The organism is Tenacibaculum aquimarinum, assembly GCF_022478115.1.
Taxonomy (GTDB): Bacteria; Bacteroidota; Bacteroidia; order Flavobacteriales; family Flavobacteriaceae; genus Polaribacter; species Polaribacter aquimarinum_A.
In genome coordinates this window covers 57,672-173,014 of sequence record NZ_JAKGSC010000003.1, presented here as the reverse complement: position 1 = coordinate 173,014, position 115,343 = coordinate 57,672, and the positions used below count along the sequence as shown (strand labels likewise).

The 115,343-nt window shown below is 30.9% G+C and carries 98 protein-coding genes and 2 tRNA genes (2 of these 100 cut by a window edge); 56 read left to right on the top strand and 44 right to left on the bottom strand.

Features of this window, described 5'->3' with window-relative positions; genetic code table 11:
- Positions 1 to 411, top strand: partial view of a ribonuclease Z gene (locus L1S33_RS08930; RefSeq protein WP_240562065.1) — the 3' portion only. It extends 504 nt beyond the left edge of the window; the window shows 411 of its 915 coding nt (coding positions 505-915); the start codon falls outside the window, past its left edge; the stop codon is at positions 409 to 411.
- 123 nt (positions 412 to 534) lie between these two features.
- Here L1S33_RS08930 and L1S33_RS08925 read toward each other — a convergent pair whose 3' ends face one another.
- The gene (locus L1S33_RS08925) at positions 535 to 897 is read right to left on the bottom strand and encodes a CoA-binding protein (RefSeq protein WP_240562064.1); all 363 of its coding nucleotides are present in this window, start codon (positions 895 to 897) and stop codon (positions 535 to 537) included.
- Between the two features lie 96 nt (positions 898 to 993).
- On the opposite strand from L1S33_RS08925, the gene L1S33_RS08920 reads away from it, so the two are divergent.
- From L1S33_RS08920 to L1S33_RS08910, 3 genes are all read left to right on the top strand, one after another.
- On the top strand, positions 994 to 3,387 hold the full coding sequence (locus tag L1S33_RS08920; RefSeq protein ID WP_240562063.1) for a TonB-dependent receptor domain-containing protein: 2,394 nt from the start codon (positions 994 to 996) through the stop codon (positions 3,385 to 3,387).
- Positions 3,388 to 3,498: 111 nt separating this feature from the next.
- Positions 3,499 to 5,892: an outer membrane beta-barrel family protein gene (locus L1S33_RS08915; protein WP_240562062.1), complete on the top strand. Its 2,394-nt coding sequence runs from the start codon at positions 3,499 to 3,501 to the stop codon at positions 5,890 to 5,892.
- A 94-nt stretch (positions 5,893 to 5,986) separates the two neighbouring features.
- Positions 5,987 to 7,075 carry an AbiH family protein gene (locus L1S33_RS08910; protein WP_240562061.1) on the top strand — a complete coding sequence of 363 codons (1,089 nt, stop codon included), beginning with the start codon at positions 5,987 to 5,989 and terminating at the stop codon, positions 7,073 to 7,075.
- A 270-nt stretch (positions 7,076 to 7,345) separates the two neighbouring features.
- Here L1S33_RS08910 and L1S33_RS08905 read toward each other — a convergent pair whose 3' ends face one another.
- The 3 genes from L1S33_RS08905 to L1S33_RS08895 form a co-directional block, all read right to left on the bottom strand.
- Positions 7,346 to 8,353 carry a 3-oxoacyl-ACP synthase III family protein gene (locus tag L1S33_RS08905; RefSeq protein ID WP_240562060.1) on the bottom strand — a complete coding sequence of 336 codons (1,008 nt, stop codon included), beginning with the start codon at positions 8,351 to 8,353 and terminating at the stop codon, positions 7,346 to 7,348.
- Positions 8,354 to 8,470: 117 nt separating this feature from the next.
- Positions 8,471 to 10,021 (bottom strand): long-chain-fatty-acid--CoA ligase, encoded by a 1,551-nt coding sequence (locus L1S33_RS08900; protein WP_240562059.1) that lies wholly within the window; start codon positions 10,019 to 10,021, stop codon positions 8,471 to 8,473.
- A 22-nt stretch (positions 10,022 to 10,043) separates the two neighbouring features.
- Positions 10,044 to 11,612, bottom strand: coding sequence for a GMC oxidoreductase (locus L1S33_RS08895; RefSeq protein WP_240562058.1), 1,569 nt, complete (start codon positions 11,610 to 11,612; stop codon positions 10,044 to 10,046).
- 266 nt (positions 11,613 to 11,878) lie between these two features.
- Here L1S33_RS08895 and htpG point away from each other — a divergent pair, with 266 nt between their 5' ends.
- The 7 genes from htpG to L1S33_RS08860 all read left to right on the top strand — a co-directional run bounded on the left by htpG (position 11,879) and on the right by L1S33_RS08860 (position 19,933).
- Positions 11,879 to 13,792 carry a molecular chaperone HtpG gene (gene htpG / locus L1S33_RS08890; RefSeq protein ID WP_240562057.1) on the top strand — a complete coding sequence of 638 codons (1,914 nt, stop codon included), beginning with the start codon at positions 11,879 to 11,881 and terminating at the stop codon, positions 13,790 to 13,792.
- A 94-nt stretch (positions 13,793 to 13,886) separates the two neighbouring features.
- Positions 13,887 to 15,674 (top strand): DUF885 domain-containing protein, encoded by a 1,788-nt coding sequence (locus L1S33_RS08885; protein ID WP_240562056.1) that lies wholly within the window; start codon positions 13,887 to 13,889, stop codon positions 15,672 to 15,674.
- Positions 15,675 to 15,863: 189 nt separating this feature from the next.
- Positions 15,864 to 17,189, top strand: a complete 1,326-nt coding sequence (locus tag L1S33_RS08880; RefSeq protein WP_240562055.1) for a M28 family metallopeptidase — start codon at positions 15,864 to 15,866, stop codon at positions 17,187 to 17,189.
- Position 17,190: 1 nt separating this feature from the next.
- Positions 17,191 to 17,994 (top strand): M23 family metallopeptidase, encoded by an 804-nt coding sequence (locus L1S33_RS13200; RefSeq protein ID WP_262914351.1) that lies wholly within the window; start codon positions 17,191 to 17,193, stop codon positions 17,992 to 17,994.
- Entirely contained in the window at positions 17,978 to 18,559 is a 582-nt protein-coding gene (locus tag L1S33_RS08870) for a YdeI/OmpD-associated family protein (RefSeq protein ID WP_240562054.1), read from the top strand. Before L1S33_RS13200 ends, L1S33_RS08870 begins: the two co-directional genes overlap by 17 nt.
- A 56-nt stretch (positions 18,560 to 18,615) precedes the next feature.
- Positions 18,616 to 19,143 (top strand): RNA polymerase sigma factor, encoded by a 528-nt coding sequence (locus L1S33_RS08865; protein WP_240562053.1) that lies wholly within the window; start codon positions 18,616 to 18,618, stop codon positions 19,141 to 19,143.
- Between the two features lies 1 nt (position 19,144).
- On the top strand, positions 19,145 to 19,933 hold the full coding sequence (locus L1S33_RS08860; protein WP_240562052.1) for an anti-sigma factor: 789 nt from the start codon (positions 19,145 to 19,147) through the stop codon (positions 19,931 to 19,933).
- A 129-nt stretch (positions 19,934 to 20,062) separates the two neighbouring features.
- Here L1S33_RS08860 and L1S33_RS08855 read toward each other — a convergent pair whose 3' ends face one another.
- From L1S33_RS08855 to L1S33_RS13190, 4 genes are all read right to left on the bottom strand, one after another.
- A complete protein-coding gene (locus L1S33_RS08855) occupies positions 20,063 to 22,291 on the bottom strand; it encodes a TonB-dependent receptor (protein ID WP_240562051.1) in 2,229 nt (742 codons plus the stop codon).
- A 237-nt stretch (positions 22,292 to 22,528) separates the two neighbouring features.
- Positions 22,529 to 23,824: a tetratricopeptide repeat protein gene (locus L1S33_RS08850; RefSeq protein ID WP_240562050.1), complete on the bottom strand. Its 1,296-nt coding sequence runs from the start codon at positions 23,822 to 23,824 to the stop codon at positions 22,529 to 22,531.
- Positions 23,825 to 23,975: 151 nt separating this feature from the next.
- Positions 23,976 to 24,527: a DUF4331 domain-containing protein gene (locus L1S33_RS13195; protein ID WP_258691443.1), complete on the bottom strand. Its 552-nt coding sequence runs from the start codon at positions 24,525 to 24,527 to the stop codon at positions 23,976 to 23,978.
- A gap of 26 nt (positions 24,528 to 24,553) precedes the next feature.
- Positions 24,554 to 25,204: a DUF4331 domain-containing protein gene (locus L1S33_RS13190; RefSeq protein ID WP_262914350.1), complete on the bottom strand. Its 651-nt coding sequence runs from the start codon at positions 25,202 to 25,204 to the stop codon at positions 24,554 to 24,556.
- 211 nt (positions 25,205 to 25,415) lie between these two features.
- Here L1S33_RS13190 and L1S33_RS08835 point away from each other — a divergent pair, with 211 nt between their 5' ends.
- The 7 genes from L1S33_RS08835 (at position 25,416) to L1S33_RS08805 (ending at position 31,546) form a co-directional block, all read left to right on the top strand.
- A complete protein-coding gene (locus tag L1S33_RS08835; RefSeq protein WP_240562049.1) occupies positions 25,416 to 26,300 on the top strand; it encodes a TIGR01777 family oxidoreductase in 885 nt (294 codons plus the stop codon).
- A gap of 53 nt (positions 26,301 to 26,353) precedes the next feature.
- Positions 26,354 to 26,427 (top strand) — tRNA-Thr (locus tag L1S33_RS08830).
- Between the two features lie 97 nt (positions 26,428 to 26,524).
- Entirely contained in the window at positions 26,525 to 27,130 is a 606-nt protein-coding gene (gene udk, locus L1S33_RS08825; RefSeq protein ID WP_240553083.1) for a uridine kinase, read from the top strand.
- Between the two features lie 4 nt (positions 27,131 to 27,134).
- The gene (locus L1S33_RS08820; RefSeq protein WP_240552822.1) at positions 27,135 to 27,452 is read left to right on the top strand and encodes an FtsB family cell division protein; all 318 of its coding nucleotides are present in this window, start codon (positions 27,135 to 27,137) and stop codon (positions 27,450 to 27,452) included.
- The gene (locus L1S33_RS08815; protein ID WP_240562048.1) at positions 27,452 to 28,798 is read left to right on the top strand and encodes a methylmalonyl-CoA mutase subunit beta; all 1,347 of its coding nucleotides are present in this window, start codon (positions 27,452 to 27,454) and stop codon (positions 28,796 to 28,798) included. The genes L1S33_RS08820 and L1S33_RS08815 overlap by 1 nt, the downstream gene beginning before the upstream one ends.
- Positions 28,791 to 30,851 carry a methylmalonyl-CoA mutase gene (gene scpA / locus L1S33_RS08810; protein ID WP_240562047.1) on the top strand — a complete coding sequence of 687 codons (2,061 nt, stop codon included), beginning with the start codon at positions 28,791 to 28,793 and terminating at the stop codon, positions 30,849 to 30,851. Before L1S33_RS08815 ends, scpA begins: the two co-directional genes overlap by 8 nt.
- 101 nt (positions 30,852 to 30,952) lie before the next feature.
- Positions 30,953 to 31,546, top strand: coding sequence for a hypothetical protein (locus L1S33_RS08805; RefSeq protein ID WP_240562046.1), 594 nt, complete (start codon positions 30,953 to 30,955; stop codon positions 31,544 to 31,546).
- 154 nt (positions 31,547 to 31,700) lie between these two features.
- Here L1S33_RS08805 and hutH read toward each other — a convergent pair whose 3' ends face one another.
- Complete coding sequence (hutH, locus tag L1S33_RS08800; protein WP_240552827.1) at positions 31,701 to 33,206, bottom strand: histidine ammonia-lyase; 1,506 nt, start codon at positions 33,204 to 33,206, stop codon at positions 31,701 to 31,703.
- Positions 33,207 to 33,302: 96 nt separating this feature from the next.
- Between hutH and L1S33_RS08795 the strand changes: the two genes are divergently transcribed.
- Positions 33,303 to 34,361, top strand: coding sequence for a TlpA family protein disulfide reductase (locus tag L1S33_RS08795; protein WP_240562045.1), 1,059 nt, complete (start codon positions 33,303 to 33,305; stop codon positions 34,359 to 34,361).
- 83 nt (positions 34,362 to 34,444) lie between these two features.
- On the opposite strand, the gene L1S33_RS08790 is transcribed toward L1S33_RS08795, so the two are convergent.
- The 6 genes from L1S33_RS08790 to L1S33_RS08765 all read right to left on the bottom strand — a co-directional run bounded on the left by L1S33_RS08790 (position 34,445) and on the right by L1S33_RS08765 (position 39,877).
- Positions 34,445 to 35,398, bottom strand: coding sequence for an acetyl-CoA carboxylase carboxyltransferase subunit alpha (locus L1S33_RS08790; protein ID WP_240562044.1), 954 nt, complete (start codon positions 35,396 to 35,398; stop codon positions 34,445 to 34,447).
- An 85-nt stretch (positions 35,399 to 35,483) separates the two neighbouring features.
- Positions 35,484 to 36,380 carry a DMT family transporter gene (locus L1S33_RS08785; RefSeq protein ID WP_240552831.1) on the bottom strand — a complete coding sequence of 299 codons (897 nt, stop codon included), beginning with the start codon at positions 36,378 to 36,380 and terminating at the stop codon, positions 35,484 to 35,486.
- On the bottom strand, positions 36,367 to 37,452 hold the full coding sequence (locus L1S33_RS08780; RefSeq protein ID WP_240552832.1) for an LptF/LptG family permease: 1,086 nt from the start codon (positions 37,450 to 37,452) through the stop codon (positions 36,367 to 36,369). Before L1S33_RS08780 ends, L1S33_RS08785 begins: the two co-directional genes overlap by 14 nt.
- Positions 37,453 to 37,506: 54 nt before the next feature.
- Complete coding sequence (gene tgt / locus L1S33_RS08775; RefSeq protein ID WP_240552833.1) at positions 37,507 to 38,637, bottom strand: tRNA guanosine(34) transglycosylase Tgt; 1,131 nt, start codon at positions 38,635 to 38,637, stop codon at positions 37,507 to 37,509.
- A gap of 211 nt (positions 38,638 to 38,848) precedes the next feature.
- Positions 38,849 to 39,739, bottom strand: coding sequence for a 23S rRNA pseudouridine(2604) synthase RluF (gene rluF / locus L1S33_RS08770; RefSeq protein ID WP_240552834.1), 891 nt, complete (start codon positions 39,737 to 39,739; stop codon positions 38,849 to 38,851).
- Between the two features lie 53 nt (positions 39,740 to 39,792).
- A tRNA-Ser gene (locus tag L1S33_RS08765) sits at positions 39,793 to 39,877 on the bottom strand.
- A 154-nt stretch (positions 39,878 to 40,031) separates the two neighbouring features.
- Here L1S33_RS08765 and aroC point away from each other — a divergent pair.
- Positions 40,032 to 41,093, top strand: coding sequence for a chorismate synthase (aroC, locus tag L1S33_RS08760; RefSeq protein ID WP_240562043.1), 1,062 nt, complete (start codon positions 40,032 to 40,034; stop codon positions 41,091 to 41,093).
- A 79-nt stretch (positions 41,094 to 41,172) separates the two neighbouring features.
- Here aroC and L1S33_RS08755 read toward each other — a convergent pair whose 3' ends face one another.
- From L1S33_RS08755 to L1S33_RS08730, 6 genes are all read right to left on the bottom strand, one after another.
- Complete coding sequence (locus L1S33_RS08755; protein ID WP_240562042.1) at positions 41,173 to 42,330, bottom strand: acyl-CoA dehydrogenase family protein; 1,158 nt, start codon at positions 42,328 to 42,330, stop codon at positions 41,173 to 41,175.
- 28 nt (positions 42,331 to 42,358) lie between these two features.
- Positions 42,359 to 43,069: a ComEA family DNA-binding protein gene (locus tag L1S33_RS08750; RefSeq protein WP_240562041.1), complete on the bottom strand. Its 711-nt coding sequence runs from the start codon at positions 43,067 to 43,069 to the stop codon at positions 42,359 to 42,361.
- Between the two features lie 9 nt (positions 43,070 to 43,078).
- Positions 43,079 to 44,710, bottom strand: coding sequence for an alanine/glycine:cation symporter family protein (locus tag L1S33_RS08745; protein ID WP_240552838.1), 1,632 nt, complete (start codon positions 44,708 to 44,710; stop codon positions 43,079 to 43,081).
- A gap of 88 nt (positions 44,711 to 44,798) precedes the next feature.
- Entirely contained in the window at positions 44,799 to 45,695 is an 897-nt protein-coding gene (gene rfbD / locus L1S33_RS08740) for a dTDP-4-dehydrorhamnose reductase (RefSeq protein WP_240562040.1), read from the bottom strand.
- On the bottom strand, positions 45,695 to 46,696 hold the full coding sequence (locus L1S33_RS08735) for a potassium channel family protein (RefSeq protein ID WP_240552840.1): 1,002 nt from the start codon (positions 46,694 to 46,696) through the stop codon (positions 45,695 to 45,697). The genes rfbD and L1S33_RS08735 overlap by 1 nt, the downstream gene beginning before the upstream one ends.
- Positions 46,693 to 46,917 (bottom strand): PspC domain-containing protein, encoded by a 225-nt coding sequence (locus tag L1S33_RS08730; RefSeq protein ID WP_240552841.1) that lies wholly within the window; start codon positions 46,915 to 46,917, stop codon positions 46,693 to 46,695. Before L1S33_RS08730 ends, L1S33_RS08735 begins: the two co-directional genes overlap by 4 nt.
- A gap of 109 nt (positions 46,918 to 47,026) precedes the next feature.
- Here L1S33_RS08730 and uvrA point away from each other — a divergent pair, with 109 nt between their 5' ends.
- The 4 genes from uvrA (at position 47,027) to L1S33_RS08710 (ending at position 56,047) form a co-directional block, all read left to right on the top strand.
- Entirely contained in the window at positions 47,027 to 49,852 is a 2,826-nt protein-coding gene (gene uvrA, locus L1S33_RS08725) for an excinuclease ABC subunit UvrA (protein WP_240562039.1), read from the top strand.
- A 45-nt stretch (positions 49,853 to 49,897) separates the two neighbouring features.
- Positions 49,898 to 50,605: an LOG family protein gene (locus L1S33_RS08720; RefSeq protein WP_072554364.1), complete on the top strand. Its 708-nt coding sequence runs from the start codon at positions 49,898 to 49,900 to the stop codon at positions 50,603 to 50,605.
- 59 nt (positions 50,606 to 50,664) lie between these two features.
- Complete coding sequence (locus L1S33_RS08715; protein ID WP_240562038.1) at positions 50,665 to 53,472, top strand: gluzincin family metallopeptidase; 2,808 nt, start codon at positions 50,665 to 50,667, stop codon at positions 53,470 to 53,472.
- A 121-nt stretch (positions 53,473 to 53,593) separates the two neighbouring features.
- Positions 53,594 to 56,047 (top strand): alpha-ketoacid dehydrogenase subunit alpha/beta, encoded by a 2,454-nt coding sequence (locus L1S33_RS08710; protein WP_240562037.1) that lies wholly within the window; start codon positions 53,594 to 53,596, stop codon positions 56,045 to 56,047.
- Positions 56,048 to 56,095: 48 nt separating this feature from the next.
- Here the strand turns inward: L1S33_RS08710 and L1S33_RS08705 are convergent, their stop codons facing one another.
- The 4 genes from L1S33_RS08705 to L1S33_RS08690 form a co-directional block, all read right to left on the bottom strand.
- Positions 56,096 to 56,854: a phosphoribosyltransferase family protein gene (locus L1S33_RS08705; RefSeq protein WP_240562036.1), complete on the bottom strand. Its 759-nt coding sequence runs from the start codon at positions 56,852 to 56,854 to the stop codon at positions 56,096 to 56,098.
- A complete protein-coding gene (locus L1S33_RS08700; protein ID WP_240562035.1) occupies positions 56,829 to 57,218 on the bottom strand; it encodes a hypothetical protein in 390 nt (129 codons plus the stop codon). The genes L1S33_RS08705 and L1S33_RS08700 overlap by 26 nt, the downstream gene beginning before the upstream one ends.
- 15 nt (positions 57,219 to 57,233) lie before the next feature.
- Complete coding sequence (locus L1S33_RS08695) at positions 57,234 to 58,688, bottom strand: nicotinate phosphoribosyltransferase (protein WP_240562034.1); 1,455 nt, start codon at positions 58,686 to 58,688, stop codon at positions 57,234 to 57,236.
- 183 nt (positions 58,689 to 58,871) lie between these two features.
- Positions 58,872 to 59,546: an NUDIX hydrolase gene (locus L1S33_RS08690; protein ID WP_240562033.1), complete on the bottom strand. Its 675-nt coding sequence runs from the start codon at positions 59,544 to 59,546 to the stop codon at positions 58,872 to 58,874.
- Between the two features lie 113 nt (positions 59,547 to 59,659).
- Here L1S33_RS08690 and L1S33_RS08685 point away from each other — a divergent pair, with 113 nt between their 5' ends.
- Positions 59,660 to 62,092: a zinc-dependent metalloprotease gene (locus tag L1S33_RS08685; protein ID WP_240562032.1), complete on the top strand. Its 2,433-nt coding sequence runs from the start codon at positions 59,660 to 59,662 to the stop codon at positions 62,090 to 62,092.
- A gap of 7 nt (positions 62,093 to 62,099) precedes the next feature.
- On the opposite strand, the gene L1S33_RS08680 is transcribed toward L1S33_RS08685, so the two are convergent.
- The gene (locus L1S33_RS08680; protein WP_240562031.1) at positions 62,100 to 63,368 is read right to left on the bottom strand and encodes a DUF2851 family protein; all 1,269 of its coding nucleotides are present in this window, start codon (positions 63,366 to 63,368) and stop codon (positions 62,100 to 62,102) included.
- Between the two features lie 121 nt (positions 63,369 to 63,489).
- On the opposite strand from L1S33_RS08680, the gene L1S33_RS08675 reads away from it, so the two are divergent.
- From L1S33_RS08675 to L1S33_RS08635, 9 genes are all read left to right on the top strand, one after another.
- Entirely contained in the window at positions 63,490 to 64,122 is a 633-nt protein-coding gene (locus L1S33_RS08675; RefSeq protein ID WP_240552848.1) for an NAD(P)H-dependent oxidoreductase, read from the top strand.
- A 25-nt stretch (positions 64,123 to 64,147) separates the two neighbouring features.
- Positions 64,148 to 65,611: an aminoacyl-histidine dipeptidase gene (locus L1S33_RS08670; protein WP_240562030.1), complete on the top strand. Its 1,464-nt coding sequence runs from the start codon at positions 64,148 to 64,150 to the stop codon at positions 65,609 to 65,611.
- Between the two features lie 177 nt (positions 65,612 to 65,788).
- Complete coding sequence (locus L1S33_RS08665) at positions 65,789 to 66,553, top strand: ParA family protein (RefSeq protein WP_240552850.1); 765 nt, start codon at positions 65,789 to 65,791, stop codon at positions 66,551 to 66,553.
- A gap of 1 nt (position 66,554) precedes the next feature.
- On the top strand, positions 66,555 to 67,442 hold the full coding sequence (locus L1S33_RS08660; RefSeq protein ID WP_240552851.1) for a ParB/RepB/Spo0J family partition protein: 888 nt from the start codon (positions 66,555 to 66,557) through the stop codon (positions 67,440 to 67,442).
- Positions 67,443 to 68,021 carry a DUF5683 domain-containing protein gene (locus L1S33_RS08655; RefSeq protein WP_240552852.1) on the top strand — a complete coding sequence of 193 codons (579 nt, stop codon included), beginning with the start codon at positions 67,443 to 67,445 and terminating at the stop codon, positions 68,019 to 68,021.
- A complete protein-coding gene (dapB, locus tag L1S33_RS08650) occupies positions 68,022 to 68,723 on the top strand; it encodes a 4-hydroxy-tetrahydrodipicolinate reductase (RefSeq protein ID WP_240552853.1) in 702 nt (233 codons plus the stop codon).
- Between the two features lie 69 nt (positions 68,724 to 68,792).
- A complete protein-coding gene (gene lepB, locus L1S33_RS08645) occupies positions 68,793 to 70,376 on the top strand; it encodes a signal peptidase I (protein WP_240562029.1) in 1,584 nt (527 codons plus the stop codon).
- 2 nt (positions 70,377 to 70,378) lie between these two features.
- Complete coding sequence (locus L1S33_RS08640; protein ID WP_240562028.1) at positions 70,379 to 70,996, top strand: WbqC family protein; 618 nt, start codon at positions 70,379 to 70,381, stop codon at positions 70,994 to 70,996.
- Between the two features lie 25 nt (positions 70,997 to 71,021).
- Complete coding sequence (locus tag L1S33_RS08635) at positions 71,022 to 71,597, top strand: Crp/Fnr family transcriptional regulator (protein ID WP_240552855.1); 576 nt, start codon at positions 71,022 to 71,024, stop codon at positions 71,595 to 71,597.
- 139 nt (positions 71,598 to 71,736) lie between these two features.
- On the opposite strand, the gene L1S33_RS08630 is transcribed toward L1S33_RS08635, so the two are convergent.
- Genes L1S33_RS08630 through L1S33_RS08610 form a run of 5 tightly spaced genes read right to left on the bottom strand, consistent with a single transcriptional unit; the run spans position 71,737 to position 78,293 of the window.
- Positions 71,737 to 73,191, bottom strand: a complete 1,455-nt coding sequence (locus L1S33_RS08630; protein ID WP_240562027.1) for a lipopolysaccharide biosynthesis protein — start codon at positions 73,189 to 73,191, stop codon at positions 71,737 to 71,739.
- Positions 73,191 to 74,468 (bottom strand): glycosyltransferase family 4 protein, encoded by a 1,278-nt coding sequence (locus L1S33_RS08625; RefSeq protein WP_240562026.1) that lies wholly within the window; start codon positions 74,466 to 74,468, stop codon positions 73,191 to 73,193. Before L1S33_RS08625 ends, L1S33_RS08630 begins: the two co-directional genes overlap by 1 nt.
- Positions 74,465 to 75,655 carry a glycosyltransferase family 4 protein gene (locus tag L1S33_RS08620; RefSeq protein ID WP_240562025.1) on the bottom strand — a complete coding sequence of 397 codons (1,191 nt, stop codon included), beginning with the start codon at positions 75,653 to 75,655 and terminating at the stop codon, positions 74,465 to 74,467. The genes L1S33_RS08625 and L1S33_RS08620 overlap by 4 nt, the downstream gene beginning before the upstream one ends.
- A complete protein-coding gene (locus L1S33_RS08615; RefSeq protein WP_240562024.1) occupies positions 75,655 to 78,045 on the bottom strand; it encodes a YfhO family protein in 2,391 nt (796 codons plus the stop codon). The genes L1S33_RS08620 and L1S33_RS08615 overlap by 1 nt, the downstream gene beginning before the upstream one ends.
- 2 nt (positions 78,046 to 78,047) lie before the next feature.
- A complete protein-coding gene (locus L1S33_RS08610; protein WP_240552861.1) occupies positions 78,048 to 78,293 on the bottom strand; it encodes a DUF4834 family protein in 246 nt (81 codons plus the stop codon).
- Positions 78,294 to 78,429: 136 nt separating this feature from the next.
- Between L1S33_RS08610 and L1S33_RS08605 the strand changes: the two genes are divergently transcribed.
- From L1S33_RS08605 to L1S33_RS08575, 7 genes are all read left to right on the top strand, one after another.
- A complete protein-coding gene (locus tag L1S33_RS08605; RefSeq protein WP_240562023.1) occupies positions 78,430 to 79,647 on the top strand; it encodes a transporter in 1,218 nt (405 codons plus the stop codon).
- Between the two features lie 9 nt (positions 79,648 to 79,656).
- A complete protein-coding gene (locus L1S33_RS08600; RefSeq protein ID WP_240552863.1) occupies positions 79,657 to 80,784 on the top strand; it encodes a GTP cyclohydrolase in 1,128 nt (375 codons plus the stop codon).
- A gap of 49 nt (positions 80,785 to 80,833) precedes the next feature.
- Positions 80,834 to 81,541, top strand: a complete 708-nt coding sequence (locus L1S33_RS08595) for a 16S rRNA (uracil(1498)-N(3))-methyltransferase (protein WP_240552864.1) — start codon at positions 80,834 to 80,836, stop codon at positions 81,539 to 81,541.
- Positions 81,542 to 81,686: 145 nt separating this feature from the next.
- The gene (locus L1S33_RS08590) at positions 81,687 to 82,700 is read left to right on the top strand and encodes a helix-turn-helix transcriptional regulator (RefSeq protein ID WP_240562022.1); all 1,014 of its coding nucleotides are present in this window, start codon (positions 81,687 to 81,689) and stop codon (positions 82,698 to 82,700) included.
- A 306-nt stretch (positions 82,701 to 83,006) separates the two neighbouring features.
- A complete protein-coding gene (locus L1S33_RS08585; protein WP_240562021.1) occupies positions 83,007 to 83,663 on the top strand; it encodes a DUF4159 domain-containing protein in 657 nt (218 codons plus the stop codon).
- Positions 83,647 to 84,570: a bile acid:sodium symporter family protein gene (locus L1S33_RS08580; RefSeq protein WP_240562020.1), complete on the top strand. Its 924-nt coding sequence runs from the start codon at positions 83,647 to 83,649 to the stop codon at positions 84,568 to 84,570. Before L1S33_RS08585 ends, L1S33_RS08580 begins: the two co-directional genes overlap by 17 nt.
- A gap of 68 nt (positions 84,571 to 84,638) precedes the next feature.
- Entirely contained in the window at positions 84,639 to 85,679 is a 1,041-nt protein-coding gene (locus tag L1S33_RS08575) for a lysophospholipid acyltransferase family protein (protein ID WP_240562019.1), read from the top strand.
- Positions 85,680 to 85,829: 150 nt separating this feature from the next.
- On the opposite strand, the gene L1S33_RS08570 is transcribed toward L1S33_RS08575, so the two are convergent.
- The 4 genes from L1S33_RS08570 to L1S33_RS08555 form a co-directional block, all read right to left on the bottom strand.
- Entirely contained in the window at positions 85,830 to 88,757 is a 2,928-nt protein-coding gene (locus L1S33_RS08570; RefSeq protein ID WP_240562018.1) for a glycoside hydrolase family 3 N-terminal domain-containing protein, read from the bottom strand.
- A gap of 19 nt (positions 88,758 to 88,776) precedes the next feature.
- Positions 88,777 to 89,262 carry an ABC transporter ATPase gene (locus L1S33_RS08565; protein ID WP_240562017.1) on the bottom strand — a complete coding sequence of 162 codons (486 nt, stop codon included), beginning with the start codon at positions 89,260 to 89,262 and terminating at the stop codon, positions 88,777 to 88,779.
- 159 nt (positions 89,263 to 89,421) lie between these two features.
- Positions 89,422 to 90,249 (bottom strand): 3'-5' exonuclease, encoded by an 828-nt coding sequence (locus L1S33_RS08560; protein ID WP_240552869.1) that lies wholly within the window; start codon positions 90,247 to 90,249, stop codon positions 89,422 to 89,424.
- A 70-nt stretch (positions 90,250 to 90,319) separates the two neighbouring features.
- Positions 90,320 to 91,174: a PPK2 family polyphosphate kinase gene (locus tag L1S33_RS08555; RefSeq protein WP_240562016.1), complete on the bottom strand. Its 855-nt coding sequence runs from the start codon at positions 91,172 to 91,174 to the stop codon at positions 90,320 to 90,322.
- A gap of 128 nt (positions 91,175 to 91,302) precedes the next feature.
- Between L1S33_RS08555 and L1S33_RS08550 the strand changes: the two genes are divergently transcribed.
- The 8 genes from L1S33_RS08550 (at position 91,303) to L1S33_RS08515 (ending at position 97,529) form a co-directional block, all read left to right on the top strand.
- A complete protein-coding gene (locus L1S33_RS08550) occupies positions 91,303 to 91,806 on the top strand; it encodes a flavodoxin family protein (protein ID WP_240562015.1) in 504 nt (167 codons plus the stop codon).
- Positions 91,807 to 91,965: 159 nt separating this feature from the next.
- Positions 91,966 to 92,694, top strand: a complete 729-nt coding sequence (locus L1S33_RS08545) for a fibrobacter succinogenes major paralogous domain-containing protein (RefSeq protein WP_240562014.1) — start codon at positions 91,966 to 91,968, stop codon at positions 92,692 to 92,694.
- Positions 92,695 to 92,889: 195 nt separating this feature from the next.
- Positions 92,890 to 94,446 carry an NAD(P)/FAD-dependent oxidoreductase gene (locus L1S33_RS08540; RefSeq protein ID WP_240562013.1) on the top strand — a complete coding sequence of 519 codons (1,557 nt, stop codon included), beginning with the start codon at positions 92,890 to 92,892 and terminating at the stop codon, positions 94,444 to 94,446.
- A gap of 58 nt (positions 94,447 to 94,504) precedes the next feature.
- Positions 94,505 to 94,942, top strand: coding sequence for an ATP-dependent zinc protease family protein (locus L1S33_RS08535; RefSeq protein WP_240552884.1), 438 nt, complete (start codon positions 94,505 to 94,507; stop codon positions 94,940 to 94,942).
- Positions 94,942 to 95,817 (top strand): 30S ribosomal protein S6--L-glutamate ligase, encoded by an 876-nt coding sequence (rimK, locus tag L1S33_RS08530; RefSeq protein WP_240552885.1) that lies wholly within the window; start codon positions 94,942 to 94,944, stop codon positions 95,815 to 95,817. Before L1S33_RS08535 ends, rimK begins: the two co-directional genes overlap by 1 nt.
- Positions 95,818 to 95,846: 29 nt before the next feature.
- Positions 95,847 to 96,011 carry a hypothetical protein gene (locus tag L1S33_RS08525; protein ID WP_240552886.1) on the top strand — a complete coding sequence of 55 codons (165 nt, stop codon included), beginning with the start codon at positions 95,847 to 95,849 and terminating at the stop codon, positions 96,009 to 96,011.
- A gap of 46 nt (positions 96,012 to 96,057) precedes the next feature.
- The gene (locus L1S33_RS08520; RefSeq protein ID WP_240562012.1) at positions 96,058 to 96,624 is read left to right on the top strand and encodes a Pycsar system effector family protein; all 567 of its coding nucleotides are present in this window, start codon (positions 96,058 to 96,060) and stop codon (positions 96,622 to 96,624) included.
- Positions 96,624 to 97,529: an amidohydrolase family protein gene (locus tag L1S33_RS08515; protein WP_240562011.1), complete on the top strand. Its 906-nt coding sequence runs from the start codon at positions 96,624 to 96,626 to the stop codon at positions 97,527 to 97,529. Before L1S33_RS08520 ends, L1S33_RS08515 begins: the two co-directional genes overlap by 1 nt.
- Here the strand turns inward: L1S33_RS08515 and L1S33_RS08510 are convergent.
- From L1S33_RS08510 to L1S33_RS08490, 5 genes are all read right to left on the bottom strand, one after another.
- Entirely contained in the window at positions 97,526 to 99,301 is a 1,776-nt protein-coding gene (locus L1S33_RS08510; protein ID WP_240562010.1) for an adenylate/guanylate cyclase domain-containing protein, read from the bottom strand. The genes L1S33_RS08515 and L1S33_RS08510 overlap by 4 nt on opposite strands.
- An 83-nt stretch (positions 99,302 to 99,384) precedes the next feature.
- Entirely contained in the window at positions 99,385 to 99,876 is a 492-nt protein-coding gene (locus L1S33_RS08505) for a hypothetical protein (RefSeq protein ID WP_240562009.1), read from the bottom strand.
- A 184-nt stretch (positions 99,877 to 100,060) separates the two neighbouring features.
- Positions 100,061 to 100,318, bottom strand: a complete 258-nt coding sequence (locus L1S33_RS08500) for a DUF6952 family protein (RefSeq protein ID WP_240562008.1) — start codon at positions 100,316 to 100,318, stop codon at positions 100,061 to 100,063.
- Between the two features lie 2 nt (positions 100,319 to 100,320).
- Positions 100,321 to 100,629: a thioredoxin family protein gene (locus L1S33_RS08495; protein ID WP_240552892.1), complete on the bottom strand. Its 309-nt coding sequence runs from the start codon at positions 100,627 to 100,629 to the stop codon at positions 100,321 to 100,323.
- Positions 100,630 to 100,698: 69 nt separating this feature from the next.
- Positions 100,699 to 101,340, bottom strand: a complete 642-nt coding sequence (locus tag L1S33_RS08490) for a peroxiredoxin (RefSeq protein WP_240562007.1) — start codon at positions 101,338 to 101,340, stop codon at positions 100,699 to 100,701.
- 306 nt (positions 101,341 to 101,646) lie between these two features.
- Between L1S33_RS08490 and katG the strand changes: the two genes are divergently transcribed.
- Entirely contained in the window at positions 101,647 to 103,821 is a 2,175-nt protein-coding gene (gene katG, locus L1S33_RS08485; protein WP_262914349.1) for a catalase/peroxidase HPI, read from the top strand.
- A 61-nt stretch (positions 103,822 to 103,882) separates the two neighbouring features.
- The gene (locus tag L1S33_RS08480) at positions 103,883 to 104,371 is read left to right on the top strand and encodes an ankyrin repeat domain-containing protein (protein ID WP_240552894.1); all 489 of its coding nucleotides are present in this window, start codon (positions 103,883 to 103,885) and stop codon (positions 104,369 to 104,371) included.
- On the opposite strand, the gene L1S33_RS08475 is transcribed toward L1S33_RS08480, so the two are convergent.
- From L1S33_RS08475 to L1S33_RS08460, 4 genes are read right to left on the bottom strand one after another with little or no spacing between them, the layout of a single operon-like run.
- Positions 104,361 to 105,524 carry a sigma-54-dependent transcriptional regulator gene (locus L1S33_RS08475; RefSeq protein ID WP_240552895.1) on the bottom strand — a complete coding sequence of 388 codons (1,164 nt, stop codon included), beginning with the start codon at positions 105,522 to 105,524 and terminating at the stop codon, positions 104,361 to 104,363. The genes L1S33_RS08480 and L1S33_RS08475 overlap by 11 nt on opposite strands.
- Before the next feature lie 43 nt (positions 105,525 to 105,567).
- Positions 105,568 to 106,392: a mechanosensitive ion channel family protein gene (locus L1S33_RS08470; RefSeq protein WP_240552896.1), complete on the bottom strand. Its 825-nt coding sequence runs from the start codon at positions 106,390 to 106,392 to the stop codon at positions 105,568 to 105,570.
- A gap of 9 nt (positions 106,393 to 106,401) precedes the next feature.
- Entirely contained in the window at positions 106,402 to 107,721 is a 1,320-nt protein-coding gene (locus tag L1S33_RS08465) for an ABC transporter permease (RefSeq protein ID WP_240552897.1), read from the bottom strand.
- 5 nt (positions 107,722 to 107,726) lie between these two features.
- Complete coding sequence (locus L1S33_RS08460; RefSeq protein WP_240552898.1) at positions 107,727 to 108,656, bottom strand: ABC transporter ATP-binding protein; 930 nt, start codon at positions 108,654 to 108,656, stop codon at positions 107,727 to 107,729.
- 188 nt (positions 108,657 to 108,844) lie between these two features.
- Between L1S33_RS08460 and L1S33_RS08455 the strand changes: the two genes are divergently transcribed.
- The 5 genes from L1S33_RS08455 to L1S33_RS08435 form a co-directional block, all read left to right on the top strand.
- Complete coding sequence (locus L1S33_RS08455) at positions 108,845 to 109,303, top strand: MarR family winged helix-turn-helix transcriptional regulator (RefSeq protein ID WP_240562006.1); 459 nt, start codon at positions 108,845 to 108,847, stop codon at positions 109,301 to 109,303.
- A gap of 17 nt (positions 109,304 to 109,320) precedes the next feature.
- Complete coding sequence (locus L1S33_RS08450; protein WP_240562005.1) at positions 109,321 to 111,726, top strand: 3-hydroxyacyl-CoA dehydrogenase/enoyl-CoA hydratase family protein; 2,406 nt, start codon at positions 109,321 to 109,323, stop codon at positions 111,724 to 111,726.
- Between the two features lie 4 nt (positions 111,727 to 111,730).
- Complete coding sequence (locus tag L1S33_RS08445; RefSeq protein ID WP_240562004.1) at positions 111,731 to 112,921, top strand: acetyl-CoA C-acyltransferase; 1,191 nt, start codon at positions 111,731 to 111,733, stop codon at positions 112,919 to 112,921.
- 26 nt (positions 112,922 to 112,947) lie between these two features.
- The gene (locus tag L1S33_RS08440) at positions 112,948 to 114,744 is read left to right on the top strand and encodes an acyl-CoA dehydrogenase family protein (protein ID WP_240562003.1); all 1,797 of its coding nucleotides are present in this window, start codon (positions 112,948 to 112,950) and stop codon (positions 114,742 to 114,744) included.
- A gap of 209 nt (positions 114,745 to 114,953) precedes the next feature.
- Positions 114,954 to 115,343, top strand: partial view of a KTSC domain-containing protein gene (locus L1S33_RS08435; protein ID WP_240562002.1) — the 5' portion only. It continues 57 nt past the right edge of the window; only the first 390 of its 447 coding nucleotides appear in the window; it begins with the start codon at positions 114,954 to 114,956; the stop codon falls past the right edge of the window.

Here is a 115,343-nt window from a genome sequence, read left to right as displayed (position 1 = left end):
AAAGAAATTGAAACCTGCGATTATAATAATATAAAAGCTGGTAGAGATTTTACCTTATCTTCTGGTGAAGTTTTACCAAATTCCATGTTAACTTCGGCTCCAGAAAAGCCAAAAAGCTATGCATATTGTAGCGATACCATGTATAAACCAGACATAGTTCCTATTATTAAAAATGTAGATTTACTATACCACGAAGCTACTTTTTTAAATGACCGTGAAGATTTGTGCGAAAAAACGAAACACTCAACCGCAAAACAAGCAGGTATTATTGCAAGAGATGCTGACGTTGGTAAACTAATTGTTGGACATTATTCTAGTAGATATCCTAATATTGAAGATTTTAAAACCGAAGCAGAAGCAGTTTTTTCAACTGTAGAAAATGCAGAAGCGGGCAAAAGTTTTACTGTTTAAAGTAGCTCTCAACACAATTTTAACGATTTGTCATTCCTACGTAGGCAGAAATCTTTTCAAAATTTAGATTTCATTTGATGAGATTCCCAACAAGTTCGGAATGACAGAAAACTAACTTTTCTATCAATATTGATTGGTTGCTAACAACACCAACGTACATGCAATTTCACTTTCAATTTTATGTTCCTTTAATAGTTTCATAAACTCAAAATTTTCTGTTCCAGGATTAAAAATAACACGTCTTGGCGCTAAACTTATAATGTAATCGTAATATTCTTCTTGCCTACTTGGGTTTAAATATAACGTTACCGTATCTATTGTAGAAAACTTAATTTTTTCCTTATTTATAAAGACTCCTCCTACTTCACCTTCTCTTAGACCAATAGCTTCAACAGCATATTTATGTGCTATTAATTTCTTAATTGCCTTATTAGAATAGCGTTCCGTTTTTAAAGAAGCTCCCAAAACTAGTGTTACATTTTTCATATGTTAATATTACGTTAAACAGTGTTAAAGATAGTAACAAAAATACAAATTGCCTCGTCTATATAGCATCAATAAAACACAAATAACTAAATTTAAATGAAAAAAATACTACTGTTTTTGTTACTAACCGTAACCGTAAATTCATTTGCGCAATTAGCCAAAGACAAATTACCAAAACCAGGAATAATTTCTGGTAAAGTAATAGACAACAACACCAAAGAAGCTTTACCTTATGTAAACATTATTATTAGAGATACCGCAAATAAAGTACTTACTGGAGGTATAACAGATGATAACGGAATTTTTAAAATTAAAGATATTCCAAGAGGAAGCAGTTTAGTTGAAATTCAATTTATAGGATATAAAACTATTACCAAGAAAATAAATATTACTTCAAAAAAGAAAAACATTGCTTTAGGAACCATTTCTTTGGTTGAAGACGCAACTACATTAGATGAAGTTGTTGTACGAGCAGAAACCTCTACAGTTGTACAAAAAGTAGATAGAAAGGTTATTAATGTTGGTAAAGATTTAACTTCTGCAGGTACAACTGCATCAGAATTATTAAATAATGTACAATCTGTAAGTGTAGACAGCCAAACTGGTAACATTAGTTTACGTGGAAACGAAAATGTACGTGTACTTGTAGATGGAAAACCAACTAATATGAGCGCTGCTCAATTATTAAAACAAATACCATCTACTTCAATAAAAAGCGTGGAATTAATTACAAACCCTTCAGCAAAATACAATCCAGAAGGAATGAGCGGAATTATAAATATAATTCTAAACAAAAACGCAAACATGGGCTTTAACGGATCTATAAATACAGGAATTACTGCTGGCCATTATGTTCGTTACAATGCTTCTACAAACATGAACTATAAAACTGGTAAAGTAAATTTCTTTGGAAATTATGGTTACAACGGTGGAGAAAACTATAACTATGGTTTCATTGATAGACCATCTGTAAATAATCAAAATTTTAAATTTATAAATGATAATCAGTCTCATTTATTAAAACTTGGAGCAGATATTTACTTAAATGACAAAAACACCTTATCATTTTACACCACACAAAACTGGTCTACAAGTAATGCTAACGGAAGAGCAATAATTACAGATGCTTCTAACAATGTTATAGAACATTCTCCTAACTCTCAAATATCTGACAGTAAAAACCAAGCTTATAACATTAACTTTAAGCACGATTTTGACGATAAAGGACACAATATTGAATTAGAAGCTACGTATTCTAAAAACAATACACCTATTTTTTTAAGCAATAGTTTTTTAGTAGCTACTGGAAATGATTATATAAATGATATAAATAGTGAACGAAAAAACACCTTATTAAACTTAGATTATACAAACCCTGTTTCAGAAAATGGAAAACTAGAGTTAGGTTTAGAGTTTAGACAAAACTTAACTGAAAACACAAACTTAACTACGCAAGCAGGTTTTAATAATTCTTCTTTTAATTATGATAGAGATATTTTCTCTGGTTATGTTAATTATGGACATAAATTTGGAAAATTAACGATGCAATTAGGTGCAAGATTAGAACAATATAATATTGAAGGAAACTTTAATCAAGAAACTTTACCTTCAGAAAAAGTAACGGATGAAATATTTACAGTCTATCCTTCTGCATTTTTCACTTATAACCCTTCTGATAAAAACCAATTTCAGTTAAGTTATAGCCAAAGAGTAGATAGACCAAGTATACAGCAAGTAAACCCAATTAGAGAATGGAGTACTCCGCTTATAACTTCTATTGGAAACGCAGATTTAGTTCCTCAGTTTACAAATTCTTATGAAGTAAATTATACACGTAAAATTAAAAACGGATCCTTAACTTTTGGTACTTTTTATCGTGAAATTAGCGACGCTATTTCTAGAGCTACCTATGCAGATCCTTCAGATAATAGTAATGTACGCCAAATATTATCGTATGCTAATTTTGATGACACTAGTTCTTATGGACTTGAGTTTTCTGCAAACTATAAGGTAAACAACTGGTGGCGTATAAACTCTAGTATGGATTTTTACTCGCAAAAACAATTTGGAACAGTAGATTTAAGCGACCCAAATTCTCAAAGAATTGAAGTAACAAACGAAACGTTTAACGCACGTGTAAGTAATAGTTTTACAGCAACTAAAAATTTAAGATTTCAATTATTTGCTATGTATCGTGGTCCTGGAGAAGACATTCAATGGAAAACAAAAGAAATGTGGATGATAAATGCCGGAGCAAGCTTAAATGTTTTAAAAGGAAAAGGAACTATTGGCTTTAGAGTAAATGATATTTTTAGAGGTATGAAATTTGGTTTCAACTCAACAAGACCTTATGTACAAAACGGGCAATTTAATTGGGAAAGCCAGAGTGCAAACTTAAGTTTTAACTACCGTTTTGGTTCTGGAAAAAACAAAGCAAAACAAAGACGTCAAAGAGATGACAATGAAAAACAAAATACTGGAGGTTTCTAAAATAGTTTAGAAGAATCCATTTTAATAAAACCGCAATTTGTTATACAGATTGCGGTTTCTTTTTTTAACATTTTTTTAGTACTTTTACTCTCTAATCAATTGCTAGCTAGTATGAAAAAGCTCCCTCTAATCCTGCTTTTTTTTGGTACGCTAAATTTATTTTCTCAAGAAGCAGCTGTTTCTGGAAGTATTATAGATTTTTCTACTAAAGAAGCACTTTCTTATGTAAACATTATTTGTAAAAATGTTAACGATTCCATTATAAATGGAACTATTTCTAACGAAAAAGGTCAGTTTTTGGTTGACAAACTTCCGTTAGGTAAAACTAAAATCGAAATTCAGTTTATTGGCTACAAAACCATTAGTAAACAAGTAGATTTTACATCAGAAAACTTGCAACTTAATTTAGGTACACTTTCTTTACAAGAAGACACAACACTTTTAAATCAAGTAGAAATACAAGCAGAAACCACTTCTATTGTTCAGAAAATAGACAGACGTGTTGTAAATGTTGGTAAAGATTTATCTGCCGCAGGAACCAATGCTTTGCAAATGATGCAAAATATTCCGTCTGTGAGTGTAAACTTACAATCGGGTTCGGTTTCACTTCGGGGAAATGAAAATGTACGTGTTTTAATTGATGGAAAACCATCTAATTTATCGTCTTCTCAGATTTTAAAACAAATTCCATCTTCATCAATAAAAAGTATTGAATTAATTACCAATCCTTCAGCAAAACACAATCCTGAAGGAATGAGCGGAATTATAAACATCATCTTAAAAAAGAACACACAATTAGGTTTTAATGGTTCTGTAACACTTGGCGTAACGCAAGGAGAAAATACCAGACCAACGGGTGCAATTAATCTTAATTATAGAACAGGTAAATTTAATTTCTACGGAAATTACAATGTAGATTGGGGAAAATACGAAACCATAAGCGAGCTTTCTAGAACCGATAAAAATTTACATCAACAAATAGATTTTTTAGACGATACTGTAGATCAAGTTATAAAAGTTGGAACCGACATTTATATAAACGACAACAACACATTTTCAATTTATACAACGCAAAATTTAAGCAAAACCGATTTTACAACCAACACACAAACACTAGAAAACAACAACTTAATTTTGCACACACCAAACCTTTCTGTGTTTGATGTTAGCGAAAGTACCTACAATGCAAATTATAAAATTGCTTTAGACAGTTTAGGACAAGCATTAGAATTGGAAGCCAATTTTACACAAACTAAAAGTCCGGAAATTGATACGAATAGAGAATTGATAAACCCAAGTTCTAAATTATACAATTACACCAATAATATTACAAACAACACCGATTCTTGGCTTATTAATTTAGATTATACAAAACCATTTTCTGATACCGAAAAATTAGAATTCGGTTTAGAATCTAACACGCAAAAAACGTTTAACAATATTATAACCGACCAAGAAGTTGAAACTGGTGGAACACCTGCAACAACCGAGAGAGGAAACACCAATTTTACGTACGATAGAGAAATATATTCCGCGTATGTAAATTATAACAAAGATTTTAGCAAATTCTCTTTACAAGCAGGTTTGCGTTTTGAGCAGTTTAATGTGGAAGGTATTTTTAGCAACACACAACAAGGTTTAACGGCTCCTTATACAGATGAAATTTTTAGCGTGTATCCGTCGGCATTTTTAACCTATTTTCCAGATGATACAAACGAGTTTCAACTAAGTTATAGCCGCAGAGTAGACAGACCTTCTATAGAGCAAGTTTCTCCAATACAAGAATGGACTTCGCCTTTAACAATATCTACCGGAAACCAACAATTAGCACCACAGTTTACCAATTCTTTTGAGCTAAACTACACCAGAAATATAGAAACTGGTTATTTGTATTTTGGCACCTTTTATAGACGTGTTTCCGACCAAATTGGTAGAAATATAAGTATTGATGCCAATAATATAGACAGACAGCTTATTTCTTATGAAAACTATAACAACTCAGACAGTTATGGTTTTGAAGCCTACGCAAGTTTAAAACCTGTAAAATGGTGGACCTTTTCTCCTTCATTAAATATGTATATGCAAGACAAAAACGGATTGGTAAACAACCAAAATATTACTGTAGAAAACACCTTGTTTATTGCACAAATGAGTAACAGTTTTAAAGCTTCTAAAAAATTATCGTTGCAGTTTTCGGGTACTTATGTTGGTAACAACAAAACCGTACAGTTTAATGTAGAACCTTATTACACCTTTAATGCTGGTGCAAAATTGTCTGTATTAAAAGACAAAGGCGCAATAACATTAAACGGAACCGATATTTTTAACACTTTAATTGTAGATTTTACCTCTACAAACCCTTTTGCACAAACAGGTTATTTTAAAACTGAATTTAGAACCGTATATTTAGGTTTTACCTACAATTTTGGAAGTAACAAGTTTAAAGCTAGAAAACGAAAAGAAAGAGAAAAAAACGAAACCGAAGGAAGTGGTGGCGTTTTGTAAAGTGAATTTATTATATTTATAAAAAATTGCTGACTTCTGATGTATTGAATTAAAACTCGACATATCATTTAAGTTAGCAACTATTACCCTAATTATGAACTTAAAATCTAAAAACTTAATTTTAATTATTGGAAATGGCTTTGATTTAGCTCATAGATTTAAGACTTCTTACAATGATTTTGCAAAATTTATAATTGAAAAAAAAATTGCTAAAACAATAATTGAATCAGAATATCAAACTTATTCTGAATCTCTTGTTAAAAAGGGTTTCATTGCAGAAGTTAAAAATAACTCGATTTATAATGATAGAGGTAATTTTATACAACGAGTAACATCTCATAAAATAAATAAAAATTACGAGGGGATGTCTGACACAATGCAAAGCTTCTCATCAACTATAAAACAAATAATAAATAATGATTTCTTAGGAAAGCTATTTGATGATAAATATGATAATTGGTTTGACATAGAAAATGCATATTTTCAAGAAATAATCCAAATAGAAAATAAAATTACTCGTTCACTTCCCAAAAAAGAAGAGATAAAAAAATTAAACAAAGATTTAATAGAAATTAAAGAATATCTCTTTGAATATTTAAAATCAATCCCAACTGAAAAAAATCATAAAGTAAATCGTTTTTTTCAATCAGATTCATTTAAGAGTATTGAGAATTTGTATATAATTAACTTCAACTATACATTAACAATTGAAAATTATTTTGAAAATGATTTTCAGAATACTAAAATCAACTATATACACGGAGATATAGATTCTAAGGATATTATTTTTGGTTATGGAAATGACAAAGACCCAAATTATAAAAAAATTAAGGAATCTGGAGAAAATGAATATTTACGATTTTTTAAAACATTTGAATATTTAAGAAATAAAAAATATGTAGATATTTATGATAATGCTCTTGAGTATTTTGAAGATTATGATGTTTCAATTTTAGGTCATTCTTTAAGTCAAACAGATAAGACGCTTTTAAAAGAGGTGTTAGATAATCCAAAATGTAATAGGATTCATTTACATAAAAGAAAAGATTTGGAATATCAAGAAAAAGAAATGATGGAAGAGTTCAACACCCTAATTTATTCTGTTAGTCGTATAATTGATAATGAAAAAGATTTACGAACGAAAGTGCTTAACTATGAAGATAGTGTCTTATTTCCAAAATAACAGTTGCTAACAATGGCTATAGTTAATACGGGTTTCGGTGCTTAACCCAAAGTTTAGAGCTTTAAACCAAGTCCGCCAAATCTTTTGATTTGGCTTTAAAATGAAAAGATAAAACAAAATAAAAAGTTTTGGCTAAGTGCTTAACCGAAAGTTCAGTTTTCTGAATTCCCGTACTAACCATAGCCGAAACGTTAGCGAACCTTCAAAATTAACCCATAAAAAAAACCGAAACTAAATAGTTTCGGTTTTTCAATTTATAAACTTTAAGTATTACCATTTAATAATAACAGAACCCCAAGTAAAACCACTACCAAAAGCAGCAAGAACCACTAAATCGTTGTCTTTAATTTTACCTTTTTCCCAAGCTTCCGTTAATGCAATAATTACAGAGGCTGCAGTTGTATTACCGTACTTTTGTATGTTGTTATATACTTTATCGTTTGGTAACTGAAACTTCTTCTGTATAAATTGCGCGATACGTAAATTTGCTTGGTGCGGTATTAACATATCTATATCTTCTTTCTGTAAGTTGTTTGCTTCTAAACCTTCGTTTATTGCTTCAGAAAAACGTGTAATTGCATGTTTAAATACAAATTGTCCGTCCATATACGGAAAATACGTTTGATCTTCTGGATCGTTCTTTTCTAAAATTTCTGGTACCCAACGTTGTGTAGAAGGTCCTTCTAAAACTAATTTCTTAGCATGTTTTCCTTCCGAATGTAAATGAGAAGATAAAATACCTCTACTTGCATCTTCCGAACGAGATAAAACGGCTGCTCCTGCTCCATCTCCAAAAATTACAGTAACACCACGACCACGCGTAGAACGCTCTAAACCACCAGAATGATTTTCTGCTCCAATTACTAAAATGTTTTTATACATTCCGGTTTTTATAAACTGATCTGCAACAGACATAGAATAAATAAAACCAGAACATTGGTTACGCACATCTAAGGCACCAATTGTTGGCATGTCTAAAATATCTTGTACTTGTACGCCACCTCCAGGAAAATACATATCTGGACTTAAGGTTGCAAATACAATAAAATCGATATCGTCTTTGGTTAAACCTGCGCGTTCAATAGCTATTCTGGCAGCTTTTGCTCCCATTACGGCAGTTGTATCTTCTGTTTTTGGGTCTATCCAACGGCGTTCTTTAATTCCGGTACGTTCTTGAATCCATTCATCAGAAGTGTCCATCCATTGCTTTAAATCGTCGTTAGTTACTACGTTTTCTGGAACGTAATAGCCTAAACCCGTTATTTTTGAAGTATACATATTTTTTGTTGTTGTTAATTTAGTTGTTTGTAATATTTAAGGGTGTAAAAGTACGTTTTTTATATAATTCGTACAAAGTCAACATTAAATGAGTTTTTACTTAAAAAAAGAAGTGTTTTATAACTTTCTAAGTTCTTTTTTAAGGATTTTACCAGTTGCGCTCGTTGGTAATGTTTTTGTTATTTCTATAATTCTTGGATATTTATAAGCCGCAATATGGTCTTTTGTAAATTGTTTTAATTCTTCTTCTGTAGCAATAGCATTTTCTTTTAAAATTACAAATGCTTTTACTTCTTCGCCCATTTGCTCATGCGGAACACCAATAACTGCTGCCATTGAAACTGCCGGGTGCTTCATCATTACAGCTTCTACTTCTCTTGGATAAATATTTAAACCTCCACGAATAATCATATCTTTAGTTCTATCTACAATAAAAAAGAATCCGTCTTCATCTTTTACTGCAATATCTCCAGAATACAACCAACCGTTTTTAATTGTTTCTGCAGTTGCGGCTGGATTGTTATAATAACCTTTCATAACATTGTGTCCTTTATAAACCAACTCTCCTTTTTCACCTTGCGGAACTTCGTTTCCGTTTTCATCTACCAATTGTACTTGAACTCCCCAAACTGGCGTTCCTACAGAACCTGGTTTTCTACCAACATCTACTTGATTAAAGGTTATTACTGGCGAACCTTCAGACATTCCAAAACCTTCTAAAATTGGCACATCAAAACGTTCTTCAAACTTCTCTAAAACGGCAACAGGTAATGATGCGCCACCTGAAACACACATTTTTAAGCCTTTTCTAATTTTTTCAATATTATAATCTGAAGTTTCCAAGTAACTATTTATTCCCCAATACATTGTTGGTACACCTGCAAAAACGGTAATACTATGTGCTTCCAATAAATCTAAGACTGTTTTTGCATCAAAACGAGGTAATAATACGGAAGTTGCACCTCTGTAAAGTCCCGTATTCATCATAACTGTCATTGCAAAAATGTGAAATAACGGCAATACTATTAATAGTTTATCGTCTTTATTACAATCAAACAAATCTGCACTTAAAACAGTGTTTTGCATTAAATTACTGTGAGACAACTCTGCTCCTTTTGGTTTTCCTGTGGTTCCAGATGTATACACAATTACTGCTGTGTCTGTTGCACTTGTTGGAACGGTATCAAAAGTAACGGGTTGTTTTGCTATTAAACTGCCTAATGTTTTTACACCTTCAATTGGTGATGGCATTTCTGGCTTTGGCATAATCATAAAGAAGTTTTCGCATTTTTTAGCTTTACTAAAACCTGCTAAACCCATTTTACCCATTGGTAAATCTTCTGTTCCTAAAAAACAGAAATAAGCTTTGGCTTCACTGTTTTCTAAATGATAATGTACTTCGTCTTCTTTTAACAAAACACTTAACGGAACTACGGTTGCTCCTGCTTTTAAAATACCGTTGTAAATTATTGGAAAATAAGGCAGGTTAAAACAACTTAAAGCTACTTTATCGCCTGGCTTAATTCCTATTGCTACTAATCCGTTTGCAACTTGATTTGCTACTGCATTGGTTTGTGCAAAACTTATTGAAGTATCCATAAACGTAAATGCCGTTTTGTTTGGATATTTTGATGCACTATTTTCTAATAAAACTGATAAATTTAACATGAATTACAATTTTTATTTGTGTTTATTTTTTTGTCGGAATTTTACTCATTGCATATTCCGAAATTGCCGTTATAGATAATGATGGATTTACACCTGGATTCGCAGAAATCATAGAACCATCGCAAACTAGCATGTTTTTATATCCGAACACGTTACATTCCTTATCAATAACACCACTATTTTTATTTTCTCCCATTACAGCGCCACCTAAAATATGTGCTGTTGTTGGGCTTCCTAAGATAACATCGGTAACATTTGCATACGGAATTGCCTTAACCAATTTACCAAACTTTTTTCCTAATGTTAACGCTTCTGGAATAAACGCATTTGGTTTTTCGCCTCCTTCAGTTACTGTTTTCATTCTTGTAAGCGAACCTCTTTTAATACGCAAAGTGCTGTCTAAAGTTTGCATAAACAATAAAACCGTTGTTCTTTTTGCATAGTTTTTTGCGAACAGTGTTTTTAAAAACAATACTGGTTTTTTTAATATAATTCCGAACATTCCTAAAAGTCTAAATAAAACAAATTTATTATGAATTGTAGGAACTGTTAATGTTCTAAAAAAACTAGAACCTTCTCCATAACGAACAGGTTCTAAATGGCTGTTTTCATCCGTATGTAAAACAGAACCAATTGCTATTCCTTTAGAATAATCTTTATGCTTTTTTTCGGTGGAAGTCATTACTAATAAAGACTCGTTATTTGTACGAATATTACAACCAACTTTGTCGGATAAGTTTGGTAAACTTTTATCTTTTAATTCTAATAATAATGGAACTGTTCCCATAACTCCGCCAGAAAATAACACGCCTTTTGTGGTAACTTTTCCTTTAGATTTCTTTCCTAATTTTGCTTTATATTCAATTGTATAACCATTAGAGCCATCTTCATTTCCTATTGGTGTTACATTTATTACTTCTTTTTCGGCACTAATTTTAGCGCCTAACTGTTGGGCTAAATACAAGTAGTTTTTATCTAAGGTATTTTTAGAATTATACTTACAACCTGTCATACAAGCGCCACAATGCACACAACCAGTTCTTGTTGGTCCTTTTCCTCCAAAATACGGATCTTCTACAGTTTTACCAGCTTCACCAAAATAAACAGCTACTTTAGAAGCTTCAAAATGGTCTTCTTTCCCTATTTCTTTTGCTAAATCTTTTATTGCTAAATCAGACGCATCTAATCTTGGATTTGTTGCTGCACCCAACATTTTATAAGCTGTTTTATAAAATGGCTCTAAAACCGTTTGCCAATTATTTAACGTTGCCCAACTTCCAGATTTAAAAAATTGCTCTTTAGGAACCGGTAATGTATTTGCGTAGGTTAAAGAACCTCCGCCAACGCCAACACCAGAAAGTACTGTAACATGATTTAAAAAAGTCATTTTAAAAAAGCCTTGTAAGCCTACTTGAGGAAGCCACAACCATTTTTTTAAGTTCCAGTTTGTTTTAGGAAAATCTTCTGCTTTAAACCATTTTCCTTTTTCTATAACCAATACTTTATAGCCTTTTTCAGACAAACGCAAAGCGCTTACAGAACCTCCAAAACCACTTCCAATAATTACATAATCGTATTCTAAATCATTCATAAAAAAAGTTAGTTTCTAGATTCTAAATGTAATAAAAAATTAAGATGTTAAAAAGTAATTCTGTCATCTTGTCACAAAATAACATTTGGTATTTTTTTTGACTATTGTAATATTAAATTATAAAACAATAACTGTCTGTCAGTTCGAGTTAATTTTAATTTCTTGTCAGATTGAGCGCAGTCGAAATCAAAAGGAAATTAAAATTTGTATCGAGAACATCTCGACTGCGCTCGATGAGACAGTAACAAAAACAAAACACATATAAAATGGCAAAAGGAAATATTAATGTATCGGTAGAAAATATTTTTCCACTGATTAAAAAATTCTTGTATTCTGATCACGAAATCTTTTTACGTGAGTTAATTTCTAACGGAACAGATGCAACAACAAAATTAAAACACCTTATTTCTATTGGTGAAGCAAAAACCGAATTAGGCGATGCTAAAATTGAAATTAGCATTAACAAAGAGGCAAAAACCATAACTATTAAGGATCAAGGTTTAGGAATGACTGCAGATGAAGTTGAAAAATACATCAACCAAATTGCATTTTCTGGAGCTGAAGAGTTTTTAGATAAGTATAAAGATGATAAAAACGAAACGGGTGTTATTGGACATTTTGGTCTTGGTTTTTATTCTGCTTTTATGGTTGCAGATAAAGTTGAATTAATTACAAAATCTTTTAAAGATGAACCTGCTGCACATTGGACATGTGATGGTTCTCCTGAATTTACTTTAGAAGCACACGACAAATCTGACAGAGGAACCGAAATTATTTTACACGTTGCAGAAGATTCTTTAGAGTTTTTAGAAGAAGCTAAAATTGGTGGTTTATTAAATAAATACAATCGTTTTAACCAAGTACCAATTAAATTTGGAACTAAGCAAGTTAACGATCCAGATTTTACGCCACAAACTACAACTGATGCTGAAGGGAAAGAAACAACAGAACCTCACAAGCAAATTGAAGTAGACGCAATTATCAACAATACAGAACCTGCTTGGACAAAAGCGCCTGCAGATTTATCGGATGAAGATTATACTAATTTCTACAGAGAATTGTATCCAACACAGTTTGAAGAGTCTTTATTCCACATTCATTTAAATGTAGATTATCCGTTTAACTTAACAGGAATTTTATTTTTCCCTAAGTTATCTCAGAATTTAGACATGCAAAAGGACAAAATCCAATTGTATCAAAATCAGGTTTATGTAACAGATAATGTTGAAGGAATTGTACCGGACTTTTTACAAATGTTAAAAGGTGTTATCGATTCTCCAGACATTCCATTAAACGTTTCTCGTTCTGGTTTACAAGCAGATGGTGCTGTTAAAAAAATATCGGGTTATATCACTAAAAAAGTAGCCGATAAATTAAGTTCTCTATTCAAAAAAGACAGAGCCGATTTTGAAACAAAATGGAACGATATTAAAGTAATTATTGAATACGGAATGTTGTCTGAAGATAAATTCTTTGACAAAGCGAAGAAATTTGCCTTATATCCAACAGTTGCAGATACATACTTTACGTTTGATGAATTCATTGAAAAAACAAAAGACGCACAAACAGACAAAGATGGTAATCACGTAATATTATACGCTTCTAACAAAGACGCACAACACAGTTATATCCAAGATGCAACTGCAAAAGGGTATGAAGTATTGTTATTAGACTCTCCAATTATTTCTCATTTAATGCAGAAATTAGAAACTTCTGGCGATGCTAAAATTCAGTTTACTCGTGTAGATGCAGACTTTATTGACAACTTAATTAAAAAAGATGAAACGGTTATCTCTAAACTTTCTGATGAAGAAAAAGAGAAATTAAAACCAGTTATTGAAGGTGCTGTAAATAACAAAACGTATACAGTTCAATTAGAAGCTATGGATTCTGCTGCTTCTCCGTTCTTAATTACGGTTCCAGAATTTATGCGTAGAATGAAAGAAATGCAAGCGTCTGGCGGCGGTGGCGGAATAATGGGAATGGGTAATTTACCAGAAATGTACAACTTAGTTGTAAATACAAACAGCCCGTTAGTTTCTGAAATTTTAAACGCTAAAGCGGAAGATCAAAAGCGTTTAACTACGCAAGCATTTGATTTAGCAAAATTATCTCAAAACCTATTACATGGAGAAGAGTTAACAAACTTTATTAAACGTTCTTACGAGTTAATTAAGTAGTGGCAAATAGCCATAGATAAATTATAAAACCTCTTTGTGAAAACAGAGAGGTTTTTTGTTTTGTATATTTGTGTAAAATCAATTACAACTCAAAATGAAAAAAATACTTCTATCTATTTTTGCAATTTCATTAGTACTTGTTTCTTGTAAAAATGAAACATCAAATGAAGCAAAAACAATTTCAGAAAACACTGAATTTAATCAACTTTTAAAAGACTACAACGAAGGTAAATTAGTGTTAAACCCAATTAATGCAACTTATGCAGGAGACAATCGTTTTAACGATCAATTCCCAAATACATTATCTAAAGAGTATCAACTAAAAACGAAAGATTTTTATACTGTATACAAAGCAAAACTAAACGATTTTAAAGACGATTCTTTAACGGAAAGTCAGCAAATGAGTAAAGCTGTTTTAGATTGGGATTGCGACATGGCTTTGGCACAAAATAGCTTTAAGAATGATGCTTTAATGCCTATAAACCAAATGTGGACCATAAATTTAACAATGGGACAATTAGCAAGCGGAAGCAGCGCACAACCTTTTAAAACCGTACAAGATTACGAAAACTGGTTAGGTAGATTGGATGGTTTTTATAGCTGGATGCAAACCGCAATTAAAAACATGCACCAAGGAGTTAAAGAGGGTTATGTATTACCAACTTCATTAATAAAAAAAGTAATTCCACAGTTTAAAGGTTTAGCAAAAACTAAAACAACGGAACATTTATTTTATGCTCCTATCAAAAATTTTCCTGATAGTTTTTCTGCTGATGATAAAAAGGAATTGACAAGAAAGTACACTAACATGTTAGATGATAAATTGATTCCTATTTTTAATTCAATGCACACTTTTTTATCAACCAAGTATTTAAAAGCAGGTAGAAAAAGCAGTGGTATTGGTTCAATTCCAGACGGAATAACGTATTACAAACACGCTATTAAAAATTACACAACCACAAACATGACGGCTAATGAAATTCATAAACTTGGTTTAAGCGAAGTTTCAAGAATTTTATCGGAAATGAAAAAAGTAAAAACACAAGTTGGTTTTAAAGGAAGTTTAAAAGATTTCTTCAACTTTGTTAGAGAAAATAAAGAATTGATGCCTTATAAAAATCCGAAAGAAATTTTGGACAACTTTAATGCAATTCATGAAAAAATGAAGCCGCAATTAGAAAAATTATTTGGCAATAAACCTAAAACTCCGTTTGTGGTAAAACAAACAGAAAAATTTAGAGAAGCTTCTGCAAGTGCAGAATACAATCCTGGTTCTTTAGACGGAACAAGACCTGGAGTTTTTTATACACCAATTCCAGATGCTTCAAAATACAATGTATTTTCTGACGAAGCGTTGTTTTTACACGAAGCAATTCCTGGACATCATTATCAAATTTCATTAACGCAAGAAAATCAAGATTTACCAGATTTCAGAAAAACATTGTGGTATAGTGCTTATGGCGAAGGTTGGGCTTTATACACAGAAAATTTAGGAAAAGAATTAGGTTTATACACAGATCCATATCAATATTTTGGAATGTTAGGTATGGAAATGCATAGAGCAATTAGGTTAGTTGTAGATACCGGAATGCATGCAAAAGGTTGGTCTCGAGAAAAAGCAATTCAATATTCTTTAGAAAATGAAGCAGAAAGTGAAGCTAGTATTATTTCGGAAATTGAACGTTATATGGCTAATCCAGGGCAAGCTTTATCGTATAAAATTGGTCAATTAAAAATACGTGAGTTACGTGCAAAAGCTAAAAAGCAAATGGGTAATAAATTTGATATTCGTGAGTTTCACAACCAAGTTTTAGAAACAGGTTGTATTCCGTTAGCTTTATTAGAGGCTAAAATTGATAAATGGATTGCGAACACTAAATAAACACAACAATTTCAACATAAATTTAAGAGAGCAAAAATATTTTTTTGTTCTCTTTTTTATTTGAAGCTATTCCTGCTTTCCGCTATATCTTTTGCAGAAAAAGCAAAAGGATGTCGTTTCAATCAGGGCTAAGCTTATTTATATAGTTTTTTTCTTTGTAGATTAGTAGCTTTAATATTTACTCTAAAAATGAAAAAACTTACACTACTCTTTTTTGTAATTACCTCAACATTAATAGCACAAACAGATGCTAAAATTTACGACATTATAAATGCTGTTTCTTCGGAAAGAATTAAAGCTGATGTAAAAACACTAACCGAATTCGGAACCAGAAACACCTTTTCAGACACGGTATCAAACACTCGTGGAATTGGTGCTGCAAGACGTTGGATAAAATCTGAATTCGATAAAATTTCTACCGATTGCAACAACTGTATAAATACTTTTTATCAGAAAGATTTTGTAACCAAAGAAGGCAACAGAAGAGTTCCGCACGATGCATGGATTGTAAACGTTGTAGCAATTCAAAAAGGAACAAAATACCCAAACAGATATGTTATTATGAGTGGCGATATAGATTCGCGTGCAAGTGATACTATGGATTTTACCACAGATGCTCCAGGCGCAAATGATAACGCATCAGGAATGGCAGGAACTATTGAGGCAGCAAGAGTTTTAAGTAAATATAAATTTGAAAGCAGTATTATTTATGTTGGTTTATCTGGTGAAGAACAAGGGCTTTTTGGTGGTGCTGGTTTAGCAAAATATGCCAAAGAAAAAGGCTGGGAAATTATCGGAATTTTAAACAATGATATGATTGGAAACATCACCGGAGTTGATGGTGTAATTGACAATAGAGCATTCAGAATTTTCTCTGAACCTGTTCCTGCAAATGAAACCGAAAGGCAACGAAGAATGCGCCGTTTTTATGGTGGAGAAGTTGATGGAATTTCACGTCAATTAGCACGTTATATTCACAAGAATACAAAAACATATATGCCAGAAATGAATCCAATGATGATTTATAGATTAGATCGTTTTGGTCGTGGTGGTCATCACAGACCTTTTAACGATTTAGGTTTTGCCGGAATTAGAATTATGGAAGCGCATGAAAATTACACGCAACAACATCAAGATATTAGAACCGAAAACGGAGTTAATTACGGTGATACTTTTGAACATGTAAACTTTGGTTATGCTAAAAAACTAACAGCTGTAAATGCAATTAACTTAGCATCTTTAGCTTGGGCTCCAGAAGCGCCAAAAGAAGTTGCAATTGGTGGAATTGTAGAAGCGTCAGCTAAACTAAAATGGAGTAAAGTTGATGGCGCAAAAGGTTATAAAATTTATTGGAGAGATACAACCAGTCCAACTTGGGATAATTCAAGGTATATTGAAGCTACAGAATTTACTTTAGAAGGAATTGTAATTGATAATTTCTTTTTCGGAGTTTCTTCTGTAGGAGAAAATGGACATGAAAGTGTTGTTGTTTTTCCGAATAAAATAATGAGATAATATGAATGTGGTTTTTAGATTTTTTTTAGTTGCTATTCTTTTTGTTTCTTGTACAAAAGATGAATATAAAAAACCGAGTTATATTTCTTTCAATTTAAAAAACGATTCTATTTATGTAAATATTGAGAAAAAATCGATTCATCCTACATTTTTAAAAATTGATGATAGAATCAATAAAAAAGAACAATATATAGACTTTGTAAAAGAAGGAACTAAAACCATTTTAAAATTTAAACAAGTAGAAATTGACACAAATTACATTATTGAGAACTATCATTTCAATCTTTTTTATGGAACTTCTAACTTAAAAAAATATGACACGCTCTATAATTACGGACTACCTTTTTTAAAAGGAAAACGATATAAAGTTCTTCAAGGAAATAATGGTGGTTATTCGCACAATAAAATAACTTCTAGATATGCTATTGATTTTAAAATGAATGTTGGGCAAGAAGTCTGTGCTATTAGAGAAGGATTGGTCATTAATGTAAAAGATCATTTTGATAAAAACGGAACCAGTAAAAAATATCTTAATAAAGCAAACCTTATTCTTGTGTATCATAAAGATGGAACTTTTGTACAATATGGCCACTTTAAAAAAGATGGTGTACTTGTTAAAATTGGCGACACAATAAAAAAAGGACAACTGATTGGCTATTCTGGAAACACAGGAATGTCTTCTGAACCTCATTTACATTTTACTATTTATAAACCAACTAAAAAAGGCTTGGTTTCTATTCCATTTATTTTAGATTCTATATCTTCTAAAAAATATAAAAAAGGAAAATATGCCCGCAACAACTAAACCAGAACTCTATTTTAAAAATGATATAGCATGGAGAAAATGGCTTTCAGAAAACCATATTTCTTCCGAAGGAATTTATCTTATTTTTTATAAAGTAGAAAACATAGAGGAATCTATGCGTTGGGAAGAAGCCGTAAAAGTGGCTTTGTGTTTTGGTTGGATAGATTCCACCGTAAAAAGTTTAGGCAACGGAAAACGAAGACAATATTTCTGTAAAAGAAACCCTAAAAGTGTTTGGAGTGCACTCAATAAAAAATACATTATAGAATTATCTGCAAATAAATTAATGCATAAAAGCGGATTAGAAATTATAAAAACCGGAAAACAAAATGGTTCGTGGACTGCTTTAGATGATGTAGAAAAACTAATTATTCCTCAAGACTTACAAATAGAATTTGATAAAAATAAAGTCGCTTTTAAAAATTATCAAAACTTTGCACCAAGTTATAAAAAGAGCTATTTGTATTGGTTAAAACAAGCTAAAAGAGAAGCAACTCGCTTAAAACGTTTAAATGAAATTATTAAGTTTTGTACTAATAATATAAAATCTAGAAGTAATTGGTAACCGTACAACACTAACATAATTTTAAGTATATTAGAAAACTCTTAAAAACAACAATAATGCAATTAGAAGAACTTGTAGTTCAATTTAAAAACAAAAACGTAAAAGCTTTTGAATCCCTTTACGAAATGTATAACGACAGTGTTTCTGGAGTTATTTTCAACATCGTAAGAGACAAAGAACTAGCACAAGAAGTTACCCAAGATGTATTTATAAAAGCTTGGAATAACGCAGATACATATTCAGCAAAAAAAGGTAGGTTTTTTACTTGGATTATTAATATTGCAAGAAATGCTGCTATAGATAAAACACGTTCTAAAAATTTTAAGAACAATTCTAAAAACCTTGATGCCAATATTTTCGTAGATATATTAGAGACACATGATAGTTTAGACAATAGTACTGATGCAATTGGTATTAAAAACTTTGTAGGCAAGCTTAAAGACACTTGTAAAAAACTTATAGAATTACTTTATTTTAAAGGTTTTACACAAAAAGAAGCTTCTGAAAACTTAGAGATTCCGTTAGGAACTGTAAAAACTAGAAATAGAAATTGTCTTAACGAATTAAGAGTAATGCTTAAATAACATGGATAAAAACGAACACATACAATCTGGAATTTTAGAGTTATATGTTGCCGGTGCACTTTCTGATAAAGAAAATGAACAGGTTTATCAACTTATTCAAGATCATCCAGAAATTTTAAACGAAATTAAAGAAATAGAAAAAACTATTTCTGTATTAACAGCTAGTGTTGCTCCAAAAGAGACAGATACTTCTTTTAAAAATATCCTTATCAAATTAGTTCAAGATAGAGAAAGGCCAAGTAAGGTTATTCCTATTCAGAAACCTAAAAACAATTGGGTTACTTATACTGGTTGGGCTGCTTCAATTTTAATTGGAAGTACGTTATTGTTTAATATTATAAATAACAATACTTTAAATGACCAATTAGCTGAAGAAAAACAACAGTTTGAAGAGCAATTGGATAAAGCTAATTCTAGTTTAGCAGAAAATGAAAAATTACTTACTGTAATTAGAGACAAAGATATAGTTACAATTCCTTTAGCGGGACAAAATGTTTCTCCGGAATCTTATGCTAAAGTTTACTGGAACAAGAACAGTAAAACTATTTATTTAGATGTTAAAGGTTTACCAGATCCCCCTGAAGGAAAAGTATACCAAGTTTGGTCTTTAAAGTTAAATCCATTAACACCAACAAGTTTGGGAACTATAGATGGCTTTTTAGCTGATGCTAACAAAATATTTAATATTGATAATCCAAACGATTCTCAAGCCTTTGGAATTACTTTAGAACCAGCAGGCGGAAGCGAATCTCCAACAATGGATCAATTATATACTTTAGGGGCAGTATAAACAACAAACATATTATAATATAAAATAGCCGCTATAAAGCGGCTATTTTTTTATTAATAACAATTTTCTGCTAAAAATTTATTATTAATTGGGCTGATTGAAAGTCCCCCGAATTCCAACCAACTAAACTTAAAATGTATAACTAATAGATAGTTTTGCAGAAAATGGCGTACCTGGAGTAAAATGAATTTCTTCAACTGAATCTGTTTCATTTTGTAATCTAGACTCTGTTGCAAACTGCGTTTCATTCCATTCAACATCAAATAAATTTTCTATAGATACACCAAGAGTTATAGCATTCATTTTATAATTTAAATTTGCATCTGCAACAAAATACCCTTCCGCAGTAATTGAATAATCTTCGTTAGCTGCTCTATCTCCAATATATTTATAGTTAATTCCACCTGAAAAATTATGGTAATCATTTAAAGAAATACCTCCTGTTAAAGTTACTTCTGGCGCTAAAGGAATATAATCTTGACCAGCAACTTCTTCTAAACTTCTTGCTTTTGTAAATGTTGCATCTGTATTAAAATATAACCAATCTGTAAATTGGTAACGTATTCCTAAATCTAAACCATAACGTTGCGATTCTCCTGAAGGCTCTACAATACCTGCATCTCCAACATAGACAAATTCTTCTTCAGATAATAAATACCAAAGTTCTGTGTTTACTATTAATTTTGAAGTTGGCTTCCAACTATTTCCAAAATCTAAACCATAAGCTCTTGGTAACGTTTTATTAGTTTGTTTTACAACCACACGTGTGTCATTAGAATGAAAACCAATACCAGATTTTATAAACCATTGTACATTTTCATTAGGTGTATAAGTAAAATTCAATTTTGGATTTACAATTGCTTTTGATGCTGATTCTGTTGAATATGTTGGCTGTAATGCATCATTATATTGAAATTTAAAATAATCTAAACGCAAAGCTGGTTCAATTTTAAAGTCTCCAAACTCAAATTCAGAATTTAAAAAAGCATAAAAATTAGTTTGATTTACATCACCCAACTGAATATTATTAAGTGTAGTTTTTCTATTTAAAGTATGAGATAACTCAACATTTTTTACATTATCGTTTCGTAAACCTGTTCCTGCAGTAACTTTTGCTTCAGTATTAAAAATGGTTACATCTTTAGAGAACTGTGTATTAAAACCAAAAATATCTCGGTCTTCATATTGCTTAATTTGATCTCCATTTATTGGATCTTCTAAGAAGAAAGTAAAGTTAGAAAATAATTTGAAATTATATTTTGTGTAGAAAACATTGGTTTGCAACGCTACATCATTATCTAACGTTTTATTGTACTGTAAATTTAAATTTGTTCGTGAAGTTTCTCCTCCTTCAGTATCATCAATAGCACCAAAACGAGTTATGTTTCCGTTTGCAACTTCTCTTTCTGGAATTTGCCCAGAAGCGTCCCATTTACTTGTAAAATGAGATGCTGAAATAGTAAATTTACTATTGTCTTTTAAGTAGGTATTGTATTTAGCAAATAAGTTAATTCTACTAAAATTTTGTGGAGATTCTACAAAACCATCTGTAGCTAAATATTCTATTGCAACGTAGGCATTTTCATTAGTTTTATTCCCTAATAAATTAAATAAACCTAAAGTTCTAAAGGTGTTAAACTGACCAATACCAATATTTACTTGGCTTTCTTGAATCGTAGATTTTGTTTTAAAATCTACATAACCTGCTGTATTAAAATCTCCATGATTTGCGTAATAAGGTCCTTTTCCAAAGTTTATTTTCTGAATAGTTTCTGGAATTAAAAAATGTAAATCGCTATAACCTTGTCCGTGAGCATGAGAAACCATATTTACAGGCATTCCGTCTACCGACAAGCTTAAATCTGTTCCATGATCTATATCAAAACCACGTAAAAATATTTGTTCAGCTTTACCTCCTCCAGCATGTTGACCAATAAATAATCCTGGTACTTTTTGTAAAATTTCTTGTGAAGAATTTACTGGGTTCTTAGCTAAATCCATTTTTACAACTGTTTGAATTGGATTCATTCTTTTAGTTAATACCAATTCATCTAATAAAAATACTTTAGTCTCTAAAATTAGAGTAATTTCATTTTTAAGTTGAGACTCGTTTAATGTAATTTTTTTCTTTTCATAACCTAAAATAGCTACTTCAATTACATCTCCAGTTTTACTATTTTCTAAAGAAAACACTCCATTTACATTTGTATGTGTATGGCTGTTTGATGTTGTATTGTATACATATACATCTTCTAAAGACTCATTACTCTTGTTAATTACACGACCAGAGAATGTTTGCGAAAAAGTTTGCAAGCTAAATAAAGCTATAAAGACAGTTAATATAGTTTTTGTTTTCAATATTTTTTGTTTTAAAAAGTTGATTAGTAGGTGTTTTTTGAAAATTAAATAAGTAGATAACAAACTTGAAATATAGCAATTTCCTATACTTCAACTTTTATTTTAAATCTTAAAATTTTCTTATTTATTTAATTGAAAATAGCCGCCTTTTGAGCGGCTATCTATTGTTAATAACAAACCCTCTTATAAAATTTATTATTAACAGGGTTAATTGAAAGTCCCCCGAATTTCAATCAACTAAATTTTCTGAATTTGTTTTGTAGTTAAAGGACCTAATTCATAGGCACTTTCTAACAAATCTTCTTTTATTTCTAAAGCTTTTTCTGATAAACCATTTGCCTTGTATATTTCTGCTAAATGATACTGTGCTTCTGGTTCAAACGTTTTATTTAAAACATGATTTTCAGAAATTTCTAAAGCTTTTTTATAAGCTCCTTTTTTATAAAAAGACCACGCAAGTAAATCGTAAGATTGTGGCGTAGCTCTATTCATAATTTCTCTTTCAATTAGAATTAAAGCTTCTTCTTGTTTATTTGCATCTTCTAAATATAATTTAGCGTTATGCTGATTGTACATTTCACCGTATAAACTACTTGAAGATGACACTATATATTGTTCAATATTTTTTTCTTTTTCGTCTTCATCTCCCATAAATTCAGCAATTTCTGCTTTCAATAAATAATAATCTGGAGATTTATGTTGTACCATTACAGCATCTAAAATTCTTAAAGCTTCTTTTGGATTTTTCTCATAAGAATACACAATCCAAGCAATTCCTTTTTTAGCATATGCATTATTTGGTTGTAACTCTAAAGATTTTAAATAATACTGATACGATTTTTTAATCTCGTTATTATGTCCATAAAAATCTGCCAAGTTTGTGTAAGACCATATTTTTAAGTCTTTATTATTAGAAGTCTCTGCAAATTCTGTAGCTTTTTCCATAAAGGTTATAGCTGAAGCCAAATCTCCTTTATGATCACTCCATTTAGAAAGTCTAATTAAATAATCGAAATCTGAAAAATTTTTAAATTCCGACAAGTATTTTTCTGCTAGTTTGTAGTTACCTAATTCTAAGTGAACGTCAAATAACATTTTATGAGTTGCTTTTAAGTTTTCTCCATTATTTTCAGCCTTAAGAAGTAGCTCTAATGCTTCATTAAATCTATGCTGAGAAATATAGTTTCTCGCCAATGCTCTTAAACTACCAGCATTAGTGTAATTTGTTTTTTTGTTAAGCTCTTTTAATTTTTCTTCAGCAGTTATTAAATACTCTATATTTCCATTTGAAGAAAATAGTGTGTTATTTGCGGAAGCAATCTTACTTAAATAAGGATATTGTGTTGGTGAGTTTTGCAATTTAGTACTCCAAAAATCTTCTTCCGTTTTTGCGGTATTATAAGTAGTATTTTCTTCTAATTCTAAAAATTGATTGTAGTCAATTGCGCTTGTAATTTGTTTTTCGTTATCAACAGTACAGCTGAAGAACTGTATTGCAAGTACTAACGTAAATATGTGTTTTAATGTTTTCATTATAAGAGTTTTTTAAGTTTAATAAAAACACTATCAAGCTACTTTCAAAAAATATTAACCAAAATTATGAATAGGGGTAAAAGTAAACTGTAATAGTGTTTGTTTTTTTAAAAATCGGGTTTTGCACTATGAAAACAAAACCCGATTTAACTTACCAAGGGGATGCTAAGTATGGAAATGACGTTAAAAAGGGTTTGTCATTTGCCGATACATTGTCATCTGATAAGTTCGGATTTTCTGTAAAATCCTCTCCTCCAAAAATCAATAATAATTCAACTGTAATTACGTCATCTGCTAAAGCTCTTCCTGTTAATACATTTGTACCATCATAAAATGTTGTTGTTCCGTCTAAAGAAACTGTTAATACATCAGTTGCTAATACACCTGTAAAAGCTGCTGCATCTAATCCTAAAGCGTTTGTATCTCCCATATTTGCATATGCAGGACTTAATGCTTTTAAGTTCGTTTCAAACATTGCTTGAAAACTTGCTCCTTGCTGAGAAGGAACCGTAGTGTTAAACATATCTTTTTTGTCTGAATTAACAAATACGGTGTTAATTGCTGGTCTACCCATTTGATCTGCTTGTACAAAAGTACCTGAAAAGTCAGTCTGCATCATTACTGGGTTATCGTTATCATCACTACAACTTGTTAAAGCTACAGTAGAAAAGATTGATAATAGTATTAATTTAATATTTTTCATGTTTTAAGTTTTTTGTAGTTAATTAATTATGATTTTACTTTAGATTCTACCCAAGTATTAATTGAACCTGAACCACCAATTTGTGATTTTGGAACCTCAATAACAATAGACATTACGTTTGTTCCTGCAAAAGTATCTGAACCTGGGTTGTTAAAACTAGATGCATTACCTCCAATTATTTCGCCATATTGAGCAAAATCCATAAAGAAAGGATCATCTCTTGGCCCAGCAAAAAACTTCATATCTCCAGCATAACCTATAGCAGGAGCATCATTATAAGAACTAATATCAACACTACCTACAGCGCTAGAAGTTCCAATTGTACTATTTAACCCAGTTGTTCCTGGAGCAAATGGTCCAAAGAAATACATTTTACCATCTCTAGGAATTGCTTGAATTACTAAGTCTTCAGTTGCATCTGCATCTGTATCAATATTAAATTCAATTAATACGTTTTCATCAAAACTTGCAGCATCAGTTGCTGAAGGACTTAATAATCCTTGAACATTTGCTACAAACACAATATTATTAGTGTCTTCTGCTTGAAAGGCGTAAAAATCGGTAATATCACTTGATCCTCCGCTTACAGCTGGTGCATCAATATGATCGGCGGCGTATAAAAAAAGTCCTACTGTTAGTAAAACACATCCTCCTAAAATTAATTTCATTTTTTTCATGATTTGTAAATTTTTAGTTAATTATTATTGTTCAACCATACTTACGAGGAAAAAGAAGATGCGGTTTTCTTTTTTTGCTTTTTATTTTAAATTAATCTTCAAAAAGCTGATTTACAGATACTTGAATTTTAAATAAATTTCAATTATTTTTAATTCAATAAAAGAAAACAGCATTTAACCTTTCTCTTTTATTCTTTATTTGTATTTTTAAATGATGAATAAAATATTAATAACGGGAGGAACAGGTTTAGTTGGAAGATATCTTCAGAAAAAACTACAAGAAAAAAACTATAGTGTAGTTATTCTTACTAGAAACCCAACTTTAAAAAATGAGTTTAAGTGGAATATTGCAGAAGAATATATAGATGATGCCGCTTTTAAAGATATAACACATATTATTCATTTAGCTGGAGCTGGAATTGCTGATAAACGTTGGACAGATAAAAGAAAACAAGAACTAATAAATAGTAGAGTAAAATCTGCCAACCTTTTATTTAAAAAAGTTAAAGAATTAGAAATTAATTTAAAAGGTTTTATTTCTGCATCCGGAATTGGCTATTACGGAGCCATAACTTCTGATAAAATTTTTACCGAAGAAGATAAACCTGAAAATGATTTCATATCCAAAATATGTATAAAATGGGAAGCAGCTGCAAATCAATTTAAAAAACTAAATGTACCTGTTAGCATTTTAAGAACTGGGGTTGTTTTAGCAAAAAACGGTGGTGCTCTGCAAAAAATGAACACTCCTCTGTTTCTTTCTGCTCTTGGAAACGGAAATCAATATATGCCTTGGATTCATATAGAAGACTTGTGTAATTTGTATATAAATACCATAGAAAACACAAAATATACTGGTGTTTTAAATGCCGTATCACCTGAACATCAAACCAATAACTCTTTTACCAAAGCTTTAGGAAAAAGTTTAAAAAAGGCTGTTTTACCAATGAATGCACCAAGTTTTGTGTTAAAAACTGCTTTAGGAGAATTGGCATATATTTTATTAAAAGGAAGTAGAGTTTCTTCAGAAAAGGTTGAAAATCTGGGATTTAAATTCAAATTTAAAACATTAGAAAAAGCATTTAAAAATTTATAAAAAAGTTGTTGCGCAGTTTCAAAAATTTATATTTCTTTGTCGCGTTAAAAAAAGCCGATGTAGCTCAGCTGGCTAGAGCAGCTGATTTGTAATCAGCAGGTCGTGGGTTCGAGTCCCTCCATCGGCTCTTAAATTAAAAAGACATCTTTTCAGATGTCTTTTTTTATGGTTTAAATTCACTAAATTTGTTTTCAATTATTTCATAAAATTCACAAATGAAAAACATGCTTATTATTGGTATTGCTGGCGGAACAGGAAGCGGAAAAACTACCGTTGTAAATCAAATTATAAATCAACTTCCTTCAGATGAAGTTTGTGTAATATCTCAAGATTCTTATTACAAAGCTACAGACAACCTTTCTTACGAAGAAAGAACAAAAATAAATTTCGATCATCCTAGAGCAATTGATTTTGAATTATTAGTTCAGCATTTATCAGCTTTAAAAAGAGAAGAAATAATTGAACAACCTGTATATTCTTTTGTAACGCACAACAGAACAAAAGACACTATAAAAACGCATCCTAGAAAAGTAATTATTGTTGAAGGAATTCTTATCTTTAACAGTGAAGAATTACGTAAATTATGCGACATTAAAATCTATGTTCATGCAGATGCAGATGAACGTTTAATTCGTAGAATTAGAAGAGATATTAATGAAAGAGGAAGAGATATTGATGAAGTTTTAAGTAGATACCAAGATACCTTAAAGCCAATGCATCAGCAATTTATTGAGCCAACAAAAAACTATGCAGATATTATAATACCTAATGATAGATATAATACTGTAGCCATAGATATTGTAAGAACCGTTATTAGCGAAAGACTATAAAAACATGACTTTTAAACAACTTAAACAAAAACCATATTTTAAATTTATTACAAATTTTTATGTTTTAGCGTTAACTATTTTTGTTGTTTGGATGTTTTTTTTTGATGAGAATTCTTTCCTCACACATAGAGAATTTAACAAAGAAATTAACGAATTAGAAACTTCTATAGATTATTATAAGAACAGAATTTCTGACGATAAATCTACCATAGAAAAACTACAAGATTCTTTATCATTAGAGCGCTACGCACGCGAAAAGTATTTAATGAAAAAAGAAAATGAAGACGTTTATATAATAGAATTTGATACCATAAAAAAGTAATGAGCAGCTATTTATTTGATGAATTTAATGAAGTGACGCCCAAAGCCTGGAAGCAAAAAATTCAAGCAGATTTAAAAGGGTTAGACTATAATGAAACACTACTTTGGCATACTGATGAAGGTATAACCGTAAAACCTTTCTATACCAAAGAAGACCAAACAAATACAGCTTTAAATGTTTCTAAAAACGGATTTAAAATTTGCCAATCAATTTTTATTGATGATGAAAAAGTTGCCAATCAATTAGCTATTGATGCATTAAAAAGAGGCGCTACAGCAATTGAGTTTACTGCAAACAAATCATTTGACTATAAAACGACACTTAAAAATATTGATGTTGCTTTTACTAAAATTTATTTCAACTTTAATTTTCTTTCAGCAGATTTTACTACCGAAATAGCAGCCTTTACAAATTCTAAAAACTGTTACTACAATGTAGATATTATTGGCAATTTAGCCAAAACAGGTAATTGGTTTAACAACCTAAATGAAGATCATAAACAATTAGAGAAGATTGTTGCAACAGTTACTAATTCTCTTGCAGTAAATGTTTCTATATATCAAAATACTGGGGCAAATATTGTACAACAATTGGCGTACGCTTTGGCGCATGCTAACGAATACTTAAATCACTTTGGAAAAGATGTTGCTGAAAAAATTTATTTTAAATTTTCAGTAGGCACAAACTACTTTTTTGAAATTGCAAAACTAAGAGCTTTTAGAGTTTTGTGGGCTTCACTTTTAAAAGAATACGACACAACAGCACAAGCACATATTTTTACACAACCAAGTTTGCGTAACAAAACATTATACGATTATAACGTAAACATGTTACGAACAACTTCTGAAAGTATGAGCGCTATTTTAGGCGGTTCGGACACAGTTTCAAACAATTCTTACGATTCAATTTATCATAAATCAAATGAATTTGGTGAACGAATTTCACGTAATCAACTGTTGATTCTTCAGCAAGAAAGTGAACTTTCTGAAGCACAAAATATTGCAGACGGAACGTATTACATTGAAAGTATTACCGAGCAGTTAGCTGAAAAAGCATTAGAAATCTTTAAACTGATAGAAAATGGTGGTGGATTTTTAAAACAATTGAAAGAAGGTATTATTCAGAAGAAAATAAAAGAATCTGCAGACAAAGAACAGGCAAAGTTTGATGCTGGAGAATTGGTGTTATTAGGTACCAATAAAATTAAGAATGAAGAAGACAAAATGAAAAACGATTTAGAATTGTTTCCATTTGTTAAAAAGCGTTCAGAAAAGACATTAATTCAGCCACTTATTCAAAAAAGATTAGCTGAAAATTTAGAACAAGAAAGACTGAAAGATGAGTAGAAAAGACATATCAAATATCAGTTTAGACAAAAAACAACAAGAAAAAACTTCTTTTAAACACGAAGATTTTGTTGCAGGTTTAGCGCCAAATTTACGAGGTCCTTATTCTACAATGTATGTTCGTAGAGCTTGGACAATAAGACAATACGCAGGTTTTTCTACTGCAGAAGAAAGCAATGCATTTTACAGAAGAAATTTAGCTGCTGGTCAAAAAGGTTTATCAGTCGCCTTTGATTTAGCTACGCATAGAGGTTACGATTCTGATCATGAACGTGTGCAAGGAGATGTTGGAAAAGCAGGAGTTGCTATCGATTCTGTGGAAGACATGAAGGTTTTGTTTGACCAAATTCCGTTAGATAAAATGTCCGTTTCTATGACAATGAACGGAGCCGTTTTACCAATTTTAGCGTTTTATATTGTTGCTGCAGAAGAACAAGGAGTTGCTCCAGAATTATTAGCAGGAACCATTCAGAATGATATCTTGAAAGAGTTTATGGTGCGTAATACGTACATTTACCCACCAACTCCATCAATGAAAATTATTGCGGATATTTTTAAGTTTACTTCTGAAAATATGCCAAAATTTAATTCGATTTCTATTTCTGGTTATCACATGCAAGAAGCAGGTGCAACTCCAGAAATTGAGTTAGCATATACGTTAGCAGACGGATTAGAATATATTAGAAAAGGTATTGAAGCCGGAATGGATATTGACACCTTTGCTCCTCGCCTATCTTTTTTCTGGGCAATTGGAATGCAACATTTTAAAGAGATTGCAAAATTACGAGCAGGAAGAATGTTATGGGCAAAAATTGTAAAACAATTTAATCCAAAAAACCCAAAATCTTTAGCATTAAGAACGCATTGCCAAACAAGCGGTTGGTCTTTAACAGAACAAGATCCTTTTAATAACGTAGCCAGAACTACTATAGAAGCTATGGCTGCAGCTTTTGGAGGAACACAATCTTTACACACAAATGCATTGGACGAAGCAATTGCGTTACCAACAGATTTCTCTGCGCGTATTGCAAGAAATACCCAAATATATTTACAAGAAGAAACGCATATTACCAAAACGGTAGATCCTTGGGCAGGAAGTTATCATATTGAAAAACTTACGGAAGAAATTGCCAACAAAGCATGGGAATTAATCGAAGAAGTGGAAGAACTTGGAGGAATGACAAAAGCCATAGAAAAAGGAATTCCGAAAATGCGTATCGAAGAAGCTGCTGCAATAAAACAAGCTAAAATTGACAGCGGTAGCGATGTTATAGTTGGTGTTAACAAATATCAGTTAAAAGAAGAAGAACCTCTACACATTTTAGAAGTTGATAACGAAGCTGTTAGACAATCTCAAATTGACCGTTTAAATATCTTAAAAGCTGATAGAAATTCTGCAGAAGTAGCAAAATCTTTAGCAGATTTAACAGCTTGCGCAAAATCAAGTAAAGGAAATTTATTAGATTTGGCTGTAAAAGCAGCAAGAAACAGAGCCACTTTAGGTGAAATTTCTGATGCTTTAGAAACTGTTTTTGACAGACATAAAGCAGTACATAAAACCATTTCTGGCGTGTATAGTAAAGAAATAAAAGACGATAAATTGTTTAAAAAAGCAACGGATTTAGCCGATAAATTTGCAACTTTAGAAGGTAGAAGGCCTCGAATTATGATTGCAAAACTAGGACAAGATGGCCATGACAGAGGCGCAAAAGTTGTTGCAACTGGTTATGCCGACTTAGGTTTTGATGTAGATATTGGCCCACTTTTTCAAACTCCACAAGAAGCAACAAAACAAGCTATAGAAAACGATGTTCATATTCTTGGAATATCATCTTTAGCAGCTGGACATAAAACTTTAGTACCGCAAGTAATTGCAGAACTAAAAAAGTACGATCGAGAAGATATTATGGTAATTGTTGGTGGTGTTATTCCTGCCCAAGATTATCAGTTTTTATTTGATGCTGGCGCTGTTGGTGTATTTGGTCCTGGAACCAAAATTGCACAAGCTGCAATTGATATGCTTACTATTTTAATTGATAGTTTTGCCGAATAATTTGCTTTGTTTCTAAACTTCTTTTTAGGTAACTTCGCTAAGTCCTGATATAAGTCATTAAAACGACGCATATCTGCATTAAAGTTACCTAACATTACGAAATGCAACAAAAATTGATAATACAAGTCGTAATTGGATATATGTATAAAGTTTTGAAAAATAAACTTGACACTTCTGATTTTAAAAATGAATTTGCAGCAATAAGACACGGTGACTATTTTGATTTCATTAAATTAATCGGAAAGAAAATTGATTTTATAGTAGTCTATAATAGCGGTTTAATTGATAATGATGTAAACATAAAAAAAGATGATATTGATTATGTTGGATTAATTAAATCTGGTGAATCATTAATCGAGTTTTATAAAAAATGTTATTTAAAATTTGGAGAGATAAATGATACTGATTTACCTGATTTGTATTTTGAAAAAGCAACTAAATTTGAACTTGGTTTACGAATGCATTTAAATAACAAAAGATTAAAAAAGGAAAGAAAAACGCTTGAAAATGTAATAAATGAGATTTCTACATTAAAAAAATTAACAGACTTAGAAACTGAAAAATTACATAAAGGGAGAAAATTCTTGAATTTTATAAAGAGACCTGAAAAGTTGAAATCTAATTGGAAAACTGTTTCATCTGATTTTGATAATGCGTACTCAATATTGATAGATAAAGGATTAACGATTGAATAAAAAACGTTAGGTAACACCGTATATAATTTATTGCTTGGCTCTATTCTAATTACGAAAATCCTCACGGATTTTCTATTCGATTTCCTTTTGCTATTTTAATTGCTTAACCACGCAACTAATCATCACACAAACACGTTAGCGATATTTACAGATTTTATCCAAACAATTCAGTTACTTCAATAGTAAAACCATCTATAAATTGTGAAGCCTTTTTAATATCGTGATGCATAACTCGGTCTTCCTCTACAATAGATACTTCATTTCTAAATAAACCTACAAGAGATTCTAAAAAAGGAGACGTTTTTCCGTTACCAAAACTCAATGCTTGCGAAGCTGTAAACAATTCAATTGCTAAAACAGTTTGTACATTATCTACTATTTTTTTTGCTTTAGTTGCTGAATTTGCTCCCATAGAAACATGATCTTCTTGTCCGTTACTAGACTCAATAGAATCTACACTTGCTGGTGTTGCATATTGTTTATTTTGACTAACAATACTTGCTGCTGTGTACTGTGGAATCATAAAACCTGAGTTTAAACCAGGATTGGAAACTAAAAATGGTGGTAAATGTCTGTGTCCAGAAACTAATTGATAGGTTCTTCGTTCGGAAATATTTGCCAATTCTGCCATTGCAATCGCTAAAAAGTCCAAAGCTAATGCTAAAGGTTGACCATGAAAATTTCCTCCAGAAATTAACAAATCTTCATCTACAAATACATTTGGATTGTCTGTAACTGAATTAATTTCGGTAATAAACGTCTTTTTCACAAAGGCTAACGTATCTTTTGTTGCTCCATGAACTTGTGGCATACAACGAAAAGAATATGGATCTTGAACATGTTTTTTCTCTTGATTTATTAATGTGCTTTCTTCTAAAAATTCTGATATTCTTTTAGCTGTTTTTAATTGTCCGTTATGAGGACGCACTAGATGAATCAACTCATTAAAAGGCTCAATTCTTCCATCAAAAGCTTCTAAAGAAAGTGCACCAATTGTATCTGCTAAATAAGATAATTTATACGCTTTTAAAAGGTTTGAAACTCCGTATGCAGACATAAACTGTGTTCCGTTTAACAACGCTAAACCTTCCTTCGATTTAAATTGAATAGATTGCCAATTAAATTTATCTAATATTTCTTTTCCACTAATTTTTTCGCCTTCAAAATATACTTCTCCTAAACCAATTAAAGGCAAAGCTAGATGTGCCAATGGAGATAAATCTCCAGAAGCTCCTAATGAACCTTGTGTATAAACAACAGGGAAAATATTATTATTATAAAAATCTACTAACCTATTTATAATTTCTAGTTGTACACCAGAATGACCATAACTTAACGATTGAATTTTTAACAATAACATTAGTTTTACAATTTCTTGCGGAACCTCATCTCCTGCTCCACAAGCATGACTCATTACTAAGTTTTCTTGTAATTTCTGTAAGTCTTTACCATCAATTTTCACATTATACAAGGCTCCAAAACCTGTGTTAATTCCATAAATAGGTTTAGAGTTTTCTTGCATTTTAGCATCCAAATAAGCACGACATTTTATAACTTTAGCTATTGAATCTTCTGATAATTGCAATTTTTTATCTGTATGCAATAAATCGTGAATTGTTTCTAAATCTAACTGTTTGCTACTTATTATATGTTGGTTCATTTTACGCTTATTTGGTATATCAAAAATCAGTAATCAAAATAAGGTATGCAAATTTTTAGTGTATCTTTGTTCGAATTCAATAAAACAATTCAAAAAATGAAAAAAATATCACTTATAATTTTAGCTCTTATTACTATAGTTTCTTGTACTAAAGAGCATTCTAAAGACTTTTTAACTTTTCAAGGAACCTTAGAAAATAATACCGATTCTATTTTAACTATATCTGGACAAGGTTTTAATAAAACTATTAAAATTAATGCTGATGGAAGTTTTAAAGACACCATGAAAGTTACAAAATCTGATATTTACCCAATGCAAACCAACACTGGAAAACGTGGCTTTATTCATTTAGCAAACGGTTATAATTTAACCCTAACGGGAGATTCTGATGATTTTTTAAACAGTTTTAAATATACTGGTGAAGGTTCTGAAGGAAATAACTTTGGTGTTGCTCAAGTATTATTTAGTAGAGAGAATGGAAATCCTATGGAATATTTTGCATTAGAAAAAGATGCTTTTGATGCCAAAATAGCTTCAATTAAAGAAGGAATGGAAAACTTATACAGTAAATATAAAAATGCTGATACTTCTTTAATAAATAAAGTAAAGGGTCAAAACAAACAAATGTTCGATTTTTTAGAAAAAGGATATGAAAAACAACATCCAGCTGCTAAACAACGTGCCGAAGTTATGGCTAAAGTTGCCAAAGGAAAACCTTCTCCTAAGTTTGTAAATTATGAAAACTATAAAGGTGGAACAACTTCTTTAGATGATTTAAAAGGAAAGTTTGTTTATATAGATTTATGGGCAACTTGGTGCGGACCTTGTATTAGAGAGATTCCTTCTTTACAAAAATTAGAAGCTGAATATCATGATAAAAATGTAGCATTTGTAAGTATTTCTTCTGATAGTGACAGAAGAAGCCAAGGTTCTTGGGAAAAAGCAAATACAAAGTGGAAAAATTTTGTTGCTAAAAAAGAACTTACAGGAATTCAATTATGGGCAGGAAAAGACATTAGCTTTATGAGAGATTATCAAGTAAATAGTATTCCACGTTTTATTTTAATTGACCCACAAGGTAACATTGTAGATAATAACGCTCCAAGACCTTCTGACCCTGAATTAAAAAAATTATTTACTGAGTTAGGAGTTTAGTTTTAGCTAAGCTGTTAGTAAAAATAAAAAAGACGCAATTTTAATAAAAATTGCGTCTTTTTTTGTTCAATATTTAATAGAAACTATTCTTTATAAACACCCATATCTGCGTATTTATCCATACGTTTTGCTACTAAGTCTTTTGCAGATAAGTCTTTTAATTCTCCAAAAGCACTTACTATTTGCTCTTGTACAACTTTAAAAGCGCTTTCTCTATCTCTATGTGCTCCACCAATTGGTTCTTTAATAATACCATCAATTAGTTTCATCTTCTTCATGTCTTCACCTGTAAGCTTTAAAGCTTCAGCTGCTTGCTCTTTATATTCCCAACTACGCCATAAAATTGAAGAACAAGATTCTGGAGAAATTACGGTGTACCATGTGTTTTCCATCATGTAAACTTTATCTCCAACACCTATTCCTAATGCTCCACCAGAAGCTCCTTCACCAATAACAATTGTTATAATTGGAGTTTTTAAACGAGTCATTTCAAGAATATTTCTTGCAATTGCTTCTCCCTGCCCACGTTCTTCTGCTTCTAAACCTGGATATGCACCTGGAGTATCTAATAAAGTAACAACAGGAATTCCAAATTTCTCTGCCATTTTCATTAAACGTAAAGCTTTTCTATAACCTTCTGGATTTGCCATACCAAAGTTTCGGTATTGACGTGTTTTGGTATTGTAACCTTTTTGTTGACCTATAAACATAAAACTTTGGTCGCCAATTTTACCTAAACCACCAATCATAGCTTTATCATCTTTTACGTTTCTATCTCCATGAAGCTCCATAAAAGTATCTCCGCAAATTGCATTGATATAATCTAAAGTATACGGTCTGTTTGGATGACGTGATAATTGCACACGTTGCCAAGCAGTAATGTTTTTATATATGTCTTTTTTTGCTTTCTCTAATTTCTTTTCAATCTTTTTACATGTAGCTGTTACGTCAACTTCACTTTCTTCTCCAATCGCGTAACACTTTACTAATTGATCTTCCAATTCTTTTATTGGTAATTCAAAATCTAAATATTCCATTATGATTGATTATGGTTGTTTGTATCAGCAAACATACTATAAAATTTTAGTTGAATTGTATAATACGTTAACTTTTTACAAACAGTTATTGTTTGTTTTTCTTAATAAACTTCGATTTATTCTTCAATATACCATTAATTAAAACGGTAGACAACACTATTAATGCTCCGTAATAAAAAGCTGGATTCATTTGTTCTGTTTCTCCAAAAATTAATAATGCTAGTACAATGGCATAAATTGGCTCTAAGTTAATAGTTAACATTACTGTGTATGGTGTTATATATTTCATTACATGTACAGAAGCAATAAAAGCATAGGCTGTACAAAAACTACTTAAAATTAAAAGATAAACCCAGTCTGAGGTTTGTAATTGAAAAAAATCTGCAGTAAAACTTTGTGTAAAGAAAAGAAATACGGTTATTCCTAACACACCAAATAAAAGTTGATAAAACGATATAACTTCAGGCTTATATTCTTTAACAAATAAACCATTTAGCACTGCAAATAACGCCGATAAAAAGGAAGAAATTAACGCGTAAATTATTCCTTCAACATACCTACTTTCAAAATTAAAGATAATATAAAGTCCAAATATTACCAACAAACCGAGTAGAATTTCAACTAACTTAAGTTTTCTTTTGAAGAAAATTGGCTCTAATAATGAGGTGAAAAAAGCTCCGGTGCTCATCATTACTAAAGCAACCGAAACGTTAGAAACTTTTATCGCTTTAAAAAAAGTTACCCAATGTAAAGCTATTATAATTCCGGTTAAAGCAAATTTTAAGAGTCCTTTTTTATCTGCTTTAAATTTCTTTTTGGTTATTAAAAAGTATCCAAAAATAAAAATAACAGCTAAACCCATTCTATACCAAACTAACGGAATAGCATCAATAGAAATTAGTTTTCCAAGAATTGCGGTAAACCCCCAAATGAAAACTATAAAGTGTAAATGAAGATAATTTTTAAGTTTATTTTCTAGCATTTAAATAAAGATAAACTGCGTAAGCGCCAAAAACAATATTTGGCATCCAAACATTTAATAAAGGGTCTGCTCCTGCTACTGCTCCTAACACCTCTGCAACTTTTAAAAAGAATACATAAATAAACATAACAGCTACACCTAAAGCTAAGTTAATACCTGTTCCTCCACGTCGTTTTCTTTGTGCCAAAGCTACAGCAATTAACGTTAGTACATAAGTAGCCATTGGTAAACTTGTTCTTTTATACAGCTCTACTAAATAAGCATTTAAGTTTTTTATACCTCTTTTTTTAGATAGATCAATAAATGAAATTAAATCATTTGAAGGCATTTCTTGTGCTAAAGCAGCCTTATAATCGAAATCTTTTGGTGTAAATGCAAAAACAGTATCTAAACTATTCCCAGAAAAAATACTGTCTCGGTTACTAAAGACTTTTCTTTCTTTCCAATTGTATAATTTAAAGGTAGAATCTTTTTTGTTCCAGTTTATTCTATCTGCAGTTAACCTTGTTTTTAACGCTAAACCATGATAGGTTTCTGTTGAAAAATTATATCCTGAATTTCTTTCTAAATCAAAGTTTTGCAGAAAAATATAGGTGCTATCGTTTAGTTGCAAACTAAAATCTCTAATGGATTTATCTTTATAATTTTGTTTCTTTATATATGTGTTTTCAAACTCTTTTCTAATTTTATTACTGTTTGGCACTACAAAATGATTCATAGCTAAAGCTACAACTACAACAATAGTTGCGCCTATAAAATAAGGATATAGAAAACGTTTAAAAGAAATTTGAGCACTATTAATAGCTATAATTTCTGTATTATTTGCTAATCTAGAAGTAAATAAAATTACAGCAATAAACAATGCCAAAGGCATAAAAGTATTGGCATAATAGATGATGAAATTCTTGTAATATTCGTCTACTATTTGAAAAAAAGTTAAGTTTTCGTGACGTAAAAACTTATCAATTTTTTCAGAAATATCAATAGCAACTGCAATAGGTATCAATATTAATAAGGTAAACAAAAATGTTACCAAAAAACGTTTTAATATGTACCAATCTAGAATTTTCAATGTATATAAATCTATTTTTTAGATTCCTGATTTCCACAGGAATAACAACAATTATTACAAACGATTATCCATTTGTTTAACCATCTTATCTTTCCACTCTCTAAAGTCTCCAGCAATAATATGTTTTCTTGCTTCACGTGTTAACCAAACATAAAATCCTAAATTATGAATAGAAGCTATTTGCTTTCCTAACATTTCTTTAGCAACAAATAAATGACGTAAATAGGCTTTAGAGTACATTGTATCTACCCAAGTAATTCCCATATCATCAATTGGAGAAAAATCTTGTTCCCACTTTTTATTTTTAATGTTGATAGAACCGTGTGCTGTAAATAACATTCCGTTTCTAGCATTACGTGTTGGCATCACACAGTCAAACATATCGATACCTAAAGCAATGTTTTCTAGAATATTAATTGGCGTACCAACTCCCATTAAATAACGTGGTTTATCTTCTGGTAAAATTTCTGTTACAACTTCTGTCATTGCATACATTTCTTCCGCTGGCTCACCAACAGAAAGTCCTCCAATTGCATTTGCTTGCTGACCAGAGTTCGCTATGTATTCTGCAGATTGTCTTCGTAAATCTTTATAAGTACTTCCTTGCACAATTGGCATAAAAGTTTGCTCATAACCATATTTAAAAGGTAGTTTTTCTAAATGATTTATACATCTATCCAACCATCTATGCGTCATGTGCATTGATCGTTTTGCGTAATTATAATCGCAAGGATATGGTGTACACTCATCAAATGCCATAATAATATCGGCACCAATTGTACGTTGCGTTTCCATTACGTTTTCAGGTGAAAAGAAATGTGTAGAACCGTCAATATGACTTTTAAATTTTACGCCTTCTTCTTTTATTTTTCTTCTTCCTGAAAGAGAATATACTTGATAACCTCCAGAATCGGTTAAGATATTGCGATCCCAATTCATAAACTTATGCAAACCTCCTGCTGCTTCCAAAACTTCTAATTTTGGACGCAAGAATAAATGATAGGTATTTCCTAAAATTATATCTGGATTTATTTGGTCTTTTAATTCTGATTGATGAACGCCTTTTACTGTACCAACTGTACCAACTGGCATAAAAATAGGAGTTTCTATTGTACCGTGATCTGTTGTTATTGTTCCAGCTCTAGCTTTACTTTTTTCGTCTGTGGTGTGTAAGTCAAATTTCATTGGTGGCAAAGATAGTATTATTTAAAGATTGAAAAATTAAAAGACTCTTAAAAATAGAAGCTTTTAACAGCTCTTATAGAAGTAATTAAAAATTGATATTACCAATAGTTGGCAAAAATACGCGTTAAGGATTGCAATGGAAATCCTTTTTCTGAGGAACGAAGAAAAAGATTGAAGTGAAAAGCCTGACCTGAAAGGTAACGCCCAAATATTACCAGCGTTTCTTTTTTGATGAAAAACCTGCGTTTCTTTTTTTGTTTTTAGGCGATGATTTTCTGAATGAAGCGCTTTTTTTATTGAAATCGTTTTTTGTTGGCGCTGCTTTTTTCTTTGAAACTTTCTTTTTCGGTTTCTCTTTAACAAGAGACGCTTCTTCAGTTTTTGAAGAAGAAGAAATCATTTTATTGATTTCCTGCATTTCCTCTTCGGTTAATTCTCGCCAATCTCCCGCTTGCAAATAACCCAGTTCTACATTCATAATTCTTGTTCGCTTTAACTTAGTTACCTCATAATCTAAGTGCTCACACATTCTACGAATTTGTCTATTTAAGCCTTGCGTTAAAATGATTTTAAAAATTTTATCACTTACTTTTTCAACCAAACATTTTTTAGTTACGGTTCCTAAAATCGGGATTCCATTTCCCATTTTTCGAATAAAATCGTCTGTAATTTTTTTATCTACAGTTACAAAGTACTCTTTTTCATGGTTGTTTCCTGCTCGTAAAATCTTGTTAACAATATCTCCGTCATTGGTTAAGAAAATTAAACCTTCTGATGGTTTGTCTAAACGCCCAATTGGAAAAAGTCTTTCTGGATAATTTACATGCGAAACAATATTTTTCGGCTCTCTTTCATCTGTAGTAGAAACAATACCTACTGGCTTATTTAAAGCAATGTAAAGTGTATTATTTTTTGGTTTTACAAGTCGTCCATCTAATTTTACAACATCGTTTCTGCCAACTCTATTTCCTAATTGAGTTGGTTTTCCGTTTATTGTAACTCTTCCTTCATTAATAAATTTCTCCGCTTCTCTACGAGAACAAATTCCTGAAGAACTTATATATTTATTAAGGTTTGTAGATTTTTGATTGTTGTTTTCCATTGTTGCAAATGTATAAAAAGAAAAAAGCTTAAAACAAATGTTTTAAGCTTTTGCGGAGAGTAAGGGATTCGAACCCCTGGACCTGTTACAGTCAACAGTTTTCAAGACTGCCGCATTCGACCACTCTGCCAACTCTCCAAAGTGTCTCATCAGATATTCTCTGATTGCGGGTGCAAATATAATACCCTTTTTTGTTTCTAGAAACATTTTTCGATATTTTTTTGCATTTTTTACCAATAGAGCTTCTTTGGCTTAACATAAAATATTAAATTCGTGCTTTAATATATATACTATGTTTAATTCTTTTGGAAATTTATTACGTCTTACCTCCTTTGGAGAGTCACATGGAACCGCAATTGGCGGAGTTATTGATGGTTTTCCTGCCGGCTTGAAGGTTAACCTCGAAGCTATTCAACAAGAATTAGATAGACGTAAACCTGGACAGTCTAAAATTGTTACGCAACGTAAAGAACCAGATACAGTTGAGTTTTTATCTGGAATTTTTGAAGGAACTACTACTGGTACTTCAATTGGGTTTGTTATTAGAAACACCAATCAAAAAAGTAAAGACTACAACCACAATACCAATATCTATAGACCTTCACATGCAGATTATACGTATGATAAAAAATACGGAATAAGAGATTATCGTGGTGGCGGACGTAGTTCAGCTCGTGAAACTGCCAATTGGGTAGTTGCTGGCGCTCTGGCAAAGCAATTAATTGCTCATATAAATATTAATGCATTCACATCTTCTGTTGGAGATATCTTTATTGATAAACCTTATCAAGATTTAGATTTTTCTAAAACTGAAAATAACGTAGTTCGTTGTCCAGATGAAACTTCCGCTGAAAAAATGATTTCTAAAATTACTGAAATTAAAAAAGCTGGAGACACTATTGGCGGAACTATAACTTGTGTCATAAAAAATATGCCTATTGGTTTGGGAGAACCAATTTTTAACAAACTACATGCAGAATTAGGTAAAGCTATGCTTTCTATAAATGCTGTTAAAGGTTTTGAATTTGGAAGCGGATTTTGTGGAGCTAAGATGAAAGGTTCGGAACATAACGATATTTTTAACGAAGACGGAACTACAGTTTCTAATTTGTCTGGTGGAATACAAGGTGGAATTAGCAACGGAATGGATATCTATTTTAGAGTTGCTTTTAAACCTGTAGCAACCATTATGCAAAATCAGCAAACTATAAATTCTGAAGGAGAATTAACAGAAATTCACGGAAAAGGAAGACACGATCCTTGTGTTGTACCTAGAGCAGTACCTATTGTTGAAGCTTTAGCTGCTTTAGTTTTAGCAGATTTTTGGTTATTGAATAGAACTAGAACTGTTTAATTATCTTTTATATTTAACGAATCATAAAAAAACCGAAACTTAATAGTTTCGGTTTTTTCATTTTATAAATACTTTTTTTTTAAGTTGCAGGCTTATACTCTTTCTTATCAATTACCATTTTTGCGATAATCTCTTTTAAGATTTCAGAAGTTCCACCACCAATTGGTCCTAAACGGCTATCACGTAATAAACGTGCCATTGGATATTCTTCCATGTAACCATAACCTCCTAACAACTGTAATGCTTCATAAATTACTTCATCAGCCATTTTGGTTGATAATAATTTACTCATACTGGCTTCTTTTACAACGTAAACTCCGTCATTTAAACGCTTTGCAATTGAGTAATTGTATTCTCTACACATATCTACTCTACTTGCCATTTCAGCAATTTTATGACGCAATACCTGAAACCTATCTAAAGATTTTCCGAACGCAACACGTTCTTCCATATACTTTACAGCATATTCTACAGCATAATCGGCTCTTGCATGGGCGTTAATTCCCATAACTAAACGCTCTAAAGCAAAGTGTTGCATAACATAAGGAAATCCTTTTCCTTCTTCTCCCATTAAGTTTTCAGCAGGAATGACAACATTATCAAAAGCAATTTCTGCGGTATCTGAGGCTCTCCAACCTAATTTATCTAATTTGGTAGCTGAAATTCCCGGAGTATCTCTATCCACTACAAAAATACTCATTCCCTTGTACTTATCTTCAGGGTTTGTTTTTGCAACAACTACTAAATAGTCTGAATACACTCCGTTTGTAATAAACGTTTTAGATCCGTTTAACACATAAGTATCTCCTTTTTTAACAGCAGTTGTGCGCATTCCTGCGACATCAGATCCTCCAAAAGGCTCTGTAATACACAAACATCCTATTTTATCACCTTCAATACTTGGTGCTAAATACTCTCTTTTAATTCGATCATCACCCTCTTTATTTAAGTGTGTCATGGCTAAATATCCATGTGCCCACATATTTGCCGCGAATCCACCAGAATTTATTTTTTGTAATTCTTCTAAAAAGATTACTGTGTAAAATAAATCTAAATTCATTCCACCATATTCTTCAGGTTGATTTATTCCGAAGTAACCCATTTCACCGAATTTCTTCCAAATAAAACGTTCTACGGTTCCTGTTTTTTCCCATTTATCTATATGTGGAACTACCTCTTTCTGTAAAAATTCCCGAAAACTTTGTCGAAAGGATTCGTGTTCTTCTGTAAAGTACATATGTCTGTTTTTAGTTGTTTGTTGCTGTTTATTTAGCAGTCAAATATACAATTATTCTCTCGTATTTTTCTATTGGAAAACCTTCGATATTTTTGATTTCAGAGATATCTTGTAGTTCTGCAACCTCATCCCTAAATTCAAAAATTTTCTTACATAAGTCATAATCTATTCCTGGAATTTTAAGCAACTCTTTAAACGTTGCTGTGTTTACGTTTAATTTAATAATTGCTTCTTTTTCTTCAGAAATTTCTTCAAAATCTTCTTCTTCAAAAGCTTTTTCTATAGAACTTAATTTCTTTTTCTTATTTCGATTTTTCTTAGAAGTTAACCAATCTGGAAATTTAAAATACAGAACCATCGTTTGCAATAAACTGTCTGATATTTTTGTAAGCTGTTGAAATTCTTTTACAGAATTCACATATTTATTTTGCTTTCTAAACTGATGTAATCTATCAATTTCCTTTAAAGACATTCCTAATTGCTTGCCTTTAAAATCTGTAATAAAATTGGGATTAAATGGATAGATTTTTGGTTTTCGAGATTCAACTTCAATAGCTTTTAAACTGTCTATTTCTTGCTGAAATACTAATAATTCAGAAGTATTTGTCTCGTGTAATTCTTCCGAAGAAAAATCTACAAATGCATATGTTAATTGAAGAACTACAATAAGTAGTATTAAAAAGAAAATCCCATTTCTTTGGCTTTTGTTATACCAGAAATGGGATTTAAATATGTTCATAATAAAATATTATGCTTTAGCTTCTTTTATAGCGTCTGTATATCTTTTTAATTGTTTTTTAACAACTGGGAATAAGAAATACAATCCTACCATATTAGGGAATACCATTGCAAAAATCATTGCATCAGAGAAATCCCAAATAGATTTCATACTTGCTGCCGCACCAATTACAACAAATAATAAAAATAATAATTTGTATGTTAAATCTGCTTTTTTACCTCTACCAAATAAATACTTCCAAGACTGTAATCCATAATAAGACCAAGAAATCATTGTAGAAACTGCAAATAATACTACTGCAATAGTTAAGAATACATTAGAAAAAGGGATGTACTCTGCAAATGCTGCTGAAGTTATTCCAGCTCCTTCTAATCTTACACCTTCAATAAATACTCCACCACTTCCGTCTCCTCCATATTGGAAAACTGTTGCTCCAGAAGCATCACCTCCAAAGTTAAAAATAATAATTACTAAGGCTGTCATTGTACAAATTAATACTGTATCAATAAACGGCTCTAATAATGCTACTAAACCTTCAGATGCTGAATATTTTGTTTTTACTGCTGAATGCGCAATTGATGCAGAACCTGCACCTGCTTCGTTTGAAAATGCAGCTCTTTTAAATCCTACTAATAATACACCTATAAAACCACCAACTCCAATAGCTGTTGGATTAAATGCTTCTCTAAAAATTAAAGCAAATGCATCATCAACTAGAGAAAAGTTAGAACCTAAAATATATAAACAAGCTAACACATATAATCCTGCCATAAACGGAACTACTTTCTCTGTAACTTGTGCAATTCTTTTAATTCCTCCGATAATTATAATACCTACTATAATTGCTAATACAACTCCAATGATTGCTCCAGCTGCAGAACTTTCTAATCCTAACAACTCTTTTAATACTACAGTTGCTTGGTTAGATTGAGCAGCGTTACCACCACCAAAAGATCCTCCAATACAGAAAATTGCAAAAATTACTGCTGCAATTTTTCCAATCATTTCAAATCCTCTCTCTTTTAAACCTTTACTTATGTAGTACATTGGTCCACCATAAACAGTTCCGTCTTCTCCAACATCTCTATATTGAACTCCTAATGTACATTCTACAAATTTTGTAGACATTCCTAAGAATCCACAAACAACCATCCAAAATGTTGCTCCTGGACCACCTAAGGCAATTGCTAATGCAACACCTGCAATGTTACCATTACCAACTGTTCCAGAAACTGCTGTTGCTAAGGCTTGAAAGTGTGTAACTTCTCCTTCTGCACTTTCATCTTTAATTGTTTCTCTAATATCTCCTCCTGGAGTACTATCTCCATACGCTTCGTCAACGCCATGACCGTCATCTAAATCATCATATTTACCTCTAACAACGTTAATTGCTGTTTTAAAATGAAAAAGATTCGGAAATTTAAAATAAATAGTAAAAAACAAAGCACTAAATACTAATAGAAGAAGTACAAATGGAATTTCTATACTCTCACTTTTGTAAATCGGGAAGAAAATTACGCTACTAAAAAAATCTGATATTGGCTTAAATGCCTCGTCTATACGTTGATCTAGACCTTTTTCTTGAGCAAATGTAAACATCGGCGCTAAGATTGCTAACAATGTTAGTAATTGTTTCTTCATAATATTAAGTGTTAGTTTTTTAAATTTGTAGCTCGCAATATCATAAAAAATTGCACTTTTGACAAGTTTTGCTCGTTAAAAGTGAAATTTATATTAGTTTTTCTTTAAATTTTTGTAAATTTTCTTTAAAAGATTTTGACTGAAAACCAAGAATTTTAATAGATTTATCTAAATTAAAACCTGTTTTTGGTGGCCTTTTTGCTTTTTGATTTAAAGTTGCAGTAGAAATTGGTTTTATCAAGTTTTCATCTAATTCAAAGACTTCGGCAATTTGTTGTGCCATTTCATAAATACTTAATAGCTTGTTAGACGAAATATTAAAGATTCCCTTAGCTTCTTCTTGCATTGCTAACAAACATGCTCTTGCTAACTCTTCTACATAAGTTGGCATTCTAAATTGATCGTTAACAATAGTAACTTCATCTTTGTCTTCTAACTTTTCTTTTAACCATAAAACGAGGTTTCCTTTATTCATTTTTGCTACTTTACCAAAAACTAAAATTGTACGTAAAATAGTGTAATCTATGGTTGAGTTTACAATTACTTCTTCAGCTAATAATTTTGATTTTCCGTAATAGTTAACAGGGTTTGGAATATCGGTTTCTTTATAACTTCCTTTTGTTCCATCAAAAATAAAATCAGTAGAAATATGTATTAAATGGGCATTTAACTCCTTAGTTACAGCAACTAAATGCTTTACTGCATCTACATTTACTGCATCACACAACTCTTTATTATCTTCACAAAAATCTACATTTGTAATTGCTGCTGCGTTAATAATAAAATGTGGTTTTACAGCTCTTATTGTACTTAAAAGTAAGTCTGTATTTGTTATATCAATTCCAAAATAATGATATCCATCTTCAGTTGGAAACCTGTTTTTACCTTTAGATATCGCGATAACATTACAACGTGTATCTAACAATTGCTTTAACAGCGTTTGCCCTAACAAACCATTACTTCCTGTGATGAGTACTTTTATCATTAGAACAATTCTCTAAGTTTGGTTATCTGCTCTGGACGTCCTAAAATAATTAAATTAGAATCTAAAACTAACTCCGTATTTGCTTCTGGATTAATAATATATTCTTTGTTTGGTGTTTTATAACCAATTACCGTACAACCTGTTTTCTTACGTAAGTCTAAATCTAAAATAGTTTTACCAATATACTTTTCTGGAAGATTATTAACATCAATCTCCTCTAAATTTGTTGTGGTTTCTCCTGAAATTGTTAATTGGTCTACAAACTCAATAACATCTGGAGTAACAACTAAAGATGCCATATGAGCACCACCTAATTTATCTGGCATAATTACATTTTCTGCGCCAGCAATTTTAAGTTTACTAGATGAAGATTCTTTAGAAGCTCTACTTATAATTTTACATTCTTTATTTAATTGATTTGCCGTTAACACCACAAATAAGTTATCTGCATCCGAAGGTAAAGCTGTAATTAAATAGGAAGCTTTATCTATACCTGCACGCAGCATCGTTTCATCTGTAGTTGCATCTCCTTGAACATTTAAAACTCCTTCTGCATCTAATTTTTTTACAAGTGTTTGGTTTTTTTCTACAACAACAAAGTCCTTATTATAACTTTTAAGCTTTGCAATTGCTTGTTTTCCATTTCTACCATAACCACAAACTATGGTGTGTCCATTAAGTTTTGTTATTTTCTTCTCCACTTTTTTGTGTTTAAAATGTTCAAATAATTGTCCCGTAATTAAATATTCTGAAAATGATGAAATTGTATAACCAACTACAACCACACTCGTTAAAATTAAGAATACAGCAAAAATCTTATCTGCATCTGTAAAAGGATGTACTTCACTAAAACCAACAGTAGATATTGTAATTACTGTCATATAAAGTGCATCTATAAAACCGTAACCAGAAATTACCATAAAACCAAAAACACCCAATAATATTATTATAAAAAAGAGTGTTAAAGCGCGGTATAATTTAGATTCGAACATTTTATTCATAAATCGAAAACTGAACTTCTTTTAGTGTAAATCATATCCTTTAATCGTAATAAAAAAGCCAATGTTAAATACAAACCAAAAGACAAACCAACGGTTACAAAAGAAATGTATATAAAAAATATACGCACATTTTTTGCACGCATACCTAATTTGTCTGCAAATCGAGAAAAAACACCAAAACCGTGTTTCTCAAAAAAATGTCTTACTGAATTTAATCCCATTAACGCTTTTATTATAACTGCAAGATACTATTTTCAACTGATTTGTTTGCAACATACAAACCAAAACTCAAATCAAATTGGTAACTTTGCTTTTTTCCAAAAAATAACAATGGCTAAAGAGCAAGAATTTATAGAAGTTTATGGAGCAAGAGCTCATAATCTAAAAAATATTGATGTAAAAATTCCTCGTGAAAAGCTTGTAGTTATTACTGGTTTAAGTGGAAGCGGAAAATCTTCATTAGCTTTTGATACTATTTATGCTGAAGGACAAAGACGTTATATTGAAACATTTTCTGCATATGCACGTCAGTTTTTAGGCGGATTAGAAAGACCCGATGTTGATAAAATAGATGGACTTTCTCCTGTTATTTCCATAGAACAAAAAACTACAAACAAGAGTCCGCGCTCTACCGTTGGTACAATTACAGAGATTTACGATTTCCTTCGTTTATTATTTGCAAGAGCCGCCGACGCTTACTCGTATAATACTGGCGAGAAAATGGTGAGTTATGCTGATGAACAAATTAGAGACTTAATTTTAAAAGATTTTGACGGAAAAAGAATTGCCGTCTTAGCACCTTTAGTAAAATCCAGGAAAGGACATTATCGTGAGCTTTTTGAGCAAATTTCCAAGCAAGGTTTTGTTCGTGTTCGTGTTGATGGAGAAATAAAGGAGATTGAAAAAGGAATGAAACTAGATCGTTATAAAACACACGATATAGAAGTAGTTATAGATAGATTAGTTGTTAATGAATCTGCTGAAAAAAGATTAGAAGAAACCATAAAAACCGCGTTATATTCTGGTAATAATATTTTAATGGTTATTGATGTTGATGCTGAAAAACCACGTTATTTTAGTCGTGAGTTAATGTGTCCAACAAGCGGAATTGCCTATCCAAATCCAGAACCAAATACGTTTTCATTTAATTCTCCAAAAGGAGCTTGCCAAAGCTGTAATGGTTTAGGTATTACCAATGAAATTAATCAACAAAAAGTAATTCCAGATACTTCAATTTCTATTAAAAACGGAGGAATTGTTCCGTTAGGTGAACAAAAAGGAAGTTGGATTTTTAAACAGCTTGAAAATATTGCAGAACGTTATAAGTTTAAATTAACTGATCCTATTTCTAAAATTCCGAAGGAAGCAAAAGAAATTATTTTAAATGGAGGAAAAGAAACCTTTAAAATTTCTGCAAAAGCTGCTGGCGTAACAAAAAATTACGAAATTGACTTTGAAGGAATTATTTCATTTATTGAAAATCAATATAAAAATGCCGAAAGCACAACAATTAAACGTTGGGCAAAAGGATTTATGGATGAAGTTTCTTGCTCTACTTGTGGGGGAAAAAGGCTTAAAATTGAAGCACTTCATTTTAAAATTATCGACAAGAACATTAGCGATTTAGCACAAATGGATGTTACAGAACTTGCTAACTGGTTCAAAAACATTGAAAAAAACTTATCAGAAAAACAATTAACCATTGCTGCTGAAATCCTGAAAGAAATAAGAACTCGTATTCAGTTTTTGGTAGATGTTGGTTTGGATTATTTAACCTTAGACAGAACATCAAAATCGCTTTCTGGTGGAGAAGCGCAACGAATTCGTTTGGCAACTCAAATTGGCTCTCAATTAGTGGGTGTTTTATATATTTTAGATGAACCAAGTATTGGTTTACATCAACGAGATAATCAAAAACTGATTGATTCTTTAGTAAAATTGCGCGATATTGGTAATTCGGTTTTAGTTGTAGAACACGATGAAGACATGATTAAAAGTGCCGACTTTGTCTTTGATATTGGTCCTGGAGCGGGAAGACATGGTGGCGAAATTGTAAGTCAAGGAACTTTTAATGAAATCAAAAAAGAAAAAACCTTAACAGCAGATTATTTATCAAAAAGAAAACAAATAGAAGTTCCGAAGGAAAGAAGAAAAGGAAACGGAAAAACCATTAAACTTTCTGGAGCAACAGGTAATAATTTAAAAAATGTTTCCGTAGAATTTCCGCTTGGAAAAATGATTTGCGTTACCGGAGTTTCTGGAAGCGGAAAATCGACTTTAATAAACGAAACTTTATACCCAATTCTTAACGCACATATTTACAGAGGTGTTAAAAAACCAATGCCGTATAAAAAAATAACAGGTTTAGAACATATTGATAAGGTTATTGACATTGACCAATCTCCTATTGGAAGAACACCACGTTCTAATCCGGCAACCTACACAGGAACTTTTGGCGAAATCAGAAGTTTATTTGCTAAAATGCCAGAAGCTGCAATTCGTGGTTATAAGCCAGGACGTTTCAGTTTTAATGTAAAAGGCGGACGTTGTGAAACTTGCCAAGGTGGCGGAGTTCGAGTTATTGAAATGAATTTTTTACCTGATGTTCAAGTTGAATGTGAAACCTGTCAAGGAAAACGTTTTAACAGAGAAACACTGGAAATTAGATATAAAGGGAAATCAATTTCAGACATCTTAAATATGACTATTGAAGATGCTACAGATTTCTTTGAGCACATTCCTAAGATTTACAGAAAATTAAAAACCATTAAAGATGTTGGTTTAGGCTATATAACACTTGGGCAACAATCTACTACGCTTTCTGGAGGAGAAGCGCAACGTATAAAATTAGCTTCTGAATTGTCTAAAAGAGACACTGGAAATACTTTTTACATTTTAGACGAACCTACAACTGGACTTCATTTTGAAGACATAAGAGTTTTAATGGAAGTTTTAAATAAATTAGCTAACAAAGGAAACACTGTTTTAATAATTGAACACAATATGGACGTTATAAAACTAGCGGATTATATTATTGATATTGGAATGGAAGGCGGAAAAAATGGTGGAAAAGTATTAACTTCTGGAACACCAGAACAAGTTGCAAAACATAAAACAAGTTATACTGCCAAGTTTTTGAAAAAAGAATTACTTTAGCAGGCTTGCTTTTATGCAAGAAATATTAAATTAAAAAGGATAATTATGACGCAAGAAGATAGAAAAATAAAAGAAAAATTACAAACAAAGACTTGGAACGAAATTAAAACAAACGATTCTTGGGCTATATTTAAAATTATGGCTGAGTTTGTTGAAGGATACGAACGCTTAAGTAAAATTGGACCTTGTGTTTCAATTTTTGGGTCTGCACGTACAAAACCAGATCACCCATATTACAAATTAGCCGAAGAAGTTGCTTTTAAATTAACTCAGAATGGTTTTGGAGTTATTACAGGTGGTGGACCAGGAATTATGGAAGCTGGTAACAAAGGTGCACATAGAGGAAAAGGTGTTTCTGTTGGTTTAAATATTGAATTGCCTTTTGAACAACATGATAATCCATGGATTGACCAAGGTAAAAGTTTAGACTTCGATTACTTCTTCGTAAGAAAAGTAATGTTTGTAAAGTACTCACAAGGTTTTATTGTAATGCCTGGAGGTTTTGGAACAATGGATGAATTGTTTGAAGCAATTACCTTAATTCAAACTAATAAAATTGGACGTTTCCCAATTGTTTTAGTAGGTAAAAAATTCTGGGGTGGTTTATTAGACTGGATTAAAAACACACTTTTAGAAGAAGGAAATATTAGTGAGAAAGACCTAAACTTATTTAGAGTTGTAGATACTGCAGATGAAGCTGTAGAGCATTTAAATAATTTCTACGCTAAATATCAGTTAAAGCCAAATTTCTAAAAATAATAAATTATCTAAAAAACTCGTTGTACATTGTGCAACGAGTTTTTTGTTTCCATATGAATTTTAAGAAAGCACTCTTTATTCTTTTATTATTCAGTTGTAAAATACTGTTATCGCAAACAAACGCGATAAAAATTGATGCTCACTTACTAGACAATTCAGACAAGTTAAGTATTGTTCAAGAAATTACATTTCACAATAAAACAAACACCATACTTAACAATTTATACTTACACAATTGGGCTAACAGCTTCGCAAACAACAACACTCCATTAGCAAAACGCTTTTTAGAAGACTATAAAAGCACATTTTATTTTTCAAAGAACAAAGAAAAAGGCTCTACTACTATTCATAATCTTTTAGTAAACTACCAAAAAGTAGAATATAATGAAGTTATAAATCATCAAGACATTCTTAAAATTGACTTAAATACCTCTTTAAAACCGAATGATAGTATTGTAATTACAGCAAATTACACTGTTAAAATACCTGATGCTAAATTTACCAGATATGGAAAAACTAAAACTGGCTTTCATTTACGCTATTGGTATTTAACCCCTGTAGTTTATGAAAATGGTTGGCAAACTATGAGTAATTTAAACTTGGATGACTTATATATGAATATTGCTAATTACAATATTAGCATCACTGCTCCGAGAGTTTATTCTATAGAAAGTAATTTAAAAAACACTCTTAAAAAAAACCGAACTACAACTACTAATTTTATCGGAAACAACACTAAAGATGTAATTATAAGCATAGACAGTATTAATAAATTTACAACGTTAAAAACTAAAAAAACTTTAGTAAAAACCGATTTATTAGAAGATTTTCTAGACCCAAGAGTTGCCACAGATATTGTTGATAGAGAATTAAATTTTATTGAAGACTTTCTAGGAAAATACCCCAACAAAGAAATATTTATTGACAGAAATTCTGTTGGAAAAAACTCTTTACATGACATTTACGGATTACCTAAATGGCTAAAACCATTTCCTGAAAATTTTAGATGGGAAATGCGTTTTTTTAACTCATTAACAATTAAATATTTAGATGATGTTTTACTATTCAATAAAAGAAAAGATTACTGGTTAAAAGACGGTATTCAAACTTTTTTAATGATAGAATATGTGAAGAAATACTATCCAGAAGTTACTATTTTAGGTAAATACTCTAAATATTGGGGAATAAAGAGCTACAACATTTCAAAATTAAAACAGAATGACAAATATCAATTTGTGTATCAATTTAGTGCTCGTAAATTCTTTGACCAAGCTTTAAATGTTAGAGCAGATTCATTATCTAATTTCAACAGAAAAGTAGTTAGTAAATATAAAGCTGGCTTAGGCTTTAGATACTTACAAGATTATATTGGAGATAGTATTTTAAAGAATTCATTCAAAGAATTCTATGGGAAAAATCAATTAAAACCTACAAACAGTCTTCAGTTTAAAAAAATACTAACCTCTAAAACAGATAAAAATCTTGATTGGTTTTTTGGAGATTATATTTCAACAGATAAAAAAATAGATTACAAAATAAAGAAAGTAGTACAAACTGAAGACTCTTTAAAAATTACTATAAAAAATAAAAGAGAAATGACTGCGCCGGTTGCTTTATATGGCGTAAAAGACAAAGAAATAAAATTTAAAAAATGGATTACTGGAGTAGATTCTACTAAAACGATTACAATTCCAAAAAACGGATTTGATAAACTAGCATTAAATTACGAGCAATTATATCCAGAATACAATTCGTTAGATAACTTTAGAAAAACAAATAATAGCTTACTTAACAAACCTTTTCAATTTAGGCCTTATAAAGATGTTGGAGACCCTTATTACAATCAACTTTTTTATAGTCCAAACATTAGATATAATTTATATGATGGATTAATTTTAGGTATTAACCTAAACAACAAGCCTGTTTTAGCTCATAATTTCGAGTTTAGCTTAACTCCAAATTACAGTACAAAAAGTAAAAATTTAACTGGTGGCTATGCACTAGGTTACAATCATTTTTTTAAAAGTGATAAAATTTATAAAATTAAATACGGTGTTAGTGGTAGCAACTTTCATTATGCTCCAGAATTAGGCTACAACAAATTTTCTCCATTTGTAAACATTCAATTTAAAAGAAATAGTTTACGAGATGTTGGAACTAAGTTTCTACTAACTCGTTTAGTCTACATTAACAAAGACGTACCTGACAGCTTACAAGTCTCGGAAAGAGACAAATACACAATTTTTAATGTAAGATATGTTAATAGCAAACCCAATGTGGTAAAAAGATTTCAATATGCTTTAAATGCTGAATTTGGAAATAACTTTACTAAGTTTTCAACAGACATCCGTTACAGAAAAGAATTTAATAGAAACCAAAATTTTGAGTTGCGCTTTTTTGGAGGAGTTTTTCTTAACAATAAATCCAAAGGAGATTACTTTAGCTTTGGGTTAAACCGTGGATCAGATTATCTATTTGAACAAAACTTATTTGGAAGATCAGAAAGTTCTGGTTTATTTAGTCAGCAATTTGTTGTTGCAGATGGTGGTTTTAAATCTAACTTTAATCAAGATGTTTTTGCTAATCAACTAGCAACTTCTATTAATTCTAGTATTGGTATTTGGAACTGGATAGAAGTGTATAATGATGCTGCAATGTTAAAAAACAAAAATCAAAATCCACGTTTTTTCTATGAAAACGGAGTAAGACTTAATTTTATTCCAAATATTTTTGAATTTTACCTACCAGTTTACACTAACGAAGGATTTCAGTTTAATGATAATTATAGTAGCAAAATACGTTTTGTAATCACCACAAGTTTTGACAGAATTTACAACTATATTAGAAGAGGATTGCTATAAACTCAATAACAAAACACTCTTAAATCGTAAAAATATTACGATATTCGTAATAAAGCTTTTATATTTTTAAAATTCACCTAAAAAACGTACTTTTGCAATGAAGCAAAAAATATAGATATCTATGGCTACCAAACAAGCAAAACTTACCGCTGAACAAATTTCTTTTAATGATTTCAAAAATGAAGTTTTACAAGATTATAAAACTGCAAGACTTAGTAGAGAATGTAGTTTATTAGGTCGTAGAGAAGTTTTAACTGGTAAAGCTAAGTTTGGTATTTTTGGAGACGGTAAAGAAGTACCACAATTAGCAATGGCAAAATCTTTTAAAAATGGAGATTTTAGGTCTGGTTATTATAGAGATCAAACTTTTATGATGGCAATTGGCGAGTTAAATCCACAACAATTTTTCGCTGGTTTATATGCGCATGCCGATATTAAGATAGAACCAATGTCTGCAGGTAGACAAATGGGCGGTCATTTTGCTACACATTCTTTAGATGAAAATGGCGATTGGAAAAACTTAACACAACAAAAAAATTCTTCAGCAGACATTTCTCCGACAGCGGGTCAAATGCCTCGTTTATTAGGATTAGCACAAGCTTCTAAAATATACAGAAATGTAAAAGGGTTAGAAAATTTCACCAACTTTTCTGACAAAGGAAATGAAGTTGCTTGGGGAACAATTGGAAATGCTAGTACTTCTGAAGGCTTATTTTTTGAAACAATAAACGCCGCTGGAGTTCTACAAGTACCAATGGTAATGAATGTTTGGGATGATGAATACGGAATTTCAGTACACGCAAAACACCAAACAACAAAAGAAAGTATTTCAGAAATCTTAAAAGGTTTTCAAAAAGAAAAAGATACAAATGGTTACGAAATTTTTGTAGTTAATGGATGGGATTATGTACAACTTGTTGATACATACAATAGAGCATCAGAAATTGCAAGAACACATCATATACCTGTTTTAATTCATGTTAAAGAATTAACACAACCTCAAGGCCACTCTACTTCTGGTTCACATGAAAGATACAAAACCCCAGAACGTTTAAAGTGGGAAAAAGATTTTGATTGTATTACACAAATGCGAAATTGGATTTTAGATTTCGAGCTTGGTGATGGAAAAGGAGGAAGTTTAAAATTTGTAGATTCTGAAGAAGAATTAATAAATATAGAGAAAAATGCCAAGAAAGAAGTTTCTGCAGCAAAAAGAAACGCTTGGAATTCTTATTTAAATGAAATTAAAGTAGAATTAATTTCTGCAGCAAATTTATTTGAAAGAATTGCTAAGAAAAGCAACAGTGGCGCTTTTATCACTAAATACAAAAGCGACTTAGAGGCAATAATAGAACCTGTTAGAAAAGATATTTTAATAGCATGTCGTAAGGTTTTACGATACCTAAGAGATGAAAATTTTGCAGAAAAAACTGAACTACAAAACTTTATTAAAAACGCAACTAAAAATGCCGAAGTTAAATACTCATCACATTTAGTAAGCGAAACAGCATACAAAACCACAGATATTGCTCCAGTTAAACCAACTTACGCTGCAGAAGATAATTTGGTTGATGCTCGTGTGATTATGAGAGACAACTTCAACGAAATTTTATCTAAACACCCAGAAGTATTAATTTTTGGAGAAGATGCAGGTTATATTGGAGATGTAAATCAAGGCTTAGAAGGGTTGCAAGAAAAATTTGGAGAACTTCGAGTTTCAGACACTGGAATTAGAGAAGCAACCATTTTAGGTCAAGGTATTGGAATGGCAATGCGTGGTTTACGCCCAATTGCAGAAATTCAATATTTGGATTATTTATTATACGCACTTCAAATTATGAGTGATGATTTAGCAACGCTTCGCTACCGAACTTTCGGAAAACAAAAAGCGCCGCTAATTATTAGAACTCGTGGACATAGATTAGAAGGTATTTGGCATTCTGGCTCTCCAATGGGCGGAATAATTAACAACCTTCGCGGAATTCATGTATTAGTTCCAAGAAATATGACGCAAGCTGCTGGTTTCTACAATACATTATTAGAAGGAGATGATCCTGCTTTAGTAATAGAATGCTTAAATGGATATCGTTTAAAAGAAAAAATGCCAACTAACATTGGTAAATACAAGACTCCTATTGGTGTAATAGAAAAATTAAAAGAAGGAAGTGACATGACTGTAGTTTCTTACGGTTCTACATTAAGAATTGTTCAAGAAACAGCTAAAGATTTATCACAAGTTGGTATTGAAATTGAAATTATTGATGCGCAAAGTTTATTACCTTTTGATATTAATCATGATACCGTAAAATCTATCGCTAAAACAAATAGATTACTAGTTATTGATGAAGACGTTCCTGGCGGAGCTTCTGCATATTTAATGCAAGAAATTATTGAAAACCAAAATGGATATCAATATTTAGATAGTAAACCACAAACCTTAACAGCCAAAGCACATAGACCTGCATATGGTACAGATGGAGATTATTTCTCAAAACCTTCTGCAGAAGATATTTTTGAAAAAATATACGAAATGATGCATGAAGTAAATCCACAGAAATACAAAGCGCTTTACTAAAAATACAATCACATTCTTAAAATCCCAAACTTTTCAGTTTGGGATTTTTTATATAACTTTATATTGTGTAACAAAATCATCATCAATTGTTTTATAGCTATTTGTACAATAAACATGATCAATTGTTTCTTTCAACTCATCAAAACCATAATTGAATTGCCCGTGAGTTACATATAAAAATACTTTTGATGCGCCTTGCTCTTTTAAAGTTTTGGCTAAAAACTTAAATGTTCTACCACCATCAGCTAAATCGTCCACAATTAAACAATCCTTATCTTTTACATCGCCTTGAATACTAATTACAGGCGCTCCTTCTACTCTAACCTTGTTAGAAGGAACCAAATCTGCATTCAGTTTTTCTGCAATTTCGTGCGTTGTTTTATAAGCCCCAGCATCAGGACTAACTAGTACTGGATTGCCTATTGTGTTATATACTTTTTCAACATATTCAAAATGAGAGATTTTCTCTGAATTATTTATTAACGCTAAAGAAATTGGGCTATGTGGATGTAAAATAAAAACTTTATCAAATTGCATAGAATTAATAAACTTACTGATGATTTTTAAATCAAAAGATTCTCCTTTATTAAAGCGCCTGTCTGAACGTTGACCTATTAAACAAAATATAGTCAGTTTAGCGATAGTAGTTTTGTTTTCAGAATTCTCTGCATCCCAAGCTTCTTTAATAGCACCAGCTCTAAATAAATCTTCATAACTATTACCACGAATTTTAATATGAATATCTCCTTCTTTAGTAATCTTTGCAGATACTTGTCCGTCTTTAAATTTCTTTATTTCGTATTTCATCTATCAATCTTTTTAAATTATTGTACGATTCTTTTAATCCAGCCCTATCGTCTAATAATATATTATAATAAGGCTTTCTAGTTTTCATTAAAGGATTCTCATTAATTAAATCAAAAGGAATGTCACGTTCAATTAAATCTTGCTTTATAACGTCTAATTTTTCTCCTTCATTCCCTGTAAATAATATTAACGTGAATCCATAGGACTTACAGATTCTTAAAAGCTCTACTATAGGTTCATAATTAATACCTTGACTATGGTAATCAAAAACTGTATTATCATAATCAAATGCTACAAATAGACTTTTATGAGCTAAATAATCTTGCTTTAATCTATTATAAAAATCGAATTCTAAAACATCCATAATCTAGTTGTTTAATTAAATATTAGTATTAATACTTTCTCTAATCTCTTGTAGAGTAATTGGATTTAAAAATTTACCATTTTCATAAATAACTTGTAACTCACCTTTATTCTCTTCTTCAGGAGTAACCTGGTCTACTAAAACTAATTCATTATTAACTTTATCTACTTTTATTAACCCTTTGGCAGATTTTTTAATTCCATCATCTGTAATTGGGTCTTTAAAAATCTCTCTTCGTTCTCCGTTAACTACTACAGAAGTAGCTTTCATTGCAAAACCAAAAGTATCTCTTGTATTAAACTGATACGTAAAAGAACCTATTCCTAAAACTACATTAGTAGAAGCAAAACCTTTATCGTGTAATCGTTGACAAATATTTTCTGCTCTTTCCGTAGTAATACTATCTCCATAAATAGCTCCAATATGGCTGTCTAAAACTTTAAAACCTTGTTCGTTTACTGTTCCTCCAAAAATATCCCAAAGCAATTCTACTACTCCTTTATCTTTTGGTGCTTCTCCGCCAAGTATTTTAGTTTCACCACAAATAATATCTACAGGGTCTCCACTATCTGGACGTATTACTAGCTTACCATCTCTTGCTAAAACTTCCTCTTTTAATTGTGGTAAATAATTTGTTAATACTTTCCATAAATCCCAAGTATCACTTACTACTGATAAAATACCACTAGGATACGTATTCATTAAAGCTCTAAAAGTTCCTATTTCATCATCTTTTGTTCCTGCACACATTACAGAGTGTTCAGTAGCGTTTACTGAACCGACTACAAAACCTTCTGCTTTGTAATACTTACGTAAACTACTAATTACGGGTAAAGTATCAGAACCTAAAAATACTGCTCCGTGTCCCATTCCTGAAGATATAGCGCTTTGTAAACCTCCCATACCTCTCATTGAAAAATCGTGCCCTTGAAAATCTATAAAAGCTTCATTTTCTTTATCCGTTTTTAACACCCAATCTTTAAAAATTCTCTTATAACGCAATGCTATAGAAGCTGATGTCATTGGTTGCCATAACATTGTAGATAAAATGGTTTCTAAAAAGTTAGTTATCCAATAGATTTTTTTATCTGTATTTACTACAGTAACCATAGGCACTCTAATTGGCACCTCTACTCCTTCTGGTAATGACTTCACTTTTATTGGTAAATATTGTAAATCGTGTAACTCTTCATAATGTGTTACATCATAATCAGTACCTAAATACAAAGACAATTCTTCTTTTAACTCATTACAAACTTTTGCCTTAGGTTTTGAAAAGAAATTATCTTGAAAATAATCGTGTAACCATTGAAAAACGTATTGTTGTCCAAATGAAACTACTTTATCACAACCCTTTGGAGCATATTTATTACTTCTAGGTGTCCAGTTAGAATACACTTCTTCTGTTCCTTTAGGATATTGTTGGTGATGTCCTGTTTTGTAACCGTCAGTTAATAATAATCCGTTCATAATTTTTTTTTAGAATTTAACTAATGCTTTATTTATATTATCAAATATTGGTGTGTTATATTTCTCACACAATTTATAAACCACAATAATTATATTTGCGTAATTATGACGCAAATATATAATTGATTTAGATTTTGCACAAGTTTATTTGTGTTTTTTTTACACAAACTATATTTAAATATACTAAATCTCGAAAATGATTCCTTCTTTCTTTAATTTAAAATATCGTTGTTTATTGAATTTAAACAAGTTAGCAGGTCTTCCTGAACCTTTAGAAACTTTTTCATCAAGTTCATCTAAAACATTAAGACTTAACATTTTTTTTCTGAAATTACGTCTATCTATTGTTCTTCCTAATAAAGTTGTATATAGTTTTTCTAAATCTGAAAAAGGAAACTTAGTGTCTAATAACTCAAAACCAATTGGTTCATATGTTATTTTACCTTGTAGTCTGGCAATAGCCATTTTCAAGATTTCTCTATGGTCAAACGATAACTTTGGTAGTTCATCAATTTTAAACCACTGTACCTCTTCTGCATCTGTTGATGCAAATATTTTAAAAGCACTAGGTTTAATTAGACCAAAATATGCAACAGATACTACTCGACTTCTAGGGTCTCTTTTAGGGTTGCCAAAAGTATATAGCTGTTCCAAGTAGTTAATTTTAATACCTGTCTCTTCTTTAAGTTCTCGCTCTACTGCTTCTTCTAAAGATTCATTGTTTAAAACAAAGCCTCCAGGAATTGCCCATTCTCCTTTGAAAGGTTCATATTTTCTTTTAATAAGTAGTACAGAAATTGTTTGCTCTTCATAGCCAAAGACTACAGCATCTACAGAAAGTTTAATTGCTTGTTGCATTTTATGCGTATTTATTACGCTAAAATACATAATTCAGTTTTAACAAAACAATAAGTACTTACGTCCTCTCTTTTTGGTATTTTAGGAGTTTAAAATAAACTTCAACCAAACCAATGAAAAAACTACTAACTCTATCATTACTATTGGCTTTTGTTTTCCCTTCAGAAATAAATGCACAAAGAAAAAAATCAAAAAAGAAAACAGAAACTTCAACAGAAAAAACCAAACCTAAAAGTAAAACAAAAAAGTACTCGGATTTTATAAAAAAAGATACTAAAACCAACGAAGGTCTTTTTAAAGTTCACGAAACTAAAGACAAATTTTACTATGAAATTCCAAAGGAATTATTAGGAAAAGAAATGCTTTTAGTGAGCAGAATTAAAGAGTTACCATCAGGTTTTGGTGGCGGCTACGTTAATGCTGGCTCAAAAACCAACGAACAAGTTGTGGTTTGGGAACAATTTAAAAAGAAGATTTTATTAAAAATTAAATCGTACAATGCAATTGCAAACGACTCACTTCCAATATACAAATCAGTAAAATCTAATAACTTAGAGCCTATTTTATATGCATTTGATATTGAAACAGAAAGTAAAGATTCTACCGCTGTTTTAATTGATGTTACAAAATTTTTCTCTTCAGATGTTAAAGCAATTAGCGGAATTAACAGCAGAGCAAGGACACAATATAAAGTAAAGCGTTTAGACGCAAGCAGAAGTTTTATTAACACCATAAAAAGTTATCCGAAAAACGTAGAAGTTGTTCAAGATTTTACATTTGATGCAAGTAAACCACCTTCTAATTCTAGAGCTCAAACCATAAGCATCAGAATGAATCAATCTATGATTTTACTTCCAGAAAAACCAATGATGCCGCGTTTGTTTGATAAACGAGTAGGTTATTTTACGGTTGGAAATATAGATTACAATTCAGAAAAATTAAAGGCAGATAGCAAAAAATACATTCGTCGTTGGAGATTAGAACCGAAAGACAAAGAAGCGTATGCAAGGGGGGAATTGGTAGAACCAATTAAACCAATTGTATATTATTTAGATCCTGCAACGCCAGAAAAACTACGCAAATACATAAAACAAGGTGTAGACGATTGGCAAAAAGTTTTTGAGACTGCTGGTTTTAAAAATGCAATTATGGCAAAAATGCCACCAACAAAAGAAGAGGATCCAGAATTTAGCATGGAAGACATCAGATATTCTTCAATAAGATATGTTGCCAGCACAACGAGAAATGCAACAGGTCCAAGTGTTTCTGATCCGCGTTCGGGAGAAATTATTGAAAGCGACATTATTTGGTATCATAATCATTTACGCTCATATAGAAATAGATATTTATTAGAAACTGGCGCAGCAAATCCTTCAGCAAGAACTTTAGACACGCCTGCGGAAGAAATTGGGGAAATGATGCGCATGGTTATTGCTCATGAAATTGGTCACGCACTTGGTTTACCTCATAATATGGCCGCAAGCTACGCATATCCTGTAGAATCTTTAAGAAATGGAGATTTTACTCAAAAAAACGGAATTGCAGCAACCATTATGGATTATGCGCGTTACAATTACATTGCACAACCTGGAGACGAAGGTGTTCGTTTTATTCGTCAATTAGGACCATACGATCATTACTCTATTAATTGGGGTTATCGTGTTATTCCTGGAGCAGGATCTCCTAAAGATGAAGTAAAAACTTTAGATGGCTGGATTGATGAAAAAGCAAACGACCCAATTTATAAATTTGGTATTCAAAGAAGAGGTGGTTTTGACCCTGCTTCTCAAACAGAAGGAATTGGAAACGATCAAGTAAAAGCAAGCAACTACGGAATTAAAAACCTTAAAATTGTTGCTAAAAACTTACCTCAATGGACTTCTGACCAAACCAACAACTACGAGGATTTAAGCGAATTATATGGCGAACTTTTAGGAACTTGGAATCGCTATGTTGGACACGTAATTGGAAATATTGGTGGTGTTTTTGAAGACAATAAAAAACCAAATCAAAAAGGAAATGTATATTCTGTTTTACCAAAATACAAACAAAAAGAGTCTTTAAACTGGCTATTAAACAATACGTTTACCACACAAAATTGGCTGTTAGATAAAAACATTTTGGCAAACACAAATCACACTGGTTATGTTGAAAGAATGGGACGTTACCAAAACAGGCATTTAAGCAGTTTATTAAATGAAGCTCGTTTGGAAAGAATGATAAATTCTGAAGTTACCAGTTACGATTTTTACGCAGCATCAGAAATGGTAAAAGACATTAGAAAAGGCATTTTCTCAGAAGCAAATTCAACTCAAAATGTTACAGTTTATAGAAGAAACTTACAAAAGAGTTTAATTGACAGATTAGGTGTTTTACTGAATAGTAAAAATGCTAAAAACTCAGATATTTCTTCGATTGCTCGAGGAGAATTAACTGCTTTAAAACACCAAGTAACAACAGCTAGTAAAAGAGCTGTAAATAGTATTACAAAATATCATTATAAAGATTGTTTAGCTAAAATTAATTCAATTTTAGACCCTAAATAATTAGCTATTATTTCTTAAGAATAGTTTTTCCTATTGCGCATTGTAAACATTGTTTTGGTGCGCAATAGTTATTTTTAAGTTCTAATAAAGCCTGGCTTTCAAAAGCATTTTTAGCAATTATTTTTAAATCAGAAAATCTAGATATAATTGTATTTTTCTCTGGTTTCAATTGCTGAATTAACTGTAAAAAGTCTTCTTCACTCACTTCTCCTCTACTTTTTAAGTATTGAAATTTTAATGGTATAATTGTATTTATCAATAACAAATCAATAAATGATTTTGTAAGTTTCTTTGCTGATTTTTTTGAAGTTGTTTCAAACGTATAATGTGTTTTCCAAAAGTCGTTTACTTCAACAGAGAGCAAACTGTAAAAATCCTCTATTTTGGTAACCTCTATCAATTTAGAAAACAGATTTTGATGCTTATTAAATAATGAAACTAATTGTGCAATTCTAATTGTTGGAAAATTATTAGGACGCATTCTAAAAAACTGAAAGCCATTAGCAATGGCATGCAAATTATATTTATGCTGTAAATACTTATACTCTTTTTGTAATTCATTTTTATAATTCTCTTCAGAAACTTCTTCTAAAAAACCAGCTTGCCCAAACAACAAAGCCTCCAAACTTTCAGCATTAAAAGATTCTTTTCTAACAACCGAAAAATCCAATGACGTTGCTAAATTTAAAAAAGCATCAGCATTAGTTTTTAATCCGAAGTTCTTAGAAATCAATTGAAACAAAACGGCTTCATAATTTGAGTTTGATTTCTGTAAAAGCTCTTCAATAAAACTAGATTTCCTCTCTAAACGCTCAAAGTATAATCGCTCTAACCAATTATTCACAGTAAATTCATCGACTTCTTTAATTTGATTTTCGCAAGGAATCCAACGTTGTTGTTTAGAAAATAAATTCTGATAACTTTTAAGCAAACTGTTATCAATTAATCCTTTTAGTTCTAAAGTTGGCATAGGTGAATTATCCTTCATAAAAACTTCAGCATCATGTTGCCAAACTACATGTAAAATCACAGCATCATAATTTGTATCTTCTTCATGTTTATGCAAATACCAATCAGAAGAATTTAAATGAATTTCCACATTACCAACCCAAAGTTGCTTATTAATTTTTAATTGAGCATTCAAAAAATCGGGTCCGGAGTTTGTATTATAAATTCCTGGATTTACAATTACAATTTCTTCTTTTTTAGTGGTTTGTATTTCAGCAGAAGCAATTAATTTATACCTCCAAACATAGTGTAGGAAATCTTCTTTCATAGGATAGCTTTTTTGATAGTCAATTTACAAAAATTAAATTTATAGGTAAATCAGTTTTAACAATGCTAATCTATTTTAGGTTGATTAATATTAGCTTATTTTTGCAGTATAAAATTATACAATGAATAGCATAGAGAGTTTACAATGGCGTTACGCTGTTAAAAAATTTGACGATAAAAAACTGCTTTCTTCAGCACAAATCAATACTTTAAAAGAAGCATTTAACTTAACCGCAACTTCGTACGGATTACAACCCATTAAGTTAGCCGTTATTCAAAATAAAGACATTCAAAAAACATTAGTTGAACACTCTTGGAATCAGCCACAAGTAGCACAAGCATCGCATGTTTTAGTATTTTGTATTCCTAAAAAATATTCAAGTACTGCTATAAATGAATATTTTGATTTGGTAAAAAAAATTAGAAATACGCCAGATGAAATTATAAACCCATTTAAAGAATATTTAATGGGCGATATTGATAAAAAAACACAAGAAGAATTATTTCTATGGAATAAGAACCAAGCTTATTTAGCTATGGGAAACCTTTTAACCGTTTGCGCATTAGAACAAATAGACTCTTGCCCAATGGAAGGTTTTATTGCCGAGAAATACGACCAAGTTTTAGGCTTAGACAAACAAAACTTAACATCAATCTTAGTTTTACCTGTTGGTTTTAGAGCTGAAGATTGCTTTATGAAAGACCTAAAAAAGGTTCGTAAAAAAACGGATGATGTTATCATCGAAATCAACTAAATTTACACGTTAAAAATTTAATACAATGAGTTCAGAAATAAGAAATATAGAACCAACCATAGTTTGGAATCACTTTGCAGATTTAAATGCAGTTCCTCGTCCTTCGAAAAAAGAAGAACGCGTAATTGAATTTGCTGTAAACTTCGGAAAAAGTTTAGGACTAGAAACATTTACCGATAAAGTTGGTAACGTTATTATCCGTAAACCTGCTTCTACAGGAATGGAAGACAGAAAAATGGTAGTAATGCAAGGTCATTTAGACATGGTGCATCAAAAAAATTCTGACACTGTTTTCGATTTTGATACAGAAGGAATTAAAATGTTTATTGATGGAGATTGGGTAAAGGCAAAAGGAACAACTTTAGGCGCTGATAACGGATTAGGAGTTGCAGCAATTATGGCAATTCTATCTTCAACAGATATTGCACATCCAGCAATTGAAGCGCTATTTACTATTGATGAAGAAACAGGAATGACAGGCGCAATGGGACTTGAAGCTGGTGTTTTACAAGGTGAAATTTTATTGAATCTTGATACGGAAGAAGATGATGAAATTGGAATGGGCTGTGCTGGTGGAATAGATTTAACAGCAACAAGAAATTATACAGAAGAAGAAACTCCAAAAAACACTACTGCTTTTTCTATTTCTGTAACAGGTTTAAATGGTGGTCATTCTGGAATGGACATTATTAAAGGTTTAGGAAACGCTAACAAAATAATGAATCGTTTATTATACAACGGTTTTGAGCATTTTGGTTTACGTGTTTCTGAAATTAACGGAGGAAGTTTACGTAACGCAATTCCACGAGAAAGCTTTGCTTCAGTTGTAATTGACACGGTTTCTAAAGAACCTTTTTTGTTTGAATTAAATGAACTTATCAACAATATAAAAAACGAATTTTTAACATTAGAACCTAACCTTTCTGTTGAGTTAAAAGAAATTTCTTCACCAGAAAAAGTAATGGATTTAGGTGTTCAAGAAGGTTTTATAAAATCTATTTACAGCGCTTTAAATGGTGTTTATAGAATGAGTCCAGATATTGAAGGACTTGTTGAAACTTCGAACAATATTGCTAGAGTTATTGTAAAAGATGGAGCAATAAAAATAGGTTGTTTAACACGTTCTTCTTCAGAAACAAATAAATATGATTTAGCAAACTCTTTACGTTCTGCTTTTGAATTGGCTGGTTTTTCTGTAGAACTTTCCGGTAATTATCCTGGTTGGCAACCTAATGTAAATTCAGAAATTGTAGCTTTAGTAGCCAAAACTTATGAAGATTTACACGGAGAAAAAGCGAACGTTGCTGCATGTCATGCAGGTTTAGAATGTGGAATTTTAGGTCAAAATTATCCAAATATTGATATGGTTTCTTTTGGACCAAATATAAAAGGCGCTCACTCACCAGATGAAAGAGCTCAAATTTCTTCAACTCAAAAATTTTGGAAATTCTTACTAGAAATCCTTAAAAATATTCCGAAGAAAAACTAAAAAAACAAATCTAAAACCGAAGTTAACGCTTCGGTTTTTTTAATATTTAAATTGTTCACAAATAAACATAAACACCTAACTGTTAGCGATTTATGTTTTTGTAATTTTATTAACATCTTTCTCTTTAAAAAACTACAATAAATTGTATTTTTACTGTTTAGTAATCGAACTATTTTAATGGGAAAAATAATAGCAATAGCAAATCAAAAAGGCGGTGTTGGTAAAACAACAACTACAGTTAACCTTGCTGCGTCTTTAGGTGTTTTAGAAAAGAAAGTTTTATTAATTGATGCAGATCCACAAGCAAACGCTTCGTCTGGATTGGGTATTGATGTTGAAAGTGTTGAGTTTGGAACCTATCAGGTTTTAGAGCATACTATTTCTGCAAAAGAAGCTATCATAGAAACCAACTCACCAAACGTAGATATTATTCCTGCGCATATTGATTTAGTTGCTATTGAAATTGAATTAGTAGATAAAGAAAAGCGTGAATACATGCTTAAAAAAGCGTTTGAAGAAATTAAAGACGATTACGATTATATTTTAATAGATTGCGCGCCATCATTAGGTTTAATTACTTTAAATTCTTTGGTTGCAGCAGATTCTGTTATTATTCCAATTCAATGTGAATATTTTGCTTTGGAAGGTTTAGGAAAACTATTAAATACCATAAAAAGTGTACAAAAAATACACAATCCAGAATTAGATATTGAAGGTTTATTATTAACCATGTTCGATTCTCGTTTACGTCTTTCTAACCAAGTTGTAGATGAAGTTAGAAAACACTTCAGCTCTATGGTTTTTGACACAATTATTAGAAGAAATACACGTCTTGGTGAAGCGCCAAGTTACGGAGAAAGTATAATTGCATACGATGCAACAAGTAAAGGTGCTGTAAATTACTTAAATTTGGCAAACGAACTTTTAAAAAAGAACGCATAAAATGGCAAAGGCAACTAAAAAACAAGCTTTAGGAAGAGGATTATCTGCCTTATTAAAAGAAACTAGTAATGTTATTACAGCTTCAGACGAAAATGCAGATAAAGTTGTTGGAAGTATTATTGAAATAGATTTAAATCTTATTGATGTAAATCCATATCAACCAAGAACTTATTTCGATGAAGAAGCACTTAGAGAATTAGCTAGTTCTATTAGAGAATTAGGTGTAATACAACCAATTACAGTTCGTAAATTATCAGAAGATAAATTTCAATTAGTATCTGGAGAGCGCCGTTTTAGAGCTTCAAAATTAATAGGAAACAAAACCGTTCCTGCTTACATTAGACTTGCCAACGACCAAGAAATGCTAGAAATGGCATTGGTTGAAAACATACAACGTAAAAATCTAGATCCAATTGAAGTAGCACTTTCTTACCAACGTTTAATTGATGAAATTAATTTAACGCAAGAAGAAATGAGTGTGCGTGTTGGTAAAAAAAGATCAACCGTAACAAACTACTTAAGATTGTTGAAATTAGATCCAATTGTACAAACAGGAATGCGAGACGGATTTATTTCAATGGGTCACGGAAGAGCACTTATTAATGTTGAAAGCACAGAAGATCAATTAAATATTTACGAAAAAGTTTTACGCGAAAAATTATCGGTTAGACAAACTGAAGAATTAGTGAAAACTTTAAAAACAGGAAAAGTTTCAAAACCAGCTAAAAAGAAACAACTTCCTAAATTTGTTAAGGAAAGTGTAAAAGATATTAGCGAATACTTTGGGCACAAAATAGACGTTTCTGTTAGTAGTAATGGAAAAGGTAAAATCTCTATTCCTTTTCATTCTGAAGAAGATTTTAATCGAATTAAAAACTTATTAAAATAAGTGAGTTTCCCGAAACACATATTCGTTTTTTGCTTTTTATGTTGCAGTTTATTTGCCAACGCACAAATTGATACTACTGCAATAAAAATAAAAGAATTATCTATCCAAGAAGGTGTATACAATCCGCTTTCTCCATCAAAAGCAGCTTTTTATTCAGCAGTTTTTCCAGGAGGTGGTCAAATTTACAATAAGAAGTACTGGAAAGCACCATTAGTTTGGGCTGCAATTGGTACTGCAACTTATTTCTACATTGATAACAGTAATGAATACGATAGATACAGAACCGCTTTTAAACTTAGAGAACAAGGTTTACAGGATGAATTTACAAGAGATGACGGTTCTATTATTTTATCTACAGCAAGTTTAGAAAACGCTCAAACAACATTAAGAAAAAACAGAGATTTATCTCTTTTAACTGGTATTTTATTATACGTTTTACAAATTGTAGAAGCTAGTGTTAACGCACACCTTTTACAGTTTAATACTGATGATAATTTATCTATAAGACCAACTTTTCAGCCAGATAAAATGCTTGTTGAAGCTCCAAAAGTTGGACTTTCATTAAAATATTCTTTTTAAATGAAAATTGCATTACTAGGTTACGGAAGAATGGGAAAAGAGATTGAAAAAATCGCAATTTCTCGTGGACATGAAATTGTTATAAGAAAAGACAAAGATGATATCGTAGACATTACATTAGCAGATGTTGCTATTGATTTTAGTGTACCAACATCAGCTTTTAATAATATTTCAGACTGTTTTAACAACAATGTCCCAGTAATTTCTGGAACTACTGGTTGGTTAGAAAAATATGATGAAGCTATTAATCTTTGTAAAGAAAAAAAGGGTGCTTTTATTTATGCTTCAAACTTTAGCTTAGGCGTAAATATCTTTTTTGAGTTGAATAAACAACTTGCTAAAATGATGAATGCTTTACAAGATTATAACATTTCTATGGAAGAAATTCATCATACAAAAAAACTAGATGCTCCAAGCGGAACAGCTATAACTTTAGCAGAAGGTGTTTTAGAAAATACCAACAGAACTAAATGGGAATTAGACGGCGAAGCTTCCGAAGAAATTGTTCCTATTATAGCTAAAAGAATAGCAGATGTTCCTGGAACGCATACCGTTTCTTATGCTTCTGAAGTAGATACTATTGATATTAAACATACAGCGCATAACCGCAAAGGATTTGCATTAGGAGCAGTTATTGCGGCAGAATGGCTTCAAAACAAAACAGGTGTTTTCACAATGAATGATGTGTTAAACATAGGTTAAAAAACGTAACAATTAGTAATTTAAAACTACTAATTGACATCCTTTAAAAAGGAATAAAATTTTAGAATTATGACATTTTTTGAATGGTTTATATTTTTCCTAATATTACAAGTAGTACACTTTTTAGGAACTTGGAAATTATATGTAAAAGCAGGAAGACAAGCTTGGGAAGCAGCAATACCAGTTTATAACGCAGTTGTTTTAATGCAAATTATTAACCGACCAAAATGGTGGGTAATTTTACTTTTTATACCAATTGTAAACTTATTAATGTTTCCAATAATTTGGGTAGAAACCTGTAGAAGTTTTGGTTTCAATAAAAGATTGCATACAATTTTAGCTATTATAACTTTTGGTTTCTTCATATACTACATTAACTATTTTACTGATGCAAAACACAAAGAGGACAGAAGTTTAAAACCACAATCTAACCTTGGTGAATGGGTAAGTTCTATTTCTTTTGCAATTATTGCCGCTACTTTAGTGCATACTTATTTTATGCAGCCTTATACGATTCCAACTTCCTCTTTAGAAAAAACACTTTGGGTTGGAGATTACTTGTTCGTTAGTAAGTTTCATTACGGAGCTAGAGTACCAATGACAACAGTTGCTGCTCCAATGGTACATGACACGCTTCCAATAGTTGGTAAATCATTTATATCTGATGATACTGATAAAGATGGCTTTTTAAACAAACTATCTTTACCATACATGCGTATTCCTGGTTTTCAAAAAATAAAAAGAAACGATATTGTTGTTTTTAGTTGGCCGGTTGATAGTTTAGCTTCTATGTGGGGAGATAAATCTGGAAAACACACCTACAAACCAATTGACAAACGTACAAACTACGTTAAACGTTCTGTTGGTATTCCTGGCGATAGTTTGGAAGTTAGAAATGGTTATGTTTTTATTAACGGAAAAAAAACTGTTTTACCTGACAGAGCAAATCCTCAATGGTTTTTTGAAGTTGATACTGATGGAAAACAATTTAGCCAAGCTTTTATAAAAAGATACAATGTTAGAGAAGGTGGCACAAGAGATGGAAAGTACATTCTTAATTTAACCGATGATGAAGCTGCTGCAATGGCTGAAAACCCATTGGTTAAAAGCATAACAAAAGAATTAAAACCAGCAGGTTTTTATGACAAAGCAGTTTTTCCACACAATCCACAATACAAATGGAGTTCAGATAATTTTGGACCAATTTATATTCCAAAAGCAGGCGTTACTGTTGCTTTAGATTCAAAATCAATTCCGTTTTACGAGCAAATTATTGATCGTTATGAAAACAACAATTTAGTTGTTATGAACGACAAAATTTACATTAACGGAAAAGAAGCTAATAGCTATACTTTTAAACAAGATTACTATTGGTTAATGGGAGACAATAGACAAAACTCTTTAGATGCTCGTAATTGGGGTTATGTTCCGTTTGACCACGTAGTTGGTAAACCTGTTATGATTTGGTTAAGTTGGGACCCAAATATTTCTATCTTTAACTTTTCTGATAAAATAAAATCTATTCGATGGGATAGAATGTTTACTACTGTTCATGGAAGCGGGAAACCTGTTTCTTATTTATGGGTTGTTCTTACCTTATTTGCAGCATATTTTGGATATAGTTTTTACAAAGGAAGAAAAAAAACTGACTAACCTTGAGTTTATTTCTACCAACATACTTCTCTCCTATTTCGCAATATTCAGCAATTGTAAATTCGGATGATATTGTTTTTGAGGTTGAAGATAATTTTCAAAAACAAACCTATAGAAACCGTTGCTATATTTATGGCGCAAATGGCAAGCAGCTTTTAAATATTCCTGTAAAACACCCAAAAACAGCAGGAAGAAAAAAAACAAAAGACACCTTAGTTGAAAACGTTTCACCATGGCAAAGTCAACATTTAAAATCGCTACAATCTGCATATAGAACCTCACCTTTTTTTGAGTTTTATATAGATGATTTAATGCCAATTTTTACAAAAGAATACAAGTTTTTAGTTGATGTAAACATTGATACTTTTTCAATATTAATGGACGCACTACAACTTCCTTTAAAATACTCAAAAACAACAAAATACGAGTTACTGCCGAAGGGAATAGATTTTAGAAATTTAGCTATTGATAAAAAAGGAATTGAAGTAAAAACACCTAAATACATTCAAATGTTTGACGACAAACACGGCTTTCTACCCAACCTTTCTATATTAGATTTACTTTTTATGGAAGGTCCAAATACAATTAGTTTTTTAGAGAAAATTAAATTACATTTGTAGATAACCTATTCGTTATCAGGGACAAATGAGTTCAGTTAAAAAACACGCTTCTTCAATAGTAAAATTATCAGATGAATCTATTAAGGATTTAGAAAACCTTTTCTCTTTGAAAAAATACAAAAAAGGAGAAATAATAGACCCTGCTGGAAAAACCGCAAAAAACACTTTTTTATTAATTGAAGGTATTGCCAGAAGTTATACTTTAGATAAAAAAGGAAAAGAACATATAAGATCAATTTTTATTCCTGTATCTGTTTTTTGCTCTCTAACCTCATTAATATTAAAAACACCTGCAACTTCTACGTATGCTTGTATTACTGAGTGTACAGTATTTGAAGGTAATTGGGATACTTTTATATCGCTTACTAAAAAACATCATGATATTGCTCTTCTACATATTAAAAATTTAGAAAATGCATTTATAAATATTGAAAGACGAGTAACTTCCTTAAGTACCTTAAACGCTACGGAACGTTACTTAGAACTTAAAAAAATTGCTCCAGATATTGAAAAGCTAATACCTTTATATCAAGTTGCAGCTTACTTAAACATAACTCCAATACAATTTAGCAGAATTAGAAAGGCCTTATACTCTAAGTAACTTTATAAACCTATGTTTAGAGCAGTACTTATGTTATATTCTATCTTTGCAAACCCGTTTCTAAAATTTTTAGGTACAGGAGTTTCCCCTTTACAGGTCTATCTTAATATTGATAGACCTTATTTTTTTGCTAGAAAAACTACTTAATAAAACGTTTAATTAGATTATCTATCTCTGGTGAAATATTCATTTTTAAAACCATAAATAAATAACTTACTACAATTAATATACTTTTAAAAAGTATATTTAATATCGGATGAAATGGAAAATTCCAAAAGTAAAAAACTAAGAATACACACAAAATAACCAATATTAACTGTATTGACTTATTTGTGAAAGGAGTCATATTAAATTTAGCCTTTACAAAGAATATTTTGAGTGTATTAAAAATTAAAATAGTTATTAAAGTTGCTAATGCAAATCCATCGGTTCTAAAAAATTCAAATAAATAATTATTTAAAAAATACACAGACAAAGCCATACCAACACCAATTGGTAAAGCAATTCTATAAAATTTTGAATTGTTTATAATAGCTCCATTATTACCCAGGAACATATTATATAATTTAGCTACTGAAATCATTAAAACAACTAAAACACCTTCAGAATAACCTTTTTCTGGCATTAATTTAAAAAGCTCTACGACACCACAGTTAACTAATAAAAAGAACAAACCTCCAATTAACAACAAATTAATTGAACTCTTTTTATAAAGATTTTCTACTTCAGAATTATTGTTTTCATTTAAAGTTTTAGAAGTTAAAGGTTGTAATATCTGAGACATAGCTCTACTTGGAGCTTCAATAAATGAACCGATAAATACCGCAACGGCATAATAAGCTGCTATATTTACCACTTCCTTACTTGGTATCATAACCTTATCGATATCTAAAATAATGGCTCCTGCACTTCCTGCTAAGATTATATAAGCTGAATAACGTAGTATTTCTTTAAAATTATCTGGTAATTGAAATGACAATTTTGGTGTATACAATCTAAAAGCATAAAACATCATTAACAATGTTCTTAAGACATAAAAGCCTGTTAAAACCCATATAAAATCAGGTTTTGTTATCCATCCAAAGGAAATTGAAAGTAATAACACACACACAACAGCTCTATTATAAAATTCTTTTAAAATATTACCAAAGACCGATTGTAACTGAACTTTAGCCCAAGAATAAAAAACTTCAAAATAAGCACAAGAAATTGCAATTATATATATTGATAGCGTATAACTTTCTACAATTTTATTCTCTGTTGGTAATTTAGTTAAAATCCAATTTTGAATTTCATTCCAAAAAAAACCTAACGGAATTGCAATAAAAAGTGGTAAAATAATTGCTATCGACAAAAATCGATCTTGTTGTTCTTTCTCACTGTAAGAAGAATAAAACTTAACAATAGTATTATGAATACCAAAAGCAGCTAAAGGCATTATTAAGTTGGAAGCCGATAGCAAATACACAACCAATCCATAAAATTCTGACTTCAAAATTTGAGGATATAAAACAATTACATTTATACCACCAACAATAAACCCAAGATATATTATGAGTGAATTTTTAAGAGACTGTTTTAAAATTATTCCCACTACTTATTTATAATTTCTTTAATTACAATTGACAATTGTTCTGTTAAATTCTTACGATGATATTGTTCTATATTACTTGATTCTATAGTTAAATCTCCTTTTTTATAAGCTGAATATAATTTTAAAACAGTATTCTTTAACTTTTCTTTATCTTCAAAATCAACTATAGTTCCTGCTTTGGTTGAATTTAAAACTTCCGCTAAATCCCCATCTTCTGGACCAATTGCTAAAATAGGTCTTTTAGCTTGTAAATACTCAAATATTTTTCCTGTTAAAATACCTTTTGCACTCGGAACATTATTTATAGCCAACAATAAAACTTGCGATTTCTGTTGATGGATTTTTACTTCATTATGAGGTAAATAATCAATATTTACAATATTTTTAAGTTGATATCTCTCTATTGACTCATCAATTTCAGCAGCAACTTTTCCTATTAACTTGATTTCTAAATCGTGTTCAAATTCTTTATTTTCCTTACATAAATCTGACAAAACCTTCCATAAGACGAGAGGATTTCTATCAGAATTCATCATTCCAATATGCGTTATTGAGAATTTTCTATCTAAAACGTTTTCTTTTATTTCATTTAAACTAGAATCAAATCCATTTGTTATAACATGAATATTATTCGAAAACATTTTATAATTCTCTTTCATGGTTTTTCCAACAACCAACACTGCATCAGCGTTTCTTAAAACTTCTTGTTCTAATTGATGATGTTTACTTCTAGCTTTTTTTGATAATGGTAATTGATGAAAATAATCGATACCTGTCCAAGGATCTCTATAATCTGAAATCCATTTTACACCAATCTCTTTCTTTAGCTGAAGCCCAATTAAATGTAAACTGTGTGGCGGACCTGTTGTTATTACAACATCAATATTATTTTTTGAAAGATAGTTTTTCAAGAATTTAACCGAAGGTTTTACCCAAAATTTACGTGCATCAGGAATAAAGTAATTTGCTCTTATTTTTTGTAAGATTGCCCCAACAAAACTTGGATTTGGATTTAAAAAACCTGCACTTTGTTTACTATCTTTTTTGAATAAGGATAAAATATTATTTGGTTCCCAAATTGGTTGTTTTAAAACTTCAATATTTTCAGGAACATCTTTTTCTAGCGATACATCTTTAATAGGATATTGTGCATTCTCTGGAACGTAAACAACAGGTTCTATGTCAAAATCTTGTAAATATTTTACAAATTTCAACCAACGTTGCACGCCACTTCCGCCTGCTGGAGGCCAATAATATGTAATAATTAAAGCTTTCAAACTGTTATATTATCGTATAATTCTATTAATTTCTTTGATGTTTGTTCCCAAGAAAATTCTTCTTTTACAAACTTTTCTCCGTTTTTACCTAATTGCATCCTTAAGCTTTCATCTTTAAAAAAAGTTAGAATTTTCTCAGCAAAGTCTACTTCATCTTTTTCTAAATGAACTAAACCACAATTATTTTCTTCTACAATTTTCTTTTGTGCAATTGCATCACTCACTAATAATGGCTTTGAAAAACTCATATATTGAAAAATTTTATTTGCATACGCAACATCGTGTTGTTTATTTCTATGCAAAGGAGAAATACAAATAGTACTTGCCTTTATATAACTTGAAAATAAAGAAACATTTTGCCAACCTTCAAAATCTACAAACTCCTCTATTTTTAAATCTGCAACTTGCTTTTTTAAAATTGGATCTGTAGTATTTTTACCAACAATTACCAATTTAATATTTTTAATTTTATCTTTTAATAATGTAATTGCACTAATTGCAGTTTGCAATCCTCTACGTAAATGCGTGTCTCCAACATACAAAACCACAAAATGATCCTTGTATTTATCAAGAATACTTTTATCAAATACAGCATCTTCAAAAAACGATTTACGTATTGTATTTGGTACTAAAACGAATTTACTCGAAGCCGAAGGAATTCTATTTTCTAAACTCTCAATAAATTCCGGAGAAACAGAAATAACTTTGTCTGCCTTATTAATAAACTCCTCCTCTTTTTGCTTCCATTTTTTGGGTGAAATAATATATTTTCCAGGAAATTTCTGCAAATGAGGATATAATTTCATCACTTCAGGCATATTATCATGCAAATCTAAAACAACAGGTAAATTGAATTTTTTATTCGCTTTAAAAACAGATTTTGCAATCCTTATATCATGAATATGCAAGGCTTCAATCTTATTTCTCTGAATAAAATCAACTATTTTAGGTTGCATAAAAAATCGATAAAAAAAAACTGTGTAAGCTAAAGCAGATAATTTATATTCCAATTTATTAGAATTATATCTTTTAACTTGTATTCCATTTATAATTTCTTCGGATTTTTCATTTCCGTATGTTAAACAAAAAAGGTATACAGAATGACCATGTTTTATCAACTCAATAGCTTCATTTTCTACCCTTGGATCTGGCGGAAAATTACTATCTAATATCATTCCTATTCTCATTATTGCTTCCTTTTTTCAAAAAAAAACCAACCTATTGGAACCAATAATAACAACGCATACGAAATTAAAGAAATGGTATTTCCTGTTTTAATAACAGTAGGCTCAAATTTAAATTCTATTGTATGATTTCCTGCAGGAACAACCATTCCACGAAGTACATAATTAACTTGATAATGTGGTGTTAACTTTCCATCAACATAAGCGTTCCAACCATTTTTATAATAGATTTCTGAGAAAACAGCAAACTGTTCTTTTGTTGTTTTTGACTCATATGTTAAGACATTAACATCGTATTTTGTTAAGCTAATTGTTGCGGTTGAATCTTTTTCAAAAACTGATTTTTCAACTAAATCCCCTTTAATTACAGCTTCATTTTTAGTTTGTAAACTATCCAGCGATTGCATTTCTTCATTAGCAGAGTTAACTGTTTTTAAACGCTCAACAAACCACACGTTTCCATTTACATCTGGATTAAATTGCACTTGATCTGCACCAACTATAAAGTATTTAGTATTTAACATATTTAATACTTCCATGTTATTTTTAGCAATTTGATAATCAAATAATTCTTGATATCTCCCCATTTTCGCAGCGTGATAGCCGCCAATTGATTGATGGAAATATGATGTTCTACCGTCGTTTAATGGGTTTACTGTAAAATTAGCAACTCTATAATGTGTTTTATCTTCTAAAATCTGTTTATCTGCTTCAGAAGCTGTAAATGGTTTTAAAACTTTTCTTGCTGAAGTAAAATCATCTTTATTTACATAATTTATATCAACTGAAATTAAATCGAATAGAATTAAAGTACCTAAAGCTATAATTACTGGCAACTGTTTTATCTTGTTTTTCAAGAAAAACCACAACAACCCAGCCGATAGAACTATTAAAATCAACGAACGTAAACTATCATTAAACAACATCGATTTTCTGTCAGAAATCAAGGCATCAATCAATTCTGGTAATTCTGCATATTGTGAATCTCTTATACCTTCAAAAGCAAATAAACTAGACCCAAAAAGCATAAAAAACAATGCAATTCCACCTCCAATATATAATGCTTTTTTAAGTGCACTTTCTTTTTCTTCAGAAGATATTTTTGAAGAAAAGAAGTTTTTAAGTGCTAAAATCCCTAATAATGGAACACATAATTCTGCAATTACTTGTATAGATGAAACCGCTCTAAACTTATTGTAAAGCGGAACATAATCTATAAAAAAGTTAGTGATTCCTGCAAAATTCTTTCCCCAACTTAACAGAATTGAAAAAATAGTTGCTGCTACTAACCAGTATTTTAATTTTCCACGAACTATAAAAATTCCGAGGAAAAACAAGAAGAAAATTATAGCTCCAATATATGCTGGCGCTTCTACTATTGGTTGATTTCCCCAATACGTAAAAACTTGTTCGGAATAATCTCTAGCTGTTTTTGTTCCTGCTTTTGCTTTTAATGTTTGATAAAATTCAGAGCTCTCACCTAATTCTTCCATAGTTCCTCCGCCCATAAAACGAGGAATCATTAAATTAAATGTTTCGGCAATTCCGTAGCTATATTCAGTAATATAAGCTTTATCCAAACCTTTGGACGCTTCTTTTTTACTTCCGTCAGGATTTATTGTTAATTCCGATTTTCCACGCGTACTATAATCAGCGTATTCCTTCATAGAAAGCAAACGAGTTGCATTTACACTAATTCCTAAAAGCATTGCCGCAACAATTAAAGCTGCTTGTTTTGCAAAAGTTTTTATTGTTTTTTTCTTTATTGCTTCAATAAACTCTACAACTCCAAGAATTAATAAACAAAAACCCATATAATAAGTCATTTGTGGGTGATTTGCGTAAATTTCTAACGCCATTGCTAAACCTGTAATTACAAATCCGAGTAGATATCTTTTTTGAAAAACATACAGAATACCTGCAATTACAGCTGGTATATAAGCTATTGCATGCGCCTTAGCGTTGTGTCCAGCTCCAAAAATTATAATTAAATAGGTTGAAAACCCAAAGGATAATGCACCAAGAATTGCCAACTTCCATTCAACTTTTAAAGCAGTTAACAGTAGAAAAAAACCGAAGAAATAGAGAAAAACATAATCTGCAGGTCTTGGTAAAAAACGTAATAATTTATCTACAGATCGTATAAAGTCATTTGGAAAATAGGTACTTACTTGGTATGCTGGCATTCCACTAAAAGCACTTCCGGTCCAATAAGGTTCTTTATTATTGTGTTTTAATCTGTAATCTTTAATTTCTTTTGCCATTCCAGAGAACTGAGTAATGTCGCTCTGTTTTATTTTTTTTCCGCTTAAAACCGGATTAAAATAAACTAAAGAAGCAATAACAAAAACTGAAATAGCTATAAAATAAGGTACTAGTTTTTTAAAATCCATAATTAATCAACTTCTTCAAAATCAACATACTCTCCAACATCATTACTGCTTTGTTGATTTTTCTGCGGATTTTTATCAATTATTGTTTCTCCTTCTTTTACAATTGGTTGACTTTTATTACCTCCAAATTGTTGTTCTGCTTTCTGTTGCATTTTTTCTGCCATTTTCTTCATTAAAAATGGGGTAAATAATCTTGCTAAATATTTAAATGCAATGTAAATAAGTAGTATTATAAATAATGTTTTCAAATCTTAATCTTATAAAATAATTCTTTCAAAAGTAACAATTTGAGCGCAATTTAAACGTTAAGAAGTTACAAAACTTACATTGTAGAATGCTTTTTTTTAATGTATGTTTGTAAAGCTTCAAAATTTTGAACTCATTATGATAAAAAAAGGTTGGTTATTATTAATTATTTGTTTTTCGCTAACAATTCAAGCACAATACACAGAAGTTATAAACTCTAACAGACCAGGGTTTTCTGAGAGTCCGTATAGCGTTGGTACTGGCGTTTATCAATTTGAATCTACATTATTTTACAGAAAAGCAGATCCAGTTCCTTTGTTTAGTAACCCAGAAGCAATGGGTGTAAATTTACTTTTTAGAACTAGTTTTTTTCTTGACAAACTAGAGCTAAATGTAAATACAACTTTCGAAAAAGATAAAATTGCTTTTAAAAATGTTTTTGAATCTTCTTATAATGAAACAGGTTTAAGTCAGCTAACATTGGGCGCTAAATATCTTGTTTATCAACCAACGTATGCAGATAAATCTAAAGAAATTAGAAGCTGGAAAAAGCGTATGGCTTTTGATTGGAAAAGAGTAATTCCTGCAGTAGCGGTTTATGGTGGAGTAAATTTTGGAAGTATTTTAACTGATTATCACAACAGAGGTGGAATTTCACCTAGAGCTGGAGTTTTATTACAAAATCAGTTTTCTCATAAATTTAATTTGGTAACTAATTTTTATTACGATTATATTGGAAGTGATTTACCTGAGTTTTCTCATATAGTAACAGCAACCTACAATTTTGACGATTATTGGTCTGGTTTTGTTGAACACCAAGCCTTGTATAACGATGTAGAAAGCAGAAGTAATTTAGGTTTAGGAGCAGCTTATTTATTCAGTAAAAATTTACAATTTAACGCTTCCGCCAGAGGAACTTTCCAAGAGAATGTTACAGGTTTTTATGGTAGTTTAGGTGTTTCTTACCGAATTGATAGACATCAAGATAGTTTTATTGAAGTCGATGAATTTGGAAATGAAATTAAAAGAGACAACACTACTGAGTTTGGCGCTAAAAAAGGTTTTTTTGGCCGCTTGTTTAATGGTTTTGGTTTATTTTCTAAGAAAAACAAAACAACAACAAGCTCCAAAACAGACGGAACAAGAGATAGACCTACAAGACAACGTAAAAAAGCAGTAACTAAAAAAGAGAAGAAAGGTGGTTTTTTCTCAAACATCTTTGGAAAGAAAAAGAAAAAAGAAGAAACCGAAGAAGAGAAACTAGAAAGAGAGGTTAAAGAACTCGAAAAACAAATTAAGAAAGACGAGAAAAAAGCAAAAAAAGAAGCCAGAAAAAATAAAAAGAAAAACGGTTAATACTATTAAATGATAACCTTAAAAGAAATAGCAACAAGAAAGGAAATGAAACAATTTGTTACGTTTCCTTTTTCATTATATAAAGACAATAAATATTGGGTTCCACCAATAATAAAAGACGAAATAGCAAATTTTGATAAAACAAAAAATCCTGTTTTTGAAAATGCAGATGCTCGCTTTTTTATTGCACTAAAAAACAAAAAAATAGTTGGTAGAATTGTTGCAATTATAAACAACTACGAAGTTGAAAAACAAGGCATTAAAAAAATGCGTTTCGGCTGGTTTGATGTTATTGATGACATTGAAGTATCAAAAATTTTATTAGAAAAAGTAAAAGAAATTGGTTATCAAAATAACTTAGAATTTATTGAAGGCCCAATTGGTTTTAACAACTTGGATAAAACTGGAGTTTTAACTGAAGGTTTTAATCATATTGGCACAATGATTACTTGGTATAATCACCCATATTATAAAGATCATTTAGAAAAAATTGGCTTTACAAAAGAGAAAGAGTACTTAGAAAACAAGTTTAAATTTAATAATGTTGATGGTGTTTATTTTAATCGAATTAGCAACATTATTAAAAAAAGATATCAATTAACAGCATTAGATTTCACTAAAACAAAAGACATTATGCCTTATGTAGATGAAATGTTTGAAGTCTTTAGCGCTGCTTACTCTAAATTATCAACTTTTGTCCCAATATCAGATTCTCAAATTGCTTTTTTTAAAAAGAAATACATAAGCTTTATAAATCCCGAGTATATTAAATTTGTAGTAGACAAAAATAATAAACTAGTCGCTTTTGCTATTGTAATGCCCTCATTTTCCGAAGCGCTACAAAAAGCAAAAGGTAAACTATTTCCTTTTGGGCTGTTTCACTTATTAAGAGCAAGAAAAAAAGCGAAAGACGTAACATTTTACTTAATTGGCGTGCATCCTGAATATCAAAACAAAGGTGTACATGCAATTATATTTGATCAATACACAAAGACATTTGCTCCTTTAGGAATTGAAAACTGTATTAGAACTCCTGAATTAGAAGATAATGAAGCAATACATAAGTTGTGGAAAGATTTTAAGCCAGAAACACACAAAAGACGTAGAACTTATAGGTTAAATATCAGTAAGCTGTAAGCAAAAAATGAAATTTTTAAACAATTCAACTTTGAAACTTTAATAAAAAATGCAACTTTTTTATAATTCAGACATAAATGAGACAACTCAACAATTAACTTTTTCTAAAGAAGAAAGCAGGCACATTGTTAGAGTTTTAAGAAAAAAAGAACGTGATATTTTACATATTACCAACGGAAAAGGTTTTTTATTTTCTGCTGAAATTAGCGTTGCTAGTGACAAAAAATGCATCGCTACAATTGTAAATACTGAAGCTAAACCAAAACCATGGAACTACTATTTACACATTGCTATTGCGCCAACAAAAAATAATGATCGTCTTGAATGGTTTTTAGAAAAAGCTACAGAAATAGGTATCGACGAAATAACACCAATTATTTGTCAAAATTCTGAAAGAAGAGTTGTTAAATTAGAACGATTAGAAAAAATAGTACAATCTGCTATGAAACAATCGTTAAAATTTACTTTACCCAAACTAAATGAACCTGTAAAATTTAATGATTTTATCAATCAAAATTCTGAAGAAAAAATTTGTATTGCTCATTGCGAAGAAGGTGAAAAAAAATTATTGAAAGACACTGTAAAACCTACAGAAAAAACTATAATTCTTATTGGTCCTGAAGGAGATTTTTCTTCAGAAGAAATAAAAAGATCTCTAGACAAAAAACACCAACCTATTTCATTGGGAGAAAGTAGATTACGCACGGAAACCGCCGGATTAGTTGCCGTCCAAACAATTTCTTTAGTAAATCAATAATAATAAATTGTATATTGGCCTTTGAAAAAGAAACTTAAAATTGCAATTAACAACCATATTCAACCACTTCTTACTAGTAAGTGCAGTACTTGGTATTAGCTATAGTATCTGCTTATATTTCTCCAAAATTGGTAGAAATAAAAGTATGATATACTTAAATCTTACTATTTTATCAATATCGCTTAATAATTTACAATCTTGGGTTTTAGCCAAAGAGTTATTTCAACATAAATTTATGTTGGATTACATACAAATTCCTTGGCACTTTTTGTTTGCGCCATTCTTTTATATGTTCTTAATACATTATTTAGAAATAGTAAACAAGTCATTAAAAATTTTAAGGTTAATATTACCTTTATTTTTCGTTGCAATACTTTTACAAGTTTCGTTTGTATTACTTTACTCTGGAACGACTAATGTTGAAAAATTAAATTTCATCTATGAAAAATACACTTCAATAGAAGAAATTTTTAGCTTTATAATATCGATTGGGGTTTTTAGCTATGCTTTTTATGTTCTATATAAAAAAGAAAACTTATTCCCTAAAATACTATCTTTTGATAATTTAAGATGGATATACTTATTTTTTATAATTGGGTCCATTGGTTATCTTCTTTGGTGCACTGCCTTAATTATTAAAGTTAAAATGAATTTTACTGGATTTATTTTCTCTTATTATCCTCTAAGAATTTACACAACACTATTAATTTTTTGGTTAGGCTATCAATCAGCTAAACAATTTAGTTTATTAAAAGAAAGGAGAAGTCTAAGAGCCGTTTTAAGAACTTCGGAAGTAAAAGACACTATTACAATTGAAGAAAAGTACGAAGAAGAATTCACCATAATTCACAACTATATTTTATCTAATAAAAAGTTTACTGAGAGTAAAATTACTCGAGAAATATTAGCCGAAGAACTTGGTATGAGTAAAAGTAAGTTTTCTACTATTATGAATTCTAGTGCTCAAAAATCATTTATTGAATACATGAATGAATTACGTGTAAAACAAGCTAAAAAACTTCTTACAGATAGTAACTACAATCAATATACAATTACTGCTGTTGGTTTAGAATCTGGTTTTAAATCTAGATCCACATTTTATACTGTCTTTAAAAAACACACAGGAAAAACTCCAGCTGAATTTAGAGCAAAAAAATAATACACGTTATTTTTAATAAAAATTTGTCCGAAAACGTCCAAATTGGACGTTTTCGGACATCCATTTTAAATAATCGACATATATTTGTAGTAGATAAAATAATTAGAAAAACTGAAGGGGTTTAAATTTTCGATTATAATATCTAAAATATGCGTTGAGTATTATCTCAAATATGAAAAAGGAGAGTTTTGCGCAAAACACCATTTGCTATGATGGTGTTTTTTTATGCCCTAAAATTACTATATTGCTTCATATATAAAAGTCCATAGTAGCCATTTAACAAACATATTTACCTAGACATTACTAATGCTAAACTTTAACATACGCTTTATTTTCACTTTCCTTTTATTCGCATCAACTTATATAATTAATGCACAGGAAGTTGCAGTTTTAAAATATAATGGCGGAGGAGATTGGTATTCAAATCCAACTGCTTTACCAAATTTAATAGCTTTTACAAATACAAATTGTAAAACATTAATTGATAAAAACATACAAACTGTTGAAGCTGAAGGTGAAGATATTTTTAATTACCCAATATTGTTTTTAACTGGTCACGGTAATGTTTTCTTTTCTGATGATGAATCTAAAAACTTAAAAAGCTATCTTATTTCTGGTGGCTTTCTTCATATTTCTGATAATTATGGATTAGACAAATACATTAGAAGAGAATTGAAAAAGATTTTTCCAAAACTAGAATTACAAGAAATACCGAGCAATCATCCTATATTTAATCAGACTTTTTCTTTTCCAAACGGATTACCAAAAATACACGAACACAACAAACAACCACCACAAGGGTTTGGTTTATTTTACGAAGGAAGATTAATTGTTTTTTACGATTATGAATCTGACCTAAGCGATGGTTGGGAAGATGCTGTTGTTCACAATAACCCAAAAGAAGTGAGAGAAAATGCTTTAAAAATGGGTGCAAATATTATAGAGTATGCTTTTAAACACTAATTCAACAATAAACATAGACGACATTAAAATTAATTTTGATTCCGAAGGTCTTTGGCTATTAAATATAGCAATTGCTATTATTATGTTTGGCGTTGCATTAGGCATAAAAATAGATGATTTTAAACGTTTATTAAAAAACCCTAAGATTGTTTTTGTTGGAGTTTTATCCCAATTTATCTTATTACCTGCAGCTACATTTTTAGCTATACTAATTATACAACCTCATCCTAGTTTTGCTTTAGGAATGATGATGATAGCTGCTTGTCCTGGTGGAAATGTTTCTAACTTCTTCAGTAAAATGGCTGGCGGAAATGCAGCTTTATCGGTAAGTCTAACAGCTTTTGCTACGCTGATTTGTATTTTTATGACTCCTATTAATTTACATTTTTGGGGAAGTTTATACGAACCTACTAATGCAATATTAAAAACGGTTGAATTAAATCCGTTTGAGTTATTTAAATTAGTTTCTTTAATTCTTGGAATTCCTTTAATAGTTGGTATGCTTATAAAACATTACCATAATGAAATGGCGGAAAAAATTGAAAAAGTATTAAAGCCACTTTCTATGACAGTTTTTATACTCTTAATTGTAATTGCTTTTTCCCAGAACTTAGACATATTTACAAACCATATACACCATGTTTTATTCTTAGTTATTTTTCATAATATCTTTGCTTATATTTTAGGGTTTTCAACTGCCAAAATATTTAGACTAAACAAAGCAGATTCTAAAACAATAGCTATTGAAACTGGAATTCAAAATGGCGGATTAGGCTTATTATTAATCTTTGGCTTCTTTGAAGGTTTAGGTGGAATGGCTTTATTAGCTGCTTTTTGGGGGATTTGGGATGTGTTCTCTGGAATGGTTTTAGCAACTTATTGGGGAAGAAAAAGCAGTAAGCAGTAAGCAGTAAGCAGTAAGCAGTAAGCAGTAAGCAGTAAGCAGTAAGCAGTAAGCAGTAAGCAGTAAGCAAAATGAAAAACATATTTTACTTCTTTGTTAAAGTATTTATTTCTATCGGGTTATTTTTTTACACGAAAAGAATAACTATTAAAGGTGAAAAAAATATTCCTAAAAAAGGTGCTATTTTATTTATGGCTAATCATCCAAATGCTTTAATTGATCCGTTAATAATTGCTACTTCCTCCAAAAGAAAAACTCATTTTTTAGTTCGTGCAGCAGTTTTTAAAAAAGCTATAATTGCCAAAATATTTGGCTTGTTAGGCATGATGCCAATTTACAGAATAAGAGATGGTTTAAAAGCGGTTTCTAAAAATGATGCTATTTTTGAACAGTGTACTAACCTACTTAAAAACAAGAAAGCAATACTTATTTTTCCTGAAGGAAGCCATAACATAAAAAGAACTATTAGACCTTTAAGCAAAGGTTTTACAAGGATCTTATTTAGAGCACTTGACAAACATAAAGATTTGGAAATACATGTTATTCCTATTGGATTAACGTACCAAAACGAATCTATTTTCCCCACTAAAGTTGCTGTAAACATTGGAAAACCAATTTTAGCAAGCACATTTTATAACCCTAACGAGATTAACAACTCGGTAAATGAACTTAAAGCACAAGTTTCTACCCAATTAAAAGAACTAAGTGTACATATTGATTCTGAAAATTATGAAGATATGGCAGCAAAATTAAATGCTGCTCAAGTTGATTTTACGGATACTGAAACAGTAAATTGGATTGTAAAAAAGAAAATGTTTCCGCCTACTAAAAAGCCTAAAAGAACGTTTAAACTTTTAAAACTACTGCTTATTGCTAATAGTATTTTTCCTTATATCATTTGGAAAAAAGCAGCTAAAAAAATACCTGAAATTGAATTTGTTGATACGTTTCGATTTGGCTTAAATTTAGTTTTAATTCCGCTGTTTTATGGTATTCAAACTTTCATTATCTATTATTTCTTCGGAAATAAAATTGGCGCTATCTATTTTTTAACTTCATTAGTTTTAGTGCTACTTTACACGAAATTATCTCCAACAAATACAGAAAGCTAGCAAACAAGTTTAGCCCTGATTGAAGCGACATCCTTTTTTGTTTTTCTCAAAAAAGATATAGCGGAAAGCAGGAAATAGCTTCTAAAAAAAAGTTTTAGATTCCTATTTACACGGGAAGGACAATTCTTTTGAACAAAATACTACGTATTTTTAATTATCCTGAATAATAGCGTCTTGAATTACTTGTTGAATTTTAGTTCGCATATTACTTCTTACCAAACCACGATTATCCATATTTGGATATACTCTGTTTGACAAGAAAACATATACAATTCCGCTTTGAGGATCTGCCCAAGTATAAGTTCCAGTAAAACCACTATGACCAAAACTTTCTTCGGAAACGCAACCACAAGTTGCCTTAACTTTAGGATTTAATTGCGGCTTATCGAAACCTAATCCTCTACGAACTTTTTTGTCTTGAAAATAACGTTTATTAAACTTTTCTACGGTTTCTGGATACAAATATTGTCTGCCTCCATATTCTCCTTTTTGCAAGTACATTTGCATAATCTTAGCAACATCATTAGCATTTGCAAATAAACCTGCATGACCACCAACTCCGCCTTGCATTGCAGCTCCCATATCGTGCACGTAACCTTGCAATAATTGATTTCTATAATAGGTGTCTTTTTCTGTTGGAATAATTTCTGATTTCTTAAATTTTTCTAAGGGTAAATAAGATGTTCTGTTTGCTCCTAAAGATTGATAAAATTCTTCATCTACCAAAGTATTTAATGGCTTATGATAAGTATCCTCTAATGCCTTCTTAAATAGATAATATCCTAAATCGCTATATTTATAACGCTTACTTTCTCTTTGATCTGCATCTTTTATATATTTATAAATACTGTCTTGATAACTTTTATTCATATATAAATTTTGAGCTATCTTAATTTGGTATTTATCTGATTTTTTCTTGCTGTAAAATTTGGATAAATTTCTACCTGTTACACTATCTTGAGTGCCTTTGTAGAATGGAATCCAAGCTTTTAATCGACCAAAATGCGACAAGATTTCTTTAACTGTAACGGTTTCCTTATTTGAATTTCTAAAAGAAGGCAATATATCTTTTAGACTTGCCGATAATGGCAAAACCTGCTCCTCTTCTGCTTTCATAATTAAAGGCAAAGACGCTAATATTTTTGTTAGTGAAGCTAAATCGTAAACATCAGAATTCTTTACTCTTAGTTTTTTACTATGCGTGTGATAACCGAAGCTTTTGTTGTAAATAACTTTTCCATGACGAGCCACCAAAACCTGAACTCCAGGAGCCATTTTTTGCTTTAAAATTGTGTCTACTCTTTTATCTATCCCTTCTAAAACCAAGGAAGACATACCAACATCTTCTGGTATAGAGTATTCAAATCTTTTTAAACTATATGCTAATAAACCATGTCCTTCTCCAAACTCATTCTTTATTGAAACCGGTAATTTTCCGTTTACATCTAAAGCTCCAAAAATTGCTTGTGCAGAAAGTTCTTGAGCCAGCTTACTATTTTGATAAGAAACCAACAAGCCTTCTATATTGGCAAACGATTTAACTTGTAATAAACTGTATGGACTTGCAAAAATATCTAAAATAACATTTTTTTTACGTGCTATTTCTTGCAACCAAACTAGCTCTTTATTTGTGAATTTATATCCTTTCCAAGGATGATCATTAGATTTATGAAAACCAATAATTACTAAATTGTATTTTTCTAATTTTTGCTGAAGGGTTGCTAAATTTTTATCCGAAACTACATCAACCTTTGCATAATTCTGTAACATATTTACAAAGTGAGTTCCTTTAGAATCTCCCATTGAAACATACGCAATTTTGTGTTTTTCTAAATTTCTAACCGGAATATCTCCGTTTGTGTTTTTTAGAATAGTAATAGAATTCTTAATCAATTTTCTATGTAGAATTTCATCTTTTGGCGCATTTAAATCGGCTTGTAAATTATCTTCTGAAACTGGCTTATAATTATGTAAACCAACCAGATATTTAGCTCGTAATATTTTACGTACAGAATGCTCTAATCTTTCTTCGGTTAGCATTCCGTTTTTAAGTGCGTTTTTCATCAACTTAACAGAACCAGGAACATCTTGCGGAATTAACAACATATCGTTTCCTGCAAGTATTGCGGCTAAATCTATTTCTGCAGAAGTAGAATAATTTGCAGCACCTTTCATGTTTAATCCATCTGTAATTACAAGTCCTAAGAAACCTAACTTTTCTTGTAATAATTTTGTGGTTACATTATAAGAAAGTGATGTTGGTAAAGCTGGATCTTGTTCTAAACTAGGAATACTTAAATGCGCTGTCATAACACTTGCTACACCAGCATCAAACATTTTTTTGTATGGATACAATTCTATAGAATCTAAACGCTGTTTTGTAAAATTTAAAACGGGTAAAGTATGATGAGAATCTGACGCTGTATCTCCATGTCCTGGAAAGTGTTTTGCATTTGCTAACACACCAACTTGTTGCATTCCACGAGTAAACGCAATTGCTTTTTCTGTTACATTTTCTTTACTTTCTCCAAAAGAACGGTTACCAATAATTGGGTTCTTTGGATTGATATTTACATCTACAACAGGTGCAAAATTTATATGAATTCCTAATCGTTTACAATGTTCTCCTATTCGTTTACCAAATTCTTCAACTAGATTATTATCTCTAATTGCACCTAATGTCATATTCCAAGGAAATTTATATACATTTTTTAAACGCATATCTAAACCCCATTCTCCATCAAAACCAATCATTAAAGGGACTTTAGAAAGTTCTTGATACTTATTATTTAATTTTGCTTGTTTTTCTGGAGTACCTTGCATAAAAATTAAATTACCAACATGATATTTCTCAATCATATCAGTAATAGTTTTTTCATGCTTAGCATCTAAATTTGAATAGGCTTGCACCATAAATAATTGACCAATTTTTTCTTCAACAGTCATGTTATTTATAATACTATCTACCCAAATTTGTTGCGCAGCTGCATCAGTTGCTCTTAACGGATCTACACTTTGTGCTTGAGCACTTAATAAGAAAACGTTTAATAAAAATAAAAGTAATATTCTTTTTTGCATAGTTTTTTTAATTCAATTTTTATACCAAAAAGCGTTTGTGCCAACTTTGTTCTGCTGGAACTTCCCATTTTGTTTCAAAATCTTCTTTTGTATTTACCATGTTGTTAAAAACAATGGTCTCAGCATTTATTTTTTTATCTTTAGCATACTGCTGAAAATCAGATAATTTTACAATATTTATATTGTCATTATCTTTAAATGAAACATTTAATTTGTTCATTAAATCTAATTGCAATTCTTTTTCTAATTCTTGTACAAATTTAACTGAAGAATCTATAGAACATCCAGAAACATTATTAAAACCTTCGTCTACCGCTAAAATTAAAAACTGATTGTATTTTATGGTAAAAGATCCTTTTAAATCGTCTCCATGACGCGTCCATTGGTCTATAAACAGTAATGCTTTTGCGCTTATGTGTTCTATTTCTTCTATTTGAAATTCTCTATCTGCTTGGTAAATCCAAACACGAGAATTACTTGGTAAATTTTTATATTCTGTGAACATTTTATGAAATGTTTAATTTTATTTGTTTAAGTCGTGTGTTCTTTACTAGAATTCGTTTTTAACGAATGTAATTTTGTTAAAATCAATTCTCCTTAATCATTTGTTAATTTAGATTTTTTTAACAATAGATTCCTGCCTACGCAGGAATGACAAACAGTTTTATCTTAAATTAAATTTTTGCTGCAGAGCATTCAACTTATCTTCATCACTCATGGTGTCTTTTGGCGCAGACATTCTTTCTTTTATTTGTCTTAATACCTTTTTAGTGTACAACGGAAAATCTGCATTCTGAATCCAATTATTATAACCCGGATTTTCTTTTAGTACTTCTTCCACTGTTCTTCCTTTGTATTTTCCGAAAGAGAAAATCTCTTGATCATCTTCATTCATTAAAATAAAACCAGCAAAATCGGCTCTTTTTCCGTGAGTTGAAAATTCACTTAAAGCGTCTATACTATTTTCTATATCGTCGTATTTATCTAATTGCGCTAACAAAATTTCATAGGTTGCATTTGTATCTGCTTCTGCTCCGTGCGCTCCTTCCAATTCTCTTCCGCAGTAAAATTGATAACCAGCACTTAATGTTCGTTGTTCTTTTTTGTGAAAAATTACCTGGACATCAACCGCTTTTCTGTTATTCATATCAAAATCGATTCCTGCACGCATTAATTCTTCTGCTAACAAAGGAATATCGAATCGATTTGAATTGAACCCAGCTAAATCGCAACCTTCAATCATTTTGCTAACTTCTGCGGCTAATTCTTTAAAAGTTGGTTCAGTAACTACTTTTTCGTTTGTAATTCCATGAATATCAATTGCTCCTTGCGGAATTTCAATTTCCGGATTTACCAACCACGTTTTACTTTCTTTATTTCCGTTTGGATACACTTTTAAAATTGCAATTTCTACAATTCTATCAGTTGCAATACTAACTCCTGTTGTTTCTAAATCGAAAAATACGATTGGTTTTGTTAAATTTAATTCCATATTTAAGATGAAAGGTGATAGATAAAGAATGAAAGTACTTTTTACTTTTATCCTAAACCATTAACCTATTTTATTCGTTATTTAATTGTTCTTTAAATTCTTCAACTTGCGCTTGTACTTTTGCTGGCAATGTTGGTTCTTTAAAATTATATTTCTGCATTTCTTCTAATAAAATCTCTGCTAAGAGGTAACGTACAGAAGGTTTATCATCGGCCGGAAGCACAAACCAAGGTGCATTTTCTTTAGACGTTCTGTTTAATAAATCTTCATAACAGTCTTGATATTTATCCCATAATTTACGCTCTTTTAAATCTCCTGCAGAAAATTTCCAATTCTTTTCCGGAATATTTAATCGACGTAATAACCTGCTTTTTTGCTCGTCTTTAGATAGGTTTAAAAAGAACTTTAAAACAATAGTTCCGTTTGCGGACAAATGATTTTCAAAATCGTTAATTCTATCCATTCTGTCGTGATAAAAAGCATCATCTAAATCGTCTAAACTTTTTACAGATGGAATGTTTTCTCCAAAAATATATTCTGGATGTACACGTGTTACCAAAACATTTTCATAATGTGTACGATTAAAAACACCTACTTTTCCTTTTGCAGGAAGCGCAATATAATGTCTCCATAAAAAATCGTGTTTCAATTCCAATTCCGTAGGAACTTTAAAACTATACACTTCTACACCACGTGCATTAAATTGTTTAAAAACCTCACGTATTAAGCTATCTTTACCAGAAGTATCCATTCCTTGCAAGCAAACCAACACACTATATTTACCTTCCGCATACATAGCATCTTGTAATTTCGCTAACTTTTTACGTGTCTTTTTTAGTTTCTTCTCTGCATCCTCAACTACTTCTTTTGTAACAGAATTTTTAAGTTGAATATTGCCAGAAACTTTATATTTTGATAAATTCATTTAAATCTATAATTAAAACCTAAAGATAGAAAAAATACTTGTTTTTCTATTGATTTTTTCTTGGGTTTAATTGATATTTATTATCAGCTTTTTAACATTATTACAAATGTTTTTCACATTTTTATTTAATGAATAAAACAGTAATTATACAAGGAAGCGCCAACAGTTTTGGTAACACACATAAAGTAGTGAACTATTTAAATAAAGACAAAAAGTTTGATGTAATCGATTTAAAAACCAAAAATATTGGTCCATTTGAATATGATTTTAGTAATGCAAATGATGATTTTTTACCATTGATGGAAAAAATTATTACAAACTACGATACTTTAATTTTTGCAACACCTGTTTATTGGTACACAATGAGCGGAATGATGAAAGATTTTTTTGATAGAATGTCTGATTTACTTCACTACAAAAAAGAATTAGGAAGACAATTGCGTGGTAAAAACATTGCTATGATTAGTAATTCTGCAGGAAATGACAGACGCATAGGTTTTGAAATGCCTTTTATTGAAAGTGCAAAATATCTTGGAATGAATTATCTTGGAGACACACATGTTTGGTTTAATAACGATAAAATTGCAGATGACGCTAAACTATCAATAGAGCAATTTGGCAATAAAATTTAGTTTGATTCTAAACTTATTTTTGGGTAACTTCGCTAACGTTGAATATTAACAATTAAAACTGTGAATATTCTTAAACATTGGCAAACATTAACACCAAATTATATCAACCCAATTTTAGGAAAAAACCGATTGAAGTTGTTATATATAAAAAACAAATAAATGAAATCAATTATTAGACTTAGCATTATCCTTTTATTATTAATTAGTTTTGGTTGTTCTGAAGATGACAATAACCCAAATGAAGAACCTGCATTAACAGTAACTGATGTTGATGGTAATATTTACAACACCATAACCATTGGGAATCAAACTTGGATGCTGGAGAATCTAAAGACAACAACCTTTAATGACGGAACACCAATTACAGAATATCAATTTGGTATGGATTGGGGAGATTTACCAAATCAAATTCCTCAATATCAATGGGCAGACACTAGCGACTTAAATAATGTAGTTGATGAAGAATTACCATTCGACTTTTATGGAGCAATGTATAATCATTGGGCAATAGAAAGCGGAAAATTAGCACCAGAAGGATGGCGAATTCCATCACAATCAGATTTTGAAGAATTAGAAAATTATTTATCAGAAAACGGATTTGAAAATCAAGAAGCGTCTGCTTTAAAATCTTCAACCGGTTGGCTTCCAAGTTCTGGAAACGGAATAAATGCTATTGGTTTCAATGGATTGCCAAATGGCTATATCAATGCATTTGGTGGTCCAACACTTGGACAAGGTATCTGTACTTGGGCTACAACTAATGTAAACACAAACCTTCCTATAGGTTCTAGAACTAGAGTTCTTGTACAACTTTCTGACACAGAAGACATCTTTTATGGTGATAATTCTATCAGAATAGGTTCTGGAATACGTTGCATTAAAGAATAACGATTTGCCAACAACGTGTATAATTAATTGCTTTGGCAAGTGCTTATTTGGAAAATTCCTTCGGAATTTTCTCGCGTTCGTTTTTGTTTACTAAATTAGTTGCTGAAACACGCAACTAACCATACACAAGCACGTTAGCGAAATTTCCTTTTTTACATATAATAATCAATGCAAAGTTTTCCGTAATTTTGCACCATGATAAAAGAATTGCAACTCCGAGTAAATCTTATTGAAGAAAGAAAAGAAGATATCTTACTTTTTAAAGCTGCTAAGAAATTAGATATCGCTAGAAATGAAATTAATGCTGTAAAAGTTTTACGAAAATCTATTGATGCTCGTAAAAAAGACATCATTTTTAATTATAAAGTTGCGGTTTATATCAACGAAAATATTCCTGAGAAATCAGAATATATTTTTGACTACAAAGATGTTTCTAAAGCAAAAGAAGTTCATATTATTGGTTTTGGTCCTGCAGGAATGTACGCTGCTTTGCGCTGTATTGAGTTAGGTTTTAAACCAATTGTTTTAGAGCGTGGTAAGAATGTACAAGATAGAAGGCGTGATTTACGTGCTATTAATCAAGAACACTTTGTAAACGAAGATTCTAATTACTGTTTTGGAGAAGGCGGTGCAGGTACTTATTCTGACGGAAAATTATACACGCGTTCTCTAAAACGTGGTGATGTTAGAAGAATTTTTGAAAACTTAGTTTTTCATGGAGCAACAGATCAAATTTTGGTAGACGCTCATCCACATATTGGAACTAATAAACTGCCTAAGATTATTCAGAATATCCGTGAACAAATTATAAAGTTTGGGGGCGAAATTCATTTTGAAAGCAGAGTTACAGATTTTGTAATTAAGAATAACAAATTACAAGCTATCCAGCTTCAAAACGGAACAGAAATGGCTGTTAATTCTGTTATTTTGGCAACTGGACATTCCGCAAGAGATATTTACGAATTGTTACATAAAAAAGACATCGCCTTAAAAGCAAAATCTTTTGCAATGGGCGTTCGTGTTGAGCATCCGCAAGAAATAATTGACCAGATTCAATATAGTTGTTCTGGAGAAAGAGACGAGTTACTACCAGCCGCAGCATACAGTTTGGTACATCAAGTAAACAATAGAGGCGTATATTCTTTTTGCATGTGTCCTGGCGGATTTATAGTTCCTGCAGCAACGGCAAATGGCGAAGTTGTAGTAAACGGAATGTCTCCTTCACGTAGAAATAACAAGTTTGCTAATTCTGGAATTGTTGTGGAATTAGATATTGATAAAGACTTTAAAAAATATGAGGAATTTGGTGCTTTAAAAGGTTTAGAATTTCAAAAAGATTTAGAAAAAATAGCATTTTTTGCAGGAGGAAGAAGTCAAGTTGCTCCAGCACAACGTTTGGTAGATTTTGTTGACGGAAAAACCTCAACAGATTTAAATGAAACCTCGTATCAACCAGGATTAAAATCAGCTCCATTACATTCACTTCTGCCTAAAATTATTGGTGGAAGATTACGAAAGGGCTTTGCGGCTTTCGGTCAAAAAATGCACGGTTATCACACCAATGAAGCCAATATTATTGGAGTAGAATCTAGAACATCTTCACCCGTAAATATTCCGAGGAAAGAAAACTTAGAACACCCAGAAATAGAAGGATTATTTCCTTGTGGAGAAGGTGGCGGTTACGCTGGTGGAATTATTTCTGCAGCAATGGACGGAGAACGTTGTGCGGAAGCAGCTATAGCTAAAATGTAAAAAAATTTGTTTTAATTGAATTAGTATACCTAATTTTACTTTTTATTAATTTAAATAAATGAAAATAACAATTGGTCGTTTTGATAAAGGAGATTTTCCTGAATTATCATTATTTGACATTGATTTAAAAATTGATTCTGGCGCTTACACCTCTTCAATACATTGTATTAATATTAAGGAAGTAAAAAATGACAAAGAATCATTAATTAAATATACATTATTAGATCCGGAGCATCCGTTATACAATAATAAGGAATTTACCTCGAGAAATTACACCTCAAAAATGGTAAAAAGCTCTAATGGTATTGCTGAAAAACGATTTATGATTCAGACAGAAATTATCATTTTTAATAAAAGTTTTCCAATTGATTTAACGCTAAGCCAACGTAAGGAAATGAAATTCCCTATATTATTGGGAAGAAAATTTTTAAACAAAAGATTTATAATTGACGCCATTAAAAAAGATTTATCCTACAAACTAAAACAAAAAAACTAATGAGAATTGTAATATTATCTAGAAACCCTAACTTATATTCAACTAGAAGATTAGTAGAAGCTGCTCAGAAAAGAAAGCACGAAGTTTTAGTAGTAGATCACTTAAAATGCAATATTGAGATTGAAAAAAAATCTCCTAAAATATTTTATAAAGGTGAATACTTAGAAAATATTGACGCAATAATTCCAAGAATTGGAGCTTCAGTAACTTTTTATGGTACTGCAGTTATTCGTCAATTTGAAATGATGAAAGTATTTTCTGCTGTTTCTTCTCAAGCGTTAGTAAAATCGAGAGATAAACTAAGTAGTTTACAAATTTTAGCAAGAGCGGGAGTTGGCTTACCGAAAACCGTTTTTACAAATTACACTAAAGATGTAGAGCACGTTGTAGAATCTGTTGGTGGAGCTCCTTTAATTTTAAAATTACTAGAAGGAACTCAAGGTTTAGGTGTTGTGTTGGCTGAAACTAAAAACGCTGCAACCTCAGTCTTAGAAGCCTTTAATGGTCTTGGCGCTAGAGTGATTGCTCAAGAATTTATAAAAGAAGCAGGCGGAGCAGACATTAGAGCATTTGTTGTTGATGGAAAAATAGTTGGCGCGATGAAACGTCAAGGAAAAGAAGGAGAATTCCGTTCAAACTTACATAGAGGTGGAAACGCAACTGTTATAGAATTAACAGACGAAGAAGAAAAAACTGCTTTAAAAGCAACAAAAGCTTTAGGCTTAGGTGTTGCAGGTGTAGATATGTTACAATCTTCTAAAGGTCCTTTAGTTTTAGAAGTAAATTCTTCTCCAGGTTTAGAGGGAATTGAAACAGCAACAGGTAAAAACATTGCCAAAGAAATAATTCGTTATTTAGAAATTCACGTTGAATAATATTTTTTTCTGAAAGGAGAATAAATTCTATGTCAAAAAAAGGAAAAGCAAAAAACACTGTTAACAAAGCAAAACATACTAAATTGATGAATCAGAAAATCAATAAAGTAAAGCTAGAAAAACAACTTAACAAAGAGCGTTTAAAAGCTATAATAAAAAAAGTAAACGATCAAAAAAGCAATAATAATTCATAACAAAATCTTTTTAGTTACTTTTATGTTTCACTTCTAACCAAATAAGATGAAAACTGAAGAACAAAAAACTTCTTTTACTAAAGAAGAATTGAATGCTGGAGATTTAACATTCCATTATTGGGGCGCAATGGATTACTTAGTTGGATTGATAAAATCTTCTGAACTTAAAGCTGGTTTAATTTTATCTTTTTTTGGTATTATTTTTAACTTCGTATATCAAAATGCAGAACGTGTAAAAGAAAATTTAGCAGACTACAGTTTTCTTTATGTTCTTTTGTTTTTATGGCTAGTTAGCACTCTAATTTCAATTTTTCATAGCGTTAGTACATTTATACCAAGGATTGAAAAAAAGTACGATTCTAATGTTTTCTTTTTTGGAGATATTGTTTCTAAATATGGAGATATAAATCAGTTTTCTAAAACGTTTTTAAAAACCACAGTTGACAAAGAAAAAATATACGATCAAATTGGGCAACAGATCTATATTAATGCTAAAATAACAGCTTTAAAGTTTAAGAGTGTTAACACTGCAATTCGTTATTTAGTAATTAGTTTGGCTATTTTACTTCTTTTAATCTTATCAGAAATTGTAATACTATTAATTCTAAAATAATGGACAAAACACACGCTTACTTTCATGAATTAAAAAAAGCAGATGTTCATAATCACTTTCATTTAGGAGGTTCACAAAAAAGATTTTTAGAAAAATATCCAAATTCAGATATTATATTTCCCGATAAATATGATGGTCTAGTTGGCATGATTGATTTTATTTACGGTCATTTAAATAAAAGCATGCTTACTAGTGAAGATGTTATTAATTTTATGGAAATCTCTATAGAAAGTAGCATTGATGATAATATAACACTCCTTGAAGCTAGTGTTGATGTTAATTTAGCTCGTTTTTTTAACAACTCTTTAGATGAAGTAATTCAACAAGTAAAAAGAATAAAAGAAAAATACAAAGCTAAAATTGATTTTAGACCAGATATCGGAATCAATAAAGATTTACCTATTGATAAAGTTTATGAATACGGCGAACAATGCATTAACAGTGGCGTTTTTAACGGTATCGATTTATATGGAAAAGAAGCAGATCAAAATCTTGTACCTTTTCAAGAACTCTTTAAAACAGCTAAAAGAAACAACATAAAAACCAAGGTTCATATTGGTGAGTTTTCTGATTGCAAAAGTATTGAAGAAACTATATTAATGCTAAATCCAGATGAATTACAACATGGAATAAACGCGATAAATTCTCAAAAAACTATGGATTTAATTTTGGAAAGAGATATTCGATTAAATATTTGTCCTCAAAGTAATATTTCACTTGGAACAGTAAAAAACATCAAGGCACATCCAATAAAAAAGTTATTTGACAACGGAATAAAAGTAACCGTAAATACTGATGATTTAATCTTGTTTAATGCTACTATTTCTGATGAATTTTATAACCTATATAGCAACTCAATATTTTCTTTGAATGAGTTAGAAATAATTAGAAATAATGCTTTTTAACTAGCTCTATCTACAAAATACATCTTAATCTTTCCTTTCCCTTTTGCTTCTATTGCTCCTCTAGATTCAAACACAAACTCTTTGTTATCTTTTAATAAGTTATAAGTAGATTCACTAATATTAACTTTACCAGGCTCACCAGAACTTTCCATTCTACTAGCAATATTTACAGCATCTCCCCAAATATCATAGGCAAACTTTTTAGTACCAACAACTCCAGCCACAACGGAACCAGTATTAATACCAATTCTAATATCAAAAGATGCATTTTTATCTGCATTACTCATTGCTTTTTTTACAAAATCTGCAATTTCTAAAGCTGCTAAGACCGATTTATAAGCATGATCTTCCGTTGGATAAGGCAAACCACCAGCACACATGTACGCATCTCCTATTGTTTTTATTTTTTCTAAATTGTGTTTATCTATAATTTCATCAAACTTCGAAAAATAAAAATCTATACTTTTCACTAATTCTTCCGGAGATAAGCCTTCTGAAAACTGTGTAAATCCTTTAAAATCGGTAAACAAAACTGAAGTAGATTTGTATTTTTTAGAAGTTACGCTTCCTTTTTCTTTCAATTCGTTTGCAGTTTCTTCAGGTAAAATATTCTTTAACAACCCATCTGAACGCTCTTTTTCTTTTGCTATAATTTTATTATTTCTAAATAACGAAACGGCAAATAATCCAATTAAAAATAGTGCAATACCAATTGCATATGAAATAATTTTTTGCGTTTTCCCTTTTTCTGTCTCAAGGTCAAGTTCATTTTGTTTTTTAGCTACTTCAATTTCTTTCTCTTTCTCTAATTCTTTTTCTTGCAACTTTAATTCCAACTCTTTACTTGCATCAGAATTCTTAACACTATCTCTATAAGTTATATGTTTTTTAAAAAAATCTAATGAATTTTCATATAGTTTCTCTTGCTGATAAATAGTTGAAAGCTTTAAGTAACCATCTCCTATTTGCTCTTTTAATCCATATTTTTTAGCAAGCGCTAAACTTCTTTGCGCAAATCGTAATGCTTTTGCATCTTGTTTTTTATCCAAATAAACATCAGACATTGCATCTAGATAAACACAAATTGGATAATAATCTTCATATTCCTCAAGAATACTTATAGCCTTATATAGATTTTCTTGAGCTTTTTCATTTTCATCTTTTTCTGCATAAACCAAGCCAACATTACCTAAATTATAAGCTGCTCCTATTTCGTAATCAACAAGTTTAAAAAGTCTTCCAGACTCTTCAAAATAATATAAAGCCGAATCTAATTTCTTTTGATTATAATATTCATCTCCCAAATTTAATTGAGCTGAAGCCAAATCAATTGAGTCCATCTCTACATCTTGTTTAAGCAAAGCAATACTATTTCTATAATAACTAACTGCGTTTTTACTATCTCCCATTATAGAATAAGCATCAGCTATAGATATTTTTATTGTTGCTTGTTGATTCAATAAATTATTATCTTCTGCTATTTCAGCTGCAGTAAAATAATTTTCTAAAGCTTTAGTTAACTCACTTTTCAATCGATACGCATTCCCCATTTGTTGGTATCCTGAAAAAACATAGTCTACAGAATCCATTTCCTTGGCAGATTCTATCAACTCTTTACTAAATATTAAAATCTCATCCGGATTTGTTTCCTCTTGAGAAATCCATCTTAAATTTTTTAACTTATCTTTTCTTTCATATGAATTAGTTCTTAGTATTTTTTTTAAACTATCACTTTCTTTTTGATTTTGAGTATAAGAATTAGTGCTATACACACAAAAAAAGCCTATTAAAAAACAGGCTTTTAAATAATACTTTTTATGTTTTAATTTGATGCTTATCACAAATCAAGTTAAATTTATCTTCTAGATTTAATTTTAATTTTTGGGTCAATTGTGTAAACCTCACTTTGCAATTGACCATCTACTTCTAATTGGAAATCGATGTCAAATTTCAGTTCATCATCTTCATTTACTCCTTCTAAAACCTCTAAACCAACTAACCAACCAGTTGTATCTAAAACAGATTCTAAACCGTTAGCCCACAACTCTTCATTTCCAGAAGAAAAATGAAATTCTACAAACCTAACAATTGTATTTGAAGAGGTTGTCGTTACTTCATATATAATTTCATCTCCAACAATTGCTTCTGTTGTATATTCAGATGCAGGAATACCATTAAAACGAATTAATCCTGTTGCATCTGTTCCTGCTAAATTATTTAATGCATCTAAGTCCAAAGTAGCAGTTACTTCTTGAACCATTGGTGTTGTGTCTATCTTTTCTTCATCACTAGAGCAAGACATTAAAAAAAATACTGCTATTAATACGAATCCTTTTAGTGCTTTCATTATTTCTAATTTTTAATATATTCTGGTTAGTTAACAGTCAAATATATAGTATTTGAAAACAAACTACAAGGGTTAAACAACTATTTATAAGCAGAATAATTATTAACCTAAAGGAGTTATAAAATTATAGAAACAAAAAAATCTCACATTTCTGTGAGATTTTTTTTACATTATTTTAAAAACATTATTTATCAATAGATCCAAGAACACGCTTCATAAAAGCATTTAAAGCTTCTTTCTTTGGTGTTCCTTCTTTTATCATTTTATCTACTTCTAATGCTCCATACATATTAGAAATTAACTCTCCTATAACATCTAATTCTTCATCTTTTAATGACGGAACTTCGGTTAAAGCTTCTAGTGTCTCTATAGTTTCAATCAAATAATCTTGATCGTTTTCTTCTATAAAATTTGTTAAGTGTTTTATTACTGGTAATTTCATAATTAAAGAACCTCGTTTACCAATTCTTTTAAAGAATCAAATTTGTTTGTTTGTACTTGATTTACAAATTTACCATCTACAAAAGTTGCAAATGTTGGTAAATTACTTACATCTGCTAATTTTCTGCTTTCAGGAAATTTTTCTGCATCTGCAATAACAAAAACTGCGTTTTCATTTTCAGAAGCTAATTTCTTAAATTTAGGCTTCATAATTCTACAGTTTCCACACCAAGTTGCAGAATATTGTACTACAACTGTTTTATTTCCTGAAACTAATTCTGCTAAGTTATCTTGACTTAATTCTTGTACCATAATTAATGATGAATTTTAAATTATGAATTACGAATTAAACACTCGCAATTCATAATTTGTAATTAAATTTTAGTGGGAAGCTAAATATTCAGCTGTTCCTTTTGCATTTGGTTTCATAGCATCTTTACCCTCTTCCCAGTTTGCAGGACAAACTTCTCCGTTTTTTTGAACATGAGAATACGCATCAATTAAACGTAAAAATTCATTTACATTTCTACCAACTGGCATGTGATTAATTCCTTCATGAAAAACAGTTCCTTCTTCATCAATTAAATATGTAGCTCTATACGTTACATTATCTCCAACAACTTGTACAGTTTGAGTTGCTTCATCATAAACCTCTTCAGAAATATCTAAAATTCCTAAAATTGAAGATAAGTTACGGTTACTATCTGCTAATAAAGGGTATGTTACACCTTCAATTCCTCCGTTATCTTTAGATTGGCTTAACCAAGCAAAGTGTACTTCTGGAGTATCACAAGAAGCTCCAATTACAATTGTATTTCTTTTTTCAAACTCTCCTAAAGCTGCTTGAAAAGCATGTAATTCTGTAGGACATACGAAAGTAAAATCTTTTGGATACCAAAATAACAACACCTTTTTATTGTTGTTTTTCGCCTCTTCTAATACGTTAATTTTGAACGTATCTCCCATATCGTTCATTGCATCTACATTTAAATCTGGAAATTGTTTACCAACTGCTGTTGCCATTTTTTATTATTTTAATTATTAATATTCTATTTTTAACAGATACAAAGATAAAAATAAAGCAAAAAAAAAGTAATTATTTTAATGGTTACTTTCGATACTACAATAGTTTTTAATTATACCTAAAGAATAAAAACATAAGAATTAACTATTTTACCATGTGATTGATTTGTAAAAAATATTTTTCTAAGAATTTTTCCTAAAATAGATTTTACTTATTTTAAAATAAAAACAATAGATAAAAATTATTTAAAAACATATTGTAGTTTTGTCAAAAAATAAAACCTAAAATTTAAAAACATATAACCAATGGAAAACTTAAAACATGGCTCTGGCGATATTACAAAATGTCCTTTTATGGGAGGAAACACAACAAATGAAACAAATAACGATTGGTGGCCAAATTCTTTAAATTTAGATATTTTACACCAACACGATACAAAAGTAAATCCACTTGGCGAGGAATTCAATTACCACGAAGCACTTAAAGGTTTAAATATTGATGCATTAAAAGAAGATGTAACAAATTTAATGACAGACAGTCAAGATTGGTGGCCTGCAGATTGGGGACATTATGGAGGATTAATGATTCGTATGGCTTGGCACTCTGCAGGTTCATACAGAACTAGTGATGGACGTGGTGGTGGTGGAACTGGAAACCAACGATTTGCTCCCATAAATTCTTGGCCAGACAATGTTAGCTTAGATAAGGCAAGACGTTTACTTTGGCCAGTTAAGAAAAAATATGGAGATAAATTAAGCTGGGCCGATTTAATCATTTTAGCCGGTACAATTGCTTATGAATCTATGGGGCTAAAAACATTTGGTTTTGCTTTTGGTAGAACAGATATTTGGCAACCAGAAAAAGACACATATTGGGGTACAGAAAAAGAATGGCTAGCACCAAGTGATGAACGTTATACTGATGTAGAAAACCCTAGCACAATGGAAAATCCATTAGCAGCTGTACAAATGGGATTAATTTACGTAAATCCAGAAGGTGTTAACGGAAAATCTGACCCTGCAAAAACAGCTTTACATATTAGAGAAACTTTTGCTAGAATGGGAATGAATGATGAAGAAACTGCAGCATTAACTGCAGGCGGTCATACAGTTGGTAAAGCCCATGGAAATGGAGATGCAAGTGTTTTAGGGCCAGAACCAGAAGCTGCACCTATAGAAAGTCAAGGTTTTGGTTGGGAAAACCCAAATGGATCTGGAGTTGGTAGAGACACCGTAACAAGTGGTATTGAAGGAGCATGGACAACAGAACCAACAAAATGGGATAATGGATTTTTTGATCTTTTATTTGGTTATGAGTGGGAACTTACAAAAAGTCCTGCAGGAGCTACACAATGGGCTCCAATAAACATTAAAGAAGAAGATAAACCTGTAGATGTAGAAGATCCTTCAATTCGATTGAACCCAATGATGACTGATGCAGATATGGCTATGAAAGTAGATCCTATTTATCGAGAAATTTGTGAAAAATTCAGTAGTGATCACCAATATTTTTCTGAAACTTTTGCTCGTGCTTGGTTTAAATTAACGCACAGAGACATGGGACCAAAAGCTAGATATTATGGTCCAGATGTACCTTCAGAAGAATTAATTTGGCAAGATCCAATTCCTGTAGGAAACAAAAATTACGATGAAAAACTAGTAAAAGAAAAAATTTCTAGTACAAATTTAACCATTGCAGAATTAGTTGCTACTGCTTGGGATAGTGCAAGAACTTATAGAGGTTCAGATATGCGTGGTGGCGCTAATGGAGCTCGTATTCGTTTAACTCCTCAAAAAGACTGGGCTGGTAACGAACCTGATAGATTAATTAAAGTCTTAGACATTTTAACTCCAATTGCAACAGAATTTGGAATTAGCATTGCAGATACAATTGTTTTAGCAGGTAATGTTGGTATAGAAAAAGCAATAAAAAACGCCGGATTTAATACAACAGTTCCTTTTACTGCTGGTCGTGGAGATGCTACAGATGAAATGACAGATGCAGCTTCTTTTGAACCTTTAGAACCAATTGCAGACGGATATAGAAACTGGTTAAAACAAGAATACATAGTAAGCCCAGAAGAATTGATGTTAGATAAAACACAACTTTTAGGCTTAACTGCTCCAGAAATGACCATTTTAGTTGGCGGAATGAGGGTTTTAGGCACTAATTACGGAGGAACTAAACATGGAGTTTTTACAAATAATGAAGGCGCTTTAACTAATGACTTCTTTGTAAACTTAACAGATATGGCCAATACTTGGAACTCAGTTGGTGAAGGTTTATACGAAATTAGAGACCGTAAAACAGGTGCCTTTAAATGGTCTGCAACTAGTGTAGATTTAGTTTTTGGATCTAACTCTATATTGCGTTCTTATGCAGAAGTATATGCACAAGATGATAACAAAGAAAAATTTGTAAATGCATTTGTAAAAGCTTGGACAAAAGTGATGAATGCTGATAGATTTGATAATAAATAAATAATTATAAAATTGGTAAGCTTTTATAAAAAAGCTTACCAATTTTAAAAATAACTCACTAATGAATATTTTAAATACTTTTTTTGAAGCAATACAATCAGTAAACATTAATTTAATAGAAACACTTTTAAAAAGGTTTCCAAAACTTGCAAACGCGCAAGATAAAAGAGGTTTCACGCCTTTAGTTTTTGCTACTTATTTTGATAAAATAGAAATTGCCAAAACTTTAATTAAAAAAAATGCCAATGTAAATCATAAAGATGCAAAAGGCAATACTGCCTTATTAGGTGTAGCTTTTAAAGGTAATGTTGATATAGCACAACTTTTACTAAACAATGGTGCAAATATTAATGAACAAAACAACCTTGGTTATTCTCCTTTAATTTTTGCTACAATGTATAACCAAACAAAGATGGTTGCATTTTTATTAAAAAATAATGCAGACTTGTCATTAAAAGATAATGAAAACAAATCTGCATTAGAAATAGCAATTGCTAAAGACAATAAAGAAATAATTTCTCTATTAAATGTTAAAGAAGTTATTTGCTAGCAAATAATTTAATATCGTTTTTAGAAACCTCTTTTTCGCCAAGAATAATTAAACGCTCTACAACATTTCTTAATTCTCTAATATTTCCTGTCCAATCATATTCTTGTAATAACTTTATTGCATCACTTGAAAATGATTTTACCGGTGTTCCTTGTTCTTTAGAAATTTTTTCAGCAAAGAAATCTACCAATAAAGGTACATCTTCTCTTCTATCATTTAAAGCTGGAACTTTAATTAAAATTACTGCCAATCTGTGATATAAATCTTCTCTAAATCGACCTTCAGATATTTCTTTCTTTAGGTCTTTATTAGTTGCAGCAACTATACGAACGTTTACTTTTATATCTTTATCGGAACCTACTCGCTGAATTTTATTTTCTTGCAAAGCACGTAATACTTTTGCTTGTGCAGACAAGCTCATATCACCAATTTCATCTAAGAATATTGTTCCTCCGTTGGCAGCTTCAAACTTACCTGCTCTATCTTTATTTGCTCCTGTAAAAGACCCTTTTACATGTCCAAACAATTCACTTTCAATTAATTCTGAAGGAATTGCAGCACAGTTTACCTCAATCATATTAGCTTTTGCTCTGTCTGATTTTTCGTGCAACCAATGCGCAACCAACTCTTTACCTGTTCCGTTTGGACCAGTTATTAAGACTCTTGCATCTGTAGCAGCAACTTTTTCTATTATTTCTTTGATATGAGAAATTGCAGCGCTTTCACCAATCATTTCGTAGTTCTTGCTAACTTTCTTTTTTAGTCGCTTGTTCTCTACAACTAACTCTTTTTTATCGAGCGCATTACGAACTGTATTTAATAATCTATTTAAATCTGGTGGTTTAGAAATATAATCAAAAGCTCCTAAACGCATTGTATTTACGGCTGTATCTAAATCTCCGTGACCAGAAATCATAACCATTGGAACTTCTGGTTTTATTTTTTTAGCTTTCTCCAAAACCTCAACACCATCCATTTTTGGCATTTTAATATCACATAAAACCAAATCGTAGTCTTTGTCTTTTATCATTTCTATTCCAACCAAACCATCTTCAGCTTCTTCAACTTGATAGCTGTCATTTTCTTCAGAAATAATCTTTTTTAAAACTCTACGTATTGCAGCTTCGTCTTCTATAATTAATATTTTACTCATATCTTTTTGTATACTTTAAAGTCTTCAATAATTAAGCCAAAGTTTATTCTTTAACAACATGAATTGTTCTCTGCGGAAACGGAATAGAAATATTATTTTCTCTAAACAATTGATCTATTCTAAAACGAATATCACTTTGAGGAATAACCGCTTGGTAACTATCACTTAATGTAAAAACTAACTTAAATTCTAAAGCACTTTCTCCAAAATTTTGAAAAATTACTAGCGGTGCTGGATGTTCGTATACTTTTGGATGCTCTTTAGCAGCTTGAATTAAAAGGCTTTTAACCAACTCCACATCACTTCCATAAGCCACACCAATAGTTACATTTTCTCTAGTTGTTTTTCCGTTTTGTGTCCAATTATATAAACTATTAGTTAAGAATTTATGATTTGGAATTATCAAAACTTTATTATCAATTGTTACAGCTCTTGTTGTACGCAATCTTATTTCTTCAACTTTACCTACTTTACCTTCAATTTCTATAATGTCATTTACATGTAAAGATTTGTCAATTAAAATAAAAACACCCGACATTATATCCTGAAATAAGGTTTGCAACCCTAAACCAATACCAACTAATAACGCCGCAGAACCCGCTAAAAGAACACTTACATCTATTCCAGAAGATTCTAACGCAATAATTAAAACAACAGTGTAAACAAAGTATTTTATAAAAGAATAAATTGCTTTGAATTTATCCTTGTCTTCTTCGTTTAATTTTCTGTTAATAATTCTCTTTACAGTTTTTAATACTATTCCTGTAATAAAGAAAACAAATACAACAAATAGAATTGTTTTAACATCTATATGTATTGTTTCTGTAAGATCAAAAGACAGATTTAAAAACTCTTTAAGTGTTTTCATAAAAAAATATTATCCGTTATAACGAATCCACTTCCATAAGTCTTTATATGTTGGTTTTTTACCATACATTAAAATACCTACTCTATAAATTTTTGCTGCCAACCAAACTACTGCTAAAAATGTTACAATTAAAATTGTCATAGAAATTACTACTTCCCACCAAGGCACTCCAAAAGGAACACGCATTAACATTACAATTGGACTTGTTAATGGTATGTGAGAAAACAACACAGCAATTGGTCCATGAGGATCATTTATTACTGTAAAAGCACCTACATAAACCGCCAACATTAGTGGCGCCATAATTGGCATCATAAATTGTTGTGTATCCGTTTCGTTATCTACCGCTGCTCCAATTGCAGCAAATAAAGAACTGTACAACATATAACCTCCTAAGAAATAAAATACAAACAAGAAGAATAATGTCATCCAAGGTAATTTTCTGATTTCTAAAAATATATCTGCTTTATTTCCTAATAATTCTTTCATCTTGGCAGCTTGCTCAATATCTACATCTTGAGAAAACACTTTAGAAGCGTCAATTCCTAAAAACATAGAAACTGCTATAGAACCAATCATTAATAAAACTCCCCAGATAAAAAACTGTAATAAACCAGCAGAAGCATTACCAATAATTTTACCCATCATTAGTTGAAAAGGTTTTACTGATGAAACTATAACTTCAATAATTCTACTTGTTTTTTCTTCAATAACACTACGCATTACTGATGTTCCGTAAATAATTACAAACATCATTAACATATAACCCGCTAAAGAACCAACGCCAATTTTCATTCCGTTAATCATTTTAGAAGATTTCTCTCCAGAAAAATTATACATTTTTATGTCTGAAGAAATTCTTGAAGCTGCAATTTTTTCTAAGTTGATGCCTAACTTGGTCATTTTCAGGTTACGTAAATGTGTATTTACATTACGCTCTATATTTTCTATAGTGTTTAAACCTGGTGTATCTTTTGAATAAAATTCTACAGACTTCGCTAATACTTCTAAACTATCTAACTTTGGAATAAATAAAACACCGTAGTGATTTCCTTCTTCAACCTTCTTTTTTGTTGCTTCAATACCAACTTTTGTATAATCTTGATATTTTATAGTTTCAGTATCTTTAAAATTCTCTTTTGAAAAGATTCCTGAGTTATCTACATAAACAATTTCTTTAATTTTCTGATCGTTCTTTTTCATTAAGAAAACAACCAAAACCATCATACCAATCATTATTAACGGACTTAAAAAAGTCATCATAATAAATGATTTGTTTTTTACTTTGGCATTAAACTCGCGCCCTATAATTAATTTTAACTTATTCATTTTTCTTAGCTGTTTTTATTTACTGCCTGAATAAAAATATCGTTGGCACTTGGTATTAATTCTACAAAATGTTGCACTTGCCCTTTACTTGTTAAGAACGATAATAAATCGTTAGCAGAGTTTCCTTCAGTTAATTTAACATTCATTGTTAAACCATCGTTTAGTAATTTAAAATCTGCCGGAAAAACTTCAAAACTTTCTTTTAGTTTTTGCTGAACTTCCGCTGGGTTGTCTGTATTTAAACCAACTTGAAAAGTATTGGTTCTAAATTGACGTTTTATATCGGCTAATTTTCCATCTAAAATTTTATTAGATTTATCAATTAATGCAATTTCATCACACATTTCTTCAACAGACTCCATTCTATGAGTAGAAAAAATAATAGTTGCGCCTTTATCTCTTAATTGTAAAATTTCTTGCGCAATTAATTGTGCATTAATTGGATCGAAACCAGAAAAAGGTTCATCAAAAATCAATAATTTTGGCTCATGTAAAACAGTAACAATAAATTGTACTTTTTGCGCCATTCCTTTAGAAAGCTCTTCTATTTTTTTATCCCACCAAGTAGAAATATCAAACTTATCAAACCAATATTTAAGGCGTTTTTTAGCTTCAGTTTTACTTAAACCTTTTAATTGCGCCAAGTATAATGCTTGCTCTCCTACTTTCATAGATTTATACAAACCACGTTCTTCAGGTAAATAACCAATATGTTCTACATGGTTTGGAGCTAATTTTTCTCCATCTAAAATTACTTCACCACTATCTGGCATTGTAATTTGGTTTATAATTCTAATAAGTGAAGTTTTTCCTGCTCCGTTTGGCCCAAGTAAACCAAAAACACTTCCTTTTGGAATGTGAATAGACACATTATTTAATGCCGTAAAATCTCCATATCGTTTTACTACATTATTAATTTCTAATAAGTTACTCATTGATTTATTTTGTTGATTAGTTGCTGATTTAAGTTTTTCAACAAAGACAAACTTACATATTTTACAACTAATTAGTAGCACTTACATTCAATTTGTTACATAAAAATTTATGTTAAATTTACTATGCATGCATAACTTTTTTGAAATTTACTATGCACGCATAGTAAATTTAACTATATTTGTCGACAATGAGTAAAGACACAACAATAGATCATCAATTAAGAGCTACTTGGCAAGCAGTTGCAAAAATGTATAATGAGCAGGCTGCTAATCATAATAGTACAATGGCAACTGCTTTTGTATTGCTTAATATTGATAGTGAAAATGGAACACCTTCTACTTCATTAGGACCAATGATGGGAATGGAACCTACAAGTCTTTCACGTATCTTAAAAGTTATGGAAGACAAAAGGCTAATTTTTAGAAAAAAAAATCCCGATGATGGAAGAAGCGTAATTATTAAACTAACCGATTATGGTAAAGAAATGCGTGATGTATCTAAAGGACACGTTTTTCAGTTTAATAATAAGGTAAGAGAAAATGTTACTGAAGAAGAAATAGCAAGCTTCTTTAAAGTTACAAGTACAATTAACAAACTAATTGCAGACAAGTTAATTTATAGTGAAATTAACAAGAAAGCAGTATAAAATAAATCAATATCAAAATGACTAGAAGAATAAAAAAAGTAGCGATAATCGGTTCCGGAATAATGGGATCTGGTATTGCTTGTCACTTTGCAAACATTGGCGTAGAAGTTCTTTTATTGGATATTATTCCAAGAGAATTAAACGACAAAGAAAAAGCAAAAGGATTAACATTAGAAGACAAAATTGTTCGTAATCGTTTAGTAAACGACGCTTTAACAGCTTCATTAAAATCGAAACCTTCTCCTATTTATAGTAAGAAATTTGCAGAAAGAATAACTACAGGTAATTTAGAAGATGATATTGCTAAAGTTGCCGATGTAGATTGGATAATGGAAGTTGTTGTTGAACGATTAGACATTAAGAAAATCGTTTTTGAAAAATTAGAGAAGTACAGAACTCCTGGAACTTTAATTACTTCTAATACTTCTGGTATTCCTATTAAATTTATGAATGAAGGAAGAAGTGAAGATTTCCAAAAGCATTTTGCGGTAACTCACTTTTTTAATCCTCCAAGATATTTAAAACTTTTTGAGGTTGTTCCAGGTCCAAATTGCGATCCTGCTGTAACAGATTTCTTAATGGAATATGGTGATAAATTTTTAGGTAAAACATCTGTTTTAGCTAAAGATACTCCTGCATTTATTGGAAACAGAATTGGAATCTTCGGAATTATGAGTTTATTCCACGTTGTAAAAGACATGGGGTTAACTATTGAAGAAGTAGATAAATTAACGGGACCTGTAATTGGTCGTCCAAAATCTGCAACTTTCAGAACAATTGATGTTGTTGGTTTAGATACATTGGTTCATACGGCAAATGGAGTAAAAGACAATTGTCCAGAAGATGAAATGAGAGATCAGTTTGTTATTCCTGATTTTGTTAACCACATGATGGAAAACAAAATGTTAGGAAGCAAAACCAAACAAGGTTTTTACAAAATGACAAAAGATGCTAATGGTAAAAGAAATATCTTATCATTAGACTTAAATACATTAGAATATAGAGAAAAGAAATCTGCAAAATTCGCTACGTTAGAATTAACGAAAACGATTGATAATGTTACTGACAGATTTAAAGTATTAGTTGCAGGAAAAGACAAAGCTGGTGAGTTTTACAGAAAATCTTTCGGAGCAATGTTTGCTTATGTTCAAAATAGAATTCCAGAAATTTCTGACGAATTATATAGAATTGATGACGGTTTAAGAGCTGGATTTGGTTGGGAACATGGACCTTTTCAAATTTGGGACGCAGTTGGTATTGCCAAAGGTGTTGAGATTATGAAAGCCGAAGGACATGCAGTTGCTTCTTGGGTTACTGAAATGTTAGAAAAAGGAGAAACTTCTTTTTATTCAGTAAAAGACGGCGCAACGTATTACTACGATATTCCTGCAAAAGCACAAGTTAAAAAACCAGGTCAAGATTCATTTATTATATTAGACAACATCAGAAAATCTAACGAAGTTTGGAAAAACTCTGGTGCTGTAATTGAAGATTTAGGTGACGGAATTTTAAATTTAGAATTCCAATCTAAAATGAATACTATTGGTGGCGATGTTTTAGCAGCAGTTAATAAAGCAATTGATTTAGCTGAAACTAATTATCAAGGTTTAATTGTAGGTAATCAAGCAGCAAATTTCTCTGTTGGAGCAAATATCGGAATGATATTTATGATGGCTGCAGAACAAGAATATGCTGAATTAAATCAAGCAATTAAATATTTCCAAGACACAATGATGCGTATGCGTTATTCTTCAATCCCAACAATTTCTGCTCCTCACGGAATGGCTTTAGGTGGTGGTTGTGAAATTTCTTTACACGCAGACAAAGTAGTTGCAGCAGCAGAAACTTATATGGGATTAGTAGAATTTGGAGTAGGTGTTATTCCAGGTGGTGGTGGTTCTAAAGAAATGGCTTTACGTGCTTCAGATACTTTCCGTAAAGGAGATGTTCAGTTAAACGTATTGCAAGAAAATTTCTTAACAATTGGCACTGCAAAAGTGGCAACTTCTGCTTATGAAGCATTCGATTTAGGATTACTTCAAAAAGGAAAAGATGTTGTTGTGGTAAATAAAGATCGTCAAATTGCAGTTGCTAAGAAACATGCAATCTTAATGGCTGAAGCAGGCTATACACAACCAGCTTCTCGAAATGATGTATTAGTTCTTGGTAAGCAAGCTTTAGGTGCATTTATGGTAGCTACAGATTCTATGCAAGCAAGTAGATTTATTTCAGAACACGATCAAAAAATAGCAAACAAATTAGCCTATGTAATGGCTGGTGGAGATTTATCAGAACCAACTAAGGTTTCTGAACAGTATTTATTAGACTTAGAACGCGAAGCTTTCTTAAGTTTATGTACAGAGCGCAAAACATTAGAGCGTATTCAACACATGTTAAAAACTGGTAAACCATTAAGAAACTAAGAAGATGAAAACAGCATATATAGTACAAGGATATAGAACCGCCGTAGCAAAGTCTAAAAGAGGTGCGTTCAGATTTAAAAGAGCTGATGAATTAGCTGCTGAAACAATTCAGCATTTAATGAAAAATTTACCAGAATTCGATAAAAAACGTATTGACGATGTAATAGTTGGTAATGCAATGCCAGAAGGTTCTCAAGGACTAAACATGGCACGTTTAATCTCTTTAATGGGATTAGAAATTGAAGATGTTCCTGGTGTAACCGTAAATCGTTTTTGTTCTTCTGGATTAGAAACTATTGGTATGGCAGTTGCAAAAATTCAGTCAGGAATGGCAGAATGTATTATTGCAGGTGGAGCAGAAAGCATGAGCTCTGTACCAATGACAGGTTTTAAACCAGAATTAAATTACGATACAGTTGCTGCAGGTCATGCAGATTATTACTGGGGAATGGGAAATACTGCAGAAGCAGTTGCAGACCAATTTAAAGTTTCTCGTAAAGATCAAGATGAATTTGCTTTAAACTCACACTTAAAAGCATTAAAAGCACAAGCTGAAGACCGTTTTCAAGACCAAATAGTTCCTATTGAGGTTGAAGAAACGTTTATTAATGCTGAAGGAAAAAAAGTATCAAGAAAATATACCGTAACTAAAGATGAAGGACCAAGAAAAGGATCTAACATTGCTGGTTTAGAACGTTTACGTCCTGTATTTGCAACTGGCGGAAGTGTTACTGCTGGTAACTCATCACAAACAAGTGATGGTGCAGCGTTTGTAATGGTTATGAGTGAAGATATGGTAAAGGAATTAAACATAAAACCAATTGCAAGAATGGTAAGTTATGCTGCTGCAGGTGTTCCTCCAAGAATAATGGGAATTGGGCCAGTTGCTGCTATTCCAAAGGCATTAAAACAAGCAGGATTAAAACAAGAAGATATCAGTTTAATTGAATTAAACGAAGCATTTGCTTCTCAATCTTTAGCTGTAATTCGCGAATTAGGTTTAGATGCTGATATTATTAACGTAAATGGTGGTGCAATTGCATTAGGACATCCATTAGGTTGTACAGGTGCAAAATTATCTGTTCAATTATTTGATGAAATGCGCAAGCGTAACATGCAAGGAAAATACGGAATGGTAACTATGTGTGTAGGTACAGGTCAAGGTGCTGCAGGTATATTCGAGTTCTTAAACTAATAACAAAAGATTAAAAAAATAATACAATGTCAGATATATTAAGAGGAGGTCAGTTTTTAGTAAAAGAAACTGCATGTGAAGATGTGTTTACTCCTGAAGATTTTTCAGAGGAACAACTAATGATGAAAGAAGCTGTAAAGGAATTTACAGAACGTGAAATAGTTGCTCACAGAGAACGTTTTGAAGCAAAAGACTACAAGCTTACCGAAGAGGTAATGAAAAAAGCCGGAGAACTTGGTTTCTTAGGTGTTGCTGTTCCAGAAGAATATGGTGGAATGGGAATGGGATTTGTTTCTACAATGCTTACTTGTGAATATATTTCAAGCGGAAACGGTTCTTTAAGTACTGCTTTTGGTGCGCATACAGGAATTGGTACAATGCCAATTACTTTATACGGAACAGAAGAACAAAAGAAAAAATACGTTACTAAACTTGCTACTGGTGAGTGGATGGGCGCTTACTGTTTAACTGAACCAGGAGCTGGATCTGATGCAAATTCAGGAAAAACTACTGCTACGTTATCAGAAGATGGTAAATCTTATAAAATAAACGGACAAAAAATGTGGATTTCAAATGCAGGTTTCTGTAATTTGATGATCGTTTTTGCTCGTATAGAAGATGATAAAAACATTACTGGTTTTATTGTTGAATATGATGCTGCAAATCCAAACGGAATTACGTTAGGTGAAGAAGAGCACAAATTAGGTATTAGAGCAAGTTCTACTCGTCAAGTATTTTATAGTGACACTGTAGTTCCTGTAGAAAATATGTTATCTGTTCGTGGTGGTGGATTTAAAATTGCCGTTAACGCATTAAACGTTGGTCGTATTAAATTGGCTGCAGCTTGTATCGATTCTCAAAGAAGAGTTACAACAACTGCTTTACAATACGCTACAGAAAGAAAACAATTTAAAACTCCTATTGCAAATTTTGGAGCTATTAAGGCAAAATTAGCTGAAATGGCAACAAATACATATGCTGGAGAATCTGCAAGTTATAGAGCTGCTAAAAATATTGAAGACAGAATTGCAATGCGTTTAGAAGCAGGAAATTCTCATTCAGAAGCAGAATTAAAAGGTGTAGAAGAATATGCAATTGAATGCTCTATCTTAAAAGTTACTGTTTCTGAAGATGTACAAGCTTGTGCAGATGAAGGAATTCAGATTTTTGGAGGTATGGGATTCTCTGAAGAAACACCTATGGAAGCTGCTTGGAGAGATGCAAGAATTGCTCGTATTTACGAAGGAACTAACGAAATTAACAGAATGTTATCTGTTGGTATGTTAGTGAAGAAAGCAATGAAAGGTCACGTTGATTTATTAGGACCAGCAACAGCTGTTGGAAATGAGTTAATGGGAATTCCTTCTTTTGATACGCCTGATTATTCAGCTTTATTTGCAGAAGAAAAAGAAATGATAGCAAAATTAAAGAAAGTCTTTTTAATGGTTGCAGGTTCTGCAATTCAAAAATTTGGGCCAGATTTAGACAAGCACCAACAATTGTTAATGGCTGCTGCTAACATTTTAAACGAAGTGTATATGGCAGAATCTACTATCTTACGTACTGAGAAAAACGCAAAACGTTTTGGAGAAGATGCACAAGCTGGACAAATTGCAATGGCAAAATTATACTTATATAACGCAGTAGATATTATTATTAAAAACGGAAAAGAAGGAATTGTTTCTTTTGCTGAAGGTGATGAACAACGTATGTTATTAATGGGCTTAAAGCGTTTTACTAAATACGCTAATCACCCTAATGTTGTTGCTTTACGTAATACTATTGGAGATAAATTAATAGCTGAAAACAAATATTGTTTTTAGTACGCAGTTTACAGTAACAATACACAGTTAAACTGTGTAACTGAAAACTGATATAAAGATTTTCTTAAACTTTTAAAGGTTTTAGAATTTAGTTGTTTGTTTGAAACCGCTTCTGAAGAGAAGCGGTTTTTTTATGTAAACAAAACTAAAATAACGCGTTATAATTAATTAAATATCAATACTTTTGCACGAAATTTGAAAACATACAGATGAAACGCATAAAACAATACAAGAAACTTTTTAACGTAGAAGGAACTATTGATTTGAAAGAATTAAAAAAAACCTACAGAGGTTTAGTTAAGCAATGGCACCCAGATAAGTTTACTGACGAAGATAAAAAGGAAGAAGCAGATGTTATGAGTACTCAAATCATTGACGGTTATCATTTTTTAGTAAGTATTGCTCCTGAAACTAAAGAAGCAAATTTAGAAGCGTACAAAAAAACAATTACTGAATTTCAAGTTGCTGATTGGCATCATAAAAGCATGTTATTAGAAGTTACTTTTACTGATGGGAACAAATACGAATACTTTGGTGTTAGCAAAATACTTTTCGGAAAGTTTATCAATGCAAAATCTATGAATAATTTTGGTAAAAGA

Bases quoted from the DNA above. Each gene is read 5' to 3' on its own strand.
- L1S33_RS08925 (WP_240562064.1), bottom strand. From the start codon at position 897: ATGAAAAATGTAACACTAGTTTTGGGAGCTTCTTTAAAAACGGAACGC.
- L1S33_RS08920 (WP_240562063.1), top strand. From the start codon at position 994: ATGAAAAAAATACTACTGTTTTTGTTACTAACCGTAACCGTAAATTCA.
- L1S33_RS08915 (WP_240562062.1), top strand. From the start codon at position 3,499: ATGAAAAAGCTCCCTCTAATCCTGCTTTTTTTTGGTACGCTAAATTTA.
- L1S33_RS08910 (WP_240562061.1), top strand. From the start codon at position 5,987: ATGAACTTAAAATCTAAAAACTTAATTTTAATTATTGGAAATGGCTTT.
- L1S33_RS08905 (WP_240562060.1), bottom strand. From the start codon at position 8,353: ATGTATACTTCAAAAATAACGGGTTTAGGCTATTACGTTCCAGAAAAC.
- L1S33_RS08900 (WP_240562059.1), bottom strand. From the start codon at position 10,021: ATGTTAAATTTATCAGTTTTATTAGAAAATAGTGCATCAAAATATCCA.
- L1S33_RS08895 (WP_240562058.1), bottom strand. From the start codon at position 11,612: ATGAATGATTTAGAATACGATTATGTAATTATTGGAAGTGGTTTTGGA.
- htpG (WP_240562057.1), top strand. From the start codon at position 11,879: ATGGCAAAAGGAAATATTAATGTATCGGTAGAAAATATTTTTCCACTG.
- L1S33_RS08885 (WP_240562056.1), top strand. From the start codon at position 13,887: ATGAAAAAAATACTTCTATCTATTTTTGCAATTTCATTAGTACTTGTT.
- L1S33_RS08880 (WP_240562055.1), top strand. From the start codon at position 15,864: ATGAAAAAACTTACACTACTCTTTTTTGTAATTACCTCAACATTAATA.
- L1S33_RS13200 (WP_262914351.1), top strand. From the start codon at position 17,191: ATGAATGTGGTTTTTAGATTTTTTTTAGTTGCTATTCTTTTTGTTTCT.
- L1S33_RS08870 (WP_240562054.1), top strand. From the start codon at position 17,978: ATGCCCGCAACAACTAAACCAGAACTCTATTTTAAAAATGATATAGCA.
- L1S33_RS08865 (WP_240562053.1), top strand. From the start codon at position 18,616: ATGCAATTAGAAGAACTTGTAGTTCAATTTAAAAACAAAAACGTAAAA.
- L1S33_RS08860 (WP_240562052.1), top strand. From the start codon at position 19,145: ATGGATAAAAACGAACACATACAATCTGGAATTTTAGAGTTATATGTT.
- L1S33_RS08850 (WP_240562050.1), bottom strand. From the start codon at position 23,824: ATGAAAACATTAAAACACATATTTACGTTAGTACTTGCAATACAGTTC.
- L1S33_RS13195 (WP_258691443.1), bottom strand. From the start codon at position 24,527: ATGAAAAATATTAAATTAATACTATTATCAATCTTTTCTACTGTAGCT.
- L1S33_RS13190 (WP_262914350.1), bottom strand. From the start codon at position 25,204: ATGAAAAAAATGAAATTAATTTTAGGAGGATGTGTTTTACTAACAGTA.
- L1S33_RS08835 (WP_240562049.1), top strand. From the start codon at position 25,416: ATGATGAATAAAATATTAATAACGGGAGGAACAGGTTTAGTTGGAAGA.
- udk (WP_240553083.1), top strand. From the start codon at position 26,525: ATGCTTATTATTGGTATTGCTGGCGGAACAGGAAGCGGAAAAACTACC.
- L1S33_RS08820 (WP_240552822.1), top strand. From the start codon at position 27,135: ATGACTTTTAAACAACTTAAACAAAAACCATATTTTAAATTTATTACA.
- L1S33_RS08815 (WP_240562048.1), top strand. From the start codon at position 27,452: ATGAGCAGCTATTTATTTGATGAATTTAATGAAGTGACGCCCAAAGCC.
- scpA (WP_240562047.1), top strand. From the start codon at position 28,791: ATGAGTAGAAAAGACATATCAAATATCAGTTTAGACAAAAAACAACAA.
- L1S33_RS08805 (WP_240562046.1), top strand. From the start codon at position 30,953: ATGCAACAAAAATTGATAATACAAGTCGTAATTGGATATATGTATAAA.
- hutH (WP_240552827.1), bottom strand. From the start codon at position 33,206: ATGAACCAACATATAATAAGTAGCAAACAGTTAGATTTAGAAACAATT.
- L1S33_RS08795 (WP_240562045.1), top strand. From the start codon at position 33,303: ATGAAAAAAATATCACTTATAATTTTAGCTCTTATTACTATAGTTTCT.
- L1S33_RS08790 (WP_240562044.1), bottom strand. From the start codon at position 35,398: ATGGAATATTTAGATTTTGAATTACCAATAAAAGAATTGGAAGATCAA.
- L1S33_RS08785 (WP_240552831.1), bottom strand. From the start codon at position 36,380: ATGCTAGAAAATAAACTTAAAAATTATCTTCATTTACACTTTATAGTT.
- tgt (WP_240552833.1), bottom strand. From the start codon at position 38,637: ATGAAATTTGACTTACACACCACAGACGAAAAAAGTAAAGCTAGAGCT.
- rluF (WP_240552834.1), bottom strand. From the start codon at position 39,739: ATGGAAAACAACAATCAAAAATCTACAAACCTTAATAAATATATAAGT.
- aroC (WP_240562043.1), top strand. From the start codon at position 40,032: ATGTTTAATTCTTTTGGAAATTTATTACGTCTTACCTCCTTTGGAGAG.
- L1S33_RS08755 (WP_240562042.1), bottom strand. From the start codon at position 42,330: ATGTACTTTACAGAAGAACACGAATCCTTTCGACAAAGTTTTCGGGAA.
- L1S33_RS08750 (WP_240562041.1), bottom strand. From the start codon at position 43,069: ATGAACATATTTAAATCCCATTTCTGGTATAACAAAAGCCAAAGAAAT.
- L1S33_RS08745 (WP_240552838.1), bottom strand. From the start codon at position 44,710: ATGAAGAAACAATTACTAACATTGTTAGCAATCTTAGCGCCGATGTTT.
- rfbD (WP_240562040.1), bottom strand. From the start codon at position 45,695: ATGATAAAAGTACTCATCACAGGAAGTAATGGTTTGTTAGGGCAAACG.
- L1S33_RS08735 (WP_240552840.1), bottom strand. From the start codon at position 46,696: ATGAATAAAATGTTCGAATCTAAATTATACCGCGCTTTAACACTCTTT.
- L1S33_RS08730 (WP_240552841.1), bottom strand. From the start codon at position 46,917: ATGGGATTAAATTCAGTAAGACATTTTTTTGAGAAACACGGTTTTGGT.
- uvrA (WP_240562039.1), top strand. From the start codon at position 47,027: ATGGCTAAAGAGCAAGAATTTATAGAAGTTTATGGAGCAAGAGCTCAT.
- L1S33_RS08720 (WP_072554364.1), top strand. From the start codon at position 49,898: ATGACGCAAGAAGATAGAAAAATAAAAGAAAAATTACAAACAAAGACT.
- L1S33_RS08715 (WP_240562038.1), top strand. From the start codon at position 50,665: ATGAATTTTAAGAAAGCACTCTTTATTCTTTTATTATTCAGTTGTAAA.
- L1S33_RS08710 (WP_240562037.1), top strand. From the start codon at position 53,594: ATGGCTACCAAACAAGCAAAACTTACCGCTGAACAAATTTCTTTTAAT.
- L1S33_RS08705 (WP_240562036.1), bottom strand. From the start codon at position 56,854: ATGAAATACGAAATAAAGAAATTTAAAGACGGACAAGTATCTGCAAAG.
- L1S33_RS08700 (WP_240562035.1), bottom strand. From the start codon at position 57,218: ATGGATGTTTTAGAATTCGATTTTTATAATAGATTAAAGCAAGATTAT.
- L1S33_RS08695 (WP_240562034.1), bottom strand. From the start codon at position 58,688: ATGAACGGATTATTATTAACTGACGGTTACAAAACAGGACATCACCAA.
- L1S33_RS08690 (WP_240562033.1), bottom strand. From the start codon at position 59,546: ATGCAACAAGCAATTAAACTTTCTGTAGATGCTGTAGTCTTTGGCTAT.
- L1S33_RS08685 (WP_240562032.1), top strand. From the start codon at position 59,660: ATGAAAAAACTACTAACTCTATCATTACTATTGGCTTTTGTTTTCCCT.
- L1S33_RS08680 (WP_240562031.1), bottom strand. From the start codon at position 63,368: ATGAAAGAAGATTTCCTACACTATGTTTGGAGGTATAAATTAATTGCT.
- L1S33_RS08675 (WP_240552848.1), top strand. From the start codon at position 63,490: ATGAATAGCATAGAGAGTTTACAATGGCGTTACGCTGTTAAAAAATTT.
- L1S33_RS08670 (WP_240562030.1), top strand. From the start codon at position 64,148: ATGAGTTCAGAAATAAGAAATATAGAACCAACCATAGTTTGGAATCAC.
- L1S33_RS08665 (WP_240552850.1), top strand. From the start codon at position 65,789: ATGGGAAAAATAATAGCAATAGCAAATCAAAAAGGCGGTGTTGGTAAA.
- L1S33_RS08660 (WP_240552851.1), top strand. From the start codon at position 66,555: ATGGCAAAGGCAACTAAAAAACAAGCTTTAGGAAGAGGATTATCTGCC.
- dapB (WP_240552853.1), top strand. From the start codon at position 68,022: ATGAAAATTGCATTACTAGGTTACGGAAGAATGGGAAAAGAGATTGAA.
- lepB (WP_240562029.1), top strand. From the start codon at position 68,793: ATGACATTTTTTGAATGGTTTATATTTTTCCTAATATTACAAGTAGTA.
- L1S33_RS08635 (WP_240552855.1), top strand. From the start codon at position 71,022: ATGAGTTCAGTTAAAAAACACGCTTCTTCAATAGTAAAATTATCAGAT.
- L1S33_RS08620 (WP_240562025.1), bottom strand. From the start codon at position 75,655: ATGAGAATAGGAATGATATTAGATAGTAATTTTCCGCCAGATCCAAGG.
- L1S33_RS08615 (WP_240562024.1), bottom strand. From the start codon at position 78,045: ATGGATTTTAAAAAACTAGTACCTTATTTTATAGCTATTTCAGTTTTT.
- L1S33_RS08605 (WP_240562023.1), top strand. From the start codon at position 78,430: ATGATAAAAAAAGGTTGGTTATTATTAATTATTTGTTTTTCGCTAACA.
- L1S33_RS08600 (WP_240552863.1), top strand. From the start codon at position 79,657: ATGATAACCTTAAAAGAAATAGCAACAAGAAAGGAAATGAAACAATTT.
- L1S33_RS08595 (WP_240552864.1), top strand. From the start codon at position 80,834: ATGCAACTTTTTTATAATTCAGACATAAATGAGACAACTCAACAATTA.
- L1S33_RS08590 (WP_240562022.1), top strand. From the start codon at position 81,687: ATGATATACTTAAATCTTACTATTTTATCAATATCGCTTAATAATTTA.
- L1S33_RS08585 (WP_240562021.1), top strand. From the start codon at position 83,007: ATGCTAAACTTTAACATACGCTTTATTTTCACTTTCCTTTTATTCGCA.
- L1S33_RS08580 (WP_240562020.1), top strand. From the start codon at position 83,647: ATGCTTTTAAACACTAATTCAACAATAAACATAGACGACATTAAAATT.
- L1S33_RS08575 (WP_240562019.1), top strand. From the start codon at position 84,639: ATGAAAAACATATTTTACTTCTTTGTTAAAGTATTTATTTCTATCGGG.
- L1S33_RS08570 (WP_240562018.1), bottom strand. From the start codon at position 88,757: ATGCAAAAAAGAATATTACTTTTATTTTTATTAAACGTTTTCTTATTA.
- L1S33_RS08565 (WP_240562017.1), bottom strand. From the start codon at position 89,262: ATGTTCACAGAATATAAAAATTTACCAAGTAATTCTCGTGTTTGGATT.
- L1S33_RS08560 (WP_240552869.1), bottom strand. From the start codon at position 90,249: ATGGAATTAAATTTAACAAAACCAATCGTATTTTTCGATTTAGAAACA.
- L1S33_RS08555 (WP_240562016.1), bottom strand. From the start codon at position 91,174: ATGAATTTATCAAAATATAAAGTTTCTGGCAATATTCAACTTAAAAAT.
- L1S33_RS08550 (WP_240562015.1), top strand. From the start codon at position 91,303: ATGAATAAAACAGTAATTATACAAGGAAGCGCCAACAGTTTTGGTAAC.
- L1S33_RS08545 (WP_240562014.1), top strand. From the start codon at position 91,966: ATGAAATCAATTATTAGACTTAGCATTATCCTTTTATTATTAATTAGT.
- L1S33_RS08540 (WP_240562013.1), top strand. From the start codon at position 92,890: ATGATAAAAGAATTGCAACTCCGAGTAAATCTTATTGAAGAAAGAAAA.
- L1S33_RS08535 (WP_240552884.1), top strand. From the start codon at position 94,505: ATGAAAATAACAATTGGTCGTTTTGATAAAGGAGATTTTCCTGAATTA.
- rimK (WP_240552885.1), top strand. From the start codon at position 94,942: ATGAGAATTGTAATATTATCTAGAAACCCTAACTTATATTCAACTAGA.
- L1S33_RS08525 (WP_240552886.1), top strand. From the start codon at position 95,847: ATGTCAAAAAAAGGAAAAGCAAAAAACACTGTTAACAAAGCAAAACAT.
- L1S33_RS08520 (WP_240562012.1), top strand. From the start codon at position 96,058: ATGAAAACTGAAGAACAAAAAACTTCTTTTACTAAAGAAGAATTGAAT.
- L1S33_RS08515 (WP_240562011.1), top strand. From the start codon at position 96,624: ATGGACAAAACACACGCTTACTTTCATGAATTAAAAAAAGCAGATGTT.
- L1S33_RS08505 (WP_240562009.1), bottom strand. From the start codon at position 99,876: ATGAAAGCACTAAAAGGATTCGTATTAATAGCAGTATTTTTTTTAATG.
- L1S33_RS08500 (WP_240562008.1), bottom strand. From the start codon at position 100,318: ATGAAATTACCAGTAATAAAACACTTAACAAATTTTATAGAAGAAAAC.
- L1S33_RS08495 (WP_240552892.1), bottom strand. From the start codon at position 100,629: ATGGTACAAGAATTAAGTCAAGATAACTTAGCAGAATTAGTTTCAGGA.
- L1S33_RS08490 (WP_240562007.1), bottom strand. From the start codon at position 101,340: ATGGCAACAGCAGTTGGTAAACAATTTCCAGATTTAAATGTAGATGCA.
- katG (WP_262914349.1), top strand. From the start codon at position 101,647: ATGGAAAACTTAAAACATGGCTCTGGCGATATTACAAAATGTCCTTTT.
- L1S33_RS08480 (WP_240552894.1), top strand. From the start codon at position 103,883: ATGAATATTTTAAATACTTTTTTTGAAGCAATACAATCAGTAAACATT.
- L1S33_RS08475 (WP_240552895.1), bottom strand. From the start codon at position 105,524: ATGAGTAAAATATTAATTATAGAAGACGAAGCTGCAATACGTAGAGTT.
- L1S33_RS08470 (WP_240552896.1), bottom strand. From the start codon at position 106,392: ATGAAAACACTTAAAGAGTTTTTAAATCTGTCTTTTGATCTTACAGAA.
- L1S33_RS08465 (WP_240552897.1), bottom strand. From the start codon at position 107,721: ATGAATAAGTTAAAATTAATTATAGGGCGCGAGTTTAATGCCAAAGTA.
- L1S33_RS08460 (WP_240552898.1), bottom strand. From the start codon at position 108,656: ATGAGTAACTTATTAGAAATTAATAATGTAGTAAAACGATATGGAGAT.
- L1S33_RS08455 (WP_240562006.1), top strand. From the start codon at position 108,845: ATGAGTAAAGACACAACAATAGATCATCAATTAAGAGCTACTTGGCAA.
- L1S33_RS08450 (WP_240562005.1), top strand. From the start codon at position 109,321: ATGACTAGAAGAATAAAAAAAGTAGCGATAATCGGTTCCGGAATAATG.
- L1S33_RS08445 (WP_240562004.1), top strand. From the start codon at position 111,731: ATGAAAACAGCATATATAGTACAAGGATATAGAACCGCCGTAGCAAAG.
- L1S33_RS08440 (WP_240562003.1), top strand. From the start codon at position 112,948: ATGTCAGATATATTAAGAGGAGGTCAGTTTTTAGTAAAAGAAACTGCA.